The sequence below is a fragment of the Chelatococcus sp. XZ-Ab1 genome, from assembly GCF_029309855.1.
Lineage (GTDB): Bacteria > Pseudomonadota > Alphaproteobacteria > Rhizobiales > Beijerinckiaceae > Chelatococcus_A > Chelatococcus_A sambhunathii.
This window is the reverse complement of sequence record NZ_JARKII010000001.1, coordinates 558991-670091: the sequence shown is the minus strand read 5'-3', so window position 1 is coordinate 670091 and position 111101 is coordinate 558991. Positions and strand designations below refer to the sequence as shown.

General features: G+C 68.2%; 108 protein-coding genes and 1 tRNA gene (2 of these 109 only partly in view). 50 read left to right on the top strand and 59 right to left on the bottom strand.

Annotated elements, in window-relative coordinates; translation table 11 throughout:
- Together P2T65_RS03250 and P2T65_RS03245 are read right to left on the bottom strand one after the other, a co-directional pair.
- On the bottom strand, positions 1 to 348 hold the 5' portion of the coding sequence (locus P2T65_RS03250; RefSeq protein WP_055457280.1) for a flavin reductase family protein. 261 nt of this gene lie to the left of the window's left edge; 348 of the gene's 609 nt are visible here — the first part of the coding sequence; its start codon is at positions 346 to 348; the stop codon falls past the left edge of the window.
- Positions 345 to 926, bottom strand: a complete 582-nt coding sequence (locus P2T65_RS03245; protein WP_063189072.1) for a nitroreductase — start codon at positions 924 to 926, stop codon at positions 345 to 347. Before P2T65_RS03245 ends, P2T65_RS03250 begins: the two co-directional genes overlap by 4 nt.
- A 254-nt stretch (positions 927 to 1180) precedes the next feature.
- Here P2T65_RS03245 and P2T65_RS03240 point away from each other — a divergent pair, with 254 nt between their 5' ends.
- Positions 1181 to 2065: a hypothetical protein gene (locus P2T65_RS03240; protein WP_055457282.1), complete on the top strand. Its 885-nt coding sequence runs from the start codon at positions 1181 to 1183 to the stop codon at positions 2063 to 2065.
- A 49-nt stretch (positions 2066 to 2114) separates the two neighbouring features.
- On the opposite strand, the gene thrS is transcribed toward P2T65_RS03240, so the two are convergent.
- Positions 2115 to 4106, bottom strand: a complete 1992-nt coding sequence (gene thrS, locus P2T65_RS03235; RefSeq protein ID WP_276199169.1) for a threonine--tRNA ligase — start codon at positions 4104 to 4106, stop codon at positions 2115 to 2117.
- Positions 4107 to 4157: 51 nt separating this feature from the next.
- Positions 4158 to 4526, bottom strand: a complete 369-nt coding sequence (gene yidD / locus P2T65_RS03230; protein ID WP_055457284.1) for a membrane protein insertion efficiency factor YidD — start codon at positions 4524 to 4526, stop codon at positions 4158 to 4160.
- Between the two features lie 130 nt (positions 4527 to 4656).
- Here yidD and P2T65_RS03225 point away from each other — a divergent pair, with 130 nt between their 5' ends.
- Positions 4657 to 5502 carry a MipA/OmpV family protein gene (locus P2T65_RS03225; protein ID WP_055457285.1) on the top strand — a complete coding sequence of 282 codons (846 nt, stop codon included), beginning with the start codon at positions 4657 to 4659 and terminating at the stop codon, positions 5500 to 5502.
- 18 nt (positions 5503 to 5520) lie between these two features.
- Here the strand turns inward: P2T65_RS03225 and P2T65_RS03220 are convergent, their stop codons facing one another.
- Positions 5521 to 5976 carry an iron-sulfur cluster assembly scaffold protein gene (locus P2T65_RS03220; protein WP_063189075.1) on the bottom strand — a complete coding sequence of 152 codons (456 nt, stop codon included), beginning with the start codon at positions 5974 to 5976 and terminating at the stop codon, positions 5521 to 5523.
- A 251-nt stretch (positions 5977 to 6227) separates the two neighbouring features.
- Here P2T65_RS03220 and folE point away from each other — a divergent pair, with 251 nt between their 5' ends.
- The 3 genes from folE to P2T65_RS03205 all read left to right on the top strand — a co-directional run bounded on the left by folE (position 6228) and on the right by P2T65_RS03205 (position 8416).
- Positions 6228 to 6824 carry a GTP cyclohydrolase I FolE gene (folE, locus tag P2T65_RS03215; RefSeq protein WP_055457867.1) on the top strand — a complete coding sequence of 199 codons (597 nt, stop codon included), beginning with the start codon at positions 6228 to 6230 and terminating at the stop codon, positions 6822 to 6824.
- A gap of 36 nt (positions 6825 to 6860) precedes the next feature.
- Complete coding sequence (gene hisI / locus P2T65_RS03210; protein WP_055457287.1) at positions 6861 to 7286, top strand: phosphoribosyl-AMP cyclohydrolase; 426 nt, start codon at positions 6861 to 6863, stop codon at positions 7284 to 7286.
- Between the two features lie 134 nt (positions 7287 to 7420).
- Positions 7421 to 8416 (top strand): patatin-like phospholipase family protein, encoded by a 996-nt coding sequence (locus P2T65_RS03205; protein WP_276199168.1) that lies wholly within the window; start codon positions 7421 to 7423, stop codon positions 8414 to 8416.
- Between the two features lie 14 nt (positions 8417 to 8430).
- Here the strand turns inward: P2T65_RS03205 and P2T65_RS03200 are convergent, their stop codons facing one another.
- Both P2T65_RS03200 and P2T65_RS03195 read right to left on the bottom strand, forming a co-directional pair.
- On the bottom strand, positions 8431 to 8862 hold the full coding sequence (locus tag P2T65_RS03200; protein ID WP_055457868.1) for a CBS domain-containing protein: 432 nt from the start codon (positions 8860 to 8862) through the stop codon (positions 8431 to 8433).
- Between the two features lie 132 nt (positions 8863 to 8994).
- A complete protein-coding gene (locus P2T65_RS03195) occupies positions 8995 to 9801 on the bottom strand; it encodes a rhomboid family intramembrane serine protease (RefSeq protein WP_276199167.1) in 807 nt (268 codons plus the stop codon).
- A 479-nt stretch (positions 9802 to 10280) separates the two neighbouring features.
- On the opposite strand from P2T65_RS03195, the gene P2T65_RS03190 reads away from it, so the two are divergent.
- From P2T65_RS03190 to recQ, 5 genes are all read left to right on the top strand, one after another.
- The gene (locus tag P2T65_RS03190; RefSeq protein ID WP_055457290.1) at positions 10281 to 10868 is read left to right on the top strand and encodes a PAS domain-containing protein; all 588 of its coding nucleotides are present in this window, start codon (positions 10281 to 10283) and stop codon (positions 10866 to 10868) included.
- 173 nt (positions 10869 to 11041) lie between these two features.
- On the top strand, positions 11042 to 11662 hold the full coding sequence (locus tag P2T65_RS03185) for a PilZ domain-containing protein (RefSeq protein WP_055457291.1): 621 nt from the start codon (positions 11042 to 11044) through the stop codon (positions 11660 to 11662).
- 335 nt (positions 11663 to 11997) lie between these two features.
- A complete protein-coding gene (locus tag P2T65_RS03180; protein WP_276199166.1) occupies positions 11998 to 12612 on the top strand; it encodes a transglutaminase-like cysteine peptidase in 615 nt (204 codons plus the stop codon).
- An 80-nt stretch (positions 12613 to 12692) separates the two neighbouring features.
- Positions 12693 to 13436: a transglutaminase-like cysteine peptidase gene (locus tag P2T65_RS03175; RefSeq protein ID WP_245316205.1), complete on the top strand. Its 744-nt coding sequence runs from the start codon at positions 12693 to 12695 to the stop codon at positions 13434 to 13436.
- Between the two features lie 86 nt (positions 13437 to 13522).
- Positions 13523 to 15334, top strand: coding sequence for a DNA helicase RecQ (gene recQ / locus P2T65_RS03170; RefSeq protein WP_055457294.1), 1812 nt, complete (start codon positions 13523 to 13525; stop codon positions 15332 to 15334).
- A 6-nt stretch (positions 15335 to 15340) separates the two neighbouring features.
- On the opposite strand, the gene P2T65_RS03165 is transcribed toward recQ, so the two are convergent.
- A complete protein-coding gene (locus tag P2T65_RS03165) occupies positions 15341 to 15871 on the bottom strand; it encodes a gamma carbonic anhydrase family protein (protein WP_055457869.1) in 531 nt (176 codons plus the stop codon).
- A gap of 170 nt (positions 15872 to 16041) precedes the next feature.
- On the opposite strand from P2T65_RS03165, the gene P2T65_RS03160 reads away from it, so the two are divergent.
- A complete protein-coding gene (locus P2T65_RS03160; protein WP_055457295.1) occupies positions 16042 to 16716 on the top strand; it encodes a hypothetical protein in 675 nt (224 codons plus the stop codon).
- 64 nt (positions 16717 to 16780) lie between these two features.
- On the opposite strand, the gene P2T65_RS03155 is transcribed toward P2T65_RS03160, so the two are convergent.
- Positions 16781 to 16993 (bottom strand): DUF3126 family protein, encoded by a 213-nt coding sequence (locus P2T65_RS03155; RefSeq protein WP_055457296.1) that lies wholly within the window; start codon positions 16991 to 16993, stop codon positions 16781 to 16783.
- Positions 16994 to 17072: 79 nt separating this feature from the next.
- Positions 17073 to 17912 carry a serine O-acetyltransferase gene (cysE, locus tag P2T65_RS03150; protein WP_055457297.1) on the bottom strand — a complete coding sequence of 280 codons (840 nt, stop codon included), beginning with the start codon at positions 17910 to 17912 and terminating at the stop codon, positions 17073 to 17075.
- A gap of 282 nt (positions 17913 to 18194) precedes the next feature.
- Between cysE and P2T65_RS03145 the strand changes: the two genes are divergently transcribed.
- Both P2T65_RS03145 and P2T65_RS03140 read left to right on the top strand, forming a co-directional pair.
- A complete protein-coding gene (locus P2T65_RS03145) occupies positions 18195 to 18995 on the top strand; it encodes an enoyl-CoA hydratase (protein WP_276199165.1) in 801 nt (266 codons plus the stop codon).
- 10 nt (positions 18996 to 19005) lie between these two features.
- The gene (locus P2T65_RS03140; protein WP_276199164.1) at positions 19006 to 19440 is read left to right on the top strand and encodes an NUDIX domain-containing protein; all 435 of its coding nucleotides are present in this window, start codon (positions 19006 to 19008) and stop codon (positions 19438 to 19440) included.
- 149 nt (positions 19441 to 19589) lie between these two features.
- Here the strand turns inward: P2T65_RS03140 and P2T65_RS03135 are convergent, their stop codons facing one another.
- On the bottom strand, positions 19590 to 20360 hold the full coding sequence (locus tag P2T65_RS03135; protein WP_276199163.1) for an alpha/beta hydrolase: 771 nt from the start codon (positions 20358 to 20360) through the stop codon (positions 19590 to 19592).
- A 208-nt stretch (positions 20361 to 20568) separates the two neighbouring features.
- Here P2T65_RS03135 and P2T65_RS03130 point away from each other — a divergent pair, with 208 nt between their 5' ends.
- Positions 20569 to 20823 (top strand): zinc-finger domain-containing protein, encoded by a 255-nt coding sequence (locus tag P2T65_RS03130; RefSeq protein WP_055457301.1) that lies wholly within the window; start codon positions 20569 to 20571, stop codon positions 20821 to 20823.
- A gap of 18 nt (positions 20824 to 20841) precedes the next feature.
- Complete coding sequence (locus P2T65_RS03125) at positions 20842 to 22065, top strand: FAD-dependent monooxygenase (protein WP_276199162.1); 1224 nt, start codon at positions 20842 to 20844, stop codon at positions 22063 to 22065.
- Positions 22066 to 22070: 5 nt separating this feature from the next.
- Here the strand turns inward: P2T65_RS03125 and msrA are convergent, their stop codons facing one another.
- The 4 genes from msrA to cobD form a co-directional block, all read right to left on the bottom strand.
- Entirely contained in the window at positions 22071 to 22679 is a 609-nt protein-coding gene (gene msrA / locus P2T65_RS03120; RefSeq protein ID WP_055457303.1) for a peptide-methionine (S)-S-oxide reductase MsrA, read from the bottom strand.
- A 30-nt stretch (positions 22680 to 22709) separates the two neighbouring features.
- Positions 22710 to 23201 (bottom strand): peptide-methionine (R)-S-oxide reductase MsrB, encoded by a 492-nt coding sequence (msrB, locus tag P2T65_RS03115; RefSeq protein ID WP_276199161.1) that lies wholly within the window; start codon positions 23199 to 23201, stop codon positions 22710 to 22712.
- Positions 23202 to 23340: 139 nt separating this feature from the next.
- Positions 23341 to 23425, bottom strand: a tRNA-Leu gene (locus P2T65_RS03110).
- Between the two features lie 44 nt (positions 23426 to 23469).
- Positions 23470 to 24534: a threonine-phosphate decarboxylase CobD gene (gene cobD, locus P2T65_RS03105; RefSeq protein WP_055457304.1), complete on the bottom strand. Its 1065-nt coding sequence runs from the start codon at positions 24532 to 24534 to the stop codon at positions 23470 to 23472.
- Here cobD and cbiB point away from each other — a divergent pair.
- On the top strand, positions 24533 to 25513 hold the full coding sequence (gene cbiB / locus P2T65_RS03100) for an adenosylcobinamide-phosphate synthase CbiB (protein ID WP_063189089.1): 981 nt from the start codon (positions 24533 to 24535) through the stop codon (positions 25511 to 25513). The genes cobD and cbiB overlap by 2 nt on opposite strands.
- A gap of 3 nt (positions 25514 to 25516) precedes the next feature.
- On the opposite strand, the gene gpt is transcribed toward cbiB, so the two are convergent.
- Both gpt and P2T65_RS03090 read right to left on the bottom strand, forming a co-directional pair.
- Positions 25517 to 26023, bottom strand: a complete 507-nt coding sequence (gene gpt / locus P2T65_RS03095) for a xanthine phosphoribosyltransferase (protein ID WP_055457306.1) — start codon at positions 26021 to 26023, stop codon at positions 25517 to 25519.
- 24 nt (positions 26024 to 26047) lie between these two features.
- The gene (locus P2T65_RS03090; RefSeq protein ID WP_063189091.1) at positions 26048 to 26794 is read right to left on the bottom strand and encodes a competence/damage-inducible protein A; all 747 of its coding nucleotides are present in this window, start codon (positions 26792 to 26794) and stop codon (positions 26048 to 26050) included.
- A gap of 153 nt (positions 26795 to 26947) precedes the next feature.
- Between P2T65_RS03090 and sfsA the strand changes: the two genes are divergently transcribed.
- Both sfsA and P2T65_RS03080 read left to right on the top strand, forming a co-directional pair.
- Positions 26948 to 27661, top strand: a complete 714-nt coding sequence (sfsA, locus tag P2T65_RS03085) for a DNA/RNA nuclease SfsA (protein WP_063189093.1) — start codon at positions 26948 to 26950, stop codon at positions 27659 to 27661.
- A gap of 93 nt (positions 27662 to 27754) precedes the next feature.
- Positions 27755 to 28099, top strand: a complete 345-nt coding sequence (locus P2T65_RS03080; protein ID WP_055457309.1) for a hypothetical protein — start codon at positions 27755 to 27757, stop codon at positions 28097 to 28099.
- Positions 28100 to 28103: 4 nt separating this feature from the next.
- Here P2T65_RS03080 and P2T65_RS03075 read toward each other — a convergent pair whose 3' ends face one another.
- Entirely contained in the window at positions 28104 to 28943 is an 840-nt protein-coding gene (locus P2T65_RS03075; protein WP_055457310.1) for an FkbM family methyltransferase, read from the bottom strand.
- 186 nt (positions 28944 to 29129) lie between these two features.
- On the opposite strand from P2T65_RS03075, the gene map reads away from it, so the two are divergent.
- The 3 genes from map to P2T65_RS03060 all read left to right on the top strand — a co-directional run bounded on the left by map (position 29130) and on the right by P2T65_RS03060 (position 32930).
- The gene (gene map / locus P2T65_RS03070; protein ID WP_063189095.1) at positions 29130 to 29957 is read left to right on the top strand and encodes a type I methionyl aminopeptidase; all 828 of its coding nucleotides are present in this window, start codon (positions 29130 to 29132) and stop codon (positions 29955 to 29957) included.
- Positions 29954 to 30655 (top strand): DNA repair protein RadC, encoded by a 702-nt coding sequence (gene radC / locus P2T65_RS03065; RefSeq protein ID WP_055457312.1) that lies wholly within the window; start codon positions 29954 to 29956, stop codon positions 30653 to 30655. Before map ends, radC begins: the two co-directional genes overlap by 4 nt.
- 97 nt (positions 30656 to 30752) lie before the next feature.
- On the top strand, positions 30753 to 32930 hold the full coding sequence (locus P2T65_RS03060) for an EAL domain-containing protein (protein WP_245316342.1): 2178 nt from the start codon (positions 30753 to 30755) through the stop codon (positions 32928 to 32930).
- Positions 32931 to 32958: 28 nt separating this feature from the next.
- Here the strand turns inward: P2T65_RS03060 and P2T65_RS03055 are convergent, their stop codons facing one another.
- Positions 32959 to 33564 (bottom strand): exopolysaccharide biosynthesis protein, encoded by a 606-nt coding sequence (locus P2T65_RS03055; protein WP_055457314.1) that lies wholly within the window; start codon positions 33562 to 33564, stop codon positions 32959 to 32961.
- A 122-nt stretch (positions 33565 to 33686) separates the two neighbouring features.
- On the bottom strand, positions 33687 to 33956 hold the full coding sequence (locus P2T65_RS03050; RefSeq protein WP_055457315.1) for an usg protein: 270 nt from the start codon (positions 33954 to 33956) through the stop codon (positions 33687 to 33689).
- A 291-nt stretch (positions 33957 to 34247) separates the two neighbouring features.
- Here P2T65_RS03050 and groES point away from each other — a divergent pair, with 291 nt between their 5' ends.
- The 3 genes from groES (at position 34248) to P2T65_RS03035 (ending at position 36939) form a co-directional block, all read left to right on the top strand.
- Positions 34248 to 34562, top strand: a complete 315-nt coding sequence (gene groES / locus P2T65_RS03045; protein ID WP_019401251.1) for a co-chaperone GroES — start codon at positions 34248 to 34250, stop codon at positions 34560 to 34562.
- A 63-nt stretch (positions 34563 to 34625) separates the two neighbouring features.
- Complete coding sequence (gene groL / locus P2T65_RS03040) at positions 34626 to 36263, top strand: chaperonin GroEL (protein WP_055457316.1); 1638 nt, start codon at positions 34626 to 34628, stop codon at positions 36261 to 36263.
- Positions 36264 to 36555: 292 nt separating this feature from the next.
- Positions 36556 to 36939 carry a DoxX family protein gene (locus P2T65_RS03035; protein ID WP_055457317.1) on the top strand — a complete coding sequence of 128 codons (384 nt, stop codon included), beginning with the start codon at positions 36556 to 36558 and terminating at the stop codon, positions 36937 to 36939.
- 68 nt (positions 36940 to 37007) lie between these two features.
- On the opposite strand, the gene P2T65_RS03030 is transcribed toward P2T65_RS03035, so the two are convergent.
- From P2T65_RS03030 to P2T65_RS02970, 13 genes are all read right to left on the bottom strand, one after another.
- Positions 37008 to 39224: an esterase-like activity of phytase family protein gene (locus P2T65_RS03030; protein WP_276199160.1), complete on the bottom strand. Its 2217-nt coding sequence runs from the start codon at positions 39222 to 39224 to the stop codon at positions 37008 to 37010.
- A gap of 78 nt (positions 39225 to 39302) precedes the next feature.
- Positions 39303 to 39899 (bottom strand): nucleotidyltransferase family protein, encoded by a 597-nt coding sequence (locus P2T65_RS03025; protein ID WP_055457319.1) that lies wholly within the window; start codon positions 39897 to 39899, stop codon positions 39303 to 39305.
- Complete coding sequence (locus P2T65_RS03020; protein WP_145979762.1) at positions 39896 to 40933, bottom strand: molybdopterin-binding protein; 1038 nt, start codon at positions 40931 to 40933, stop codon at positions 39896 to 39898. The genes P2T65_RS03025 and P2T65_RS03020 overlap by 4 nt, the downstream gene beginning before the upstream one ends.
- The gene (locus P2T65_RS03015; protein WP_276199159.1) at positions 40930 to 41616 is read right to left on the bottom strand and encodes an XdhC family protein; all 687 of its coding nucleotides are present in this window, start codon (positions 41614 to 41616) and stop codon (positions 40930 to 40932) included. Before P2T65_RS03015 ends, P2T65_RS03020 begins: the two co-directional genes overlap by 4 nt.
- Before the next feature lie 20 nt (positions 41617 to 41636).
- On the bottom strand, positions 41637 to 42266 hold the full coding sequence (locus P2T65_RS03010; RefSeq protein ID WP_055457322.1) for a LysE family translocator: 630 nt from the start codon (positions 42264 to 42266) through the stop codon (positions 41637 to 41639).
- A gap of 34 nt (positions 42267 to 42300) precedes the next feature.
- The gene (locus P2T65_RS03005; protein ID WP_019400496.1) at positions 42301 to 42624 is read right to left on the bottom strand and encodes an XdhC family protein; all 324 of its coding nucleotides are present in this window, start codon (positions 42622 to 42624) and stop codon (positions 42301 to 42303) included.
- 23 nt (positions 42625 to 42647) lie between these two features.
- On the bottom strand, positions 42648 to 43862 hold the full coding sequence (locus P2T65_RS03000; RefSeq protein ID WP_276199158.1) for a VWA domain-containing protein: 1215 nt from the start codon (positions 43860 to 43862) through the stop codon (positions 42648 to 42650).
- A gap of 104 nt (positions 43863 to 43966) precedes the next feature.
- Positions 43967 to 44890, bottom strand: a complete 924-nt coding sequence (locus P2T65_RS02995; protein WP_071924491.1) for a MoxR family ATPase — start codon at positions 44888 to 44890, stop codon at positions 43967 to 43969.
- A gap of 264 nt (positions 44891 to 45154) precedes the next feature.
- On the bottom strand, positions 45155 to 45961 hold the full coding sequence (locus tag P2T65_RS02990) for a xanthine dehydrogenase family protein subunit M (protein ID WP_063189115.1): 807 nt from the start codon (positions 45959 to 45961) through the stop codon (positions 45155 to 45157).
- A gap of 64 nt (positions 45962 to 46025) precedes the next feature.
- Positions 46026 to 48398, bottom strand: a complete 2373-nt coding sequence (locus P2T65_RS02985) for a xanthine dehydrogenase family protein molybdopterin-binding subunit (protein WP_055457324.1) — start codon at positions 48396 to 48398, stop codon at positions 46026 to 46028.
- A 114-nt stretch (positions 48399 to 48512) separates the two neighbouring features.
- Entirely contained in the window at positions 48513 to 49007 is a 495-nt protein-coding gene (locus tag P2T65_RS02980) for a (2Fe-2S)-binding protein (RefSeq protein ID WP_055457325.1), read from the bottom strand.
- A 293-nt stretch (positions 49008 to 49300) separates the two neighbouring features.
- The gene (locus tag P2T65_RS02975) at positions 49301 to 51010 is read right to left on the bottom strand and encodes a hypothetical protein (RefSeq protein ID WP_276199157.1); all 1710 of its coding nucleotides are present in this window, start codon (positions 51008 to 51010) and stop codon (positions 49301 to 49303) included.
- A 724-nt stretch (positions 51011 to 51734) separates the two neighbouring features.
- Positions 51735 to 52193, bottom strand: a complete 459-nt coding sequence (locus tag P2T65_RS02970) for a carbon monoxide dehydrogenase subunit G (RefSeq protein ID WP_055457327.1) — start codon at positions 52191 to 52193, stop codon at positions 51735 to 51737.
- A gap of 188 nt (positions 52194 to 52381) precedes the next feature.
- Here P2T65_RS02970 and pcaD point away from each other — a divergent pair, with 188 nt between their 5' ends.
- The gene (gene pcaD / locus P2T65_RS02965; RefSeq protein ID WP_055457328.1) at positions 52382 to 53161 is read left to right on the top strand and encodes a 3-oxoadipate enol-lactonase; all 780 of its coding nucleotides are present in this window, start codon (positions 52382 to 52384) and stop codon (positions 53159 to 53161) included.
- 5 nt (positions 53162 to 53166) lie between these two features.
- On the opposite strand, the gene P2T65_RS02960 is transcribed toward pcaD, so the two are convergent.
- Both P2T65_RS02960 and P2T65_RS02955 read right to left on the bottom strand, forming a co-directional pair.
- Positions 53167 to 53703 carry a flavin reductase gene (locus P2T65_RS02960; RefSeq protein WP_071923969.1) on the bottom strand — a complete coding sequence of 179 codons (537 nt, stop codon included), beginning with the start codon at positions 53701 to 53703 and terminating at the stop codon, positions 53167 to 53169.
- Between the two features lie 85 nt (positions 53704 to 53788).
- Positions 53789 to 54523 carry a GntR family transcriptional regulator gene (locus P2T65_RS02955; RefSeq protein ID WP_055457329.1) on the bottom strand — a complete coding sequence of 245 codons (735 nt, stop codon included), beginning with the start codon at positions 54521 to 54523 and terminating at the stop codon, positions 53789 to 53791.
- Positions 54524 to 54999: 476 nt separating this feature from the next.
- Here P2T65_RS02955 and P2T65_RS02950 point away from each other — a divergent pair, with 476 nt between their 5' ends.
- The 6 genes from P2T65_RS02950 to P2T65_RS02925 all read left to right on the top strand — a co-directional run bounded on the left by P2T65_RS02950 (position 55000) and on the right by P2T65_RS02925 (position 60553).
- Positions 55000 to 55917 (top strand): branched-chain amino acid ABC transporter permease LivH, encoded by a 918-nt coding sequence (locus P2T65_RS02950; RefSeq protein ID WP_276199156.1) that lies wholly within the window; start codon positions 55000 to 55002, stop codon positions 55915 to 55917.
- Between the two features lie 14 nt (positions 55918 to 55931).
- Entirely contained in the window at positions 55932 to 57335 is a 1404-nt protein-coding gene (gene livM, locus P2T65_RS02945; RefSeq protein ID WP_055457331.1) for a high-affinity branched-chain amino acid ABC transporter permease LivM, read from the top strand.
- Positions 57335 to 58177, top strand: a complete 843-nt coding sequence (locus P2T65_RS02940; protein WP_055457332.1) for an ABC transporter ATP-binding protein — start codon at positions 57335 to 57337, stop codon at positions 58175 to 58177. Before livM ends, P2T65_RS02940 begins: the two co-directional genes overlap by 1 nt.
- Positions 58174 to 58944, top strand: a complete 771-nt coding sequence (locus P2T65_RS02935) for an ABC transporter ATP-binding protein (RefSeq protein ID WP_055457333.1) — start codon at positions 58174 to 58176, stop codon at positions 58942 to 58944. Before P2T65_RS02940 ends, P2T65_RS02935 begins: the two co-directional genes overlap by 4 nt.
- Positions 58945 to 58954: 10 nt before the next feature.
- Positions 58955 to 59308 carry a DUF6867 family protein gene (locus P2T65_RS02930; protein ID WP_055457334.1) on the top strand — a complete coding sequence of 118 codons (354 nt, stop codon included), beginning with the start codon at positions 58955 to 58957 and terminating at the stop codon, positions 59306 to 59308.
- 117 nt (positions 59309 to 59425) lie between these two features.
- The gene (locus tag P2T65_RS02925) at positions 59426 to 60553 is read left to right on the top strand and encodes a branched-chain amino acid ABC transporter substrate-binding protein (protein ID WP_055457335.1); all 1128 of its coding nucleotides are present in this window, start codon (positions 59426 to 59428) and stop codon (positions 60551 to 60553) included.
- Positions 60554 to 60613: 60 nt separating this feature from the next.
- On the opposite strand, the gene P2T65_RS02920 is transcribed toward P2T65_RS02925, so the two are convergent.
- Both P2T65_RS02920 and P2T65_RS02915 read right to left on the bottom strand, forming a co-directional pair.
- Entirely contained in the window at positions 60614 to 61084 is a 471-nt protein-coding gene (locus P2T65_RS02920; protein WP_055457336.1) for a DUF1203 domain-containing protein, read from the bottom strand.
- Positions 61085 to 61175: 91 nt separating this feature from the next.
- Positions 61176 to 61904, bottom strand: coding sequence for a cytochrome c biogenesis protein CcdA (locus P2T65_RS02915; RefSeq protein ID WP_055457337.1), 729 nt, complete (start codon positions 61902 to 61904; stop codon positions 61176 to 61178).
- 96 nt (positions 61905 to 62000) lie between these two features.
- On the opposite strand from P2T65_RS02915, the gene P2T65_RS02910 reads away from it, so the two are divergent.
- Complete coding sequence (locus P2T65_RS02910) at positions 62001 to 63026, top strand: P1 family peptidase (protein ID WP_055457338.1); 1026 nt, start codon at positions 62001 to 62003, stop codon at positions 63024 to 63026.
- Here the strand turns inward: P2T65_RS02910 and P2T65_RS02905 are convergent.
- Entirely contained in the window at positions 62999 to 64246 is a 1248-nt protein-coding gene (locus P2T65_RS02905) for an FAD-dependent oxidoreductase (protein WP_276199155.1), read from the bottom strand. The two genes, P2T65_RS02910 and P2T65_RS02905, sit on opposite strands and share 28 nt — an antisense overlap.
- Before the next feature lie 197 nt (positions 64247 to 64443).
- On the opposite strand from P2T65_RS02905, the gene P2T65_RS02900 reads away from it, so the two are divergent.
- Positions 64444 to 65412: a sodium:proton symporter gene (locus P2T65_RS02900; protein WP_276199154.1), complete on the top strand. Its 969-nt coding sequence runs from the start codon at positions 64444 to 64446 to the stop codon at positions 65410 to 65412.
- 5 nt (positions 65413 to 65417) lie between these two features.
- Here the strand turns inward: P2T65_RS02900 and P2T65_RS02895 are convergent, their stop codons facing one another.
- Complete coding sequence (locus tag P2T65_RS02895; protein WP_055457341.1) at positions 65418 to 66689, bottom strand: glycosyltransferase; 1272 nt, start codon at positions 66687 to 66689, stop codon at positions 65418 to 65420.
- 223 nt (positions 66690 to 66912) lie between these two features.
- Between P2T65_RS02895 and rpe the strand changes: the two genes are divergently transcribed.
- From rpe to P2T65_RS02880, 3 genes are all read left to right on the top strand, one after another.
- On the top strand, positions 66913 to 67596 hold the full coding sequence (gene rpe, locus P2T65_RS02890) for a ribulose-phosphate 3-epimerase (protein WP_276199153.1): 684 nt from the start codon (positions 66913 to 66915) through the stop codon (positions 67594 to 67596).
- Positions 67597 to 67624: 28 nt separating this feature from the next.
- Positions 67625 to 68932, top strand: a complete 1308-nt coding sequence (gene purB / locus P2T65_RS02885; RefSeq protein WP_276199152.1) for an adenylosuccinate lyase — start codon at positions 67625 to 67627, stop codon at positions 68930 to 68932.
- Positions 68933 to 69040: 108 nt separating this feature from the next.
- Positions 69041 to 69592 (top strand): alpha/beta hydrolase, encoded by a 552-nt coding sequence (locus P2T65_RS02880; RefSeq protein ID WP_055457344.1) that lies wholly within the window; start codon positions 69041 to 69043, stop codon positions 69590 to 69592.
- Between the two features lie 131 nt (positions 69593 to 69723).
- Here the strand turns inward: P2T65_RS02880 and rpsD are convergent, their stop codons facing one another.
- From rpsD to P2T65_RS02865, 3 genes are all read right to left on the bottom strand, one after another.
- Positions 69724 to 70341, bottom strand: a complete 618-nt coding sequence (gene rpsD, locus P2T65_RS02875) for a 30S ribosomal protein S4 (protein ID WP_055457345.1) — start codon at positions 70339 to 70341, stop codon at positions 69724 to 69726.
- Positions 70342 to 70532: 191 nt separating this feature from the next.
- Entirely contained in the window at positions 70533 to 71402 is an 870-nt protein-coding gene (gene murI / locus P2T65_RS02870; protein ID WP_055457346.1) for a glutamate racemase, read from the bottom strand.
- 267 nt (positions 71403 to 71669) lie between these two features.
- On the bottom strand, positions 71670 to 72458 hold the full coding sequence (locus P2T65_RS02865; RefSeq protein ID WP_055457347.1) for an RNA methyltransferase: 789 nt from the start codon (positions 72456 to 72458) through the stop codon (positions 71670 to 71672).
- Positions 72459 to 72657: 199 nt separating this feature from the next.
- Here P2T65_RS02865 and P2T65_RS02860 point away from each other — a divergent pair, with 199 nt between their 5' ends.
- Complete coding sequence (locus P2T65_RS02860; RefSeq protein ID WP_055457348.1) at positions 72658 to 73872, top strand: NADP-dependent isocitrate dehydrogenase; 1215 nt, start codon at positions 72658 to 72660, stop codon at positions 73870 to 73872.
- A 342-nt stretch (positions 73873 to 74214) separates the two neighbouring features.
- Positions 74215 to 74688, top strand: coding sequence for a GFA family protein (locus P2T65_RS02855; protein WP_063189306.1), 474 nt, complete (start codon positions 74215 to 74217; stop codon positions 74686 to 74688).
- Between the two features lie 7 nt (positions 74689 to 74695).
- Here P2T65_RS02855 and alaS read toward each other — a convergent pair whose 3' ends face one another.
- From alaS to P2T65_RS02840, 3 genes are all read right to left on the bottom strand, one after another.
- On the bottom strand, positions 74696 to 77356 hold the full coding sequence (gene alaS / locus P2T65_RS02850) for an alanine--tRNA ligase (protein WP_276199151.1): 2661 nt from the start codon (positions 77354 to 77356) through the stop codon (positions 74696 to 74698).
- Positions 77357 to 77703: 347 nt separating this feature from the next.
- A complete protein-coding gene (gene recA / locus P2T65_RS02845) occupies positions 77704 to 78789 on the bottom strand; it encodes a recombinase RecA (protein WP_055457350.1) in 1086 nt (361 codons plus the stop codon).
- A 134-nt stretch (positions 78790 to 78923) separates the two neighbouring features.
- A complete protein-coding gene (locus P2T65_RS02840) occupies positions 78924 to 81419 on the bottom strand; it encodes a response regulator (protein WP_055457351.1) in 2496 nt (831 codons plus the stop codon).
- A gap of 364 nt (positions 81420 to 81783) precedes the next feature.
- Here P2T65_RS02840 and P2T65_RS02835 point away from each other — a divergent pair, with 364 nt between their 5' ends.
- Entirely contained in the window at positions 81784 to 83268 is a 1485-nt protein-coding gene (locus P2T65_RS02835) for a hypothetical protein (RefSeq protein ID WP_276199150.1), read from the top strand.
- A 77-nt stretch (positions 83269 to 83345) separates the two neighbouring features.
- On the opposite strand, the gene P2T65_RS02830 is transcribed toward P2T65_RS02835, so the two are convergent.
- On the bottom strand, positions 83346 to 83987 hold the full coding sequence (locus P2T65_RS02830) for a glutathione S-transferase N-terminal domain-containing protein (protein WP_276199149.1): 642 nt from the start codon (positions 83985 to 83987) through the stop codon (positions 83346 to 83348).
- 83 nt (positions 83988 to 84070) lie between these two features.
- On the opposite strand from P2T65_RS02830, the gene P2T65_RS02825 reads away from it, so the two are divergent.
- Positions 84071 to 84502: a helix-turn-helix domain-containing protein gene (locus P2T65_RS02825; RefSeq protein ID WP_276199148.1), complete on the top strand. Its 432-nt coding sequence runs from the start codon at positions 84071 to 84073 to the stop codon at positions 84500 to 84502.
- Positions 84503 to 84543: 41 nt separating this feature from the next.
- On the opposite strand, the gene dksA is transcribed toward P2T65_RS02825, so the two are convergent.
- The 8 genes from dksA to P2T65_RS02785 all read right to left on the bottom strand — a co-directional run bounded on the left by dksA (position 84544) and on the right by P2T65_RS02785 (position 92688).
- On the bottom strand, positions 84544 to 84963 hold the full coding sequence (dksA, locus tag P2T65_RS02820; RefSeq protein WP_026015273.1) for an RNA polymerase-binding protein DksA: 420 nt from the start codon (positions 84961 to 84963) through the stop codon (positions 84544 to 84546).
- Between the two features lie 167 nt (positions 84964 to 85130).
- A complete protein-coding gene (locus P2T65_RS02815) occupies positions 85131 to 86159 on the bottom strand; it encodes a hypothetical protein (protein WP_276199147.1) in 1029 nt (342 codons plus the stop codon).
- Positions 86125 to 87498, bottom strand: a complete 1374-nt coding sequence (locus tag P2T65_RS02810; RefSeq protein ID WP_276199146.1) for an MBOAT family O-acyltransferase — start codon at positions 87496 to 87498, stop codon at positions 86125 to 86127. Before P2T65_RS02810 ends, P2T65_RS02815 begins: the two co-directional genes overlap by 35 nt.
- A gap of 139 nt (positions 87499 to 87637) precedes the next feature.
- Entirely contained in the window at positions 87638 to 88657 is a 1020-nt protein-coding gene (locus tag P2T65_RS02805; RefSeq protein WP_276199145.1) for a TIGR01620 family protein, read from the bottom strand.
- Between the two features lie 4 nt (positions 88658 to 88661).
- Positions 88662 to 90107 carry a YcjX family protein gene (locus P2T65_RS02800; RefSeq protein WP_276199144.1) on the bottom strand — a complete coding sequence of 482 codons (1446 nt, stop codon included), beginning with the start codon at positions 90105 to 90107 and terminating at the stop codon, positions 88662 to 88664.
- 27 nt (positions 90108 to 90134) lie between these two features.
- Complete coding sequence (locus tag P2T65_RS02795) at positions 90135 to 90662, bottom strand: histidine phosphatase family protein (protein ID WP_276199187.1); 528 nt, start codon at positions 90660 to 90662, stop codon at positions 90135 to 90137.
- 63 nt (positions 90663 to 90725) lie between these two features.
- Positions 90726 to 91742: a 4-hydroxyproline epimerase gene (locus tag P2T65_RS02790; RefSeq protein ID WP_071923982.1), complete on the bottom strand. Its 1017-nt coding sequence runs from the start codon at positions 91740 to 91742 to the stop codon at positions 90726 to 90728.
- A 16-nt stretch (positions 91743 to 91758) separates the two neighbouring features.
- Complete coding sequence (locus tag P2T65_RS02785; RefSeq protein WP_063189158.1) at positions 91759 to 92688, bottom strand: dihydrodipicolinate synthase family protein; 930 nt, start codon at positions 92686 to 92688, stop codon at positions 91759 to 91761.
- 80 nt (positions 92689 to 92768) lie between these two features.
- On the opposite strand from P2T65_RS02785, the gene P2T65_RS02780 reads away from it, so the two are divergent.
- A complete protein-coding gene (locus P2T65_RS02780) occupies positions 92769 to 93452 on the top strand; it encodes a GntR family transcriptional regulator (protein WP_055457361.1) in 684 nt (227 codons plus the stop codon).
- A 358-nt stretch (positions 93453 to 93810) separates the two neighbouring features.
- Here P2T65_RS02780 and P2T65_RS02775 read toward each other — a convergent pair whose 3' ends face one another.
- Entirely contained in the window at positions 93811 to 94656 is an 846-nt protein-coding gene (locus P2T65_RS02775; RefSeq protein ID WP_055457362.1) for a MoxR family ATPase, read from the bottom strand.
- A gap of 426 nt (positions 94657 to 95082) precedes the next feature.
- Positions 95083 to 95559: an Lrp/AsnC family transcriptional regulator gene (locus P2T65_RS02770; protein ID WP_063189162.1), complete on the bottom strand. Its 477-nt coding sequence runs from the start codon at positions 95557 to 95559 to the stop codon at positions 95083 to 95085.
- Between the two features lie 155 nt (positions 95560 to 95714).
- On the opposite strand from P2T65_RS02770, the gene P2T65_RS02765 reads away from it, so the two are divergent.
- The 6 genes from P2T65_RS02765 (at position 95715) to P2T65_RS02740 (ending at position 102407) form a co-directional block, all read left to right on the top strand.
- Positions 95715 to 96998 (top strand): cystathionine gamma-synthase family protein, encoded by a 1284-nt coding sequence (locus P2T65_RS02765; RefSeq protein ID WP_055457364.1) that lies wholly within the window; start codon positions 95715 to 95717, stop codon positions 96996 to 96998.
- Between the two features lie 237 nt (positions 96999 to 97235).
- Complete coding sequence (locus P2T65_RS02760; protein ID WP_083585970.1) at positions 97236 to 99029, top strand: cation:proton antiporter; 1794 nt, start codon at positions 97236 to 97238, stop codon at positions 99027 to 99029.
- Between the two features lie 127 nt (positions 99030 to 99156).
- Positions 99157 to 99540: a hypothetical protein gene (locus tag P2T65_RS02755; protein WP_055457365.1), complete on the top strand. Its 384-nt coding sequence runs from the start codon at positions 99157 to 99159 to the stop codon at positions 99538 to 99540.
- A gap of 229 nt (positions 99541 to 99769) precedes the next feature.
- Complete coding sequence (locus P2T65_RS02750) at positions 99770 to 100321, top strand: Spy/CpxP family protein refolding chaperone (protein ID WP_055457366.1); 552 nt, start codon at positions 99770 to 99772, stop codon at positions 100319 to 100321.
- Positions 100322 to 100442: 121 nt separating this feature from the next.
- The gene (locus tag P2T65_RS02745) at positions 100443 to 101618 is read left to right on the top strand and encodes a VWA domain-containing protein (protein ID WP_276199143.1); all 1176 of its coding nucleotides are present in this window, start codon (positions 100443 to 100445) and stop codon (positions 101616 to 101618) included.
- A 183-nt stretch (positions 101619 to 101801) separates the two neighbouring features.
- Positions 101802 to 102407 (top strand): hypothetical protein, encoded by a 606-nt coding sequence (locus P2T65_RS02740; protein ID WP_145979767.1) that lies wholly within the window; start codon positions 101802 to 101804, stop codon positions 102405 to 102407.
- A 12-nt stretch (positions 102408 to 102419) separates the two neighbouring features.
- Here the strand turns inward: P2T65_RS02740 and P2T65_RS02735 are convergent, their stop codons facing one another.
- Positions 102420 to 102863 carry a universal stress protein gene (locus P2T65_RS02735; protein ID WP_055457369.1) on the bottom strand — a complete coding sequence of 148 codons (444 nt, stop codon included), beginning with the start codon at positions 102861 to 102863 and terminating at the stop codon, positions 102420 to 102422.
- A 219-nt stretch (positions 102864 to 103082) separates the two neighbouring features.
- Between P2T65_RS02735 and P2T65_RS02730 the strand changes: the two genes are divergently transcribed.
- On the top strand, positions 103083 to 103955 hold the full coding sequence (locus tag P2T65_RS02730) for an AraC family transcriptional regulator (protein ID WP_276199142.1): 873 nt from the start codon (positions 103083 to 103085) through the stop codon (positions 103953 to 103955).
- Positions 103956 to 103967: 12 nt separating this feature from the next.
- Here P2T65_RS02730 and P2T65_RS02725 read toward each other — a convergent pair whose 3' ends face one another.
- Positions 103968 to 104288, bottom strand: a complete 321-nt coding sequence (locus P2T65_RS02725) for a 2Fe-2S iron-sulfur cluster-binding protein (RefSeq protein ID WP_055457371.1) — start codon at positions 104286 to 104288, stop codon at positions 103968 to 103970.
- A gap of 91 nt (positions 104289 to 104379) precedes the next feature.
- Positions 104380 to 104754 (bottom strand): Hpt domain-containing protein, encoded by a 375-nt coding sequence (locus P2T65_RS02720; RefSeq protein WP_082464647.1) that lies wholly within the window; start codon positions 104752 to 104754, stop codon positions 104380 to 104382.
- 334 nt (positions 104755 to 105088) lie between these two features.
- Here P2T65_RS02720 and P2T65_RS02715 point away from each other — a divergent pair, with 334 nt between their 5' ends.
- Together P2T65_RS02715 and P2T65_RS02710 are read left to right on the top strand one after the other, a co-directional pair.
- Complete coding sequence (locus P2T65_RS02715) at positions 105089 to 110599, top strand: hypothetical protein (RefSeq protein ID WP_276199141.1); 5511 nt, start codon at positions 105089 to 105091, stop codon at positions 110597 to 110599.
- A 165-nt stretch (positions 110600 to 110764) separates the two neighbouring features.
- On the top strand, positions 110765 to 111101 hold the 5' portion of the coding sequence (locus tag P2T65_RS02710; protein ID WP_055457877.1) for a GNAT family N-acetyltransferase. The gene runs 89 nt beyond the window's last position; only the first 337 of its 426 coding nucleotides appear in the window; its start codon is at positions 110765 to 110767; the stop codon falls past the right edge of the window.

Here is a 111101-nt window from a genome sequence, read left to right as displayed (position 1 = left end):
GACGAAGCGCGAAGGCTCCGGCACGAGCCCAGCCGCCTCGAACTCGCTGACGCCGCGCGGCAGCGGCGCCGAGGTCGCATTCATCGCGTCGCGCAACGGATAGGTCGCAATGTTGCAGACGAACTCGCCCGTCTCGGCGATGAAGGCGACGGAATCCTTCTGTCCCTCGCTCGAAAAGCCGACGATGGCCGGGTAGGTCGAGAAGGCGTTGAAGAAGCTGTAGGGCGCGAGATTGACCTCGCCCCGGTCGTTGAGGGACGAGATCCAGCCGATCGGCCGCGGCGCGACGAGGGCCTTGAAGGGATCGTGCGGCAGCCCGTGGTCACGGGCGACGGCGTCGTAGATCATCGGCCCTGCTCATCGAAACGGGTGACGATGGCGGACAGCTCCGGCCGCGGCCGATCCGGCGGCGTCTCGCTGGCCGTGCCGATGTGGACGAAGCCGGCGATACGCTCGTTGGCGGCAAGGCCGAACGCCTCGAGCACGCGCCGGTCATAGGCGTACCACTCGGTGATCCAACTCGTGGCGAAGCCCATCGCGTTCGCGGCGACGACGAGGTTCATGCACACCGCGCCGGCTGACAGCACCTGTTCCCACTCCGGGATCTTCGGATGCGGCGTCGCCCGCGAGACGACCGCGACGACGAGCGGAGCACCCGTCAGGCGCTCGCGCTCGGCGGCGAGGCGCTTCTCGTCCGCCTCCGGATTGTCGGCGGCGAAGGCGGCCGCGATGATCTCCCCGGCCTTCACGCGGGCTTCGCCCGAGAAGACAATGAAACGCCAGGGGACAAGCTTGCCGTGGTCGGGCACCCGCGCGGCGAGGGTCAGGAGCGTATTGAGCTCCTCATCGCTTGGCGCCGGGGCCTGCATCTGGCGTGCGGCCACGGAGCGGCGCGCGCTGAGGAGTGCGATCGTTTCATTCGACATCGGCTCTTCGCTCCAGACTGGAACTGCTTGAAAAAAAGCGTCGTTTCGGCGCCTCGTGCCCGCCGTTGTCATCGCGACTCCGCCGCCCTGCGTCAACGCCGTCGCGCGCATGGCCGCCCGCGCGGCAATGCCCCCCGCGCGAGGCCGTGCCGCCGCACGATGCCACCTTCCATTCACAATTGGGTGGCAACTGCTCGCCGGGGCGCTTATGGAAAGATCTCTCCGGCTCCCGGCACGAACGGAAAACCAGCAACGTGATCAAGGTCTTCAATCGCTGGAGCGCACTTGCCCTGACGGCGTTCTGCCTGCCTTTGCTGGCAGCCGGCGCTCTTGCGCAGATGCCCCCGCGGCTGCAGAACGCGCCGCCGCCGCAGCTCCAGGACACGCAAGGCACCGCGACCCTCTATCTGAGCGCCGTCTTCTCCGGCGAGACCAAGCCCATCGGAGAAGGGCTCGTCTGGCGCGTCTATGCCGATGCGCCGGACGGCGAGGACTTCAAGATCATGGTCAAGTCGCAGGACGCGTCGCCCTCCGTCACCCTGCCCAAGGGCGACTACCGCATCCACGCGGCCTATGGCTTCGCCAGCGCCACGCGCCGCGTCTCCCTCACGCGCGACACCGTCGAGCGGCTGACCATCGCGGCCGGCGGCCTGCGCATCCGCGGCGCCATCGGCACGAACCCCATCCCGCCCGAGAAGATGACCTTTTCCGTCTTCGTGCCCGTCGGCAACAACGACGAAGGCCGCCTCGTCGTCGAGAAGGCGCGCTCGGGCTCGGTCGTGCGCCTGCCGGAGGGGACCTACCACGTTGTCTCCAGCTATGGCGATTCCAATGCCCTCATGCGGGCTGACCTCAAGGTCGAGAACGGCAAGCTCACCGACGCCACGCTCAATCATCGCGCCGCCACGGTGACGCTGAAGCTGGTCCGCGCTGCGGGCGGCGAAGCCTTCGCCGGCACCGCCTTCAGCGTGCTGACCCCGGGCGGGGACGTCATCCGCGAAGAGATCGGCGCCTTCCCCTCCTTCGTCCTGGCGGAAGGCGAATACGTCGTCATCGCCCGCCACGAGGGCCAGGTCTACACGCGCGAATTCACCGTCGAAAGCGGGCAGGACCGCGACATCGAGGTGGTGGCGCGGTAGGGGAGAGCATGGATTCCCTCTCCCCGCGCGGGGGAGAGGGAATGGCTTCTCAGGCCACGGCCTGCTTGAGCGCCGGCGTCTCGGCGCGCTCGCGGCGGAGGTCCGGCGGCACCGCCTCGTCCACCAGCGAGGCGAGCGCCTCATCGAGCGTCATCGATACCTGCTGCTGCGAGCCGAGCCGGCGAATGGAGACCGTGCGCTCCGCCGCCTCCTTCTTGCCGACGACGAGGAGCACCGGCACCTTGGCGAGCGAGTGCTCGCGCACCTTGTAGGTGATCTTCTCGTTGCGCAGGTCGACATCGCCGCGCAGGCCGGCCTTCTTCGCCGCCTTCAGCACCTCGACGGCATAATCGTCCGCCTCCGAGGTGATGGTGCAGACCATCAGTTGCTGGGGCGCGAGCCATAGCGGGAAATGCCCGGCGAAATGCTCGATGAGGATGCCGGCGAAACGCTCCATCGAGCCGCAGATGGCGCGGTGCACCATCACAGGCGTCTTCTTCTGACCGTCCTGATCGACATAGAAGGCGCCGAAGCGCTCCGGCAGGTTGAAGTCCACCTGCGTCGTGCCGCACTGCCAGTCGCGGCCGATGGCGTCACGCAGCACATATTCGAACTTCGGCCCGTAGAAGGCGCCCTCGCCCGGGTTGATGCTCGTCCTGATGCGGTTGCCCGACTGGGCGGCGATCTGCTCGAGCACCTTGCCCATCACCTCCTCGGCGTGGTCCCACAGGGCGTCGGAGCCGACGCGCTTCTCCGGCCGCGTGGAGAGCTTGACCACGATCTCGTCGAAGCCGAAGTCGGCATAGGTCGACAAGATGAGATCGTTGATCTTCAGGCACTCCTCGGCGAGCTGGTCCTCCGTGCAGAAGACATGCGCATCGTCCTGCGTGAAGGCGCGCACGCGCATCAGCCCGTGCAGGGCGCCCGAAGGTTCGTAGCGGTGCACGGCGCCGAATTCGGCAAGCCGCAGCGGCAGATCGCGGTAGGACTTCAGCCCGTGCTTGAAAATCTGCACGTGGCCCGGGCAGTTCATGGGCTTGATGGCGAAGACGCGCTCGTCCTCGGTCTCGTCGCCGGCCGAGGTCGCCGCGAACATGTTCTCGCGATACCAGCCCCAGTGGCCGGAGATCTCCCACAGCGACTTGTCGAGGAGTTGAGGCGCATTCACCTCCTCATAGTCGGCGGCGAGGCGCCGACGCATGTAGCTGATGAGGTTCTGGAACAGCGTCCAGCCCTTGGGATGCCAGAAGACGGTGCCCGGCCCCTCCTCCTGGAAGTGGAACAGGTCCATCTCCCGCCCGAGGCGGCGATGGTCGCGCTTTTCGGCTTCCTCGAGCTGCCTGAGATAGGCGTCGAGGTCCTCTTGGGTGGCCCAGGCGGTACCGTAGATGCGGGTCAACATCGGATTGTTGGAATCGCCGCGCCAATAGGCGCCGGCCACCTTCATCAGCTTGAAGGCAGTGCCGACCTTGCCGACGCTCGTCATGTGCGGCCCGCGGCAGAGATCCAGCCACTCGCCCTGCCGGTAGATCTTCAGCGTCTCGCCCGGAGGGATGGTATCGACCAGTTCGACCTTGAAGGCTTCGCCCTTCATCTCGAAATGCGAGCGCGCCTGCTCGCGGGACCACTCCTCCTTGGTGAAGGCAGCGTCGCGGGCGATGATCTCGCGCATCTTGGCCTCGATCACCGGGAAATCCTCGGGCGTGAAGGGCTTCTCGCGATAGAAGTCGTAGTAGAAACCATTCTCGATGACCGGGCCGATGGTGACCTGGGTACCGGGAAAGAGCGTCTGCACCGCCTCGGCCAGCACATGGGCGCAGTCGTGCCGGATGAGTTCCAGCGCGCGCGGATCGTCGCGCGAGACGAACTCGATCCTGGCATCGCGCGTGATCGGGTCCGCAAGGTCGGCGAGGTTGCCGTCAAGCGCCATGGCCACGGTGCGCTTGGCAAGCGACTTCGCGATGCCTTCGGCGACCTCGCGCCCGGAAATGCCTTCGGGGAACTGGCGCGCGGCGCCATCGGGAAAGGTCAGCGTGATCATCAACAGTCTCCCGCTCACTCCTGCAAACGACGGCAGGTAAGCGTTTTCATCTCAGGGTTGTCCGGACGGCGCTCCTTGCGCGGGCGAGGCACCGTCGCCGCCCGGTTCGACGGCCTCGCAGGCGAAGGCCGGCGGCGCGTTGACGCCGCGCCAGCGCCCATAGGTCCACGGCTTATACCAGGCGCTTGCCGGCGGCAACGCCTCCGGCACGAGATCGATGCCGCTCGTGCCGAGCGGCGTGCAACGGCAGATCCGGGCAAACCCCATCCACCCGCCGGCCCACAGGCCATGCGCCTGGATCGCCTCGTCCGTATAGGCCGAGCAGCTCGGCCAGTGCCGGCACTGGCGCCCGACGAAGGCCGACAGCGTGAGCTGGTAGCCACGAATGAGAAGATGCGCTATCCACTGACCGGGATTCATGTTTCTTGCCGCTGGGGAATCGCCTTCCATATGGCTACGCCTGGAGCAGGAGCTACGTTTCGCGTCGTTTTTGCCACGAAACGTTAACTGCGCTGCGCCAGAGTGCCGGCATTCATTCAGGAGTAGCACATTGTCTGGCAGCCGCGTCGCTCTTGCCGCCACTCTGGCCGCTTCGGCCCTCGGCGCATTCGCATTGTCGTCCACCGCCCTCGCGCAGTCGTCCCGTCCCTATGAGACGACCTTCGCCGGCGAACCGGTCGGTCCCAACGACTGGATCCTCACGATCAAGGGTAATGCCCAGATAACGCCCAAATACGAGGGATCGGACAAGTCGAGCTTCGTCGCCTTCCCGTCCTTCACCATCCGCCGCGCCACGGAGCCCAAGCGCTTCGCGGCCCCGGACGATGGGGTGAGCCTCACCTTCTACGGCAACCCGCTCGTCAGCTTTGGCGTCGTCGCCGCCTATCGGGGCGGCCGCTACTACGAGGACGACCGGCGCCTCTTCGGCCTGTCGAAGATCAACTGGACCATCGAGCCTGGCGTCTTCATCGAACTGTGGCCGACCGAGCAGCTGCGCGCCCGCTTCGAGATCCGCCACGGCCTCAACGGCAGTGGCTTCGTCGGCGGCGTCGGTCTCGACTGGGTACAGCGGATCGATCGCCTCACCATCTCCGGCGGCCCGCGCGTCGTCCTCGCCGACGGCGACTACATGGACAAGTATTATAGCGTGACACCCTACGAGGCCGCGCTCAACGGCCGGGTCTGGCCTTTCAAGGCCGACGGCGGCATGCGCTCCATCGGTGCCGCCGCGGCGGTGTCCTACGACTGGAGCGACGAGTGGAACACCACCGTCTTCGGTCGCTATGACTACCTGACAGGCGACGCGGGCAAGAGCCCGGTGGTGCGTTCCTTCGGCTCGCGCAACCAGTTCAGCGTCGGCGTCACGGCAGCCTATTCCTTCAAGACCACTTGGTAAGTTAGCCACGCCGGCAGCTCAGGCCTCGGCCGCTGGCGCTTCGGCCTTTGCCGCAAGAGCCTTGTCGACCGCCTCGACAACCGCGTCGAAGGTCAGCAGCGTCGAGGCGTGCCGGGCCTTGTAATCGCGCACCGGCTCGAGCACGGCAAGTTCCGCCCAGCGCCCGCCCGGCGGCGGGCCGTTGTCCTTGAGCATGCGCCGCATCGTCTCGCGCAATTCACGCAATTCCGCCGCATCCGCCCCGATGACGTTGCGCGCCATGATGGATGACGACGCCTGGCCGAGGGCGCAGGCCTTCACGTCGTGGGCGAAGTCGCTGACGCGCCCGCCGTCCAGCATCACGTCGACGGTCACCGTCGACCCGCAGAGCTTGGAATGGGCAGTGGCGCTGCCGTGCGGCGCGGCAAGCCGCCCGAGCCGTGGAATGTCCGCCGCCAGTTCCAGAATGCGCCTGTTGTAGATATCCGAGAGCATACCCGCTCCAACCTGACGGATTTGGTTCCATCCGTGCCGGTCCCCTATATAAGGCCCGCAGCATGGATGCAAAAGCGCGCCGCCGACCATAAGCCGGCGCGGAGTGCGGCAGGTGTCGGCGACGACGTGCAGCCGATGCGCGGCAAGGGATGCATTTCGGGTCCGGGGGCCCGTTGCCGATCGGGAGAGGCCGGATGAAGACTGCCGCGAAATCGTCGAACACGGGCGCCGCCGGGAGCGACTGCAACAAGATGGCGGCACCGCCCCCGAGCCGCGCCGAGGCGGAGGCGGCCGTACGCACCCTCATCCGCTGGGCCGGCGACGATCCGGATCGGGAGGGCCTCGTCGGGACGCCCGAGCGCGTTGTTCGCACCTTCGAGGAGGTCTACGCCGGCTATCGCGAGAACCCGGCCGATCTGCTCGGCAGCACCTTCACGGATGTGGGCGGCTACGAGGAGATGGTCCTCGTACGGGACATTCCCTTCCATTCCCACTGCGAGCACCACATGGTTCCCTTCGTCGGCCGCGCGCACATCGCCTATTACCCCGCGGGCGGTGTCGTCGGCCTGTCGAAATTCGCCCGCTTGGTCGATGCCTATGCCAGGCGCCTACAGACGCAGGAGACGCTGACGACCCAGATCGCCGATACCATCGAGACGCACCTTTCCCCGCGCGGCACGGCGGTGATGATCGAGGCCGAGCACATGTGCATGTCCATGCGCGGCGTGCAGAAACAGGGCTCGCTGACCGTGACCACCCGCTTCGGCGGCGTCTTCCGCGACGATCCGGCCGAGCAGGTGCGCTTCTTCACGCTGCTGCGCTGCGGCCGCGACCGGACGGCAGGATGATGCCTCGGGGCGGGACTTCGAACCAAGAGACAGGACATGTGCGAACGCTGTGACTTCATCGCCGCGCGCGGCAGCAAGGCGGACGTCGAGGAGGGCGACCGGCTGATGCCGGCCTTCGACGCGAACGGGCTCCTGACCTGCGTCACGACCGACGCGGCAACCGGCGAGGTGCTCATGGTCGCCCACATGAATGCCGAGGCCCTCGCCCGTACCGTCGAGACCGGAGAAGCCTGGTACTGGTCCCGCTCGCGTGCCAGCCTCTGGCACAAGGGCGACACCTCGGGCCAGATACAGACAGTTGTCGAAATGCGCGTCGATTGCGACCAGGACGCCATCGTCCTCAAGGTCGAGGTCGGCGGCGACGGCGGTTGCTGCCACACCGGGCGCCGCTCCTGCTTCTACCGGCGCGTCATCACCGAGCCGGACGGCCGCGGACGCCTCGTCTTCGACGACGCGGCGTGACACGGAACGAGGCGCCCGGGCGACCAAAGCCGAAGGCGCCCAGGGCGACACAAGGACGACATAAGCCTCTTTCATTCATTCCACGGCAACTTCATCCTGCCAGGCTGCATTGTGCTCCTGCGGAGGGCGACCGGATGTTCGAAGACCTCGCATCGCTGACGGCGACCGTGGCCGTTGAGCCCAACCTGGCCGTGCCGCGGACGCAGCGCCCTTTCGGCATCGCTCTCGGAGGCGGCGCGGCACGCGGCTGGGCGCACATCGGCGTGATGCGCGTCCTGGCGCGTGAGGGCCTCGTCCCGCACGTCATCGCCGGCACGTCCATCGGCGCCGTGGTCGGCGGCTGCTTTGCCTGCGGCAAGCTGGACGAGCTCGAGGATTTCGCACGCTCGCTGACCAAGCGGCGCGTGATGGGACTGATGGATTTTCACCTCAACGGCTCCGGCCTCATTGCCGGTCAGCGCCTCAGGCGCATGCTGTCGCACCACCTCGGCGACATTCGCATCGAGGCCCTTACGCCCCGCTTCGTCGCCATCGCCACCGAGCTCGGCAGCGGCCACGAGATCTGGCTGACGCGCGGCTCCATCACCGAGGCCCTGCGCGCCTCCTATGCTCTGCCCGGCATCTTCGATGCCGTGCGCCTCGGCGGCCGCTGGCTGATGGACGGCGCCCTTGTCAATCCGATCCCGGTGACGGCGGCCCGGGCGCTCGGGGCGGAGATCGTGCTCTGCGTCAATCTCAACGGCAGCGACACGCGCGGCCGCGGCGCCGTCATTCCTGCGCACGGCACGGATGAAGACCTCAACGAGGAGGAGGCACAGACAAGCCGCGGCCTCTTCGCACCCGTCCGTGGAGCCGCCATGCGCATGCGCCAGTTCGGCCGGCGCTCCGACGGCGCACCCGGCATCGGTGCCGTGATGGTCGATGCCTTCAACATCACGCAGGACCGCATCGCCCGCTCGCGCCTCGCCGGAGACCCGCCGGACGTCATGGTGTCGCCACGCCTCGGCCGCATGGGGCTGTTCGACTTCCATCGAGCCGACGAAGCCATCGCGCTCGGCATGGAAGCCACCGAGCGCGCCCTCGCCGAGTTGCGCGAGATGCTGGAGGTCCCGCTGGCCGAGCGGGGCTGACGGCCCGTGCCCTGCTAGGCCATGGCGATATACTCGCGCATGGCCTTGTGCTCGGCCTCGATCTCCGCCACCCGATACTTGACCACGTCGCCTATGGAAACGAGGCCCGTCAGCTTGCCGTCCTCCACCACCGGCAGGTGTCGGAACTTGCCCTCGGTCATGATCCCCATGATGTCCGTGATCGCCGAGGCGCTCGTACAGGTCACGACCTTCTCGGTCATGTGCCGGCTCACCGCTTCCTTCAGCGCGTCAATTCCCGCCTTGGCGATCTCGCGGACGATGTCACGCTCGGAGAGGATGCCGAGAACCTTGCCGCCCTCGTCCACCACGACGACGGCGCCGATGCGCCGCTCGGCGAGAAGCTGGGCTGCCTCCATGAGCGTCTTGTTCGGAGAAATGGTCACGACGCTGCGGCCCTTGGCCGCCAGGATCTGGGCAACGGTCATCAGCTCCTCCATGCCAGATCGAGGCGCTAGTCCCGTGCGATCGCAACGGCACCCAACGCCTGCGATTCACCCACTTGAGCCATAGTGGTGGCACTCCTCGGCGAGCGCAAGGCGGCCGGGGGATACCGCGGCTCAGTCCGCGCGCTCGCGCGAATGAGCGTGGTCGAAGAGCGGAAAGAGCAGCAGGCCCGCGACGAAGCCGCCGATATGCGCCTCCCAGGCGATGCCGCCCTCGGCCAGACCGAGCGGCAGGGCGGCGACGCCGAAGGCGAGATTGACGACGAACCAGATGCCGATGAAAGCAAGGGCCCGGCGGTTGCGCATGAGCTGGCCGAGGCTCTCGGCCGGCATGCGGTGGGCGCTGAGGTCGATGCCGAACATGTGGCCCCAGTCCGGCCGGAAAACGAAACGCGCGGCCGCCGCCATCACGCCCGAGATGGCACCCGAGGCGCCGATCATCGGCACGACGTCGAACGGCCGGCTCGCGAGATGGGCCAGCGCCCCTGCAATGGCGCAGACAAGGCACAGGACGAGGAAGCGCACCGCGCCGAAGCGCCGCGCAACGGCGCTGCCGAAGGCGAGCAGCCATAGGGAATTGGCCCCGAGATGCGCCCACGAGCCATGGAGCAGTGAATAAGTGACGAGGGCCCACGGCGCGGCACCGTCGCCGAGGACGAGGCGTGCGAACATCTGCCAGTAGCCGCCCTCGGGCATCGCCGCCGCCCGGGCCACGATGGCATCGAGGCTCTCGAAGCCGAGGCCGACGACGAGCCGTGCCGGGATGAAGCCGAAGTCCACGAGAATGCGGAAATCCGTCTCCTCGCCGATGACGGAACGCAGGATATGGATGGCGACGATGACGGCGATCGACCCGACGACGACCGCCGGGGCGTTGAACATCGGCTCGCGCGAGGGGCCGGAGGAAGGCTGGTGCGACATGGGCTCCGAAAGGCAAGCGTCGAAGGTGGCCACGACGCCCGCCGCGGCCGCCGCCGCGGCAACAGGCAACAGTTTGCCCGCCGCGTCAATCCGCCATGGCGCGCAGAGGGCCCACGCGAGCGCCAAGGGGGAGAGGCTTTTCGCCTCTCCCCCGGTGCCATCCTTGTCCCGTGCCGTGGCAATCACCCGGCATCTCGTTCGACGCTCCTGCTGGCAGGGTCAGAAGACCGCTCGCCGCATGGTCCGGAGCATGGCGCGCTGGCCCACAAGGGGCAACGGCAAGGAACGATTAACCCTAACGAAAGGTAAACGTCGGGCACCTCTCCCCATCCCTGGCACGGGTGCTGCATTCTCGAGAACATGATGTCGGCAACCGTGCCGGGCTGGAAGGAAACGGCACAACCACGCGCCGCTCGCCACTCCCCTCCCGCCGGTGCGCCGCACGGTCGCGCACGGAGCCGGGACGACAGCGGGTCAAAATGAAACATGTGACGAGCCGCGCACTCTACGACTACTGGAACCGCCTGCGCGGGGAGCGAGCAGCGCCCGAGCGGGGAGAGATCGCGCCTGGCGAGATCCGCCACATCCTGGGCGACACCTTCATCCTGGACATTGACGGCGGCGAGCCCCTATTCCGCTTGGCCGGCGCGCGGCTGTGCAGCCTCGTCGGGGAGGATCTCAAGGGGCGTGCCTTCACCTCCCTCTGGCACGAGGACAGCCGCCATGAGAGCCGGCGCGCCATCGCCCTCGTCCTCGACAACCAGGCAGGCGTCGTCGCCGGTGCCGAGGCGCGTCCGCACCCGGCAGCGCCTGCCTCGTCGGGGCAACCGCTCGACCTGGAACTCATGCTCCTGCCGCTGCGCTATCGCGGCAAGACCCATGCCCGCATGCTCGGCGCGCTCTCGCCTGCAGCCCCACCCGACTGGCTCGGTCTCGCTCCTCTTCCTCCCCTCGCCTTCACCTCGGCGCGGGTCCTCTGGCCGGAAGGAACCGACCGCCCGGCCGTGGCGGGCGCCGTTCAGGACCGCCGCGGTCATCTGATGGTCTTTCGCGGCGGGCGGGGCTGACCCCCCGGCCGAAGGGCGGACCGCAGCGCTGTCGTCCCGAAGGGCAACAGCTTCGCGCAAGACAAGAGCGCATGACTGTTCACGCGCTTTCGGCGCTTCATGGATCGTCGGGGATCAAGTATCTATTGTACTCGTCCGCTGGCTGATTCTCCGCAGCTTGGTATTTCGACACGATGGCACGGCCGATTTCACCGACAACTATTGCCTTGCGTGCCAACAAGCAGGATCGACGGCGCCATCAGCGGGTGCCGGTCACGCTCGTCGGCCGCTACATGCTGCCGGACAAGCAGGAGTATCCGTGCCAGACGCTGGACATGTCGCCCGGCGGCGTCAGCCTCGTAGCTCCGACACCTGGCGCCATCGGTGACCGGGTCATCATCTATCTCGAGCAGATCGGCCGCCTCGAAGGCGAGGTGACCCGTCATATAGACAATGGCTTTGCCGTGCGCTTCACCGCGACACCACGCAAGCGCGAGAAGATCGCGACCCAGCTGATGTGGCTGGTGCACCGCGACACGCTTGGGCTGCCCGAGGATCGCCGCCACGAGCGCATCGTGCCCAACCGGCAGTTGACGACGATGGCAATCGCCGGTGGCGACCGCCAGACGGTGCGCATCATCGACATTTCGCTGTCCGGCGCCGCCGTTTCATCTGCCGCCGCCCCGGCGGTCGGGACGATGGTCACGCTCGGCCGCACCGAAGGCCGCGTCATGCGCCACTTCGAAGGCGGCTTCGCCGTGGAATTCCTCGTGCCGCTCCCCGAGCAAGACTTCGACGAGACGATCGAGCTCTGATGGTACGCCGCCGGGGTGCCGCGAAGGCAATCGTCCAGCCGCCCTCCGCCGTCATTCCCGCGCTCGTCGCGGGCATCCACGCCATGAAATCGCGCACAAGCCGGGAGGCGTGGATGGCCGGGATAAGCCCGGCCCGGACGCTGGAAGAGGGCGCTCTCCTATTGTCACCGTCGGGTGGACGGCCTCGATAAAATGCGCTGAAATTGAATTAATCCTCGATTTACTTAACAAAACATGCGTTAATGGCCCGTATATCTGTAAAATTACGTTTGTTTTATTGAATGTCGATGGATTTTGCTGCCCTAAGATGTCTCCCGACGAATTGGGAGGCGACAATGAAAAATCCTATCGTCGCATTGGTCCTCATCCTCGCCGGCGCCGTCGCGGCGGACGGTGCCCTGGCGTACGGGCAGCGGCCGGAGCCGACGCCAACAGCCGCCGAGCACGGCCTCGCCCGCCCGCCGGTCGGCTGGCTGCAATTCTGCAGCATGCACCCGGCCGATTGTGCCGTCGACCGGCAGGAAGAGGCGCAGATCGACCTCGATGCCCGCCGGTGGCGGCTGCTGACCGCCATCAATCGCAAGGTCAACGGCGCCATCGTGCCGCAGACCGACGAGGAGCAGTGGGGCGTCGTCGAAAGCTGGAACTATCCCGACAGCGGCAGGGGCGATTGCGAGGACTACGCGCTGCTGAAGCGCCGGTTGCTCGCCGAGGCTGGCCTGCCCCGGCGGGCGCTGCGCCTTGCCGTCGTCATCGACGAGAACGGCGAGGGCCATGCCGTGCTGATGGTGCGCACCGACCGGGGCGACCTGATCCTCGACAACAAGCGCGACGCCGTCCTGCCCTGGCTCGCCACCGGCTATGTCTTCGTGAAGCGCGAGAGCCAGGATTTCGCCGGCTGGACCTCCCTCGGCCACCAGGGCTCCGAGATGACGGCGAGTCCGCGCTGACGACCCTGCCGGCCTTGCGAGGCCGGCGCTGCGTGCCTCGAAAACCACAGCCATGAACAAATGTTAACCTTGATGAGACGTTGACGCCTGCGCTGCCTTGCGGCATCACCCCCGCCTGTGAAAAGGTAAACGAAGTCTTAAAGGGGTTGGGGCGGTCGATGGGTTCGCGTACCTCCGTCATTCTGGCGCTTGCAGCCTTGTGTCTCGTTTCGCTGGCTGCCACGGCCGAGGCCGATACGCGCAAGACGGCTTCCGTTTCCCAGGCCCGCCAGCTTGAAGTCAATCTCCCCGACGCTTCCTCTGCCATCGAGCGCACGATGGCCCGCCCGCCGGTCGGCTGGCTTGCCTTCTGCCGCACGAACTGGAGCGAATGCACCGATGACGCGGGCGGCCCCAGCATCATCGACCTCGACCGATCGGACTGGCACGACATCGTCCGCATCAACCTCGACGTGAACCGTTCGATCACACCCGTAACAGACATGGAACACTGGGGCGTCGAGGAATCGTGGGACCTGCCGGTCGACGGCAAGGGCGACTGTGAGGATTATGTGCTCATGAAGCGCAAGCTCCTCATCGAGCGGGGCTTCCCTGCCCGCGCCCTGCTGATCACCGTGGTGCGGGACGAGGTCGGCGACGGCCATGCGGTGCTGACCGTGCGCACCACCCGCGGCGACTTCATCCTCGACAACAAGCGCGATTCGATCCTCTCGTGGACGGCGACCGGCTACCGCTTCATCAAGCGCCAGTCGCAGCAGGACACGATGCATTGGGTCGCCCTTGGCCAGCCCGATGCCGGCACGGCCACCGCTGCGGCGCGCTGACACGGCCTGACGGCCGGCGGCCACGTGCGCCGCCGGCGAAAATCGGCTAGCAAGGCACCTCCCTCTCGCCTCCAGCGACTCGCGCCTTGTCAGCCCAGCCCCTCGATATCCTCAAGACCGTCTATGGCTATGGCGCCTTCCGCGGACGCCAGGCGGCGATCATCGACCACGTGATCGCCGGACGGAACGCCTTCGTGCTGATGCCCACCGGCGGCGGCAAGTCGCTGTGCTACCAGATTCCGGCGCTGGTACGCCGCGGCACCGGGCTCGTCGTCTCGCCCCTCATCGCGCTGATGGAAGACCAGGTCGCGACGCTGCGCCAGGCGGGCGTGCGGGCGGCTGCGCTCAACTCGCGCATCTGGGGCGCGGAGAAGGACGAGCTCTGGCACGAGGTGGGGCGCGGAAAGATCGACCTCCTGTACATGGCGCCGGAGACCCTGCTCAGGCCCGAGACGCTCGAGCGGCTGAAGGCCGTTCCCCTGTCCCTCATCGCCATCGACGAGGCCCATTGCCTCTCGCAATGGGGGCACGACTTCCGGCCCGAGTACCGCGCGCTCGACGTGCTGATCGACCTCTTCCCGGAGGTGCCGCGCATGGCTCTTACGGCCACGGCCGACGCCCCGACACGCGAGGAGATCGTTGCCCATCTCGCCATCGGTGCCGGGAACAGCTTCGTCGCTGGCTTCGACAGGCCCAACATCCGCTACGGCGTCGCCGAGAAACAGGGCACGACCCAGCAGCTGCTGCGCTTCCTCGCCGCACGCAAGGGCGAGAGCGGCATCGTCTACTGCCTGTCAAAGCGCAAGACCGAGGAAGTGGCGGCGACGCTCAACGCCCACGGCTTCACCGCCCTCGCCTATCACGCCGGTATGGACATGGCAGCGCGCGAGGCCAACCAGCGCCGCTTCCAGCACGGCGAGGGCCTCGTCATGGTGGCCACGATCGCCTTCGGCATGGGTATCGACAAGCCGGACGTGCGTTTCGTGCTGCATGTCGACCTGCCGGCCAGCATCGAGGCCTATTACCAGGAGACCGGCCGCGCCGGCCGCGACGGGCTGCCCGCCGAGACGCTCATGCTCTACGGCGCCGAGGACATGGCGCTGCGCCGCCGCTTCATCGACGAATCCGACGCCCCCGCGGAGCGCAAGCGCATGGAGCACCGCAAGCTCGACGCATTGCTCGGCTTCGCCGAATCTTGCCAGTGCCGCCGCCAGGTCTTGTTGCGCTATTTTGGCGACGACTGTCCGCCTTGCGGCAATTGCGACGTCTGTCTCGACCCGCCGGAGACCTTCGACGGCACCATCGCCGCCCAGAAGCTGCTCTCATGCATCCACCGCACGGGCGAACGCTTCGGCCAGGGCCATGTCGTCGCCGTGCTCCTGGGCGAGGAGGACGAGCGCATCGAGCGGCTCGGGCACGACAAGCTCTCCACCTACGGCATCGGCCGGGAGTTCGACCGCAACCAGTGGCGCTCCATCATCCGCCAGCTCGTCGCCCACGGCCTCGTGACCGTCGACGTCGCCGGGCATGGCAGCCTCGCCATCTCCGCCAAGGGAGCGCGCTTCCTGCGCGAACGATCCTCGATCATGCTGCGGGCGCTGAAGAAGCCGCAGCCTGGCGGCCGGAAGGCGGCGCGTCGGCAGGCGGTCACGGCGCTGCCGGATGGGGACCGCGAGCTCTTCGAGAAGCTGCGCGCGCGGCGCCTCGAATTGGCGAAGGAGCAGAACGTTCCGCCCTACGTCATCTTCCACGACCGTACGCTGCAGGACATGGCGGCCCGCATGCCGCGCACCCGCTCCGATCTCGCGGCCATCTCCGGCGTCGGCGAGTCGAAGCTCACCCGCTATGCCGAGGCCTTTCTCGAGGTCATCACGGCGCATGCGGCCGAGGCACGCTGAACACGCTCAGTCGAGCCGCTTCAGCCCCGCCGCGAACCGGCGCCAGTTGCCGACATAGCCCATGGCCGACAGCCTGAGCCCGGCGAGGGCCTTCTCGTCGAGGGCGCGCACGGCCCGGGCCGGTGCGCCGACGATGAGCGAGCCGTCGGGAAACTCCCTGCCCTCAGTGACGAGCGCGTTGGCGCCGACGAGGCAATTGTTGCCGATGCGCGCGCCGTTGAGCACCGTGGCGCCCATGCCGATGAGGGTTGAAGCGCCGATGCGGCAGCCGTGCAGGATGGCGTGGTGGCCGATGGTGCAATCCGGCCCCACGGTGAGCGGAAAGCCCATGTCCGTGTGCAGCATGGCGCCTTCCTGAATGTTGCTGCGGTCGCCGATGTCGATCAGCTCGTTGTCGCCGCGCAGCACGGCGCCGAACCACACCCCGACTTCGTCACCGAGCCGGACGCGGCCGATCACATGCGCATCGGGCGCGATCCAGAAACGATCGGCGGCGGGCAATTCGGGGCTGAGATCGCCAAGGGCATAGACGGGCATCACGGTCTCCACAGTCGATGGCGCAAGGAGGGCCCGCCGGAAGCCGCCCGTCAAGCCCGTCCTCCCCTGTTGGGAAGGACAGCGGTGCCGGGCTTGGTTAACGCGGCTTTAGGCAAGATGGCGCAATTTGGCCGCAGCCGCCGTCCGGTGGTCTGGAGATCACGTCAACCATGGTCCTTGCAGCAGAAAGGCTTTTCTCCGTTGTTGCCCGCCGGCTTTCGATCCTGCTGTGCTTGTCGCTCGCCGCGGCGGCCGCGGGCGCCGCCGTGCTGGCCGGCATCTTCTTCCTTCGTCCTGCTGCCCCGGAGAAACCTGCTCCAGCCCGCATCGGCTACGAACTCGCCGGTCACGCGCTGAGCGTGCCCGCATCCTGGCTGCGCGAGACGATGGACCGGTCGGGCGGCACAGTACCCCGGCTCGATCTCGCCATCCCCTGGCCGGGCACCGCTGCCGCCAGCGATGCAGAAATCGTGACTGTCACCCTCGTCCCGGCGGACGCGGCGCTCGACCCTGCCGAGCGGCCGGCGAAGCTCTACTTGCGTTTTCTCGCGCCCGAGACCTGGCCCGGCCCCGGCGGCCTCGTGCTGCGCCGCTTCCGCCCTGGCACGCCCTACGCGGGCGAGGAGCTTTACCTCGCCCCGCCCGACGGACGGCGTTTCTTCGCCCGTTGCACGCGCGCAGGCGCGACGGGCATCGTCGCTCCGCTCTGTACCACGGTGATGCGACTTGCCGGCATCGACGTCATGCTCCGCTTCGACTCCGAACGCCTCGCCGACTGGCCCCGGCTCGGCGCCAGCGCCGAACGGCTCATCGCGATCATGTCGCCGCCGCCCGAGTCGCAATGACGACCCGACAACGAAAAAGGGCGCGCCGGTCGCCGGGCGCGCCCTTCTTGATGGCCTTGCCGGCTCAGTCCTCGAGATCGGCGTCGAGGATCGCCATCTGGAAGCTGTAGGACTTGTCGCCGTCCTCGTCGTCGAGGAAGAGCACACCGACGAACTCTTCCCCGATATAGACCTCCGCCGAGTCGGTCTTGCGCGGGCGCGCAACGACGCGAATGCCGGCATTGGCGAAGGTGCGGCGCAGAAACCGCTCGACTTTGGCAAGTTCGTTCTTGTCCATGGCGCCGCCTCTCGTGTTCGGGTCTTCGGAAGGGCCCCGCTTGCCATGGAACAAGGCCCACGGGCAAGAGCGAAGGCCCTCAATCCCCCAACTTCTCGGCGAGGATCTGGTCCATGCTGCGCGCCGGCTCGGCACAGCCGGCGGTGCCGACGACCCGCGCCGGCACGCCCGCGACCGTCGTGTTGCGCGGCACCGCGTGCAAAACGACCGAGCCGGCGGCCACACGGGCGCACTGCCCTACCTCGATATTGCCGAGGATCTTGGCGCCGGCGCCGATCAGGACGCCCTGACGAATCTTGGGATGGCGGTCGCCGCGCTCCTTGCCCGTGCCCCCTAGGGTGACGCCCTGCAGGATCGACACATTGTCCTCGACGACGGCTGTCTGGCCGACGACGAGCCCCGTGGCATGGTCGAGGAAGATGCCCTTGCCGATGCGGGCAGCGGGGTTGATGTCCGTCTGGAACACCTCGGACGATCGGCTCTGCAGGTAAAGCGCGAAGTCGCGCCGTCCCTGCTGCCACAGCCAGTGGGCCAGCCGGTAGGTCTGGATGGCGTGGAAGCCCTTGAAATAGAGCACAGGCTCGATCAGCCGCGTGCAGGCCGGGTCACGGTCGGCGACAGCGACGATATCGGCCCGGAAGGCCTCGCCGATCTCCGGCGAATCTGCGATTGCGGCAGTAAAGACCTGGCTGATGAGCTCGCTCGAAACCACGTCATGGTCGAGCCGCGAGGCGACACGGTGGATGATCGCCGATTCCAGTGTCTCGTGGTTGAGGATGGTGGCGATGACGAAGCCGGCAAGCTCCGGCTCGCGTGCCACCACCGCCTCGGCCTCCTCGCGCAGCCGCGTCCACACCGGATCGACCGCCTCGAGACCGTGGCGCCTGTGCTCGCTCGCCTTCGTCTGACCGGGGGCCATGCTCGTCTCCTCGTCGTTGCGCGCCCACGGCCGGACAGCTCGGCCCCACCGCAAGGTGCGCTTAAGTTAGGGCGCCATGGCCGGCACGCCAAGGGGCATGCGGAAGGGTCGCGCGGCAGATTGTATCGTCGCAGGACGCGAGCGGCAGGTCACCGGTTCGCCGCCTCGAGCGCGCGGACGATATCGCGCGGATCGCGCCGCAGGAGCGTCAGCCTATATGATCGTTCGAACCGCCGAGTCGGCCCGATATGCAAGCCAGGATCAGTGAGCGAGGACCTGCCGATGCCATCCCCCGTCGCCTCCCACAGCCTGCGCCTGTCAGTCGCCTCCGGCATCGCCACAATGACCATCGATAACGAGGCGCGCCGCAACGCCATCGATTTCGCCACCTGGCGCGCCTTCCCGCAGGTCATGGCGACCCTCGGTGCCGACGACAACGTGCGCGTCGTCATCATCCGCGGCGCGGGCGACGTCGCCTTCACAGCCGGCGCCGACATCGGCGAGTTCGGCTCTCTCCGCGCGAGCCCGGAGGGCGGGCGCGCCTACGAGGCGGCGAATCTCGCCGCCTTCGAGGCCGTCGCCGCCTGTCCGAAGCCGGTGCTGGCCCTGATCCGCGGCTTCTGCCTCGGCGGAGGGCTCGGCATCGCGCTGGCCTGCGACCTGCGCATTGCCGCCGACGATGCCGTCTTCGCCATTCCCGCCGCACGGCTCGGCGTCGGTTATCCGCCGGCCGGCATGGGCATGATTGTCGCCGCCATCGGCGCGGCCGCCGCCAAGGACCTCATCTTCACCGCCCGCCGCATCGAGGCGGCGGAGGCGCTCACCCTCGGCCTCGTCCAGAAGGTGGTGCCCGCCGGCGACATCGAGCGCGCGGCCGCAGGTCTTGCCGAGACCATCGCCGTGAATGCGCCGCTGACCATCCGCGCCGCCAAGGCGGCCGTCGCCACGGCTGCGGGCCTGCCTGGCGCTGGCACGCCGAACGACCTCCAGGCCCTGGCCGATGCGTGCTTCGCCAGCGCCGATTATGCGGAAGGCTGCGCCGCCTTCCTCGGCAAACGCGCGCCCCGCTTCACCGGACGATGAGGTGAGGACGGTGACGAACCGCAAGTGTCTCAGGATCGCCGTGGCGGCCGTGCGCGACGAAAAGGGGCGCCTTCTCCTCGTGCGCAAGCACGGCAGCGACATCTTCATCCAGCCCGGCGGCAAGATCGAACCCGGCGAAGCGCCGGAGGCCGCCCTCGCGCGCGAGCTCGCCGAGGAACTCGGCGTCGCACCGCAGCCCGGCACCCTCCACTCGCTCGGCGTCTTCACGGCGCCCGCCGCCAACGAGCCGGACACCGATGTCATCGCCCATCTCTTTGCCGTGCACCTCGCAGGCACGCCGCGCGCCGCTGCCGAAATCGCGGAACTGTCATGGCTCCCCTTGCACGAGGCCGACCGCTGGCCTCTCGCCAGCCTGATCCGCCACAAGGTTCTGCCGCTGCTTGCAAAAACCATTCCCGCTCAGGACCTTGGCATCGTCCGCTGAATCGGCTTGCGAGCCACACGGCCATCAGCTGATTCAATTTCTCAAGTTCCGGATTCAATACGCGAGGCCGCTGAATCCGTTTCTCAAGCGCCGGAATCGCCACCTGAGCTTCCCCCGGCAAGCGATTCAGAAGATTCCGCTTCTTGCCCTCACGCCTCGTCCTGCTCGGCGAGGAACGCGACGACGCCCTGCTTGTGCACCTTGTCGCCCACCGCAAGGTTGTGATCCCGACCGGGAATGTCGAGCGCCCGGCCATGTGGCAGGAGCGCTGCAAGCTCATGCGGCGAGCCGGCGATGGGATCGTTGGTGCCGACGGCGACGAGCACCGGCACCGCGATCGTCCCCACCTCCTCGCGTGTCAATGTCTGGCGCGAACCGCGGATGCAGGCTGCGAGCGCCTTGAGGTCGCTCTTCGTCTGCTCCGCGAAGGCGCGGAACAGGCGCTGCATCGGATCCCTCAGCCCATCGAGCGAAGGCGCCTCCATCGCATCGGCGATGCCGAGCGGCAGGCCGACGCCCTGGATGAGATGAATGCCGAGTCCGCCGAGCACGGCCGAGCGCACGCGGCCCGGATGGCGCAGCGCGAGATGCGCCGTGATGCGCGCGCCCATGGAATAGCCGACGACATCCGCCTCGGCGAGGTCGAGATGGTCCATCAGCCGCCGCACGTCCTCGGCCATGACGTCGGAATGATAGGCGGACGGCTCGTAGAGCTTCTCGCTCTGCCCGTGGCCGCGGTTGTCGAGCGCGATGACGCGCCGCCCGGCGCGCGCCAGCGTCGTCGTCCACAGCGTGTTCACCCAGTTGACCGAATGGTTCGAGGCGAAGCCGTGCACCAGGATGACGGGGCGCCCCTCGCCCTCGTGCGCGGGGACGTCGACATAGGCGAGGCGGACGCCGTCGGAACTGAAGAAATGCATGTCTCTCTCGCTCTGCAGCCCCCACCCATAGGGGCCACGGGTTTCCATCGGGTGAACGCATGCCGCGGGCGGGGGTCGGCCAGCGCTGGGCAAGCGACAGGTTATTCATTTGTCGCAGGTCGCAGGCGAAAAACCGGTCTCCACTTTTTCGCGCCATGCTCTATGGTGCGCCGCAAATCGCTGATCCGCCAAGATGAGGTCAAGGGCAATGGCCGCGAAATCCGTCCCCCACTTCCACAACGATACGGGCGTCGCCGTCATCCACGTCGGCGTGCACGAGTTCATGTGCATCGGGGCCAAGCCGCCCTTCGACCATCCCCACGTCTTCCTCGACATGGGCGACGACAACGAGATCGTCTGCCCCTATTGCTCGACGCTCTACCGCTACAAGGCAACGCTCAAGGCCGAGGAAAGCGAGCCGGCCGACTGCCTGTGGCACGCGGAAGCCGCAACGGCCGCCTGAGGCCCGCGGAGCCCGATCATGCCTGAGAGCACGCCACCGGCCGTCGTCGTCGGCGCCGGCATCGGCGGCCTGACCGCGGCACTCCTTCTCGCCCGCCAGGGCCGAGCCGTCACGCTGCTCGAGCGGCGCACCACGCTCGAGGAGGCTGGTGCGGGCATCCAGCTCTCGCCCAATGCCAGCCGCGTGCTCGTTGCGCTTGGCCTCGCCCCGGCGCTCGCACGCCATGCGGTGACGCCCGATGAGTTGGTCGTCCGCTCGCTGTCGTCCGGCCGCCGGCTTGCGACGATGCCCCTTGGCGAGGCGATGCGCGCGCGCTTCGGCGCGCCCTATTGGGTGATCCACCGAGCCGACCTGCACACCCTGCTGCTCGACGCCGCGCGCGGCGAGCCGAATATCCGCATGGCCGTCGGCCGCAAGGTCACCGCGGTCACGGTCGATGGGAACAAGGCGCGCCTCGCCGTCGAGACCGCCGGCGGCGCGAGCGAGGAGCGTGAGGCCGGCCTCGCCGTCGGCGCCGACGGCATCTGGTCATCGGTGCGCGCGGCGCTCGGGGACAAACGCAAGCCCGTCTATCGCGGCTATGCCGCCTGGCGCGCCACCATCCCGGCCGGCGAAGTGCCGGAGGAGATGGCCGGCAACGTCACGGGGCTGTGGCTCGGCCGCGGCATGCACCTCGTTCACTATCCGGTCAGCCGCGGCCGCCTGGTCAATATCGTCCTCGTCGCACGGGCGGATGGCTCGGTGAACGAGTGGAACAGCAAGGCCCATGAGGCCGATGTGGCGCAGCACCTCGGCCGCGCCGTGCCCACGCTCAGCGCCATCGCAGCCCGGCCGCTCGACTGGCGCGTGTGGTCCCTCTTCGACCTGCCGCCGCCGCGCCCCTGGGGCCGAGGACCGGTCACACTCCTCGGCGATGCAGCCCACCCGGTGCTGCCCTTTCTCGCCCAGGGCGGCGCGCTCGCCATCGAGGATGCGGCCGTTCTCGCCGATGCCCTCGCCAGCAAGCCGGACGATGTACCGGCCGCCTTGCGCGCCTACGAGACCGCCCGACAGGCGCGGGCCGTGCGCGTGCAGCAGGCGGCACGCGAGAACGGGCGCGTCTACCACATGCCGGCCCCGCTCTCGCTCATGCGCAACCTCGTCATGTCGCGCCTGAGCGGCGAGGCGATGCTGGCGCGCTACGCCTGGCTTTACGGATGGGAGCCACCGCAGCGGCGCGACGCCCGGTTGAGCGCGGCCTGAAGGGATCAGGAGGCCGGGCCCCACACCTCCTCGAGCCGCCGGTCGCGGCCGCAGGCGAAGCGGTAATACTTATATTTTGCCGCGTTCTTGCGGTAATAGTTCTGGTGGTAATCCTCGGCCGGATGGAAGGTCGCGGCCGGCAGGATCTCGGTGACGACGCGCCCGTTGAGCCGCGCGCTCACCGCCCTGAGCGAGGCCTCGGCCGCCTGGCGCTGCTCGGGCGAGGCGACAAAGATCGCCGAGGTATACTGGTCGCCCCTGTCACAGAACTGGCCCCGCGCGTCATGGGGATCGATGTTGCGCCAGAAGATGGCGAGCAATTGCTCGTAGGTGACGCGCGAAGGGTCGTACACCACCCTCACCGCCTCCTTGTGGCCGGTCCGGCCCGAGGAGACTTCGTTATAGGTCGGGTTCGGCGTTCGCCCGCCGATATAGCCGGAGATCGTCGCCGTCACGCCCGGCACGGCGTCGAAGGGCGGCTCCATGCACCAGAAGCAGCCGCCGGCGAAGATGGCGCTCGCGCCGCCCTCCCCGTCTTGCGCAACAGCCGCTGCCGGGGCGCCGAAAACGAGGGCCAGGCTAAGAAAGAGGGGACCGAGAGCAAAGGAACGCATGTCGCCACCACCGGTCGGAAATGATCGAGCCTACGACGGCGTGAAGGTCATGGCGACACCGTTCATGCAATAGCGCAGGCCCGTCGGCGGCGGCCCGTCGTCGAAGACATGGCCGAGATGGCCACCGCAACGGCTGCAATGCACCTCGGTGCGGGTCATGAAGAAGCTGCGGTCCTCCGACGTGCCGACCGCTCCTGCAATGGGTGCATAGAAGCTCGGCCAGCCCGTGCCGCTCTCGAACTTCGTCGAGGAGGAGAACACGGCCTGCCCGCAGCCGGCGCAATGATAGATGCCGGCGCGCTTCTCGCCGTTGAGCGGGCTCGTCCCGGCTCGCTCGGTGCCATGCTTGCGCAGGACGTTATATTGCGCCGGCGTGAGCTGCGCCCGCCACTCCTCGTCACTCTTCTCGACGGGAAAGCGCCCCGCGGCCTTCACTTCCTCGCGGGCGCCGAAGAGGCGTCCGACCGCAGCCGCTCCCGCGGCCAGTGCGCCTCCCCCCAGAATGTTCCTGCGGCTCATCATCGTCCCACCCAGGTTCCGGCCGGCCCCACGAGGCGGGACGCGGCCGCTGTCGGATCGTGCGGCGCAAGGATAGGCCGGCGGGGACGGACCGGCTGTCACGAAGGCGCGATGTCACGCCCGTGTGAGGGCGCGGTCAGTCTGGTGCGGACGGCGGGGATCGAACCCGCACGGGCAAGCCCGAGGGATTTTAAGTCCCTTGCGTCTACCAGTTTCGCCACGTCCGCATGCGGCGAGGGTTACCGCCCGCCGGGAGCGGGCGCAACCCGGCTCACGCGCGCTTCGAGGCCCTTCGCTGCGGAAATTGTGCAAGGGCGGTGGCAAGGCGGGTCCAGGCCGCTTCATCCCCCGGCAGGCCGAAGCGTAGGCGGTTCGGCGCCTGGTCGAAACGGCGGACGTAGATACCGCGTGCGCCCAGATGCTCGAACAGCGCCCCGGCGCGGCTCGTCTCGACCAGCCGGAAGAGCGGCGTGCCGCCGACGACCGCAAGCTCCGGGCCGGCCAGCAGCGTGTCGAGCCGAGCCGCATCGCTCGCGAGCCGGTGCCGCATGGCCTCGATCCAGACGCGGTCGCCAAGCGCCGCAAGCCCGACGGCCAGCGTCGGGCCGGGAACGGCCCACGGGCCGAGTTCCTGCCGGATCTGCCCGGCCAGCGCCTCGTCGACCGTGATGGCAAAGCCGAGGCGCACCCCGGCGAGGCCGTAGGCCTTGCCGAAGGAGCGCAGCAGCAGGATCGGCGCGGCGGCGTCGAGCAGCCCGGCACAGCTCACCTGCGGCATCACATCGGCGAAAGCCTCGTCGACGATGACGAGACCGTCCCAGTGGCGCATGCGCCCGGCAAGGGCGACGATCGCGGCCGGCGGCAACGTGTGCCCATCCGGGTTGTTGGGATTGACGATCACCGCCACGTCCGAGGCGGCAAGATCATCCACGCTCGCGGTGACGCGCACGTCATGCCCCGCCGCCTGCCACGCCGTGACGTGTTCGCCGTAGGTCGGGCCGAGAACCGCGACGCGGCCGCGCGGACGCAGGCGCGGCAGCAGCTGGATGAGCGCCTGTGTGCCCGGCGCCGCAACGCAACGGGCCTGCGGCGCAACACCATAGGCCGCGACCGCCTTCGCCTCCAGCTGCCGCCGCTCCCCTTCCTCCGGCAGGCGGGTCCAGCAGTCCGCCGCGAGCGACGGCAATGGAAACGGATGCGGATTGATGCCCGTCGACAGGTCGAGCCACGGCTGCGGCGCGGCCGGGAACAGCCGGCGCGCCACGCCGAGGTCCCCACCGTGCACAATGCCGTCTCGGCTGCCGGGCTGAGCCATGCTATCGGCATGCTCCGTCATGGATCTCACGTTTGCCCTTCCCCTCGCCGCGCTCACCGTCGCTCTTGAGGCGATTGCCGGTTATCCGCGCGCCCTCTTCCGTGTCGCCGGCCATCCCGTGACCTGGCTGGGACTGCTCATCGCATGGCTCGACCGGCATCTCAACAGGCAGAACGAATCATTTACCACGCGGCGCGCCGGGGGCGTTATCGCCCTTCTCGTCATCGTCGCTGCTGCGGCAATCCCCGCCCTCCTCCTGCAGGAGGCATTGCTGGGCCTCCTGGGTCCGCTGGCACTCGTCGCGGTCGCCGCTGTCGCATCGAGCCTCGTTGCACAGCGCAGCCTTCACGAGCATGTCGCGGCCGTCGCCGTCGGACTGGAAACGGAGGGGCTCCACGGCGGGCGCCAGGCAGTGGCCATGATCGTCGGCCGCAACCCCGAAACGCTCGACGAGGCGGGCGTCGCCCGCGCCGCCGTCGAAAGCCTCGCCGAGAACTTTTCGGATGGCGTCGTCGCGCCGGTCTTCTGGCTGGCCGTGGCGGGTTTGCCCGGAGCAGCAGCCTACAAGGCCATCAACACGGCCGACAGCATGATCGGCCACAAGACCGAAAGGCATGCCGCCTTCGGCTGGGCCGCGGCCCGCCTCGATGATCTCGTCAACCTGCCGGCCTCGCGCCTGACAGCTCTCTTTCTCGTGCTCGCGGCGGCGCTGACGCGCGGCGCCGATGCGCGTGCGGCGATCGCCGCCGTGCGCCGCGACGCCCGCCGCCATCGCTCGCCCAATGCCGGCTGGCCGGAAGCCGCCATGGCGGGCGCGCTCGGCCTCAGGCTCGCCGGCCCGCGCATCTACGGCACGACGCGCGTCGAGGACGCCTTCATGGGAAACGGCCGCGCCGAGGCGACGGCCGCCGACATCCGCCGCGCGCTCGCGCTCTTCCGGCGCGCCTCGATGCTGCAGTGGCTCGTCCTCGCCGCCCTTGCGGCGCTGGTGCTCGCCTGAGGCTCAGCCGGACGCGCCGTTGCGGATCGGCGGCTGGAAGGTGAGGCCCATGTCCCAGGGGAAGTAGATCCAGGTGTCCTGCGACACCTCGGTGACGAAGGTATCGACCACCGGCCGGCCCTGCGGCTTGGCATAGACGGTGGCGAAATGCGCCTTGGGCAGCATCTGCCGCACCATGCGCGCCGTCTTGCCCGTGTCGACGAGGTCGTCCACGACGAGCACTCCTGCACCGCTGCCATCGCCGAGCGCACGGATCTTCGGATCGATCTCCTTGAGGACAATCAGCTCGCCCTGGTTCTGGTAGTCGTGGTAGCTCGCGATGCAGACCGTCTCGATGAGGCGGATCTCGAGTTCGCGTGCCACGACCGCCGCAGGCACGAGGCCGCCGCGCGTGATGCAGACGATAGCCTCGAAGGGCCCGGCGCCGTGCAAGCGCCAGGCGAGCGCGCGCGCATCGCGGTGGAACTGGTCCCAGGAGACGGGAAAGGCCTTTTCGGAGGTGGGCGACATGGGTCTTGCCTCTGGTATCGAACGTCAGGACGCCGCGTGGAGCCGCGCGACCATCTCGGCCACGGCGGCGCGGACGGCTTCGAGGCGCGCCGCATCGCGACTGCGCACGACGATGTTGGTATTGAAGCGGCCATCTTCGGAGAAGGGATAGCTGCCGATGGAGACGTCGGGATGGGCGTCGGCGATCGCCTTCAGCGGCGCGGCGATGTCGCCCTCCTTCGCGTCGGCACGGATGGTGGCCGAGAGCATGCGCCGCCCGGTGCTCAACGTCGGCGCCACCTCGTCGAGCATCGCCTGCATGATGGCGGGCACGCCCGCCATGACGATGACGTTGCCGATGCGGAAGCCCGGCGCCTTGGAAACGGGATTGGCGATGAGCTCGGCCCCGTGCGGGATGCGCGCCATGCGCCGGCGCGCTTCGTTGAGGTCCTCCGGCCTGATGCGTTCGAGGAGCATCGCGATGGCGCGCGAGTCCTCGCCGATGCCGACGCCGAAGGCCTTGGCGACGCTGTCCGCCGTGATGTCGTCATGCGTCGGCCCAATGCCGCCGGTGGTGAAGAGATAGTCGTAGCGGGCCCTGAGCGCGTTGACCGCGGCGACGATCTCCGCTTCCGCGTCCGGCACGATGCGCACCTCGCGCAGGTCGATGCCGATGGCGGTGAGGTAGTCAGCGATATAGCCGATGTTCTTGTCCTTGGTGCGTCCGGACAGGATCTCGTCACCAATGACGAGAACCGCCGCCGTCACCGGGCCCTGTGCTGCTGCCGCCATGCATGTCTCCCTCGCCCGGCTTTATGGCATCACCCGCCGCCGTCGGAAGGGGTTTTCGCGGCATGGCGGGGCAAGATCAAGAGCAAAGCTGCCCGCCGGCTTGTCGCGGAGGCATGGCGCTGCTACCTGCCGGCCGTCCAGCCGGAGGAGTCGATGCAGTTTGACAGCCCCCTCGCCGAAGGGCGCCTCCTGCGCCGCTACAAGCGCTTTCTCGCCGATATCGCACTTCGCGAAGACGACATCGTCACCGTCCATTGCGCCAATCCCGGCGCCATGCTCGGCCTCCTGACACCCGGGAGCCGCGTCTTCCTCTCGCGCTCGGCCAATCCGGCACGCAAGCTGCCGCTCTCCTGGGAGCTGGTCGAGGTGGACTTCGGCTGGCGCGGGCCGCAACTCGTCGGCATCAACACGGGTCATCCCAACCTCCTTGCCGCAGAGGCGATCGCGGCCGCGCTCATTCCGCAACTCGCGGGTTACGAGCGCCTGCGGCGCGAGGTCAGGTACGGCCGGACGAGCCGCGTCGACATCCTGCTCGAGGCGGATGGGCGCCCGCCCTGCTACGTCGAAGTCAAGAACGTCCATCTGATGCGCCGGCCCGGCCTCGCCGAATTCCCGGATTGCGTCACCGCCCGCGGCGCCAAGCATCTCGAGGAGCTCGGCGACATGGTGGAAACCGGCGCGCGCGCCGCGATGCTGTTCATCGTCCAGATGGAGGCGGAGGCCTTCACGCTCGCCGCCGATCTCGACCCTGCCTATGCCCGCGCCTTCGCGCGGGCCCGCGCACGCGGCGTCGAGGCCTATGCGCTCGCCTGCCGCGTGACGCCGGCCGGCATCGTCGCCGAGACGCCGCTGCCCATCCTCGTCTGATCCGCCGGACTAACGGCCGTTCCTCTGTTGCGCTATGCTGCGGCACGCGGACCGTCGCCCTCGCCTCGACGGCCGTCATGCCGGGGGTCAACGATGCTGCCCGCCCATCTTGCTTTTCTCGCCGTTCCGCTTCTTGTCCTCGGCCTGCAGCAGAGCCTCGCGGCGGACGGGCCACCGGCTCTCGACGTCGAGCGCAGCTGCCGCGACGCCGCCACCGCCGACGCGCTCGGCCAGAGCCGGCAGTTCGACCAGGCGGCCTTCGACGGCTGTATGGCGCAGGAGAACGGCACCCACGCCACGCTGGAGAAGGAATGGGCGAGCTTCCCCGCGGTCCAGCGCGACGAATGCCTCTCGGAGACACGTGGCGCCGACCTGCCGAGCTATGTCGAGCTCTACGAGTGCCTCAAGCTCGATCAGGAAACGCGCGGTAAGAAATGACGGCTCACGACCGCTCGAAGACGAAATTCATCCGCGTCTTGACGAGGAGCTTGTAACCCTTCTCGCGCAACAGCGCAGGCAGGTCGATCTGCCAGCGCCCGCTGCCATCCTCCAGGATGACGAGCCGCGGAAAGAGCGACGGCGACGCATGCTGCAGGAATGGCTCGAGGATCAGATCCTCCGCTCCCTCGACGTCGAGCTTGATGGCATCGATGCGCTCGAACCCCTCCTCGCGCGCGAGGTCGGCCAGCGTCGTCGCCGGTACGCGCACCGACTTGGCGGTGCCGGAGCCGACGATCTTGACGCTCGACTCGCCGCGGTTCTCGTGGTCGAGAAAGAGCGTCAGTTCGCCCGCCCGGTCCGCGACGGCGCAAGCCACCGCCTTGATAGTCCCGAAAGGATTGAGGCTGATGTTGAAGACCAGGCGCTCGAAGATGTCGGGCTGCGGCTCGACGGCGAGAATGCGTGCACGCGGGCCCGCGAGCGCCGCCACGAAGAGCGCATAGGCGCCGACATTCGCCCCCACGTCCATGAAGACGAAGCCGTCGCCGATGCGCTCGGCAAGCAGCGCCCGCTCTTGCCGGTCGAAGAACTGCGGCGTGAACAGGATCTTCTTTTCGCAGACGTTGTCGTAGGGGTAGAGGCGCATGCGCGCCCCCAGCGTCTCGACATCGACCGGCGCGCCGTCGAGACGGTTGATCACGAGCCGCCTGAGGCCATAGGCGGCGCGCTTGCCCAGCCAGCTTTCCGGCAGGCTGCGCGTCATCTCGATCATCGTCCGGGCCAGCGACCTGGGCGCGAAGCGGCCGAAGGGTTCGGTATCGTTGAAGGAGCTGATCGTCATCGTCCTGGGATCGCGGCGTGTTCGGGAAGGGCGCCGCCCGTTTCGTCTTGCTCTTGCCATACACGTCACCGCCCGCCGGCGCCAGCGCCGACATCACCCGCGCCTTTCGCGCCATCCCTTGCGTCGGCGGCTTTGATCAATAGATTGGGGCAGTGATCGGGCGCGGGGGCGCCCCGGACAAGCGACATGGTAGATCTCGACAGCGAACTTGCGCCGCGCCGCGCCAACAATATCGTCTATTATGGCCCCGAGGGTTTCGAGGGCATGCGCAAGGCCGGCCGCCTCGTTGCCGAGTGCCTCGACATGCTGGCCGGCCACGTGGCCCCTGGTGTCACGACCGCCGAAATCGACCGGATGGTGTTCCAGTTCGCCATGGACCACGGGGCCCTGTCGGCGACGCTGATGTATCGCGGCTACCGCCATTCGTGCTGCACATCGATCAACCACGTGGTGTGCCACGGCCAGCCGGACGAGAAGCCGTTGCGCGAAGGCGACATTGTCAACATCGACGTGACCTTCATCGTCGATGGGTGGTACGGCGATTCGAGCCGCATGTACCCCGTCGGCGAGGTTCCTCGCCGCGCCCAGCGCCTGATGGACGTAACCTACGAGGCCATGATGCGCGGCATCGCCGTCGTGCGCCCCGGCGCGACGACGGGCGACATCGGCGCGGTCATCCAGGAATATGCCGAGGGCGAGCGCTGCTCCGTGGTGCGCGACTTCTGCGGCCATGGCGTCGGCCGCTCCTTCCACGAGCAGCCGAGCATCCTGCACTTCGGCCGGCGCGGCGAAGGCGTGCCGCTGAAGCCGGGCATGATCTTCACCATCGAGCCGATGATCAATCTCGGTCGTCCGCACGTGAAGGTCCTGTCCGACGGGTGGACCGCGGTCACGCGCGACCGTTCGCTCTCGGCGCAGTTCGAACATACCGTCGGCGTCACCGAAACCGGCGTCGAGATCTTCACGCTCTCCCCCAAGGGCTATCATCAGCCCCCCTACAAGACGCCTGCATGACCACCGTCGGCGACGCCGAGGACACGCCCCACTACCATGGCCACCGCGAGCGGCTGCGCAGCCGTTTCCGGGAGGCTGGAGAAGCCGCGCTCGCCGACTACGAACTGCTCGAGCTCGTGCTGTTCCGCTCGATCCCGCGGCGGGACGTGAAGGCGCTGGCGAAGGAGCTGATCCGGCGCTTCGGGTCCTTCGCCGAGGTGCTCGCGGCGCCGCCCTCGCGCCTCGCCGAGGTCGAAGGCATCGGCGACAGCGTCGTCACCGACCTCAAGATCGTCGAGGCCGCGGCCCGGCGCATCACGCGCGGCGCCGTTGCCAAGCGCCCCCTGCTCTCCTCCTGGAACGCCGTCATCGATTATTGCCGCACGGCCATGGCCTTCGCGGACAAGGAGCATTTCCGCGTCCTCTTCCTCGACAAGCGCAACGGCCTGATCGCCGACGAACTGCAGCAGACCGGCACCGTCGACCATACGCCGGTCTATCCGCGCGAGGTCGTCAAGCGGGCGCTCGAACTTTCGGCAACGGCAATCATCCTCGTGCACAATCACCCGTCAGGCGATCCGACGCCCTCGTCCGCCGACATCAAGATGACGCGGACCATCGGCGAGATTGCCGAGCCGCTCGGCGTCATGGTGCACGATCACATCATCGTCGGTCGCGACGGCCACGCGAGCTTTCGCGGGCTGGGGCTGCTGGAGTGAGAAAACCGCGCAGGCGACAGAAAAGGAAACTTGATTTAAAGGAACGTGCGGCACGGTGGGGCACCCGCTTCGAGCGCGAGGATCCGCACGCTTGCCCGTGAAAGGCTTCCCTTCCCCCACGACCGTCGCCACGCGCCTCGTGTGGCCGATGGCGGCGCTGATCCTCTTGATCCTGCTGCTCTCGGGCAGCGTGTTCTGGTGGATGAGCCGCACGCTCGACCAGGCGGCCATGCAGGACGAACGCGCTCGCGTGACCCTTGCGCTGAACGATCTGCGCCAGCACACGCTCGAACGCCTGCGCGCCTTCGCGACGACTCTGGCCGAGGCCAAGGTGAGCCGCCCCCCGGTCGATCCCGTCGGCACGGCGGCCATCCTCACGTCCGAGAACAAGAGCCTCACCCGGCAATGGGCGATCTTCCTGCTCGACACGGACAATTCCGTGCTCTTCGGCAGCGTTGGCGGACGGGTGGCGGGCCAGCATGACTTCGATGCGCGACAAGTGATCTTCGATGCCGTCGCCCGTGACGTGCGGCAGAAGGAGATCAGCGAACTACCACTCCATGCCGGCACCGCAGTGACGAGCGGCGCGACCCGCATCGTGCACGACGGCTGGAGCGCCTATGTGGTGGCCGCGACGACGATCAGCAACGAAAGTCCGCATATCGTTGTCGGTGCCAGCGAGCTCGATGCGCGGGCCCTGGCGGAGATCGCCGGTCCGCTCGGCCTGCAGGAACTGCGCCTCACGGCCAGCAACGGGCCGCACCGGGGAGGCGCCATCGCCGTCGACGACGCCACGGACCGTGGCCCCGCCTTCCTCGTCTGGCAATCGTCGCTGCCGAGCGCCCTCATCAACAGCCAGGCGCTCACCGCCATCGGCGCCATCGCGCTGCTGACACTCGCCTTTGCCGCCGGCATCCTGCTGCATGTGCGCGGCCAGCTGATCGAACTCAACCGGCGTCAGGAGCAGGTGCAGCGACTGGCGGGCCACGATTCCCTTTCCGGCCTGCCCAACCGTCTGCTCTTCGGCATGCGTCTCGACCAGGAACTCGCCCGCATCAAGCGCTCCGACGAGGGCCTCGCCGTGATGTTCCTTGACCTCGACCGGTTCAAGGATGTCAACGACACCTACGGCCACGAGGCGGGAGACATGCTCATCCGCATCGTCGCGCGGCGCCTGTCCAACCTCCTGCGCGGCGCGGACACGCTCGCCCGCTTCGGCGGCGACGAATTCGCCATCATCCAGACGGACGTCAAGGACCCGCGCGACGCGGAAGCGCTGGCGCGGCGCATTCTCGACGCCCTGACCATGCCTTGCGAGGTGCCCGGTGGCTCCGTCACCATCGGCGTCTCGATCGGTGTGGCGTTGAGTCCGCGCAACGGGACCGAACGCGAGACGCTGATGCGGCTCGCCGACACGGCGCTTTACCAGGCCAAGAACGGCGGCCGCAACCGCTACAGCTTCTTCGAGCGCCAGATGGACGAGGCGCTGCGCCTGCGCAAGGTGGTGGAGGATGATCTGCGCGCGGCCATCCTCGCCGACGAGCTCGAACTGCACTACCAGCCCCAGTACAAGGCGAACGGCGAGGAGATCGTCGGGGTCGAGGCGCTGGTGCGCTGGCCGCATCCCCAGCACGGCATGATCCCGCCGCAGCAGTTCATCGCCATCGCGGAGGAGCGCGGCCTCATCATCCCGCTCGGCGAATGGGTGCTGCGCAAGGCCTGCGAGGACGCCAAGCGCTGGCCGGGCCTGCGCATCGCCGTCAATGTCTCGCCCATCCAGTTCCGCCAGCGCGACTTTGTCTCCAGCGTCATGACCATCATCGAAACGGCGGACATCGATCCGACGCGCGTCGAGCTGGAGGTCACCGAAGGCGTCGTCATGGACGATGCGGACGCGGCCGAAGATGCCATGATGGAACTGCGGGCCCGCGGCGTGCGCCTCGCGCTCGACGATTTCGGCACCGGCTATTCGAGCTTGATCTACCTACGCCGCTTCGCCTTCGACAAGATCAAGATCGACCGCTCGTTCCTCGAGAGCATGGAGACGACAGGGGAATCGGCCATCCTCGTGCATTCCGTCGTCCATCTCGGCCGGGCGCTTGGCCTCACCGTGACGGCAGAGGGCGTGGAGACAAGCGAGCAGCACCGCTTCCTGCAGGCGCTCGGCTGTCACGAACTGCAGGGCTACCTGTTCTCGAAACCTGTCCCGGCCGATGCGATCGACCGGCTGCTCGGCATCGAGCCCGGCAAGAGCCGCACCGACGCCGTCGCCTGAGAGCGCGGCCGCCCCCGCCTGCCGAACGTCAGGCGTAGCCGACGAGTGCGGCGATGCCGCTGACGATCGCGACGATGAAGCCGAGGCTGAGGCCGATGCCGAAGGCGCCTGCGGTCATGCCGAGAATGATAACGATGCCGTCGCGCTCCACGAGGCCGAGACCGATGAGGCAAGCCGCGAGGCCGAGCGGTATCTGACCGATGAACGGCGCGGAGACGAGCAGCCCCAGCGCCACGACGAGCAGGACGAGGCCCATTGCCCGCATGCCGGGCTGCGTGGCGAAGAACTGCAGGCGCGGCCGCGACATGCGCTCCAGCCGGCGCAGGACGGGCATGGCCCGTTCGACGGCCCGCGAGACGTCGGCCCGCGCGACGGACTTGCGCAACAGCTGTCGCGGCAGCCACGGCGCCTGCCGGCCAAGCGCCATCTGCAGCGCCACGAAGGCGAGCACGAAACCGCAGATGAGCGGGATCGGCGGCGGCATCGGCAGGCAGTTCGGCAGGCCCAGCACCACGACGAGCAGGGCAAAGGCCTGCTGGCGCAAGGTCTGCAGGATCTCGTCGACGGTCAGGTATTCGCCCTCGCCGACCGTGAGTGCATGGAGGACGGCGGAGGTACGGGGCAGCGTCGACACGAGGTAGGACCGGGCCTCAGTTTGTGAGGTCGCATTCCTATCTCACTGCTGCCCCCCGGCCAAGGGGGCGCCGGACGGGGGCACGGCCAGCGGGTATGCGGCCCGCGCAGTCGCCTTGCCGCTCAGTGCAGGCTCACCATGCCGTCCACGAGCCTGAGCTCCGCCGGCTTGATAAGCCGGCTGTGGGCAACGGTCACCGAATGAAGCGGCCCCTCCAGCTTCCTCTGCCAGAATTCCAGGAAACGGTGTAGTTCCGGAAAGCGCGGCGCCATGTCGTAGTCCTGCCAGATGTAGGTCTGCAGCAGGCGCGGATGATCCGGCATGCGGTAGAGGATGGTGGCGGTGGTCAGGCCGTAGCCGGCCACCTGCTTCACGAAGTCGCTCGAAACCATAGCTCCTCCTTCGTCGCAATGGGCCTATGGTGAACGATGGCGGCATCCATTTTCAAGCATAATTTATGAATTATATGTTTATTTACAATGTCTTAGCAGCAGTCACGCCAGATTGCTGACAAACCCCGGCGTCAATGCCCTGGCACTCTCGGCGCGCGACTGCCAAAATTTTGCTTCGAGGGCCTTGCGGGCTTCGCGCCCGTCACCTATCTCGCCGGTGCGCCGGGCGGCTGCCATCCGGGGCCGTCGGGCGACATCGAAAAATGAATCAGCCATTTCAGGAGGTTCGCGATGAAGTTCCGTCCGCTGCACGACCGCGTGGTCGTCCGTCGCCTCGACAGCGAGGAGAAGACCAAGGGCGGCATCATCATCCCCGACACGGCGAAGGAAAAGCCGCAGGAGGGTGAGGTCGTCGCCGTCGGTCCCGGCGCGCGTGACGACAACGGCAAGATCGTCGCCCCGGATGTCAAGGTCGGCGATCGCGTGCTGTTCGGCAAATGGTCGGGCACCGAGGTGAAGATCGACGGCCAGGATCTGCTCATCATGAAGGAGAGCGACATCATGGGCGTGATCGAGAGCACCGCGCAGAGCAGGAAGGCCGCCTGAGGGGGCCCTTCTGGCATGAACCCATCTGATGCCTGAAGTCATGTCTATCAGGGAGTGACGATTATGGCTGCCAAGGACGTAAAATTTTCGGCTGACGCGCGCGAGAAGATGCTGCGCGGCGTGGACGTTCTCGCCAATGCGGTGAAAGTGACGCTGGGCCCGAAGGGCCGCAACGTGGTGATCGAGAAGTCTTTCGGCGCGCCGCGCATCACGAAGGACGGCGTGACGGTCGCCAAGGAAATCGAGCTTGAGGACAAGTTCGAGAACATGGGCGCGCAGATGGTGCGCGAGGTGGCCTCGAAGACGAACGATCTGGCCGGTGACGGCACCACGACGGCCACGGTCCTCGCCCAGGCGATCGTGAAGGAAGGCGCCAAGTCGGTCGCCGCCGGCATGAATCCGATGGACCTCAAGCGCGGCATCGACATGGCCGTCGAGGCCATTGTCGCCGACCTCAAGAAGAACGCTCGCAAGATCTCCAGCAACGACGAGATCGCCCAGGTCGGCACCATTTCGGCCAACGGCGACACGGAGATTGGCCGCTTCCTTGCCGAGGCGATGCAGAAGGTCGGCAACGAGGGCGTCATCACGGTCGAGGAGGCCAAGAGCCTTGCCACCGAGCTCGACGTCGTCGAGGGCATGCAGTTCGACCGCGGCTATCTCTCGCCCTACTTCGTCACCAACGCCGAGAAGATGCGCGCGGAGCTGGAGGATCCCTACATCCTCATTCACGAGAAGAAGCTCTCCTCGCTCAACGAACTGCTCCCGGTCCTCGAGGCCGTCGTCCAGTCCACCAAGCCGCTCCTGATCGTCGCCGAGGACGTCGAGGGCGAGGCGCTCGCCACGCTCGTCGTCAACAAGCTGCGCGGCGGCCTCAAGGTCGCGGCGGTGAAGGCGCCGGGCTTCGGTGATCGCCGCAAGGCCATGCTGCAGGACATCGCCATCCTGACCGGCGGCACGGCCATATCCGAAGATCTCGGCATCAAGCTCGAGAACGTCACCCTCAACATGCTCGGCCGGGCCAAGAAGGTGGTGATCGAGAAGGAGAACACCACCATCGTCGACGGTGCCGGCTCCAAGGCCGACATCGAGGCCCGCGTGCAGCAGATCAAGGCGCAGATCGAGGAGACCACCTCGGACTACGACCGTGAGAAGCTGCAGGAGCGTCTTGCCAAGCTCGCGGGCGGCGTGGCCGTCATCCGCGTCGGCGGCGCCACCGAGGTCGAAGTGAAGGAGAAGAAGGACCGCGTCGACGACGCCATGCACGCCACGAAGGCCGCGGTCGAGGAAGGCGTCCTGCCCGGCGGCGGCGTCGCGCTGCTGCGCTCCGTCAAGGCGCTCGACGGCCTGACCCCGGCGAACGACGACCAGCGCACCGGCATCGAGATCGTACGCCGCGCCATCCAGGCCCCCGCCCGCCAGATCGCCATCAATGCCGGCGAGGACGGCTCGCTCATTGTCGGCAAGGTGCTGGAGAAGGGCGACTACGCCTTCGGCTTCGACGCCCAGGCTGGCGAATACGGCGACATGTTCAAGAAGGGCATCATCGACCCCGCCAAGGTCGTGCGCACGGCCCTGCAGGATGCCGCCTCCGTCGCCGCCCTGCTGATCACGACCGAAGCCATGGTCGCCGAGAAGCCGAAGAAGGAAGCGGCCGCGCCCGCCATGCCGGGCGGTGGCATGGGCGGCATGGACTTCTGAGGAAGTCCATCCGCCCAAGCTGAGGCAAGTGCTTCGGCCGACTGGATCGGCCGAAGTGGCGGCATGGACTTCTGAGGAAGTCCATCCGCCCAGATTGCGAGACGTGCTTCGGGAAGGCGCGGGGCTTCGGCTCCCGCGCCTTTTCCTTGCCCGCACGCCTCCGTCCACTCTTGCATCGTCGCAAGCCGCGGCTTGCACCGGTCATCTGCTCAGCGCCCGCAAGATGAGCTATTGTCGCTCCCGTCGGCGTCGCGTTTTCCGACAGAATCGGACGAACGGAAAGGAACCGCACATGGGATCGTTGAACGCGCTCGGACTGCTTTTGGCACGCGTGCTGATTGCCGTCCTCTTCATACCGGCGGGGTTCAACAAGATCACCGGTTACGCCGGCACCGCGGGATACATGGAATCGGCCGGCGTGCCGGGCATTCTTCTCCCACTCGTCATCCTCGTCGAACTGGGCGGCGGCCTTCTGCTGCTCGTCGGCTGGCACACGCGCCTCGTCGCGCTCGCGCTGGCCGGGTTCACGGCGCTCTCCGCCCTTCTCTTCCACCAGTTCTGGGTCGATCCCGAGCAGATGATCAACTTCTGGAAGAACGTCGCGATCACCGGCGGTCTGCTTGCCATCGCCTCGGCCGGCGCCGGCCGCATCTCGGTCGACGGCCGCGCCGCCTGACCGCAAATACGCGCATGCAAAAAGGCGCGGGACATATCCCGCGCCTTTCCTGTTTCCGGCACGCCTGATCAGTTGACCGTGAAGCGGCCGAGATTGAGGAACACCGTCTCGCCCGAGGCGTCGTCCACCCCGTCGTTGTCGGTCATGATGAAGGCGTCGCCCGCCGCATCGACCGCGAAGCTCTCGATCTTGTCGAGCACGTAGCCCTTGGGCGAAGCGAGATCCGGCACGAGATCGCGCAGCTTGCGCTTCTCGACCACGGGCGCATCCTTCTCGCCGACCGTCGCCGGCGTCAGCCCCTTGACAGAGAAGGTCTGCAGCGTCTTGACGGCCTTGTCGCCGAACTGGTTGTCGCGCTCGATGACGACGAAGGTGTCGTTGCCGACATAGGTGAGCTCCGACAGGCCCATCCAGCCCTTCGGCGCGGCATCGAGCGGGTAGCGCATGACGCCCCACGCCTTCGTCGCCGGCTTGTAGGTGAGGATCTTCACGAAGCCCTTGGGATCGTCCTTCCACTCGCGCTGCACGGCGACATAGACCGTCTCGTCGGCGCCTTCGCCGACGACCGCGACGCCCTCGAAGCCGAACCGCGTCGCTGCCGCGGCGAGCGTCTCGGGCAGCGCCACCTCCTCGACGACCGCACCCTCGGCATCGACGCGCACCAGGCTGCTGTGCGTGGGAACGTCCTTCTTCTCCGGGTTGCCTTCGGACGCGAGCCAGAAGCCGCCGGCCGGACGCCAGGCGATCCCCTCGATGTCTAGCCCCTTGGCCGGCGCCCCGTCGCGCGTCACCGTGATGGCGCGCGTTATCACCGCCGGCTTCTTCGCAGCATCGATCTCGAGGATGCGCGCCTCGGCATAGGCGCTGTCTGTCACGGCGAAGAGTCTGCCCGGCTGCGCGCCGTCCGCCGCGAGGCCCGACAGCGCGCCCCAGGCGATGGGCAGGCCCTTCGCGTCGTCGGCGGAGGCGATCATCGGATAGACCGGCGCCCCCTCGCCACGCTCGTAGATCATGACCGTCGCCCGCGGACCGCCGTCCTCGACGAGGTCGGTCTCGTTCGCCGTGACGAAGAGGTTGCGCTGCGGGATGGCGAGCAGCCCTTCGGGGCCGATGCCCGACGGCAGCACCTGCAGGAACTGCGGCGCCTGCCCCGGCCCGGCGTCGCGATAGACCGCGACGAAGGACGACCGCTCCGTGCCGACGAAGATCAGCGTCTCGTCGCCGTAGCGCGCGACCTCGATGCCCTCGGGCTCGATGCCCTTCTTGTCGGCGCGCTTCTCGGGGAAGTGGCCGATGCGCATGGCGAGATGCTCGAGCGCGTTGCCGCTGTCGTATTCCACCGTGCCGTCCTTGCGGAAGATGGTGAAGCCGCGCGAGCCGCCTTCGTAATCGCCCTCGTTGGCGGTGACGAAGCGCTCGTCGTCGAGCCACTTCACCGCGTCGGGCTCGCGCTTCACGTTCTCGAGGCGGCCGGTGGCGGATATGATCTTGTCGCGCTTGGTGTCGATCGCCTCCAGAGTCACGGTGCCGGCCGGCAAATGCCCGACGACCTTCGCCGTGGCGAGATCGACGACGGCGATGTGGTTGTTCTCCTGCAGGGTGACGACCACCTCATTGCGGCCGTTGACGGCGACGAACTCGGGCTCCGGATCCTCCGGCGCCACCCCGGCAAGGCCGGTGAGGTCGACCGTCTTCTTGCCCGCGCAGTCGACCGCTCCACCCTTCACCGGCAGGATGGTGAGGTTGCCGGCCGGCAGCTGGGGCAGCTTGCCCTTGTTCTCCTCCTCGTCGCGCTCGTTCTCGATGGCGATGGCGAGGAAGGCCTTGTCCGGGCTCGCCGCGATCGAATCCGGCTGGCCGCCGAGGGCGCAGGTCGCCTCGATGCTCTTCGCGGCGATGTCGACGACGGCGAGGACACCGTCCGGCTCCTTGTAGGACTTCGACGTGTTGACGGCGACGAAGGCCTTGCCGCCGATGACCGTCACCGAGGTGGGCTCGCCGCCCACGGGCAGGAAGCCGGCCGCCTTGGGCTGGCGCGGGTCGGTGATGTCGACGAAGCCGACGGCGTTCTGCGGCGAGTCGGTATAGACGAGCAGGTTGCCGTCCTCGGAGGCGGCGATGATCTCGGCCACCGTCTTCTTCTTCTGCGCATCCCGATCCGCCGGCAGGTTGGCGACGACCGGGAAGGTGGCGATGCGGTTGAAGCTCTGCTCGGCCAGGGCAGCCGCGCTCGTGCCGGCCATCAGGGCGGCGGCGAGAGCCGTGAGAAACATCTGTCGGCGCATGTTGTCCTCGATTGAAGCGCTCGGGTGTAAGGCACCGCAATGCACTTCTTTTCGATGACACTCGCGTGACAGGTCCAGCTATCTGCCCTCGTTGGCCGCCAATCCGGCCAGCGCCTCGGGCGTGTCGATGTCGATGGCGACGGCGGGATCATCCATCGCCACATTCATGACATCGCTGCGGCCGGCGAACAGCCGGCGCGCGCCCTCATCGCCCACGAGCTGCATCACGTCGGCGAAGAGCCGGCGCGCGAGCAGCACCGGATTGCCCGGCTGCCCCTGCCAGCTCGGCGCCACGGCGGCCACCCGCGGCGCCTCCGCGAAGAGCGCAATCAGCGTGTCGATGGCGGCAGCGCCGACGCGCGGCATATCGCCGAGGAGCACGACGGCCGCCCCCGCCTCATCCGGCACCGCCGCGAGGCCGCAGCGCAGCGAAGCGGCGATGCCGCTCGCATGGTCCGCGTTGCGCACGACCGTGACGCCCTTCGGCAGCACGGCCTCGACCTCGTCGGCCTCGTGCCCCGTCACGACGATGACCGGACGGGCGCGCGAGGCGAGCGCGGCGGCAACGGCATGCGCCACCATGGGCTCGCCATCGACCGGGCACAGCAGCTTGTTCGCCGCGCCCATGCGGGTGGAGCGGCCGGCCGCGAGCACGATGGCCGCGACCGCGCTCATGCGCCGTTGTCCTCGGGCTGCGGCTCGCCGCCCTCGCGCGGCTGCGGCCGCGAGACGATCTCCATCAGCAGGCCGCCGACGCCGAGCCGCATGATATCGGCGGAGGTGACGGAGAGACCGGCGAGCAGCCGGTGCAGCACCCAGTCGAAGCCGTTCTCCTTCGGTGAACGGGCGCAGCCCGGCGCGCCGAGGACGGGTTTGCCGGCGAGCCGGCCGACGAGCAGCAGATTGCCGGGATCGACCGGCATCCCGAGATGATCGACTATCCCGCCAGCGCCCGTGATCGCCGCCGGCACTACGTCCCGCCGGTCGGCGACGGCCGAGGCACCGAAGACGATGACCATGTCGATGTCCGGCCGCTCCGCGACGGCAGCCACCGCCTCGCACAGCGCCGCCTCGTCATGCGCCACGCGCTCGTCCGATGCGACGACCGCCCCGGTGGGCGCCAGCCGCCCGGCGAGGACGCGCAGCGTCTTGTCAATGACACTCTCCTTGAGCCCTGGCAGGCGCGTGGAGATGACTCCCACGGAAGTCAGCCGGTAGGGCAGTACCTTCAGGATCGGCGCGCTGTGGCGCGCGGCAGCCTCGGCCCGCTCCAGGAGGTTGCCGGAAATCGCATAGGGAATGATCTTGACCGTCGCCAGCATCTCGCCCGCCACCACGGGCTTGAAGGCGGGCAGCGTCGCCAGCGTCACCTCCTCGCTGACCGCATTGACGGCATCGACGCCCTCGGCCTCGACGACGAAGACGCCCGGCCATTCGGCGAAGAGGTTGGATCGGCCGGTGAAGGGATGCTCGACGCGCACCCCCTCGCCCGCGACCACGCAGGCGAGCCTGTGCGCCGCCTCATCCTCGTTGACGTCCCCGGGCTCCATCATCGCGACAGTCAGCGAAGAAACGCCGGCGGCCTTCAGGCGCTGCGCATCCTCCCGTGTCAGGCGATGCCCCTTGCGGATCACGACCGCGCCGGCGCGCACGCTGTGAGCGGCGATGCCGCCGATGGCGTCGACGACCCGGAGCGAGCCGAACCTCATGCCCCGTCCCCCTGCCTCAGGCTCGCCACCACCTCGGCGAGGATGGCAAGCGCGATCTCCGCCGGGCTGACGGCGCCGATGGACAGGCCGATGGGGGCGTGGATGCGCCCGATGTCCACGGGCGTGAACCCGGCCTCCGTCAGCCGCTCGACACGTCGGGCATGCGTCTTCCGGGAACCGAGCGCGCCGATGTAGAAGCAGTCGCTGCGCAGGGCAGCCGACAGCCCCGGATCGTCGATCTTCGGATCGTGCGTCAGGGCGACGAAGGCCGTGTAGCGGTCGAGCCCGATCCGGGGCAGGGCTTCGTCAGGCCATTCCGGCACGAGACGGACATTGGGGAAGCGTTCCGGCGTCGCGAAGGCGGTACGCGGATCGATGATCACCGCGTCGAGCCCGAGCTGGCGCGCCATCGGCACCATCGCCTGGCTGATGTGCACGGCGCCGGTGATGACGAGGCGGATGGGCGGCGCCTGCACCGTCAGGAACAGACGGCGCCCTCCGCTCTCCACCATGCCGCTCTTGCCCGAGCGCAGCTGCGCGAGGAGGAGCGGCGCCAGCGGATCCTCGCCGAGCGCCGCCTCGACCACCAGCCGCTGCTCGCCGCTGTCGAGGTCGCTCACCAGCACGCAGGCGCGCCGCGCGGCGCGTTCCGCGTTCATCGCCGCCAGTATGTCGAGCTTCATGCCGTCCGCCCTTCAGCCCCTCAACTCTTGTCCGTCGCCAGCTTGACGCCGAGCCCGACCAGCAGCGAACCGCCCGCGATCCGCGTCAGCCTTTCGCCCCAGCCGCCCCGCCCGAGGCGCCGCATCACCGCCGAGGCCGTCAGCACGACCGCGATATCCGCCGAGGAGAAGGCGAAATTGACGATCGTGCCGAGGATGAGCAGCTGCTGCCAGACCGGCAGCCCCGCCCCGGCATCGACGAACTGCGGCAGGAAGGCGAGGAAGAACAGCGCCGCCTTGGGGTTGAGCACCTCCACCATGACGCTTTCGGCAAAGGCCCGGCGGGCCGATTTCGGTGCCGCCGCCTCCGACGCCCCGGCGTCTGCCTTCTGCAGGATCATCCTGAGGCCGAGCCAGACGAGATAGGCGGCGCCGAGCACCTTGATGACCGTGAAGGCGACGGGCACGAGCGCGAGCAGCGCCGACAGGCCGAAGGCCGTCGCCAGCACATGCGCATAGCAGCCAAGATGGATGCCGAGCGCCGCCATGAAGCCGGCGCGCCGGCCGCGCGCGAAGGTCTGCGCCGCGGCATAGAGCATCGCCGGCCCCGGCATATAGGCGAAGACCGCGGTCGCTGCGGCAAAGGCGATGAGTGTTTCGATCGGCGGCATGTTCCCTTCCCCTGCTGCCCGGCTGCGCCGCCGCTCAATCGAGCGGCTCGAGATAGACCCTGATACGCCCGCCGCAGGACAGCCCGACCTTCCAGGCTGTCTCGTCGGCGACGCCGAACTCCAGCATGCGCGGGCTGCCCTCGTCGATGACCTCGAGCGCTTCCGTCACCACCGCGCCCTCGACGCACCCCCCCGAGACGGAGCCGAGGAAATTGCCCTCCCCGTCGATGACGAGATGGCTGCCGACCGGCCGTGGCGCCGAGCCCCAGGTCTCGACCACCGTGGCGATGGCGACCTCGCGGCCCTCGTGCTTCCACTTCTCCGCCTGTTTCAGGATGTCTTCCTCGTTCGCGAACATCGGTTCGTCCCTTTCCGGCGGCCTCAGGCCGCCGCCAGCCAGCGCCGCGGATCCTCCGCCCGGCGCGCCGGCCCGGCGAGCGCCGCGCACAGCTCTTCCATCGCGGCAAGATTATGCAGCGTCCTGAAATCGTCCACATGCGGCAGCATGGCCCTGATGCCGCGCGCCCGCGCCTCGAACCCGTCGAAGCGCAGGAGCGGGTTGAGCCACACAAGCCGGCGGCAGGAGCGGTGCAGCCGGTCCATCTCGAAGGAGAGGTCGTCGCCCACATCGCGCTCCAGCCCATCGGTGAACAGGAGAACGACCGCTCCCTGCGCCAGCACGCGCCGCGACCAGTGCCGGTTGAAGGCTGCGAGCGAGGTGGCGATGCGCGTGCCGCCCTCCCAGTCGCGCACCAGCGCACCGGCCCGCGCCAGCGCCTCGTCCGGGTCGCGCGCCTTGAGCTCGCGCGTGATGTTGGTGAGCCGCGTGCCGAAGACGAAGCTCGTCACCCGCCGACGACTCTCGGTGAGCGCATGCAGGAAATGCAGGAAGATGCGGCTGTACTCCGCCATCGAGCCCGAGATGTCGACCAGCGCCACCACCGGCGGGTGCTTCTCGGCCCGCTCGCGCATGGCGAGCTCGATGAGGCCACCGCCGGCCCGCAAGGTGCGGCGCAGGCTCCGGCGCGCGTCGATGCGGCTGCCGTGCGGGTCGGCGGCGTAGCGGCGCGTCTTCACCCGGTCGGCCGGCAGGCGCAGCCGGGCGATGAGCTGACGGGCGCGGGCGATCTCGGACGCGCTCATCTGGGCGAAGTCCTTGGTCCGCAGCACCTCGCGATCGGAAACGGTGAGACGGGCGGAGAACTCGACCTCCTCGCGCACCTCTTCGGGCGGGCGGAGCGGCGGGGCCATGGCATCGGCGATACGCGCCGCGCCCGGCGGCCGCTTGTCCTCGGTCGGACTGCCCGGCGCGATGGGACTCATCATGGCGATGAGCTTCTCGACGAGCGCCCGCCGGCGCCAGAAGAGGCGGAAGGCCTGGTCGAAAAGCGCGCTGTGCTCGTGCTTCTTCACGAAGACGGCATGCAGGATCCAGTAAAAGTCCTCGCGCCCGCCGAAGCCCGCCGCGGCGACGGCCTGCACGGCATCGACGACGCTGCCCGGCCCGACCGGCAGGCCGGCAGCGCGCAGCGCCCGGGCGAAATAGGCAACGTTCTCGGTGAGCTTGCCGTCCATGCCGGCATCGATCCCCTGCATCCCGGTACCATATAGGCTCTCGTGCTGCGATGCACGAGCCGCCGCCGGCTGCCCGCCCTTCGTCTCGAGGGAAGGTGATCGCCGCTTTTCTGCCGAAGCGCCGGCTACTCCGCCGCCCTCAGGTCGGCGTGCACGGCATCGAGCATCTCCTTGACCTTCGAGCCCTGCAGCTTCTGGATGTCGTCCTGATATTTCAGGAGCACGCCGAGGGTGTCGGAGACGATGGCCGGGTCGAGCGCCACGGCGTCGAGCTCCACGAGCGCCGTGGCCCAGTCCAGTGTCTCGGCGACGCCCGGCACCTTGAACACCTCCTCGCGCCGCAGCGCCTGCACGAAGGCCACCACCTCCTTCGACAGGCGCGCCGGCGCCTGCGGCACCTTGGCCTTGAGGATGGCGAGTTCGCGCACCGCCGTCGGATAGTCCACCCAGTGGTAGAGGCAGCGCCGCTTCAGGGCGTCATGGATCTCGCGCGTGCGGTTGGAGGTGATGATGACGATGGGTGGGCGTTCCGCACGGATGGTACCGAGTTCGGGTACCGTGACCTGGGAATCCGCCAGCACCTCGAGCAGGAAAGCCTCGAAGGCTTCGTCCGCACGATCGAGTTCGTCGATGAGAAGCACCGGCGGGCCGGCGGTGTCGCCCTCGAGCGCCTGCAGCAGCGGCCGGCGCAAGAGGTAGCGCTCGGAGAAGATGTCGTGCTCGAGCTGCTCGCGGTCGACGGTGCCCGCCGCCTCGGCGAGGCGGATCGCCATCATCTGCGCCGCATAGTTCCATTCGTAGACAGCGGAGGCGACGTCGAGACCCTCGTAGCACTGCAGCCGCACCAGGCGGCGGCCGAGCGAGGTCGCCAGCACTTTGGCGATCTCGGTCTTGCCCACCCCTGCCTCGCCCTCGAGGAAGAGCGGCCGCTCCATCGTCAGCGCCAAGAACAGCACCGTCGCCAGCGGCCTGTCGCTGACATAGCCGGCCGATTTGAGGAGCTTGACCGTCTCGTCGATGGAGGTGGGAAGCGGAAGGGGCTGGGTCATGCGGTCCTTCGTCATGAGATGATCGGAGCGCAGGTTACGCACGGCCGCGATGGGAGGAAAGCCGGGAGGCGCCCATCATCGCCCACGCGGCTTGCCGCCGGACATGGCGCACACCTTCCCCGCCCGTCATGGCCGGATCTGTCCCGGCCATCCACGTCCTGCACATCGAGCAGCATGTCAACGCGTGGATGCCCGGCACGAGGCCGGGCATGACAAGAGGAGGGCGCGTCCTTCCAGATGAGCGCGACGGGTCTGCCCGCCCGATCACCCCCGGTTCGCCGCCTTCGCCACCGCGCGGCGGGCCATGACGCCGATGAGGTGGGCGCGGTATTCCGCATCCGCATGGATGTCGCTGTTGAGCCCGTCGGCCGGCACCGTCACGCCTTCGAGGGATTTCGGCGAGAAGCGCTTCTTCAGTGCCTCCTCCATGGCCGGCACCCGGAAGACGCCGTCGCCACCCGCACCCGTCACCGCGACGCGGATGTCGCCGCCGCGCTTGGCGACGAAGACGCCGACGAGCGCATAGCGCGAGGCGGGATTGGGGAACTTCTCGTAGGCCGCCTTGCCGACGAGGGGGAAGGAGATCTTCGTCACGATCTCCCCCTCTTCGAGCGCCGTCTCGAACAGCCCCGTGAAGAACTCCTCGGCCGGGATCTTGCGCTTGTTGGTGACGATGGTCGCTCCAAGCGCAAGGCACGCCGCCGGATAGTCCGCCGCCGGGTCGTTGTTGGCAATGGAGCCGCCGATGGTGCCGCGGTTGCGCACATGCGGGTCGCCGATGCCCTCGGCGAGTTCGGCGAGTGCCGGCAGCGCCTCGCGCACCACGGGCGACGTAGCGACGGCCGCGTGCCGCGTCATGGCGCCGATGACGAGCGAGCGGCCTTTGAGCTCGATGCCCGACAGTTCGGCGACGGCGTTGAGGTCGATGAGGGCCGAAGGCGCGGCGAGCCGCTGCTTCATGGTCGGGAGGAGCGTGTGGCCGCCGGCGAGCAGCTTGGCATCTCCGTTCTTCGCCAGCATGTTAGCCGCCTGCCTCAGGCTCGTCGGCCGGTGGTAGTCGAAGGCGTACATGGATTTCTCCCCGTTCCGATATCCCCGCCGCGGGGCGCGGCGGGGCCTGTCCCGATCCTGAGCCCTATTCTGCCGCCATGCGCATCGGCGCCTTGCGGCAGGCGCGCCAGACGGCCTGCGGCGTCGCCGGCATGGCGATGTCCTCATGGCCGAGCGCATCCGTGATGGCATTGACGACAGCGGCCGGCGCGGCGATGGCCCCCGCCTCGCCGCAGCCCTTGATGCCAAGGGGGTTGGAGGGGCACGGCGTCGACGTCATGCCCACGTTGAATGACGGCAGGTCGTCGGCGCGCGGCATGCAGTAGTCCATGAAGCTCGCCGTCACCAGCTGCCCGTCCTTGTCGTAGCGCGCGCCCTCGAGCAGCGCCTGGCCGACGCCCTGTGCGATACCGCCGTGCACCTGGCCCTCGACGATCATCGGATTGATGACGACACCGAAATCGTCCACAGCGGTCCAGCGCTCGATGCGGGTGACACCGGTCTGCGGGTCGACCTCGACCTCGCAGATGTGCACCCCCGCCGGGAAGGTGAAGTTGGTCGGGTCGTAGAACGCTCCTTCCTTGAGCCCCGGCTCCAGCTCCTGGCCCGAGAACTTATGGGCGATATAGGCCTGCAGCGCCACTTCGCCAAAGCCGAGCGCCTTGTCCGTGCCGGCGACGGCGAACCGGCCGTCCTTGAACTCGATGTCCCCTTCCGCCGCCTCGAGGACGTGGGCGGCGACCTTCTTGCCCTTGGCGATGACCTTGTCGAGCGCCTTGGCGATGGCCGACATGCCGACGGCACCCGAGCGCGAGCCATAGGTGCCCATGCCGAACTGCACCTTGTCAGTATCGCCATGCACCACGGTCACCTGGTCGATGGGAATGCCGAGCCGGTCCGACACGAGTTGCGCAAAGGTCGTCTCGTGACCCTGACCGTGGCTGTGCGAGCCGGTCAGCACCTCGACCGAGCCGGTCGGATTGACGCGCACCTCCGCCGATTCCCACAGGCCGACGCCCGCGCCAAGCGAGCCCACGGCCTGCGAGGGGGCGATGCCGCAGGCCTCGATGTAGGACGAGAACCCGATGCCGCGCAGCTTGCCGCGCCGCGCGCTTTCGCGCTTGCGCTTGCCGAAGTTCCTGTAATCGGCGAGTTCCAGCGCCTTCTGCAGCGAGGCGTGATAGTCGCCGACGTCGTAGTTCATGATGACCGGCGTCTGATGCGGGAACTTCCTGATGTAGTTGCGCTTGCGGAACTGTGCCGGGTCGATGCCGAGTTGCCGCGCCGCCACCTCCATAAGGCGCTCGACGACGAAGGTTGCCTCCGGCCGCCCGGCTCCGCGATAGGCATCGACCGGCGCGGTATTGGTGTAGACGCCATCGACCTCGCAATAGATCGCCGGAATGTCGTACTGCCCGGACAGGAGCGGCGCATAGAGATAGGTCGGCACCGAGGAAGCGAAGGTGGAGAGATAGGCGCCGAGATTGGCGGTGGTCTTCACCCGAAGGCCGAGGATTTTGCCCTTGTCGTCCGTCGCGAGTTCGGCATGGGAAACGTGGTCACGCCCGTGGGCGTCGGCGAGGAAGGCCTCGGTACGTTCGGCCGTCCATTTCACCGGCCGCCCGACCTTCTTCGCCGCCCAGACGCATACGGTCTCCTCGGCATAGATGAAGATCTTGGAGCCGAAGCCGCCGCCGACGTCCGGCGCGATGACGCGCAGCTTGTGTTCGGGCGCAATGCCGACGAAGGCCGACAGCACAAGCCGCGCCACATGCGGGTTCTGGCTCGTGGTGTAGAGCGTATAGGCGTCCGTCCCCGGATCGTAGTCGCCGATCGCCGCCCGCGGCTCGAGCGCATTGGGGATGAGCCGGTTGTTGACGAGATCGATCGTCGTGACGTGCTTGGCCCGCTTGAAGGCGGCGTCGGTGGCCGCCTTGTCGCCGAGATGCCAGGCAAAGACGGTATTGTCGGGCGCGATCGCGTGCACCGGCTCGGCGCCCTTCGTCGCCTTCTGTGCCAGGGCGGGATCGACGACGGCGGGGAGCACCTCGTAATCGACCTCGACGGCCTCGGCCGCGTCCTTGGCCTCGGCGAGGCTCTCGGCGATCACGACAGCCACATGGTCGCCGACATAACGCACCTTGCCCTGCGCCAGCGCCGGGTGCGGCCCCGCCTTCATCGGCGTGCCATCCTTGGAATGGATCATCCAGCCGCAGATCAGCCCACCAACGTTGTCCTTCGCCAGATCCTCGCCCGTCAGCACGGCGACGACGCCCGGCATGGCCACGGCCTTGGCGGTATCGATCGAGCGGATCTTCGCATGGGCATGGGGCGAGCGCAGGAAATAGGCGTAAGCCTGGCCCGGGCGCGACAGGTCGTCGGTGTATTGGCCGCGGCCAGTGATGAAGCGCTGGTCTTCCTTGCGGCGCACGGCAGCGCCGATATGCGTCACGGACATCGTTTCCTCCCAGAAACTGCAGCGCGCGGCACAGGCTCTCGGACGGCCGGCTCGACGCGCGATCCGTTGTTCCGGCGGCGGACGGAGCCTTGCTCCGCCGGACCGAGCGGCACGCTATTCGGCGGCCTGCGCGAGCGATGAGGCCCGCATGGCCTCGGCCCCGGCGGCAACGGCCTTGACGATGTTGTGATAGCCGGTGCAGCGGCAGATGTTGCCCTCAAGCTCTTCGCGGATGGTGTGCTCGGCAAGGTCGTGCCCGCACCGGTTCACGATGTCGATGGCAGCCATGATCATGCCCGGCGTGCAGAAACCGCACTGCAGGCCGTGGTTGTCACGGAAGGCCTCCTGCATGGGATGCAGCTTGCCGCCGGCGGCAAGGCCCTCGATCGTCGTGACCGACGCGCCCTCGCAGCTGACCGCGAGCGTCGTGCAGCTCTTGACGGCGACACCGTCGAGATGCACGACGCAGGCGCCGCATTGGCTGGTGTCGCAGCCCACATGGGTGCCGGTGAGCTTCAGGTTTTCACGCAGGAACTGTACGAGCAGCGTGCGCGGCTCGACATCCGCGCTGACGGTCTTGCCGTTCACCGTCATCGTCACGGTGGTCATTCGGAACCCTCCCCTTAGGCGCGCACGTGCGTGCGGCTCGTTGCGATGGTCGCTTACGGCGACATCGGACACGGGATACCAGGATCGAGACCCCTACCCTGGAACTGGTCGAAATCCAGTCTGAACCGGCCGGAATCGGGGGTCAAGGGTTGAATGAGAACCGGCTGGCAGTCGTTTTTTGCGCTTTGCGCCGTAAAATATCGAACGTGGCGATACCTCCGTCGGAGAAAGCGGCGGACGCGGTGACCCCGCGTCGCGCCCTTCGATCCCCCGCTTACGGTAGCGTCAAGGCATCAGCCCCTGCCCTGCCGCGTGACGTGGTAGCGCGTCACCTTCGCCTTCCTGTAGATGCCGCTCTTCCTGTCGATGAACTTGTAGATCTCGACGGTCTTCTTGGCGACGCCGTACCAGCGCGGGCTGGACAGGATGACCGAACCCTCGAGCGCATCGGTGGGCCCGACGGCCTTGAGCGGATGGAAGGCCGACCGAGCGGCCTGCGGCGTCTTGAAATCCCTGTACTTGATCAGCGTGCGCCTGGCTGCGTCATGGAGCGTCTTCGCCCAGGCCTCCTCCGTGTTGATGAGGGCGCCCGAGAAGCCGAACTCGCTGAACTGCCCGGCGGTTACGTCGACCGCATAGTCGACGCCGTGCTTTTTTGCGAGGACAAGGAAGTGATTCTTGGGGGCGTCGATATTGGCGTTGCTCCACAGATACATGCCGCGGACGCGCGTTTCGTAGCCCGCCCCCTTCAGCGCGGCGATGACGGGTTCGAGCGCCGCTTCGCAGCCCTCCCTCGGGCAGGACAGAAACTTCTGAATCTGCCGGTCGCCCCTCACCAGAGCCCCGATCTCCTTCAGGTCATTCGTGACGGACGGCGAGCGCAGATCCTGCGCGCCGGGGCTGAATGTCCTCACGACTTCGCTGGCAGCGTGTTTCAACCGGCCCGAACGGCCCGATCCGGCGCCCATCGGCAGGCCCGCATGCGTCGCCTTGACGCCGCGGCCGCTGGGCTTTGCGCGGCCGGCAAGAGCATCCCCGACGGCGTCGGCGGCCCCCTTCAGCGCCGACTTGCCCTTGCCGAAGGCCTTTCGCACGCCCTTGGTGAGGGTTTGCGCTCCCCCCTTGATGACGCGCCCTCCGGCGAGGACCAGAGTCTCGAGTCCGGCGACCTTCAGCGCCTCTTTGATCTCGCCGTCGCTCAGCTCCCGGCCCGCTTCGTAGTAGGGCAGGATGGCGCTGCGTGCCAGATGAATGGCGGCTTCGAGATCGGTCTCGCCGAACGCCTCGTCTTTCAGGGGCAGGATGGCATGTGAGACGATGTCGAGGGCGCTTTCCTGCACGGCACTGTTGGCATCGAGCCCCTCCTTGTGAGGGCGTGCGGAATACGAAGCGGCCGGCAGCATCGTGTTCTGCACATCCGCCTTGAAGAACAGATCGGCATGTTGAGCGAGCCAGGCGTTACGGCCGGCCTCATCCGCGGGAACCGGGGTGACGAGGCCGCACAGCTTGTTCGACAATGCAAAGTAACGCGCCTCGCCGCCTTGGGTGATCTTCAGGAGATAGCCCTGCTGCCCCTGGGGATAGAGCATCTCGAAATGCCCGCCCTTGCTGGCCATCACCCGGCCGTGCACGGTGAGGATGGACGCGTCGTCGCCTGCCGCGATGCCCATCTGCGACAGTTTGTCGGACACCGCCTCGGAAAAGGAAGCCGCGACCTCGCCGATGTATTCGGAAAACCGCTGATCGAAGAGCTTGTTCAGATCAGGAAGTTTCTTGACCTCGTCGGGCACGTCCCGATGGAAGAACGGAAACACCGATATCTGGTCGTCGAGGTAGACATCGATCCGGCTCATCTTGGCGGGGATGCTCGCGCCGCCGACGCCGAGCGGCATATGGTCGGTGACGCTCACCTCCTCGTGCGGGTCGTGCCCCTCCCGCCGGATCACCTCCTCGCCGACGCCGCGTCGGCTGGGCGGAGCCTGTATCGCGTCGTGGATCTGCATGCTGTGGTCGTCCTTGCATTTCATCGAGGCCGTCGCGGCCGTGCGCGCCGGCCCGGCAGCCCTCGGATGGCGGGACGCCGGACTCGGCCGCAGACCGGGAACGACGGGATGCGGCGGCTCGCCGCCGGCAGGGGCAGGACCGGATGGAGGCCCGCCCGCAGGTCGCGCCGGCGCCGGCGAAAGGGCGGTGGCGTTCCCGGCCGCCTGTGTCGCCCCGCTGCCGCGACCATCCCGCTGCGATTGCGGGTTCGGCCGGGGACCGCCATGGGGCATCTGCTCGCCCCGCGTGCGGAGAACCGCTTCCGCATTGGCCCCGTAGTCGACGGCCAGCAGAATCGCAGCGACAAGAGCGATCCCCGGCGCGCGGGGCGACGGGGGCAGCGGCGGCCTGCCGTGCCGCTGGGGTCGGCCGTGTTCAGCCACCCATTGTGCGCTCGTCCCGACGGCGCGCCGTTGCTGGTTGAAATCCTCTGCCCGTGTCTTGCCGGCAACGGGCGGGTGAAACGCCGAGACTCGGCCCATTCTGAAAACCCTCGGATGAATGACTAAAAAATAATCCGCCCTTGTCCGGCATCCGGTTTCGCGGTGCCAGCGGGCAGTCGGTCAATTCACAGTTCGAAGGGTTTGCCGGTTCCGATTCCCGGACAGGACGCCCCCGGGGCCAGATCGGGTTGCGGTGCCGCAAAAATCGTGAGATGTCGTTGAACGGCGACAGGTGGAGTTGTCAGGCTGCCTCCTCCGCTCCCACCACCTTGGCGAAATTGGCGAAGAACTCGTCGGCGTATTTCTTGGCGACGCCGTTGATCAGCCGGCCGCCGAGCTGGGCGAGCTTGCCGCCGATCTGCGCCTCGACGTCATAGGTCAGCTTCGTGCCCTCCGGCACGTCGGCGAGCTGCACCTTGGCCCCGCCCTTGGCGAAGCCGGCGACGCCCCCCTCGCCTTCGCCGGTGATGGTATAGCCGTTCGGCGCGTCGATGTCCGAGAGCACGACCTTGCCCTTGAAGGTCGCCTTCACCGGCCCGACCTTCACCTTCGCCACTGCGCGGAAGCCGTTATCCTCCGTCCGCTCCAGTTCCTCGCAGCCTGGAATGCAGGCCTTGAGCACCTCCGGGTCGTTGAGCTTTTCCCAGACCGTGGCCCGGTCCGCCGGCAGGATGTTCTCGCCCGTCATCGTCATGGCCATGGGTTGCCTCCCTCGTCGTCTTTGCCGCCTGGTGCGAGCGGGCCGGTTCGATCCGCTCCAATCTACGCAAGAACGCAGGCGCGACCAGCCCCTCGGACGCATGACGGGCTGCAGTTGCCCCCTCGGCCCCCTTGCGCCGACGGCATAACCTGCGCGAGATGCTCGCGGTCAAGGGAGGAGCGCGATACATGACGATCATCGACATCGCTGGCGAGCCGTTCAACGTGCGCATGGACGGGCCGAAGGACGCCCCGGTTCTCATGCTGTCCAACTCGCTGTCATCCAACATGTCGATGTGGGACGCGCAGGTGCGCGCCTGGCAATCGCACTTCTGCATCCTGCGCTATGATTCGCGCGGGCACGGCGCCTCGGTCGCGCCGGACAGGCCCTATTCCATAGCCGAACTCGGCCGCGATGCCGTGGCGATCCTCGACCATTTCGGCATCGCGAAGGCCCATTGGTGCGGCGTCTCCAAGGGCGGCATGGTCGGCATGTGGCTCATGACGCATGCGCCGGAACGGCTCGAGCGGGTGGTCCTGGCCAACACCTCCGCGCACATGGGACCGCCCGAGCTCTGGAACGGCCGCATCCGCACCGCCCGGCGCGCCGGCATGGCGGCGCTTGCCGACGCGACGGTCGAGCGCTGGTTCACGACAGGCTTTCGTGAGCGGGCGCCGCAGACGATCGCCGCCATGCGCGAGATGATCGTGACGACACCCGCCCACGGCTATGCCGGATGCTGTGCCGCCATCCGCGACATGGACCAGCGCTGGGAGATCCGGGCGGCGAAGAACCCCGTGCTGGTCGTCGTCGGCGCGCATGATCCGGCCACGCCGCTCGCCGCCGGCCGCCAGATCCACGAGGCCATCGCCGGCTCCTCGCTAGTGATCCTCGAGGCTGCGCACATTTCCAACGTCGAGGCGGAGGCCGCGTTCAACCAGGTGGCCGGCGACTTCCTGCGCGGCTGAGGCCTTTACAGGGCGTGGTAGCGGCGCCCCTTGTAGACGAGGCTGTCCCCCTCGGCGCCGACGGCGAGCGCCTGAACCTCGCCGATGAGGATGCGGTGCGTCGCGGCATCGACCGCCTTGACGAGGCGGCAGTCCACGGCCGCCCGCGCGGTGACGAGCGTCGGAGCACCCGTGTCCAGCGTCGTCCAGCCGCCCGACCGGAATCGCGCGGTGCCGAACAGGCCGGTGCGGCCGGCGAAGACATCGGCGAGCGCCCCCTCGCCACCGGCCAGCGTATTGACGCAGAAGACCCCGTTTGCCTCGAGGACCGGCAGGACCTGGCTGGCCCGGTTGAGGCACACGAGCACCGTCGGTGGCGCATCGGAGACCGCCGCGACGGAAGTCGCCGTGAAGCCCATGCGTCCCGCGGCACCGGCAGTCGTGACAACATGCACGGCACCGGGCACGCGGCTCATGGCCTCGCGAAACGCCTGCTCGGTAGGCGTTGCGGCATGGTCGTCATGCGCATCGCCGAATGCGTCGTCGATGAAAACCCGGTGCATCAAGGCCTCCTGCGGCCTTTTCATATGGCGCGGCACGAACGGCGAAGCAACCGGCGGCCGGATCGAGGAGCAGGGGCATGTCGCGCTAGAGGCGGCTGACGGCGTCCTTGATGCTCTCGCGCAGATGGGCGACGAGCGCGTCCGCAGCCGCTTCGGCCGCCTGCACGTCGCCCGTGCCGACGGCGCGAAGCAGGTCCTCGTGCCGACGCGCCGCGGGCACGAGGTCGCTCGCGCGGCGAAAGAACAACCAAGCCCGGCGGGCCATCGCCTGCAGCGGCATGAGGGCCCGGGCGGCATAGGGATTTCCCGACAGCTCTGCGAGCGTCCTGTCGATCGCCTTGTCGGCCTCGACAAAGCCGACGACGTCGCCCGTCCCGGCCGCCCGTGCCATTGCCGAGGCCAGTTGCTCCGTCACGGCTAACGGTCCGCCGGCGGCATGGACCTGCTTGCTCTGCATGCCCGCCAGCCGCTCCGTCACCGCCTGCGCCCCGCACGCGATGCGGCGGGCGGCGCCCGCGGCGACCAGCCGCTCGATTCCGACGCAGACATCGAGCGCCACGAGCACCTCGAGCGGGTTGATCTCGGACACGGCAATGCCCTTGCGGGGAAAGACACGCACGAGCCCGTCGTAATGGAGGCGCTGCAGCGCCTCGCGTACGGGGGTGCGGCCGAAGCCGACCCGCTGTGACAGGTCATTCTCGGTCAGGCGGGAACCGGGCGGCAGATCGAGCCGCACAACCATGTCCTCGATGGCACGGTAGGCCCGCTCGGCCAGCGACTGGGCCTCTGCACCGCAGGATACGTCTACATCGTTGTCCACAGAACTCATCGTCCCAAACCTACGTTGGCTCGCCCTCCCTTTGCAGGAAGAAATGCAGATAAAGCCATCGCCACAATAGATTTGTAGAATACAGTGTATTTATAAAATGATGATCAATAAATATTTTTTACTATATGAATAATATATGAATATGATCAATTGGGGCGAGCCAGCATGGAAATGCGCAGACACCAACCGGCGGGCTTATGCGGGCGGCGACGAAGGGGTCCGCCGACAACCACGGGCCGGAGCAGCGTAGCGCAGCCGGCGCAGCGCAATTTTTTGTCGCATGTCGGGGCGCGGACGGAGCATCCGTTGCTTTTTTGCCCGCCGGGGCAGTCTTGGCAATTGTCTTGACCGATCACCGTTGCTAAGCACAGTGTTGTTCCGGTGGTCTCTTTCCGCCCCGTGTTTTCGCCGACACGAGGCGGGCGACAAGAAAAACGAGGGCCCACCCATCAGGGGAACGGTCGATTATGGAAGTTTTCGTACAGCAGCTCATCAATGGGCTGACGCTGGGGTCTATCTATGGCCTCATTGCCATCGGCTACACGATGGTTTTCGGCATCATCGGCATGATTAATTTCGCCCACGGCGACGTCTTCATGCTCAGCGCGTTCATCGCGCTCATGCTCTTTCTCTTCGTCACGGCCTGGCTCGGCATCGGCTCCATCGCCGTTGCTCTGATCATCGTCATGATCGGCGCCATGCTGCTGACATCCCTCTGGGGCTGGACACTGGAGCGCATGGCCTATCGCCCGCTGCGCGGCTCCTTCCGCCTCGCACCGCTCATCTCCGCCATCGGCGTGTCGATCTTCCTGTCCAATTTCGTCCAGGTTTCGCAGGGCGCGCGCAACAAGCCGATCCCGCCCATGGTGCGCGACGTGATCGTGCTCTTCGAGCGTGACGGTTATGCCGTGGCCCTGTCCTACAAGCAGATCATCATCATGGTCACGACGGCTGTTCTGCTCGCCATCTTCTGGTACGTGGTGCAGAAGACGTCGCTCGGGCGCGCCCAGCGTGCCTGCGAGCAGGATCGGCGCATGGCCGCCCTCGTGGGCATCAATGTGGACCGGACGATCTCGCTCACCTTCGTGATGGGCGCCGCGCTCGCTGCCGTCGCCGGCACCATGTACCTCCTCTACTATGGCGTCGTGAGCTTCGCCGACGGCTTCGTGCCGGGGGTGAAGGCCTTCACCGCCGCCGTTCTCGGCGGCATCGGCTCGCTGCCGGGCGCCGTGCTCGGCGGGCTCATCATCGGCCTGGTGGAGACCTTGTGGTCGGCCTATTTCTCCATCGAATACAAGGATGTCGCGGCTTTCTCGCTGCTTGCCATCGTCCTCGTCTTCATGCCGTCCGGCATTCTCGGGCGGCCTGAAGTCGAGAAGGTCTGAGAAAGGCGCGGACAATGGCCCTCAACACACCGCATGCCCCCGCCATCACGGCCGCCGAAGTAACCGCCCCCGCAACGGGCGCGCAGATCGCTGCCGCCTTGCGCGAAGCGGGCATCGCCGCGCTGCTGACGCTCGGGCTCTCCATCCCGATCCTCGCTTTCAAGACCGAGCAGGATCAGGCGAACGCCCTCTACCTGCAGCCGCGCTGGGGCATGGTCGCGGCGGCCTGCGCGCTCATCTTCGCCCTGCGATTCGCGCTCTGCCTGCGCGCCGCGCGCCGCGCCGCCGCCCCTGCCCGGCCCAAGGCGCCAGCGAGCCCCGCCCTTCAGAAGCTGTTCGGCATCGCCGTGCCGCTCTTCCTCGGCGTCGCCGTCACCTATCCGATGCTCGCCACCCTCGCCTCCGGCGGGCTCGGCGGCGCACGCTACTGGATCGATCTCGGCATCCTCATCCTCACCTATGTGATGCTCGGCTGGGGTCTCAACATCGTCGTCGGCCTCGCGGGACTGCTGGACCTCGGCTATGTCGCCTTCTATGCGGTCGGCGCCTATTCCTATGCGCTCCTGTCGACGACGTTCGGCTGGTCGTTCTGGCTGTGCCTGCCACTGGCCGGCATCCTCGCCGCCTTCTGGGGCATCATCCTCGGCTTTCCGGTATTGCGCCTGCGCGGCGACTATCTCGCCATCGTCACCCTCGCCTTCGGAGAGATCATCCGCCTCGTGCTCATCAACTGGGTGGACCTGACCAACGGCGGGGCGGGCATTTCCTCGATCCCGCGCGTCACCTTCTTCGGCGTGCCGTTCGACTCGAGCGAAGACGGCTTTGCCTCTCTCTTTGGCATTCCCTTCAGCCCCATGCACCGGATGGTGTTTCTCTACTATCTCATCCTGGTGCTGGCGCTGATCACGAACCTCGTCACCATCCGCCTGCGCCGCCTGCCGGTGGGCCGGGCCTGGGAGGCACTGCGCGAGGACGAGATCGCCTGCCGCTCGCTCGGCATCAACACCCGCAACACCAAGCTCACCGCTTTCGCCATCGGCGCCATGTTCGGCGGCTTCGCGGGGTCGTTCTTCGCCGTGCGCCAGGGATTCGTGTCGCCCGAGAGCTTCAACTTCCTCGAATCGGCGATCATCTTGTCGATCGTCGTCCTGGGCGGCATGGGCTCGCAGGTGGGCGTCGCCATCGCGGCCGTACTCATGGTCGGCGCGCCCGAGCTGCTGCGCAATCTCGATTTCCTCAAGCAGGTCTTCGGCGCGGGCTTCGATCCCAATGAATACCGCCTGCTGATCTTCGGGCTCGCCATGGTGGCGATGATGGTCTGGCGCCCGCGCGGGCTCGTCGGCCACCGCGAGCCGTCGATCGTACTCACCGAGCGCAAGGCCATCGCGGGCTCGCTCGTCAAGGAAGGGCACGGCTGATGCGCTGGCAAGACGATCCCGTACTCGAGGTCGAGCATCTGAAGATGCGCTTCGGCGGCCTCGTCGCCGTCAACGACCTCTCCTTCAGTGTCGGCCGCGGCGACATTACCGCCCTCATCGGCCCCAACGGCGCCGGCAAGACGACGGTGTTCAACTGCATCACCGGCTTCTACCGGCCGAGCGAGGGCATGCTCTCGCTGCGCCACGACGACGGCACCACGCTCCTGCTGGAGCGGCTGCCGGGCCATTCCATCTCCTGGAAGGCGAAGGTCGCCCGCACTTTCCAGAACATCCGCCTGTTCACGGGCATGACGGTGCTGGAGAACCTCCTCGTCGCCCGACACAACCCGTTGATGCTCGCCTCCGGTTTCACCGTCTTCGGCCTCCTCGGCCTGCCCGGCTTCCGCGATGCGGAGCGGCAGGCGGTCGAGCAGGCGAAATTCTGGCTGGAGAAGATCAACCTCATCGACCGGGCGGACGATCCCGCCGGCGACCTGCCCTACGGCGCCCAGCGCCGCCTGGAGATCGCCCGCGCCATGTGCACGGACCCGATCCTCCTGTGCCTCGACGAGCCGGCCGCCGGCCTCAACCCGCGTGAGAGCCACGAGCTCAACGAGTTGCTTCTGTCGATCCGGCAGGACCACGGCACCTCGATCCTGCTCATCGAGCACGACATGTCGGTGGTGATGGGCATCTCCGACCATGTCGTGGTGCTCGACTACGGCACCAAGATCGCCGACGGGACGCCCGAGGAGGTCCGTAACGACCAGAGTGTCATCGCCGCCTATCTCGGCGTCGAAGACGAAGAAGTGGAGCATGTGGAGGCGGAGGTCGGCCTATGAGCGACGCAGCGACGATGCCCGCGCCGGCTCAGGCCACGGCCGGGCGCACACCCCTTCTTTCGGTGCGCGGGGTCAAGACCTACTACGGCAACATCATCGCCCTCAAGGGCGTGGACCTCGACGTGCACGAGGGCGAGATCGTGACGATGATCGGCGCCAACGGTGCCGGCAAATCCACGCTGATGATGACGATCTTCGGCAACCCACGCTGCCGCCAGGGCACGATCACGTATGGCGGGCGCGATATCACGCAGATGCCGACGCACGAGATCGCCCGTCTGGGCATCGCGCAATCGCCCGAAGGCCGGCGCATCTTCCCGCGCATGACGGTGTTCGAGAACCTGCAAATGGGCGCGTCCATCAAGGACTTCACCCATTTCGACGAGGATCTGGAGCGGGTCTGCACCATGTTCCCGCGTCTGAAGGAACGACTCAACCAACGTGGCGGCACCCTCTCCGGCGGCGAGCAGCAGATGCTCGCCATCGCCCGCGCGTTGATGAGCCGACCGCGGCTGCTGCTGCTCGACGAGCCTTCGCTCGGCCTTGCCCCGCTCGTCGTCAAGCAGATCTTCAATGTCATCCGCGAGCTCAACGAGCGCGACGGCATGACCGTCTTCCTCGTCGAGCAGAACGCCTATCACGCGCTCAAGCTCGCCCACCGCGGCTACGTGATGGTGACGGGGTCCATCACCCTGCAGGGCACCGGCAAGGAATTGCTCGAGAACCCGCAGGTCCGCGCCGCCTATCTCGAAGGCGGGGCCCACTGAGGAACACACGATGCAGGGCATCCTCTACGAAGAAAGCTCGTTCTTCCTCTTTCTGCTCGTCACCTGCATCATGGGCGGTTGGGCCGCCTGGATGACGGGGCGGGCGGTAGCGCTCATCTGGGCGCCGGTGTGGCAGGCGGTGCTTTACCTGCTCGCGCTCGCGTGGGGCGTGCGCTTCATCCATTTCGCCCTCTTCGGGGGCACGCTGCTGTCGCTCCACTATTACATCGTGGACGCAATCGTGCTCCTCGTCATCGGCCTCACCGGCTTCCGCTACACGCGCGCGCGGCAGATGACGACCCAATACCGCTGGCTCTACGAGCGTACGGGTCCCCTCACCTGGCGCGAGAAGGGCAGCGGCTGAGACACCACCGTTTGCGAGTGACTCTCGCCGCAAATGGCGCAAGATTGCGCCCAAGGCGAGAGGCTCGCCGACCGGAGCCCCGGGGGCGGGGCCCGACAAAAACCAGGGGAGTACCAGATGAAGAAAGTGCTGTTGACCGGGATTGCGCTCGGTCTTGGCCTCGCCTTCGCCAGCGCTGCCAACGCCCAGGTGAAGATCGCGGTCGGCGCTCCCATCACGGGGCCGAACGCAAGCTTCGGCACCCAGATGAAGAACGGCGTCGAGCAGGCGGCGGAGGATATCAACGCCGCCGGCGGCATCCTCGGGCAGAAGATCGTGGTCAGCGTGGGCGACGACGTCTCCGATCCCAAGCAGGGCGTATCCGTTGCCAACAAGCTCGCCAGCGACGGCGTGAAGTACGTTGTCGGCCACTTCAACTCGGGTGTATCGATCCCGGCCTCGGAGGTCTACGAGGAATCCGGCATCCTGCAGCTGACGCCGGCCTCCACCAATCCGCAGTTCACCGAGCGTGGGCTGTGGAACACCATCCGCATCTGCGGCCGCGACGACCAGCAAGGCCAGGTGGCGGGCGACTACCTGTCCAAGCACTATGCCGGCAAGAAGGTGGCCGTCATCCACGACAAGACGCCCTACGGCAAGGGCCTCGCCGATGAGACCATGAAGGCGATGAACGCCAAGGGTCTCAAGGAAGTCCTCTACGAAGGCGTCAACCCGGGCGAGAAGGACTATTCGGCCCTCGTCTCCAAGCTCAAGGCCGCGAATGTCGACGTCGTCTATTTCGGCGGCCTGCACACGGAAGCCGGCCTCATCATCCGGCAGATGCGCGACCAGGGCCTGCAGGCGCCGCTGATGTCGGGTGACGGCATCGTGTCGAGCGAGTTCGTCTCCATCGCCGGTCCCGGCGCCGAGGGCACGCTCATGACCTTCGCGCCCGATCCGCGCAAGAACCCGGCGGCCAAGGAGGTCGTCGAGCGCTTCCTGAAGAACAAGAACTACGATCCCGAGGCCTACACGCTCTACAGCTATGCGGCAGTCGAGATCATCAAGCAGGCGGCGGAAGAGGCGAAGTCCCTGGAGCCGAAGAAGGTGGCCGAGGTGATCCACTCCGGCAAGGTCTTCAAGACCGTGCTGGGCGACCTCTCCTTCGACAAGAAGGGTGACATCACCCGTCCGGACTACGTCATGTACGTCTGGAAGAAGGGCTCCGACGGCAAGATCGACTACGCCGGCAACGAGATCAACTGATCTCGCCGCACTGGAAGACAACGGGCCCGCCTTCCCCGAGGCGGGCCTTTCCTTTTGGCGTCAGCTGCGCTCGATGCGGCAGGCGAAGCAGCCGCGGGCCGCAAAATGCGCGTCGACGTGGGCGATATCCGGCCGGGCCAGGAAGCGGTAGATGTGGCTCTCGATCTCGACGCCCGGCACGACCCCGGCATCGACGATCATGCCCGCGGCGTCATAGGCGCGCAGCGAGATCAGCCGCGCCGGCAGGATCGGCGGCACCTCGTCCACGGCATCATAAGCCTCCTCGGCCGCGCGGCGCACGAAGATGGGCCCCGACGCGCGGTAGGGCGACGTCTCCTCGGTGTGATGGGCGAAGGCGAGCAGCAGCACCTCCTCGCCCGGCTGCGCGTCCTGCAGGCTGACGCGGCACGGGCTGGTGCCGCATGCCGCGACGCGCCGCCGGAGGATGCCGCGACGCGCCAGCGCGGTATCATCCAGCTGGAACAAATGGTTGAAAAGGCGCGGATCGAGGCCGCGGATCCGATAGGCCATGGAACTGCTCCAGGTCGAGGAGCCTCCATCTTCGCCCCTGGATCGCGTCCAGCGACCCGTTTTACCCACCCGTTTCCTGCGGGGCCGTTGCTCAGCCGAGCGCCCCCAGCGCCGGGAATGTCTCCAGCAGCCAGAAGGACACGTCCGTCAGCGCGCCGGTGAGGAAGGCGATGCCGGTCAGCACGAGCAAACCGCCCATCACCTTCTCGACGAGGTGGAACTTCGAGCGCATGCCGCGCAGGAGCGCAACGAACGGCTTCATGGCGAGCGCCGCGAGGAGGAAGGGAATGCCGAGCCCGGCCGAATAGGCGGCGAGCAGGAAGGCGCCGCGCCCGACGCTCTCCTCCGAGCCGGCGACGGCGAGGATCGCGGCGAGGATGGGACCGATGCACGGCGTCCAGCCGAAGGCAAAGGCGAGCCCCATGACGTAAGCGCCGCCGATGCCGGCCGGCTTGGCAACATCGAGCCGTGCCTCCCGGTAGAGGAAGGACAGGCGGAAGACGCCAAGGAAGTGCAGACCCATGACGATGATGGCGATGCCGGCCACGGTGCCGAGGACGTCGACATAGCGGCGCAGCAGCTGGCCGAAGACCGAGGCCGTCGCGCCCAGCATGACGAAGACCGTTGCGAAGCCGAGCACGAAGAAGAAGGCGGCGAACAGGGCCTTGCGGCTAACGCGCGGCTCCCGCCGCTCCGTCAGTTGGTCGAGCGTCGTGCCCGCGAGATAGCACAGGTAAGGCGGCACCAGTGGCAGCACGCAGGGGCTGAGAAAGCTGACGAGCCCGGCTAGAACCGCGGCGGAGGTAGAGACGTCGGTCATGGCGCTGCTCTTAGCCGCAGCGCCGGTCCGGCGAAAGGCGGTGAAATGCCGCCTCGCCCCCTTGTGATACGTCACCCTTCACGGCAACCATCGGGCATGAGCACCTCGCGCAATCTCATCACCGACGTTCCCGGCCTCCGCATCGGCAATGCCCACGATGCGGCGGCGGCGACGGGTGTCACGGTCGCCATTTTCGACAGGCCGGCGACGGCGAGTCTCGCCATCATGGGCGGCGCGCCGGGCACGCGCGAGAGCGCGCTGTTGGAGCCGGAGATGACGGTGGCGGCGGTGGACGCCATCGTCCTGTCCGGCGGGTCGGCCTACGGGCTCGATGCGGCCGGCGGCGTCATGCAGGCGCTTGCGGCACAGGGCCGCGGCTTCGCCATCCGGGACGTGCGCGTGCCGATCGTACCGCAGGCGATTCTCTTCGATCTCCTCAATGGCGCCGACAAGCCCTGGGCGCGCGGCGAGGGTGAGCCGCCCCATCGCGCCCTCGCCATGGCGGCTGTCGCTGCGTCCGGGGAAGATTTTCCGCTCGGGACGGTGGGGGCCGGCTATGGCGCGACGACGGTCAACCTGAAAGGCGGGCTGGGCTCGGCGAGCGCCGTCACCCGCACCGGCCATACCGTCGGCGCCGTCGTCGCCGTCAATGCCGTCGGCTCGGCGACCGTTGGCGACGGGCCGCACTTCTGGGCTGCGCCCTATGAGGAAGGCGGCGAATTCGGCAACTGCGGCCTGCCGGCCGTTTTCGACCGTCAGGCACTCGCTCCGCGCTACAAGGGCGGCCCGGGTCAAAACACGACGATAGCCCTTGTCGCCACCGACGCCGTCCTCGACAAGGCCATGGCCAAGCGCCTCGCCATGGTCGCCCACGACGGCATGGGCCGCGCCCTGCGCCCGGCCCATGCGCCGCTCGACGGGGACCTCGTCTTCGCCGCGGCGACGGGCCGCAAGCCGCTGCCGGAAGACGACATCTATGCCTTCGCCGATCTCGGCGCCGTCGCGGCCGATTGCCTTGCCCGCGCCATCGCCCGCGGCGTCTACGAGGCGACGGCGCTCCCCCTGCCCGGCGCCCTGCCGGCCTGGCGCGACCTCTATCGGCCGAAGCGCCCGACGGCATAGGGCGCGGGGTCGGTCAGCGGTGCCTCCCCGGTCATCATCTGCGCCAGGAGATGGCCGGTGACGGGGCCGAGCGTGAAGCCGTGGTGATTGTGGCCGAAGGCGAACCACAGCCCCTTATGGCGCGGTGCCTCGCCGATGACGGGGCGCATGTCCGGCAGGCACGGCCGCGCGCCGATCCACGGCTCGGGATCCACCCGCTCACCGAGGGGGAAGACGCGACGCGCCTCGGGCTCCACCTGGGCGAGCTGCACCGGGCTCGGCGCCGCGTCGCGGTCGGCGAACTCGGCCCCCGTGGTGAGGCGGATGCCGCGCGTCATCGGCACGATGAGGTAGCCGCCCGAGACATCGTAGAGCGGGTGGTTGAGCACCGCATTGCCCGCGGGCCGGTAGTGCATGTGGTAGCCGCGCTTGACCGCGAGCGGGATGCGGTACCCCAGGGGGCGGAAGATCTCGCCCGACCACGGGCCGAGCGCCACGACCACCTCGCGCGCCGTGACAGGCCCCTCTTCCGCTGCCACCGTCCAGCCGCTGCCGGAGGCGACGAGAGAACGGGCGTCGCCGCGCAGGAAGCGCCCGCCGCGCTTTTCGAAGAGCTCGGCATAGGCCCGCGTGACGGCGCCCGGGTCCGGCACGCTGGCGGGATCGAGCCAGTGCAGCCCGCCGGCGAAGTCGCCGGTGAGGTGCGGCTCCTTGGCGCGCAGCTCCGCGCCGCTGAGCACCTCGAGCTTGAGGCCGTAGAGCGCGGCGCTCGCCCGCGCCTCTTCCTCCGCCAGCTGGAATTCGGCCTTGTCGCGGAAGCCCTTGATCCAACCGATCCGCCGCAGCATCGGCAGGATGTCGGCTTCGCGCATCAGCGCCTCGTGCTCGGCGACGCAGCGCTCGATCAGCGGTAGCATCGCCCTGGCCGCGACAGCATGGCGCCGGGGCGAGGAGTGCCACCAGTATTGCGCCAGCCAGGGCGCCACCTTGGGCAGGAAGGCGAGATGGTAGTGCGCCTCCGCCGAGCGGTTGAGGCCGTAACGGAAGAGCGAGGCGAGATCGCGCGGAAAGCCGTAGGGCACGACGCTGGCGCGCTCGATGAGCCCGGCGTTGCCGTGGCTCGTCTCCTCCCCCGCCCCGCGCCTGTCGAGAAGCACGACCGACCGTCCGCGCGCCTGCAGATGCAACGCCGCCGAAACTCCGATGATACCCGCTCCGAGCACGACGACGTCCGTTTGCATGCATTTGACCTTCTTGCTGATGCCGAACCCAGGAGCGCATTCTGGGATGGCGGCCCGTCCCGGACAACGCCGGCGTCCGCATGGCGAAAGCACGACGCCTGCCATCGGCGCAAGAGGCCGGACGCTTCTTCATGAGGGATGCGGACCGGGAGCATATGAATAGCGGCCGGGGAAACACGGAAGGAAGGGCCAAGGACGTGCATACCATTCTCCTCAAGCCCCTGGCGCTCATCGGCCGCCAGGGCACCAAGGCCCTCGCCGCTTCCATCTTCATCGGCCTCGCGCTGCCTCAGTTCGCCAGCCTCGCCCGGCCGCTGATCGGCACCTGCGTCTTCTTCTTCCTGGTCTTCACCTTCCTGCGCGCCGATTTCGGCGCCATTCGCGCCCTCCTGCGGCAGCCGGGGCGCATCCTTCTCGCCTGGTTCTGGATCGTCGCCTCACTGCCGATCGCCCTCGGCGGCATCGTCCTCGCCCTCGGGCACGACCTCGTCGGCCCGGAACTCGCCCTCGGCCTTGCCCTGATGGCGGCTGCCCCGCCGATCCTCTCGGCGCCCGCCGTGGCGACGCTGCTCGGCTTCGATGCCTCCTTCCTCGTCACTGTCCTTGTCGCCAGCATGGTGACGACGCCGCTGACCGCACCCCTCGTGGCGGATGTGATCGCGGGGGCCGCCGTTCCGATCGATACGTCCGTCCTCGCCCTGCGCCTGGCCCTGCTGCTGGGCGGGGCTGCCGTGCTCGCCCAAGTGCTGCGCTGGCTCCTCGGCCTCGCGCGGATCGCGCGCGAGCGCGCCGCGCTCGACGGCCTCAACGTCGTCTTCTTCTTCATCTTCGCCGTCGGAGCCATGGACGGGGTGGCCGACGCGATGGTCGCCAACCCGGTCACAGTCGTCACCGATGCGCTGATCGTCTTCGTGGTGGCCTTCGCCGGCATCGCGGCCGGCCTTCTCGTGCTGGCGGCACGCTTCGGCGCCCGCGAGGCCTTCGTCATCGGCTATGCCACTGGCCACCGCAACATGGGGCTTCTCGTCGCCGCCATGGCGGGCGCGGTGCCGGACGGCACCTGGCTCTATTTCGCCATGGCCCAGTTCCCCATCTACCTCATGCCTCTCGTGCTGGAGCCGCTCGCCCGCCGCATGCTGCGCACGCCCTTGCCCGCCCGGCGCTGAAGCGCTCAGACGATGGCCGCCTCCGGCATGCGCGCACTCTCACTGACAGAGGCACCGCCGTTCGGCCGCGGCCGTCCCCCGGCGGCGACCGCCTCGATCAGCCGGACGTAGCGGGCACACAGTTCGCGCCGGTCATAGCGCTCCAGCATCAGCGCACGTGCCCGGCGGCGGATATCTTCGAAACGCTCCGGCGCCGCGATGACCTCCAGCAGCCGCTCCGCAAGGCGCCGCGGCTCGAAGAAGGGCACGAGCAGCCCCGTCCGGCCATCGTCGACGACCTCCCGCACCGGCTCCGTATCCGAGCCGACGATGAGCGCGCCCGTCGCCATCGCCTCCATCATCGACCAGGAAAGCACGAAGGGCGCGGTGAGATAGACATGCGCCGCCGATACGCGCAGCACCTGCCGCAGCACGGCGAGCGGCTGGCGGCCGAGAAAGTGCAGGCGCCCAAGGTCGGGCCTGAAGGTCTCCAGCGCCCATTGCTTGTAGGAGGCCTTGTCCCTCGGACCGTAGGCGATGCGGTCCTCGCCGATGACGACCGCATGGACGCCGGCGTGCATCCTCTGGAGCAGCGACACCGCCTCGATGAACTGGGGAAAGCCGCGATAGGGCTCCATGCCCCGCGCGATATAGGTGACGAGCGGATCGCCGTGCCGGAAGACGTGACTGCCGACGGTGAAGGTCTCGCGCGCGTCGGGCGAGAAATAGTCGGTGTCGACTCCGTCGTGGAGAACCGACATCCGCCCATGGAAGACGCCGGGAAACTGCGACTTCTGATACTGTGTCGGCGATTGCCCCCAGTCCATCGCCGCAAGGTCCTGCAGGATGACGCTGTTCTTCATCCGGATGCGCAGCTCGACATTCGGATCCTTGGCCCTTCGATCGAAGAAAGAGGCATCGGAGCCGTAGGCGCGGTAGTACCACTCGAGATACGGCATGTAGCGCGCATCGGGCCACAGGTCCTTCAGGAAGAGCCCGTCGCCGAAGCCGCTATGGGCCAGCATCAGGTCCGGCCGCCAGCCCTTCGCCCGCGTCGGCGCGAGCGCCTTGTAGACCGCCTGGCCGCGGATGACGGCCTCTTCGGTGTAGCGCAGGGCGGGATGCACCTTCTCGCTGGCGCTCCGATGCGGCTCGTAGTCTATGCGCCGCACGGGTGACGGCTGGCGGTTGCCGGCCCGCGACACGGCGAGGATGTCGATGCCCTTCCGGCCCGCGAGATGCCTGATGATACGCGCATATTGTCCGGGAAAATTATTGTGTAAAAATAATAATCGCATTAATAAAATATCCGATCTTCTTATTGAATGGCGAAACATGAACGTTCAATATTTAAGATCATGACGCCTGATGCCCATCGGCAGCCGGTTGCACGACGTGCATACAGTCGGGCGACCCTGGCGCAGCTTCCCTTGGCGCCCAGCCGTTGCCCCGCCCCGCCCTCCGTGCTAGGCGGCACGCGCGGGGCCTTCGCCCCTGCAGCATCTTCAAGCGGACGGTCCCATGCAGCGCGCCCTCGCCATCGCCCCCTCAATCCTCGCGGCCGATTTCGCCCGTTTCGGCGAGGAGGTGCGCGCCATCGACTCCAGCGGGGCCGACTGGGTGCATGTGGATGTGATGGACGGGCATTTCGTCCCCAACATCTCCTTCGGGCCGCAGGTGGTGCGCGCCATCCGCCCGCACACGAAGAAGGTGCTCGACGTGCACCTGATGATCGCGCCGGCCGACCCCTATCTCGCCGAATTCGCGGCCGCGGGCGCCGACATCATCACCGTCCACGCCGAGGCCGGGCCGCATCTGCACCGCTCGCTGCAGGCCATCCGCGCGCTCGGCAAGAAGGCGGGCGTGTCGCTCAATCCGGCGACACCCGAAAGCGCCATCGACTACGTGCTCGACCTCGTCGACCTCGTGCTCGTCATGAGCGTCAATCCCGGCTTCGGCGGGCAAGCCTTCATCCCCTCGGCGCTGGACAAGGTGGCGCGCATCAAGGCGATGATCGGCGACCGCCCCATCGACCTCGAGGTCGACGGCGGCGTCACCGCCGACAACGCCGGCGCGCTGGCAAAGGCCGGGGCGAACGCCCTCGTGGCCGGCTCGGCCGTCTTCAAGGGCGGCGAGAGCGCCTATGCCGACAACATCGCCGCCATCCGCAGCGCCGCCGAGCGGGCGCGCGGCGAACTCGTCTGATTTTCAACCGTTCAGCCAGGAGGCGAGGATGATCCCGCGCTACAGCCGCCCCGAGATGACCGCCATCTGGTCGCCTGAGACGAAATTCCGCATCTGGTTCGAGATCGAGGCCCATGCGACGACTGCGCTGGCCGAGCTCGGCGTGGTGCCGAAGGAGGCCGCCGCGATCGTCTGGGAGAAGGGCTCCAAAGCCGTCTTCGACGTGGCGCGCATCGACGAGATCGAACGCGAGGTGAAGCACGACGTCATCGCCTTCCTGACGCATCTTGCCGAGATCGTCGGTCCCGAGGCGCGCTTCGTGCACCAGGGCATGACCTCGTCCGACGTGCTCGATACCTGCTTCAACGTGCAATTGGTGCGTGCGACCGACCTCCTCCTCGCCGACATGGATGGGCTCCTCGCCGCCATCCGGCGCCGCGCCTTCGAGCACAAGATGACGCCGACCATCGGCCGCTCGCACGGCATCCACGCCGAGCCGGTGACCTTCGGCCTCAAGCTCGCCCAGGCCTATGCCGAATTCGACCGCTGCCGCGCGCGCCTTCTTGCCGCCCGCAGGGAGGTGGCGACCTGCGCCATCTCCGGCGCCGTCGGCACCTTCGCCAACATCGATCCGCGCGTGGAAGAATACGTCGCCGAAAAGCTCGGCCTCGCCGTCGAGCCCGTCTCGACCCAGGTCATCCCGCGTGACCGGCACGCCATGTATTTCGCCACCCTCGGCGTCGTCGCTTCCTCCATCGAGCGCCTGGCGACCGAGGTCCGCCATTTGCAGCGCAGCGAGGTCTACGAGGCGGAGGAATTCTTCTCCGAGGGTCAGAAGGGCTCCTCGGCCATGCCGCACAAGCGCAACCCCGTGCTCACCGAGAACCTCACCGGCCTCGCCCGCATGGTGCGCGCCTATGCCATGCCCGCCATGGAAAACGTGGCGCTGTGGCACGAGCGCGACATCTCCCACTCCTCCGTCGAGCGCATGATCGGCCCCGACGCCACGGTGACGCTGGACTTCGCGCTCGCGCGCCTCACCGGCGTCGTCGACAAGCTGCTCGTCTATCCCGAGAACATGCAGAAGAACCTCGACCGGCTCGGCGGCCTCGTCCATTCCCAGCGCGTGCTCTTGGCCCTTACCCAGAAGGGTGTCAGCCGCGAGGACGCCTACCGCCTCGTGCAGCGCAACGCCATGCCCGTCTGGCGCGGCGAGGGCGACTTCCTCTCTCTGCTCAAGGCCGACCCCGAGGTGAACAAGCACCTCTCCGACGCCGAGCTCGAGGAAAAGTTCGACCTCGGCTACCATCTCAAGCACGTCGACACCATCTTCCGCCGGGTGTTCGGAGAGGCGTGACCTCTCCACGCCGGCCATGGCCGGCCTTGCCTAAGGCTCCAAGGCACGGATGCCCGCGACAGGCGCGGGCATGGCGCCGGGCGAATATGGGACAGTAACGGAACCGCCATGCGCACGTCCGACTGCGACATCCTCATCGTGCCCGGCTGGTCCGGCTCGGGGCCGGACCACTGGCAGACCCGCTGGGAGGAGAAGCTCTCCACGGCCCGCCGGGTGGTGCAGGACGACTGGTACCGCATCGACCGGCCGGAGTGGGAAGCCCGCCTCGTCGCGGAGGTTGATGCCGCGCGACGCCCGGTCGTCCTCGTCGCGCACAGCGCCGGCGTGCCGCTGATCGCCCATGCGGCGCCGAACCTGCCCGACGGAAAGGTACGCGCGGCCTTCCTCGTGGCGACGCCGAGCGAGCGCGCCATCCGCGCCATTCCCGGCACGGACGCCGCCTTCACGCCCTTCCCGCGCGAGCCCCTGCCCTTCCCGTCCGTGCTCGTCGCCAGCCGCACGGATCAATACTGCCCCTATGACGAAGCCGCCGATCTCGCCCTCGCCTGGGGCTCGGCGCTGGTCGACGCCGGCGATGCCGGCCACCTCAATTCGGCCAGCGGCCACGGGCCCTGGCCGGAGGGGCTGATGCGTTTTGCGGGGATGCTGAAGCGGCTCTGAGCCGCTTCAGCCCAGCGCCCGGCACGAATTGGCGCGGCGCAGAGCCGGGAACCAGAAAATCGCCGGGCCAACCGCCAACAAAAAAGGCCGCATCGCTGCGGCCTTTTCGTCTCGATCGGTTCCGGAACCGGTCAGCGCGAGTAGAACTCGACGACCAGGTTCGGCTCCATCTGCACCGCATAGGGCACGTCCGACAGGGTCGGCACGCGCACGTAGGTGGCCTTCATCTTGGCGTGGTCGGCGTCGATGTAGTCCGGCACGTCACGCTCGCCGAGGGCCACCGCCTCGAGCACGATGGCGAGCTGCTTCGAGCTCTCCTTGACCTCGATGACGTCGCCCGGCTTGACGAGGTAGCTCGGAATGTTGACGCGACGGCCGTTCACGCGCACGTGGCCGTGGTTGACGAACTGGCGGGCGGCGAAGACCGTCGGCACGAACTTGGCGCGGTAGACGACGGCGTCCAGGCGGCGCTCGAGAAGGCCGATGAGGTTCTCGCCCGAGTCACCACGCAGGCGGATGGCCTCCTGGTAGTAGCGGCGGAACTGCTTCTCGGAAATGTTGCCGTAGTAGCCCTTGAGCTTCTGCTTGGCGCGCAGCTGGGTGCCGAAGTCCGACAGCTTGCCCTTGCGGCGCTGGCCGTGCTGGCCCGGGCCATATTCGCGGCGGTTCACGGGGCTCTTCGGGCGACCCCAGATGTTCTGGCCCATACGGCGATCGATCTTGTACTTCGCCGAAATTCTCTTTGACATCGCGTGTCCTCTAGAACGGAACAACAGTGAGGAACGCGCCCTCCTCTCCCTTGCGGGCGACAGGGCCGGACATTGCCGGTCCGCGGGTGCGCACGAAATACGAACGCGGGCCTTGCGAGCCCGCGAGCGATGGGGGTCCTTACGCGACAAGTAGGCGGTTTGTCAATCGGCTCAGCATCGCGCAGCGGCGTTCAGGCCATGGCGAAGGCGAGCGCCCCGGTGTCGATGCGCGTGAAGCCGCGCGCGGCGAGCGCCGCCTTCAGCGTGTCACCCGCGCCCGTGCCGGTGAAGACGGCGCGCGCCTCCTCCTCCCCCTCATGGCCGAGGAGCGGCGCGCCGATGAGCTCGACCATGCGCCGCGCGATCGCCGGGGCGGGGTCGAGGAAGCTGACCGGCCACGGCGCCAGCCTTTCGAGGCGCGGCAGCAGCAGCGGATAATGCGTGCAGGCGAGGACGACGGTGTCCGTCCGCCGCCCGTCCGCCGCCTCGCGGAAGCAGGGGGCGATCTCCGCCATGATCTCGGCATCGCTCGCGGGCGCGCCGGCCAGCTCCGCCTCCGCGATGGCCGCGAGCCGCGTCGAGCCGACGAGTTCCACCGCGCAGTCCCCGGCATAGGCCCGCACCAGGTCCTGCGTATAGTCCCGCGCCACGGTGCCCGGCGTCGCGAGCACGCTCACCATGCGGCTCGCCGACCGCGCCGCCGCCGGCTTGATGGCGGGCACCGTGCCGACGATGGGGATGGAAAAGCGCGCCCTCAGGTGCGGCAGCACGAGCGTCGAGGCCGTGTTGCAGGCGATGACCACGATCTCCGGCGCATGGGCGGCGACGAGTGCCTCCATCACGGCAAGGACGCGCATCACGAGCGCAGCCTCCGACAGCCGGCCATAGGGAAAGGCCGCATCATCCGCGGCATAGACGAAGCGCGCGTCCGGCCGCGCCTTGACGAGTTCGGCATAGACCGTCAGGCCGCCGAGGCCCGAATCGAAGACGAGGATGGTCGGCACGTGCGGCGGCATGACGGCGGGGTGATAGACCGTTCCGGCGAGAAGGTCGATACGCATGGCACTGCGGCTCGCTTGATCCGAACGGCAATGAAGCGGCCGGGCGGGTTAACGGAGGGTTGAGAACGCCCCTTCCGCCGTCATGCCCGCGCTTGTCGCGGGCATCCACGCCTTTGGGAAAGGGAAGGAGAAGGCCTGGATGGCTGCGGCAACGCGCATGCGCGCTGCGTTTCCTTGACGTGTTGCAAGTCAGGCGAGCCGATTGGCGGTGACGAGCCCGGCCATAACGCGGAATCGTTGACCTTCACTGCCCGACTATCCGTCAGATCACTTCTCTTCCTCCCCCGCCCGGCCCTTGCGCGGCAGGTTTCGCCCACCGCGTCGCCCCTGCACCAGAGCGACGACGGCGCCGCGCAGGGTGCGCACGTCCTGATCGGTCATCGTGAGCCGGTGGAAGATGTTGCGCAGGTTGCGCACCATGATCGAGCGCTTCTCCGGCGGCATGAAGAAGCCGGCCGCATCAAGCTCACCCTCTAGATAGTCGAAGAAGGACAGCACGGCCTCGCGCGTCGCCGGCACCGGCCGCTCGCCTACGGAGAAGGGCAGGCTCCCGCCGCTCGCCTTGAACCACTCGTAACCGACGAGCAGCACCGCCTGGGCGAGGTTGAGCGAGGCATGGGCCGGGTTGACCGGAAAGGTGATGATCGCGTCGGCGAGCGCGACGGCGTCATTGTCGAGCCCGGTGCGCTCGCGGCCGAAGAGCACGCCGACACCGGCGCCGGCGGCGGCATGTGCAACCGTTTCGGCCATGGCTCCGTCGGCGCCGAAGACGCGCTTCTGCTGCCCGCGCTCGCGCGCGGTGGTGGCGAAGACGACATTGAGATCGGCGATTGCCTCCTCCACGGAGCCGAACACCCGGGCAGCCGAAAGCACATGAAGCGCCCCAGCCGAAGCGGCCTCCGCCTTCTCGTTCGGCCAGCCGTCCCGCGGGTTGACGATGCGCATCTCGGCGAGCCCGAAATTCGCCATCGCCCGCGCGGCCATGCCGATGTTCTCGCCCAGCTGCGGCTCGACCAGGATGATGACGGGGCCGCGCGCGGCTGCACTCTCGGACATGAACTCGTTCTCCTTGACCCGGGGTTTTAGCCGCCGCGGCGCCTGCCGCAAGGGGCCGCGGGACGGGAGCGGCGCCACTGATGCGAAAGCCGGCCTTCAAACTGCAGCCGTTGCGATGTATCACGCAGGCGCCGGCGCGTGCATCGCACGGACGCGCGCCGAGGCCCCACTACGCTTCAACCCGTGCGAGGTGAGACACATGGGCAAGATCAAGGTTGCCAACCCGGTCGTCGAGCTCGACGGCGACGAGATGACCCGGATCATCTGGCAGTACATCAAGGACAAGCTGATCCACCCCTATCTCGACATCGACCTGAAATACTACGACCTCGGCGTCGAGCATCGCGACGCGACCAACGACCAGGTAACGATCGAGGCGGCCGAGGCCATCAAGAAGTACGGCGTCGGCGTCAAATGCGCCACGATCACGCCCGACGAGGCGCGCGTGAAGGAATTCGGCCTCAAGGAGATGTGGAAGTCGCCCAACGGCACCATCCGCAACATCCTCGGCGGCGTCATCTTCCGCGAGCCCATCATCTGCAAGAACGTGCCGCGCCTCGTGCCGGGCTGGACGCAGCCGATCATCGTCGGCCGCCACGCCTTCGGCGACCAGTACCGCGCCACGGACTTCAAGGTGCCCGGCAAGGGCCGCCTCACCATCAAGTTCGAGGGCGAGGACGGCTCGGTCATCGAGAAGGAGGTCTTCAAGTTCCCGGGCGCCGGCGTCGCCATGGCGATGTACAACCTGGATGAATCGATCCGCGACTTCGCCCGCGCCTCGATGAACTACGGTCTCGCCCGCAAATTCCCGGTCTACCTCTCCACCAAGAACACGATCCTCAAGGCCTATGACGGGCGCTTCAAAGACCTGTTCCAGGAGGTGTACGAGAACGAGTTCAAGGCCAAGTTCGACGCCGCCGGCATCCACTACGAGCACCGCCTCATCGACGACATGGTCGCCTCGGCGCTCAAGTGGTCGGGCGGCTATGTCTGGGCCTGCAAGAACTATGACGGCGACGTGCAGTCCGACACCGTGGCCCAGGGCTTCGGCTCGCTCGGCCTGATGACCTCGGTGCTGATGACGCCGGACGGCCAGACCGTCGAGGCCGAGGCCGCCCACGGCACGGTGACGCGCCACTACCGCGAGCACCAGAAGGGCAAGGAGACCTCGACCAACTCGATCGCCTCCATCTTCGCCTGGACGCGCGGCCTCGCCCACCGGGCCAAGCTCGACGACAACGCCGAGCTCAAGCGCTTCGCCGACACGCTCGAGAAGGTCTGCATCGACACGGTCGAATCGGGCTTCATGACGAAGGACCTCGCCCTCCTCGTCGGCGCCGACCAGAAGTGGCTGTCGACCACCGGCTTCCTCGACAAGATCGATGAGAACCTGAAGAAGGCGATGGCCGCCTGACCGCATCCGCCTTTTTCACATGCAATGACGCCCGGGCTCGCCGCCCGGGCGTTTTGCTTTGGACCACTGCCGAACCTTGGGGCCCGGACCCCTGTCTTTTCCGCGTCATGCCCCCGCTTGTCGCGAGCATCCACGCCGCGACACCCGCACCAGGTCGAAAGACGGCATGCGGGTAGGCCCGCTTCTGACGCACAGGCAGACTGTGTGTCAGGATGGCCCGATCGGGATGGCGGCGCTGCAGCCGGGATCACCGCCATCGATCACGCGATGGACGGGATCATCACGGCCGGTTTTCGGCTTCGGCTCAGCGATGGCACATTTGCACGACAGAAGGAGGAAGTGATGGCCGACGAACGCAGACATGTCGCGAGCGGTGGCTGCCAGTGCGGCGCCGTGCGCTACGCCGTCTATGGCGAACCATTCGGGCCCAGCATCTGCTGGTGCCGCATGTGCCAGAAGGCGACCGGCGGCCTATTCGGCGCCTTCGTCGCCGTGAACGACGACGACCTCGTCTGGACGCGCGGCGAGCCGTCGCGCTTCCGGTCTTCCGAGGCTGCCGAGCGCGGCTTCTGCTCCGCCTGTGGCACGCCCCTCTTCTACCGCTACCGTGGCGGCCATCGCTATGCGATGACCGCCGGCAGCTTCGACGAGCCGACGCGCTGGCCGCCCGAGCGGCAGCTCGTGCCCGAGAACCGCCCAGCCTTCGCGGCCGAGTTGGTGCGGCTGGAAGAAGTGCCGACGAACTCCTGGCAGAACGACCCTGAGGCCTTCGCCTCGCGCCAGCACCCGGACCGCGACACCGAGCGCTGGCCGTAGAGCGCGTTCAGGCTCCGGCCACCATCGTCTCGATCGCCGCGAGCGCGTCGGCCGCCTTGGTGCCGTCCGGCCCGCCGGCCTGGGCGAGATCGCGCCGGCCCCCGCCGCCCTTGCCGCCGAGCCGCTCGGAGGCGGCACGCACGAGAGCCACCGAATCGAAGCGCTGCGTGAGATCCTCCGTCACGCCGACGACGACGCCGGCCTTGCCTTCGTCATCGACGCTGACAATCGCGACGATGCCGGAGCCGACGCGCTTCTTGCCCTCGTCCGCGAGCGCCTTGAGGTCCTTCATGGCGACGCCCGAGACCGAGCGCGCGAAGAGCTTCACGCCGGCCACCTCCTTGACGGCAGCGGCATCTCCGTCGCCCGAGCCGCCGCCCATGGCGAGCTTGCGGCGTGTCTCGGCAAGGTCCCGCTCGAGCTTGCGGCGCTCCTCGACGAGAGCCTCGAGCCGCGCCGCGGCCTCCGCCGGAGGCACCTTGAGGATGGCCGCAAGATCGCGCAGGCGCCGGCTCTCCGCCGCGAGGTGGCGGCGGGCCGCCTCGCCGGTCATCGCCTCGATGCGCCGCACGCCGGCAGCCACCGCGCCCTCCGAGACGACCGTGACGAGACCAATGTCACCGGTCCGCGCCGCGTGGGTACCTCCGCAAAGCTCGATGGAGAAGGTCTTGCCACCCTCCTCCGGCCGCGTGCCCATGGAGACGACCCGCACCTCGTCACCGTATTTCTCACCGAAGAGTGCCCGCGCGCCCGAGGCGATCGCCTCGTCGACGGCCATCAGATGCGTCACCACCGGCTCGTTCTGCAGCACGACGCGGTTGGCGATGGCCTCGATCGCCTCCAGTTCATCCTCGGCAATGGGCTTCGGGTGGCTGAAGTCGAACCTCAGGCGATCCGGCGCGACAAGCGAACCCTTCTGCGCCACATGGTCGCCCAGTACCTCGCGCAGGGCCTCGTGCAGGAGGTGGGTCGCGGAATGGTTGGCACGGATAGCGCTGCGTCGGCCATGGTCGACGGCGAGTTCGACCGCCTGCCCCACCGAGAGCGTGCCGGCCTCGACCTTCGCCGCATGGACGAAGAGATCGCCAAGCTTCTTCTGCGTATCGCGCACGGTGACGGAGGTACCGGGGGCGCGGATGACGCCGCTGTCGCCCACCTGGCCGCCGGATTCCCCATAGAACGGGGTCTGGTTGAGGATGACGAAACCTTCTTCGCCCGCCCCGAGATTCGCGACCTCGGCACCGTTGCGCACGATGGCAACGACCACGCCCTCCGCCGTCTCGGTGTCGTAGCCGAGAAACTCGGTGGCGCCGACCTTCTCGCGCAGCCCGAACCACACCGCCTCGGTGGCCGCTTCGCCGGAGCCGGCCCATGAGGCGCGCGCGAGCTCACGCTGGCGCTCCATCGCCTTGGAAAAGCCGTCCGTGTCGACGCCGATGCCGCGCGCCCGCAGCGCGTCCTGCGTCAGGTCGAGCGGGAAGCCGTAGGTGTCGTAAAGCGTGAAGGCCGTCTCGCCGGGCAGCTTCGCGCCGGCCGTGAGCCCGCGCGTCTCCTCGTCGAGGATGGCGAGGCCCCGCGCCAAGGTCTTGCGGAAGCGCGTCTCCTCGAGCTTCAGCGTCTCGGTGATGAGCGCCTCGGCCCGCACGAGCTCGGGATAGGCCTGCCCCATCTCGCGCACCAGGGCCGGCACGAGCCGCCACATCAGCGGTTCGCGCGCGCCGAGCAACTGGGCATGGCGCATGGCGCGCCGCATGATGCGGCGCAGGACGTAGCCGCGCCCTTCGTTGGAGGGCAGCACGCCGTCGGCGACGAGGAAGGCCGAAGCGCGCAGGTGGTCGGCGATGACGCGATGACTCGCCTTCTGTGCCCCGTCGGGATCGACGCCGGTCGCGTTCGCCACGGCCATGATGAGCGCGCGCATCAGGTCCGTGGCATAGTTGTCGTGCGTGCCCTGCAGCACGGCAGAGAAGCGCTCCAGCCCCATGCCAGTATCGATCGACGGGCGCGGCAGCGCGATGCGCTCGCCGGGCGCGAGCTGCTCGTACTGCATGAAGACGAGATTCCAGATCTCGATGAAGCGGTCGCCGTCTTCGTCCGGGCTGCCGGGCGGACCGCCCGGAATGTGGTCGCCGTGGTCGTAGAAGATTTCCGAGCACGGGCCGCATGGACCCGTGTCGCCCATCTGCCAGAAATTGTCCGAGGTCGGAATGCGGATGATCTTGGATTCGGGTAGGCCAGCGATCTTGCGCCATAGGCCGAAGGCTTCGTCGTCCTCGGCGAAGACCGTGACGAGGAGCTTGTCGACCGGCAGGCCGAACTCCTTCGTCACGAGGTTCCAGGCGAGTTCGATCGCGCGATCCTTGAAATAGTCGCCGAACGAGAAATTGCCGAGCATCTCGAAGAAGGTGTGGTGCCGCGCCGTATAGCCGACATTGTCGAGGTCGTTGTGCTTGCCGCCGGCGCGCACGCATTTCTGCGAGGTCGTGGCGCGCGCATAGGGCCGCTTCTCCGAGCCGGTGAAGACGTTCTTGAACTGCACCATGCCGGCGTTGGTGAACATCAACGTCGGGTCGTTGCGCGGCACCAGCGGGCTCGACGGCACGATCTCGTGGCCATTCTTTGCGAAATAGTCGAGAAACGTTGTTCTGATCTCGTTGACGCCGCTCATAGAGCCCACACTTCGTTCGATATGCGGCGCATGGCCGCCGGTTCCGGCTCGCCCGTTCCCGCGGTTGCGGGGGTCCGGCCGAGCCCCTCCCTCACCCGTTCAGCCGGATGCGGGAACAGGAGCCGCAGCCGGAAAATGGGAACTCAGCGCTGTTTTCTAGAGAGGGGCCAACCTCTTGTCGAGAGGATGAATCCGTTGCGGCAGAGGAAGTCGGCCCGGCCAGGGGCGGTTCCGCGGGCCCCAGGATGGCAAGGCTGCCCATGAAGACAGGCCGCCAGACAGGACCACATGGAAACGGGGCCGCGCGGGCCCCGTCTTCATTCGACCTTGCGATGGCCGCCTCCGGCTCAGGCCTCGCCCTCGTCGAGATCATCGGCCGTCGGGTCGACATGCTCGAGGATACGTTCGGCGAGGAGGCCGGCATTCTGCCGGATGGCCGCCTCGATGCGCGCCGACACGTCGGGATTGTCGCGCAGGAACTGCTTGGCGTTTTCGCGTCCCTGACCAAGGCGCTGGCTGTCGTAGGAGAACCAGGAACCGGACTTCTCCACGATGCCCGCCTTGACGCCGAGGTCGATGAGCTCACCCATCTTCGACACGCCCTCGCCGTACATGATGTCGAACTCGACCTGCTTGAACGGCGGCGCCACCTTGTTCTTCACCACCTTCACGCGCGTCGTGTTGCCGATCACCTCGTCGCGGTCCTTGATGGAGCCGACGCGGCGGATGTCGAGGCGCACCGAGGCATAGAACTTGAGCGCATTGCCGCCGGTCGTCGTCTCCGGGCTGCCGTACATCACGCCGATCTTCATGCGGATCTGGTTGATGAAGATCACCATGCAGTTCGAGCGCGAGATCGATGCCGTGAGCTTGCGCAGTGCCTGGCTCATGAGCCGCGCCTGCATGCCGGGCTGCATATCGCCCATCTCGCCCTCGATCTCGGCCCGCGGCGTGAGCGCGGCCACCGAATCGACCACCAGCACGTCGATGGCGCCGGAGCGCACCAGCGTGTCGGCGATCTCGAGCGCCTGCTCGCCCGTGTCTGGCTGGGAGATGAGCAGGTCGTCGAGCTTGACGCCCAGCTTGCGGGCATAGACGGGGTCGAGCGCATGTTCGGCGTCGATGAAGCCGCAGACGCCGCCCTTCTTCTGCGCCTCGGCGACGGTATGTAGGGCGAGCGTCGTCTTGCCCGACGATTCCGGCCCGTAGATCTCGATCACCCGGCCGCGCGGCAGGCCGCCGACGCCGAGGGCGATATCGAGCCCGAGCGAGCCGGTCGAGACCGTCTCGATCTCGATCGCCTTGTCGTTCTGCCCGAGACGCATGATCGAGCCTTTGCCGAAGGCGCGCTCGATCTGTGACAGCGCGGCATCGAGGGCTTTCGCCTTGTCCATGGAACTACCTTCTACGAGTCGCAATGTGGGCTGAGACATGAATGCTCGTCCTTATGCACGGGAAGCGAAGGATTCTCAATGCGCGCCGCAGTCAATGTACCTGTTTTGTTCCCGTTCACAAGTTCTTTTTTTGTTCGCACCGCGCGCGCCGGGCTCCCGGCCCGGCGACGCCGTCATTTCAGCTGCGTCTTGACCGCCTCGACGAGCTGCTTGAGGCTGAAGGGTTTCGGCAGGAAGGTGAACTGCTCGCCCTCGGGCAGGTTCTTCTTGAAGGCGTCCTCCGCATAGCCCGACACGAAGATGATCTTGAGGCTCGGAAAGCGCTCGCGCAGCGCACGCAGCAGGGTCGGCCCGTCCATCTCTGGCATCACCACGTCCGAGACGACGAGGTCGACCGGCTGGTCGAGTCCCTCGACGATGGCCATCGCCTCCGTGCCGGAGCTTGCCTCGAGCACGGTGTAGCCGCGCGACGTGAGCGCGCGGGCGCCGAAGGCGCGCACCGCCTCCTCGTCCTCGACGAGCAGGATCGTGCCGCGGCCCGTGAGATCGGCCGCGAGCGTCTTCGCTGCCCCAGCCTTGGGCGCCGCCTCCTGCTCCGCGGGCACATGCCGCGGCAGGAAGATGCGGAAGGTGGTGCCTGCGCCAACCGTGCTGTCGCAGAAGATGAAACCGCCGGTCTGCTTGACGATTCCATAGACGGTGGAGAGGCCAAGGCCGGTCCCCTTGCCGACATCCTTGGTCGTGAAGAAGGGCTCGAAGATCTTGTCGAGCACATGCGGCGGGATGCCGGTGCCCGTATCGGACACCTCGACCAGGACATAGTCGGCCTCGGGCACCGCCTTGTAGCCGTACGCCGCCACCTCCTGCGCCGGCACGTTCTGCGTGCGGATCGACAGCTTGCCGCCGTCCGGCATGGCATCGCGCGCGTTGACGGCGAGGTTGACGATCACCTGTTCGAACTGGTTGACGTCGGCCTTGGTCAGCCACATGTCGCGCCCGTGGCGCAGTTCGAGCTCGATGCGCTCACCGATGAGGCGCTTCAGCAGCAGCGACAGATCGGACAGGCTGTCGGAAAGCTGGATGACCTGCGGACGCAGGGTCTGCCGCCGCGAGAAGGCGAGCAGCTGCCGCACCAGGCTCGCCGCCCGGTTGGCATTCTGCTTGATCTGCATGATGTCCTGGAAGGACGGGTCCGTCGGCCGGTGGTTGGCGAGCAGCAGGTCCGAATAGCCAATGATGGCCTGCAGCACGTTGTTGAAGTCGTGCGCGACGCCGCCGGCGAGCTGGCCCACCGCCTGCATCTTCTGGGCCTGGGCGAACTGCGCCTCGAGCGCCCGCTGCTCCGTCGTCTCGAGCGCGTAGACGATGGCGGCCTCGCCGTCGCCCTCCGCATCCGCCACGCCGCTGACGTAGATGCGGGCCGAGCGGTCCTCGGCGCCCCGGATGGCAACGTCGAGCGGCACGATGTCGCCGCGCCCCTCCCCCGCCGCGGCGAGGGCATTGCCCAGCGCATCCTCATCCCGCTCAGCCACGACGCCGGTGATGGTGCGCTCGCCGGGCGCGCCGAACAGGCGGGCAAAGGCGGCATTGCTGCGCAAGATCTCGCCGCGCCGGCCAACGGCGGCGATCGCCACGGGCGTGTCGTTGAAGAAACGGGCGAAGCGCACTTCGGCGGCGCGCTGGCCCTCGGCCACGTCCTCGCCCGGCGAGCGGTTGAGCACGAGCGTGCGCGAGGCGCCGGGCCGCCCGTCGGCCCCAAAGGCGACGCGGTGGAAGAGCCGCACGGGCAGCGACTGGCCGCCACGCCGGCGCAGGTCGACGTCGATGATCTCCGTGCGCACCTCGCCGGGGCCGCCGGTGACGGCGCCGATCAGGGCCGCCGCGTTCGGCGGCACGACGTCGGCCACGCTGAGGCCGCCGGAGCCAACCTGCGCGAGGTCGTGGTCGAGCCAGCCGGCGAGCGTCGCGTTCATGTAGACGATCTCGCCCGCCGGATCGATGGACAGGAACCCGGCCGGCGCGTGGTCGAGATAGTCGATGGCATGCTGCAGCTCCTGGAAGACGTTTTCCTGGCGCTCACGCTCGCGCGTCACGTCGGCGATGGTCCAGAGCGCGGCCTTGCGCCCGCCGGGGCGGGCGAGCGGGCGCACGCGCACACGGTACCAGGCGGCCTCCGCCCCGTTCAGCGCCGGCGCGAGGCGGATCTCCTCGCCGGCCGCCCGCCCCTCGCGCACCGCCTGCGACAGGCGGTAGATCGCCTCCGACACCTCCGGCGCGCCGGTGAACAGCCGCTCGACCGTGCGCACCTCCGCCGCCGTGCGGCAGCCGCTCAGGGTGAGGAAGGCGCCGTTGGCATAGATCACGCGCCCGTCGCCCTCGACGACGATGAGGCCCTCGGTCGCGGTGTCGGCCATCAGCTTGGTAAGATCGTTGCGCGCGACACGGCCGGCGAACTGCAGGACACCGACGGCAAGGCCGAAGAGGCAGAAGATGCCGGCGACCGCGAGGATCGCCAGGAAGGCGACGATGAAGATCTGTGCCTTCTCGTCCGACAGGAGGCTCAACGACAGCACGGCGGCGACGAGGAGCCCGGCGAGCAGCAGCAGCAGCCCGGCATGGCCGGACCGTTCCGAGCGGTCGAGCGTGGTCGCGGCGGTCGTCTCGCTCATGCCTTTCGGCCTCTCCTCAGGCGATTGGTGCATGACTAATGACAGATTCTCGCGCCTGTCCCGAGACCCAATTGCCGCAAGACATGGATGATCCACGCCGCAGGCATCTGCCTTCTGGCACACCGAGGCGAGCGGCGCGCCATGGCCAGCTCCTGTCCGCCCCCCGCGGGGCGGAAAAAATTGCCGCCCTCATGGTAAACGAACCGTAAATGCCGTTGAAATGACGTATTTCTGAGGCCATTGGCGCTGTTCCGGCATTAACCTTTGCGGCAAAGCGCTTTACGCTGCGCGCCATGTGGGATACTGCCGGAGGGGTCCGGTGGTGGAATGACTTGGGAAACATGCCACGCGCATGTTGTTCGGCATGGAAATCTCGAACGCAGGCCAATATCTCATCGCTTTCGCGATCATCTTCGGCGTGGTGGCGCTGGTGGCGCTCGCCGTTCGGCGGGCCACCGCCGGGCGCAGTCGCGTCGCTGGCTCCTCCTCTCCGCGTGCCCGCCAGCCGCGGCTCGGCATCGTCGACGTCTTCGATCTCGACCGCCAGCGCCAGCTCGTTCTCGTCCGGCGCGACAATGTCGAGCACCTCGTGATGATCGGCGGGCCGACGGACGTGCTGATCGAGGGCAGCATCATCCGCGGCGCGGCGCGCGCGGGTGCGCCGCTGCCAGGCTTCGAGGCGACGGTCGCGCCCGTCATTCCCGGCCTGGAGCCGCAGCCGTCCCTGCGCCCGGCCGCGGTCGAGCCGCGCGACAGTTTCGACGACGATGAACGCGACGAGCCCCGCCAGCCGGCCCACGTTTCGCCTGTTCAGACCCCGGGACCTGCGCCGGCCGCACCGACGGCTCCCGTGATGCCGGTACCCCCGCCTTTCCCGCCGGCGCCTGCCGCGCAGTCCGCCAGACCCGTTCCGCCCCCGATGGCCCCGGCACCGACGACTGCAGCCAGCGCCGGCGCGCCCGCCGCCGCGCGCAGCGAGCCCCCTGCAGAACCGGTCGGGGAGGCTCCTCCTGCACCGGTCAAGCCCGCCGAGGACAACGCTCTATCCTCGATGGCCCGTCAACTCGAGGAGGCTCTGAAACGTCCCTTCTCGGCTGCCCGGCCATCGAGCACCGCCACGGCCCAGCCTGCAACACCAACGCCGCCCCCGGCAGCGCCGCGTCCGGCCGTGCGGGAAGCCGCCGGGCCGCCCCGGCCGCAGGCCCCCGCGACCTCCCAGCAGGCGCCCGCTCCCGACCTTTCCGCCCAACTCGCCGAAGAGCTGGCACGGGAACTGACGAAAGCGGTGCCACCGGCCCGGCCGGAGACCCCAGCCGTTCCGCCCGCGAACACCTTCGGTCCGCGCCCGGCAGCACCGGCTGCAGCGCCGCCGGCTGCGCCGCGCGTCGCCCCGGCCCCGACATCGACCGGCGGACCGGCCAGCGGCGGCATAGCGGCTTCCGCCCGACCGGCCAACGCCTGGTCGATGCGTCGTGAGGACAGGCCCGCCGGCAGCGCACCGCCACCGGCCGCTGCCAAGGCGCCGGGCACGCCGCAGACCTCATCGCAGGTGCCCGTCATGTCTGCGCCCGGCCCGGCCCGTCCGATCTCGCCACCGCCCGAGCCGCCCCGCCAGGAGCCTCCCAGGCCCCCCGAGGCGCGGCCGGACGGGGCGGCTCTTCCCGTGACGAATCCCGGCGAGCCTCTGCCACAGGCGCCGGCGAAGAGCGCCGCGCCGCTCGCGGTGACGCCGGCGGAGCGGCCTGCGCCAAAGCCGGACAGCGACAGGCCCGATCCGTTCTCGGTGGAGAGTATCGAGGCGGAGTTCGCCCGTCTGCTCGGCCGCGGCGAGCCGGCGAAGGACAAGTAGACGGCGCTTATAAGGCGGAATGCGGAACGGCCCGGACGGAAACCCGGGCCGTTTCTTTCCTGCCGGTCCTGCCGCCGTCAGGCGGCGTCGAGCAGCGCCTGGCCCGCCTGTTCTCGGGCGAGGACGCGCTGGACGGACGGCCGCGCCTGCATGCGGGCATGATGGGCGGAGTAGTTCGCGTAGGGCGTCATGTCGAAGCCCATGTAGGTCTTCGCCCAGTGGAAGAAGGGATAGAGATAGGCGTCCACAACCGAGAAGTCGCCGAGCGCCCAGTCGCGGCCCGCGAGCCGGCCGTCGACATCCGCGAGGTTGCCGGCAAGGCGGGTGCGTGCCTTCTCCTTGAGGGCGGCCTGCACCTCTTCCCCGTCGATGAAGCGCTGGGGCGCGAAGAGCGGCCCGTAGCTGCCGTGCAGCTCGCTCGTCAGGAAGCCGAGCCACGAAAGCGCCTGCGCGCGGGCAAAGCCGTCGCGCGGCAGGAGCCCCTTCTCCGGGGCAAGATCGGCGAGGTAGGTGAGGATCGCGACATTCTCCGTCACGATGCCCTCGGCGGTGCTCAGGGCCGGCACCTTGCCGCGCGGATTGATGGCGAGGTAGGCGGGCTCGTACTGCTGGCCCTTGCGCAGAGAGACCGGTCGCGCCTCGAACGGCTGGCCGATTTCCTCGAGGACGATATGGGCCGCGATGGAACAGGCGCCGGGCGCATAGTGAAGGGTGATCATCGGGTTCCTCCAGTTGGGGAAGCCGGTATGGCCCTGCTGATTTCGATATGCAAGAAGGCAGCTTTTCGTGCTATACATACCAGATGGATACTATCGGCCATCGCGGCGCCAGTGCCGCCTTCCTGCGCGAAGATCTCGGCCCCTGCACCTGCCATCGTCGCATCCGCAGCACGCTCGATGTCATCGCCAACAAATGGGCGGTGCCGGTGTTCGTGGAACTGGTGCGGGCGAAGGGCGAGCCGCTGCGCTTCACGCAGCTCGCCCGCGCCATTCCAGGCATCACGCAGAAGGAATTGACGAAACAGCTGCGCGAGATGGAGGCCGCCGGCCTTGTCCTGCGCAAGGTCTATCCGGTCGTGCCGCCCAAGGTGGAGTACACGCTGACGCAACTCGGCTGGTCGCTCGATCCCGTGCTCGACGCGCTCGCCCGCTGGGCGGCGACCTACGGCAATGTTGTCGCCGACAACCAGGCACGCTTCATGGAGCTCAGAAAGGCGGACGGCGCGGCCCCCTGACAGCCCGCGCCGCCGTCGCGATAACAACGCTGCAATGACCGTCAGTCGTCGCGGTAGACGCGCTCGTTGCGCTCGTGCCGCTCCTGCGCCTCGAGCGACAAGGTGGCGATCGGCCGCGCTTCCAGACGCCGCAGGGAGATGGGCTCACCCGTCTCCTCGCAATAGCCGTAGGTGCCGTCCTCGATGCGCTGCAGCGCCGCGTCGATCTTGGCGATCAGCTTGCGCTGCCGGTCGCGCGCCCGAAGCTCGATGGCGCGATCCGTCTCGGACGAGGCACGGTCGGCAATGTCGGGGTGGTTCTCACTCTCGTTCTGCAATGCCGCCAGCGTCTCGCGGCTCTCTCGTAGAATCTCGTCCTTCCAGGCATTGAGCTTCCGGCGGAAATAGTCCCGCTGCCGCTCGTTCATGAAAGGCTCGTCTTCAGATGGCCGGTAGCCTTCCTCGAGTTCGATTTCAGGCATGCGTGGCTTCTGCTCTCATCCCATGACCAGCCCGAGGCATTCCCCGGAGTGGCGCCTATATAGCGGTCCGCACCAGCCCCGACAACGCGGTTTGACACTCTCCTTTTGTCGAACTTTTGCGACTTGGCCCGTTTTTCGAGATGACACCATGCGGAGGGCCTGCCTTCTCACTCGGCCGCTGTCATTTTGCTCACCGCTTGCGCGGCAGCCCGCTCGACTTCGTGCGCCAGCGACGCCCGATAGTGGGTCTTGTCGAAGAAGTTGGCCGGGTCGCGATTCTCCGGCCTGTCGCTGCGCCAGTCGAGCCACGCGGTCCGCGGGCGCCCGGCCGCGAGGGCCGCGAAGGCCGCCATGCAGCGGCCCTCGTTGGCCGCCGCCTCGCTGCCGGCGGCCGGCAGCCCGGCGATGAAGACCGGCGGCGAGATGAGGACGACGACGAGATCGGGCGGCAGCCCTGCAAGAACCTCCCGCAACAGCACGGCCGCCGGGAACCGTCCCGTGGGGTCTGCCTGCATGGTCGGCCGCGGCACGGACAGGTCCTTCACCTTGTCGGGCCCGTCATAGCCCATGCCGAGATATTCCGGCGCGTAGTCCCAGTAGCCGTCCGGCCGCGCCCGCTCGCCGTAGCCGGCGAGGAAGGCCACGCGTTCGCCGAGGCGTTCCACGACGTCGAAGCGCGGCAGCCCCTTGAGGTGGGACAGGACGTCCGCGTCGTAGAGCCAGAACGGAAAGGGATGGCGCAGCGGCAGCGCGGGATCGCCCTCGCACCAGAACTCGTCGATGCCGAGCACGACCGCCCGCGCCGTTCCCTCGTGATGCCTGACGAACCAGTCGAGCATGGCGACCTGCTCGCGCGCGCCGGTGCCCGGCACGATCAGCGAGACGAAGGACAGCCCCGTCCCGGCCGACAGCCGCTCGGGCGAGAGAAGCTGGACGTGCGAATTGCCGATGACGGCGGCATTGAAGGACGGGTCGCGGCCCCGGCTCGCATTGGCCGTGCGCGGCCCCTGGGGAGAGACGCCGACGCCCCAGTCGACCGGGCCGCGCCCCGTGTCATACGGATCGAGCACGACGACCGCGCCGAGCACGATGCCGACGGTCAGGACCGCGGCCCCGACGAAGGTCGCGGCGAAGCGGCGCCACGGCGCCGCATCGCCCGCCTCAGAACTGGAAGTAGATGAACTCGTAGTTGGCATCGTCGCCGATCTTGAGAAGGATGACCACGAAAAGGAGGGCGAAGGCCACAGCGAGCCAGCGGTTGGGCGGCAGGCGGTGAACGGCCGCCCAGGCGGTGGGCCCGATCATGGCGACGAGCGCCGCGATCACCAGCGCACGCCATTTGAAGCCCGAGCCGAAGGGGGCGAAGCCGAACATCGCCTCATAGAGCCGCATCGCCGCGTCGAAACTGGTGGCGCGGAATAGCACCCACGTCAGCGCCACGAACAGGAAGGTCAGCGCCCAGCCGAGCACGGCCGGCATGACGACGCCCGTGCGCCGCCAGAGAATGCCCGCGCAAAGGCCGAGGCCGTGGGCGATGCCCCAGAAGATGAAGGTGAGGCCGGCCCCGTGCCACAGGCCGCCGAGCGTCATGGTGGCGAACAGCGCGAAGAGCTGGATGGACAGGCCATGCCGGTTGCCGCCGAGCGGGATGTAGAGATAGTCGCGCAGGAAGCGCGACAGCGTCATGTGCCAGCGCCGCCAGAAATCCTGCAGCGAGACGGCGCGGTAGGGCACCTCGAAGTTCTGGGGCAGCACGACGCCGAACATCAGCGCGATGCCGAGCGCCATGTCGGTGTAGCCGGAGAAGTCGAAATAGATCTGGAAGGTGAAGGCGAGCGTGCCCTGCCAGGCCTGCAGCGTCGTGAGCGCGCCGCCGTTCGCGGCAGCCTCGAAGACGGGATTGGCGTAGCCCGCGAGCGGATCGCCGATCAGCACCTTCTTCGCAAGCCCGACGGTGAGCAGCATCAGCCCCTGCGCGAAACGCTGGGCGGCATCGGTGCGCAGATAGGGCCGCTCGTCGAGCTGGTGCATCAGCTCGGTCCAGCGCACCAGCGGTCCGGCCAGCACCTGCGGGAAGAAGCCGATGTAGAGACCGTAGCGGATGAGGTCGAACCGCGGCGCCCGCCCGGCCCTCAGATCGACCAGATACATCACGTGATGAAAGGTGAAGAAGGAGATGCCGAGCGGCAGCGCGAACTCGTAGCGCGGCAGGCCGAGGTCCGCCGCCGCATTGGCGAGATCGGCGAAGAAGGCCGCATATTTGAAGATGCCGAGCACCGTCAGGTTGGCGGCGATGGCCGCGACGATGAGCGTGGCGAGGCGGGTCCTGACGAAGAGCTGCGCCATCACCCAGTTGATAAGGATCGACAGTGCCAAGAGCGGGATGAAGCGCACATCCCAGTAGCCATAGAAGATGAAGGACAGGACGAGGAGCAGCGGCAGCCGGGCGGCCGGCGCGAATCGCTCGGCGAGCCAGTGCAGGGCGAGCGCCAGCGGCAGGAACGCCAGAAGAAACGCAAAGGAATTGAACAGCATAGATCGGTGTCCACAGCCCCCGCCACGCGCCGGCGCAGCGGGGAGGCTGCACGATCGGCGTTGCGAACCGCGCCCGTTGTGGGAAATCGTTCCCGCAACGTCAATGCGCCTTGCGCCGGCGGCCGTCGGACGGCGACCCTTACTGCCCTTCCGGAGGCTTCGCTGCCGAGCGGTCGAAGAGGCTCGAGGCCACGTCCCCGAGGACCGGCGGCTCGAGCGCTGTGAACGGCAGGGGGCGGCAGACGGCGATGGCCGAAAGGCCGACGCGCGCCGTCAGGAGGCCGTTGACGACACCCTCGCCGAGTTTGGCCGAGACGCGCGCGGCGAGCCCGAGCCCCATCACCTGCTGCAGCAGGCTGTCGCCCATTGCGATGCCGCTCGTCACGGTGAGATGCGACAGCACGTTGCCGGCAAGGCGCAGGAAGCCGAGCGTGCCCGGCCGCCCGCCATAAAGCGCCGCGATGCGGCGCATCAGCCCCGCGACAGAATAGAGCACGAAGGCGACATCGACGATGGCACGGGGGCTGAGCGCGGTGACGACCGAAACCTGCTGCGCCGTCTCCGCCACCAGCCTTCGCGCCCGCCGGTCGAGCGGCGCGAGCAGTTCCCGCTCCGCAAGGCCGAGAAGCTCCGACGCGTCGATCACGGCATCTCCGAGATCGGCGAGGCGCCCCCGGGCGCGCGCCGTCTCCGGCCTCCGGGCATAGAGGGCGGCGACATCGGCGACGAGCTTGCGCGCTCCCACCTCGTCCTTGTCGGCGAGGATGCGCGCGGCCTCTTTCTGCAGCCCCTCGATGCGCCGCTCGCGCAGCATGCCGAGCATTTCGCGCACGACGATACCGAGGAGGCCGGCGAGCGCCAGCGCTGCCAGCGCGAGGGCGAACCAGCCGAGGGCCGGGTAGCTCGCCATGAGATCGCGCACGAGCCGCTCGACGCCGAGCCCCAGCGCGAGCAGCAGCAGCCCGCCGAGCGCGGAGAGCAGCATGCCGAGCCATGGCAGGCGCCGGCGCCGCGGCGGGCGTGCCGTCACCGCCTCCTCATCGGCGATGGCCTCCTCCGGCTCGTGCTCGACGACGATGCCGGGCGAAAGCTCGATCGTCTGCCGCTCCCGGTCGGGCGGCATTTCGTCGAGGCGGAAGGCGCGCGGTCCCTTGCTCATGTCGTCAGGCCAATCGATCGCCGATGAGGAATTCGAGCGCCCGGTCGAGGCGGATGTGCGGCAGCGGCGGCATGCGGCCGGCGGCATCCGGCACTCTGAGCGGCGGGCGGAAGCGCGGGAAGCGCAGGCTGCCGGGAACGACGGCGCCGGAGAAGATCGCCTTCGGGTCATCGGGCAGTTCGCCGGGGAAAATGGCCGCCTCGCCCTCGCCGTCGAAGACCTCGTTGCCCACGCGCTCGCCCGCGCACGGCACGCCGACGATGGCTGGCAGCCGCTCGCCGCCCTCGCGCACGCTTGCCTCGCGCGTCGCCCGCACCGAGGCGAGCGCCAGCGTGTCGACGCGCGCCCCTGCCCCTTCCGAGCGGCGGATGGCGCGCTCGACGAGGAGCCGCAGGATGGCGTCGAGCCGCGCATGGTCGCTGCGATGCAGATGGTCGGCCTTCGTGGCGGCGAAGAGCACCTTGTCGATGCGCGGGGCGAAGAGGCTGCTGACGAGCGTGTTGCGGCCGGCCCGGAAGGCGCCGAGCACCTGGTCGAGCGCGCCTTCGAGCTCGCCGACCGCCCGCGCCCCGGCATCGAGCGCCGCCAGCACGTCGACGAGCACGATCTGGCGGTCGAGCCGCGAGAAATGCTCCCGGAAGAAAGGCCGCGCCACATGGTTCTTGTAGGCCTCGAAGCGCCGCTCCATCTGGCTCGCGAGGCTCGCCGGCGCGTGCGGTGCGCCGGGCCTGACGTCGAGCGGCGCGAAGGTCAGCGCCGGCGAGCCGGCAAGGTCGCCGGGCATCAGGAAGCGGCCCGGCGGGGTCGTCGCCACCGCCTCGGGGCCGGCGCGGAGCGCCGAGAGGTACTGTTTGAAGAGGTCGCTCGCGGCCACCATCTCCGCCTCGACGGCCGGCTTGTCGGGCGCGAGCGTCGCCAGATGCGCGTGCCAGGCGGCCGCAAGCGGCGCCCGCTCCGGCCGCCGGCTCTCCTCCAGCGTCGCGCGCGACCATTCGGCATAGGAGAGGTCGAGCAGGCCGAGGTCGAGCAGCCACTCGCCGGGATAGTCGACGATGTCGAGCGCGAGCGTCGCCGGGCCGGACCGCCAGCCGGGCCGGCGCTCGTAGTCGATCTCGACGCGCAGCTCGGCGATGCGGTTGGTCGACTGCGGCCATTGCCGGCCGGGGCCCGTCAGCGCCGCAAGATGGTCCTCGTAAGCGAAGCGCGGCACCGTATCGTCCGGCTGCGGTGCGAGCCGCGCGCGGCGGATGCGGCCCTCGGACGAGGCACGGAACACGGGCATGGGCGTTACGCCGGTGAGGTGATGCACTAGCGCCGTGGTGAAGACGGTCTTGCCCGAGCGCGCGAGGCCGGTGACGCCGAGGCGCAGCGTCGGCCGCACCGCGCCGGCCGCATATTCGGCGAGGCTCTTCAGCGCATCGACCGTGCCGTCGAGGAAGGACGGCGGCATCAGGCGCGCTCCGCGTCCGTGCCGGCCTCAGTCCTCATCCTCGCCCCCGATCATCTTCGGCGTGACGAAGCGGTCGAGCCGCCCGCCGTGCTCGGCCAAGTCGGCCCAGGACGCGACGTCGAAATCGATCACGGCGAGCCCCGCCGTCGGATATTTCTGGCGCAGGCGGGCAAAGGCATAGCGGTCGCCGTGGCCGACGAGCCGCGTCGCGAGATCGGCAAAGCCCGGGTTGTGACCGATGACGAGCAGCGTGCGCACGTCCGGCCCGGTCGAGCGGATGGCGGCGAGGATGGCGTCCGTCTTCGCCTCGTAGATGCGCCGTTCGTCGCGTTTCGGCACCTCCTCGGCGAAGGCGGGCGCGACGAGGGCCCATGTCTCCTGCGTGCGCTTCGACGTCGAGACAATCGCGAGGTCGGGCACCAGATGCTCGCCGGCAAGGTAGCGCCCCATGAGCGGCGCGGCTTCGCGCCCGCGCGGCGCGAGCGGCCGTTCGTGATCGGCGGCGCCGGCGGGCCAGGCGGATTTGGCGTGACGAAGGAGCATGAGGCGAAGCATGGGCGCCAAGCTAGGCATCCCGCCCCGGCCACGCAAGGGCAGCCCGCCGGGATGCCCCCTGTCTCAGCCGATGCCGTCGACCACCTGGAGGCCGTGGGCGAAGGGATCACGGTCGTCGATGACGATGGTGTTGAAGCCGGTGACGCGCGCCCAGCCCTCGATGGAGGGGATGATCGCATCGTGCCCGCCGACCTTCGCCCATGCCTCGATGCGGCCGGAGAAGGTCGAGCCGATGATGCTTTCATGGACGAAGACATCCCCTTCGCGTAGGGCCCCGCGCGCCGCGAGCTGCGCCATGCGCGCCGACGTGCCGGTGCCGCAGGGCGAGCGGTCAATGGCCTTGTCGCCGTAGAACACGGCGTTGCGCGCGGTTCCCTCCTGCGTCTTCGGCCGGCCCGTCCACATGACATGGGTCAGCCGGTCGATGGCCGGGTTCTCGGGATGGGCGATACGGTGGCGGGCGTTGAAATCCTGCCTGAGCTTTGGGCTCCAGCGCAGGATGTCGGAGGGGTTCACCTCGGCAAGATCGCCGTAGCCCTCCTGCGGCTCGACGATGGCGTAGAAATTGCCGCCGTAGGCGACGTCCACCCTGAGCGGCCCGAGCCCCTCCACCGCAACGTCATAGCCCGTGCCGAGGAGGAAGGACGGCACGTTGGTGATGCGCACGCGCTCGATGAACGGCCCGTTCTCGACATAGCGCGCCTCGACGAGCCCCGCCGGCGTGTCGAGCCTCAGCACGCCCGGCGTCTTCGGGCGGACGAGCCCGTTCTCGAGCGCGATCGTCACCGTGCCGATGGTGCCGTGGCCGCACATGGGCAGGCAGCCGGAGGTCTCGATGAAGAGGATGCTGACGTCGCAGTCTTCCCGCGTCGGCGGATAGAGGATCGCGCCCGACATCATGTCGTGCCCGCGCGGCTCGAACATGAGGCCGGTGCGGATGAAGTCGTATTCGGCAAGGAAATGCTGCCGGCGGGCGAACATGGTCTCGCCCTCGAGCCGCGGGATGCTGCCGCCGGCGACGACCCGGACCGGATTGCCGCAGGTGTGCCCGTCGATGCAGAAGAAGGTGTGGCGCGCCATGATCCGCCCTCATTCGTCAGGCCGCGCTCTTCAGCCCGACGTCCGGCAGCGCCGGGCGCGTGGCGAGCGCCTTTTGCATGACGTCCTCGACCGCCCGGCGCTCCTCGCCCGTGAGCGGCAGCCGCGGCGGGCGCGTCAGGGCGGAGCCGCGACCCATGATCTCCTCGCACAGCTTGATGCACTGGACGAGGTCGGGCCGCGCATCGAGATGGAGCAGCGGCATGAACCAGTCGTAAAGCGGCCGCAGCTCCTCGAAGCGCCCGGCGCGCGCGAGGCGAAACAGCGTCTCGCCCTCGCGGGGAAAGGCATTCGACATGCCCGACACCCAGCCGGCGGCCCCCAGCATCACGCTCTCCACCACCACGTCGTCGAGCCCGGCGAAGAGCACGAAGCGCTCGCCCACCATGTTGCGCATGTCGGTGAAGCGGCGCGTGTCGCCGGAGGAATCCTTGATGCAGACGATGGTGTCGCAATCGGCGAGCGAAGCGAGGATGTCGGGCGTGACGTCGTTCTTGTAGATCGGCGGGTTGTTGTAGACCATCACCGGCAGGTCGGTGGCCCCGGCGACGCCGCGGAAATGCGCCGCTGTTTCGTGGGGCTTGGCCGAATAAACGAGCGCCGGCATCACCATGATGCCGTCGAGCCCGACCCGCGCCGCCTCCCGCGCCGTCTCGGCGGCGAAGGTGGTGGTGAACTCGGCGATGCCGGCGATGACCGGCACGCGCCCTTGGGCGACATCCTTCGCCGCCTCCATCACCGCTACCTTCTCGGGCCGCGAGAGCGAGGTGTTCTCGCCTACGGTGCCGCAGACGATGAGGCCGGAAACGCCGTCGTCGATCAGCCCGGCCATCACCTTGTGGGTCGCCTCGATGTCGAGGCTGAAATCCGCGCGGAACTGCGTGGTGACTGCAGGGAAGACGCCTTCCCAGCCGATGCGCGCTGCCATGGCCGTTCTCCGGAGGGTGAGATTGCCATGAATTGTAGATTGTATAAAATTCATGCTGTCAAGCGCACACCGGGACCCCGATGGACGGCACCCCCCTCACCTCTCCGCTCCGCAAGACGGTTCAGCACCGCACCATCTCGGCCGCCGTCGCCGCCGAGCTGCGCCGGCGCATCCTCGACGGGGAGGTGCCGGCCGGCAGCCAGCTCAGGCAGGATGCGCTCGCCACCGAGTTCGCCGTCAGCCGCATTCCCGTGCGCGAGGCGCTGATGCAGCTCGAGGCCGAGGGGCTCGTAAAGATCCATCCGCACCGCGGCGCCGTGGTGCCGGAACTGTCGCTCGCCGAGATCGAGGAGCTGTTCGAACTGCGCCTCCTCCTCGAGCCGCGCCTCCTCGCCGCCTCTGCCCCGCAGCTGTCGGACGACGACTACGCCCGCCTCGACCGCATCCTGGAGGAATACAGCGACGAATTGCGCGCCCGGCACGTCAGCCGCTGGGGCGAGCTCAACCGCGCGTTCCACCTCTTGCTCTACAGCCGTGCCGAAAAGCCGCGCACCGCCGGCATCGTCGCCAACCTCCTGCAGGACTGCGACCGCCACACGCGTCTGCAACTGTCCTTGACCGGCGGCATGGAACGGGCCGAGGCCGAGCACGCCGAGCTCGTGCACCTCTGCCGCGCGGGGCGCATCGACGATGCCTGTGAATTGCTGCGCGCCCACATCGAGAACGTCGGCCGGGCGCTGCGGCGGTTCTTGGAGGAGCGCTGAATGCAATTCCCCTCCCCCCGCTTGTGCGGGGAGGGGTTAAAGGTGGGGGCGGCTCCGCCTTCCGGACGCTCCGCTCAGATCGCTTGAGATCCCAGGGATTGCCAGCGAGCCCACAGCATTATGCATTCAAGTCGGCGCAGTTGACTTGGCTTGATCCCTCCCCTCAAGGAGAGGGTGGATCGCGCCAAAGGCGCGAGACGGGTGGGGTCAATTCCGGGTACGGCGCGCGTAAATGCCACCCCGCAGGCCCCCTCCGTCGCCGCTTCGCGGCGCCACCTCCCTCATGCGGGGGAGGATCGACGTGCACACCAATTTCAGGTCATCATACTAATCTGCTGGCGCGGGCATCTCGGTGCGCCTACCGCCCCTCGCGCCGCGCCAGGAACGCCAGCTTCTCGAAAAGCCCGACGTCCTGCTCGTTCTTGAGAAGCGCCCCGTGCAGAGGCGGGATAAGCTTGCGCGTGTCGCGCTCGCGCAGGGTCTCGGCGTCAATGTCCTCGGCCATGAGGAGCTTCAGCCAGTCGATGAGCTCCGAGGTCGACGGCTTCTTCTTGAGGCCGGGCACGTCGCGGATGTCGAAGAAGAGGCGCAGCGCCTCCTCGACGAGGCGCTTCTTGATGCCGGGATAGTGCACCTCGACGATCCGGGCCATGGTCTCGTGATCGGGAAAGCGGATGTAGTGGAAGAAGCAGCGGCGCAGGAAGGCGTCCGGCAGCTCCTTCTCGTTGTTGGAGGTGATGACGACGATGGGCCTCTGGCGTGCCTGCACGGTCTCGCCCGTCTCGTAGACGTGGAACTCCATGCGGTCGATCTCGAGCAGGAGGTCGTTGGGGAACTCGATGTCGGCCTTGTCGATCTCGTCGATGAGCAACACCGGGCGCCGCTCCGACACGAAGGCCTCCCACAGCTTGCCGCGCTTGATGTAGTTGGCGATGTCGGAGACGCGCGGGTCGCCCAGCTGGCTGTCGCGCAGGCGCGAGACGGCGTCGTATTCGTAGAGCCCCTGCTGCGCCTTGGTGGTGGACTTGACGTGCCAGGTGATGAGCGGCGCGCCGACGGCCCGCGCGATCTCCTCGGCGAGCACGGTCTTACCGGTGCCGGGCTCGCCCTTCACGAGGAGCGGACGCTCCAGCACGATGGCCGCATTGACCGCGACCTTGAGATCCTCCGTGGCCACATAGGTATCGGTGCCGTCAAACCGCATGTCGTCTCCTGAAACCGGGGGGCGCAGCCTCGCCGGCGACAGTAGGGAGCGGACGAGGACGGGGCAAGCGGGGCACGCCTCTCGACGAAAGCCCGCCCCGCCGTCATGCCGTCGATTGTCGCGGGCATGACGGCGGAGACAGGTACGCAAATGGAACGGGAGGAGTGGCATAACCTCCCCCACCCGTCATGGCCGGGTTTGTCCCGGCCATCCACGCCCTTCCGCCCCCACGCCAGCGTCGCGGCGTGGATGCCCGCGACGGGCGCGGGCATGACGGCGGAGACGGGTACGCAAACGGAGCGGAACGAGCGTGGCACAACCTCCCCCATTCGTCATGGCCGGGCTTGTCCCGGCCATCCAGGCCCTTCGACCCCGCGCCTGCGTCGCGGCGTGGATGCCCGCGACGAGCGCGGGCATGACGGGGGCCTACCCCGCCACCTCCGGAAAGACGGCCCCCTCCTTCACGACGCCCATCACGAAGTTCGATTCGATGGCGGCGATGCACCTGAGGCGCGTCAGCCGCGTCTTGACGAAGCGCTCGTAGGCCTCGATGCCCTCGCCGACGACGTGCAGGAGATAGTCCTGCGTGCCCGTCATCAGATAGCAGGCGCTCACCTCGTCCCAGCCGGCGACCGCCTGCTCGAAGGCCGCGATCTCCTCCTCGTTCTGGCGTGTCAGCCGCACCGAGACGAAGACGGTGACGGGCAGGCCGTAGGCCTTCTGGTCGACCTTGGCGGCATAGCCGCGGATGACGCCCACCTCCTCCAGCCGGCGCAGGCGCCTGAGGCACGGCGACGGCGACAGGCCGATGCGCTCCGACAGCTCCTGGTTGGTCATGCGCCCGTTGCCCTGCAGCAGGCGCAACATGCGGCGGTCGGTCGCGTCGAGCGACATCTGCCCCATTCCCCCTCCATTCTGGCAGTTCCTGCCTGTGCGCGCACATTTGCGCGATCCGATTGGCCGAGCAATGCCAAAGGGCGCACACTAACGTTGAGACAGATCCGTCGGGCCTCGCGGCCGGCGGGACGGGCAAACCGCCAATCGAGGGAACGCTTGTCATGGCATCGTCTGACTACCACAAGGACAAGATCGGCAATCACAAGCTCCATCCCGAGACGCTGATGCTGGGCTACGGCTACGACCCCGCCCTCTCGGAAGGAGCGGTGAAGCAGCCGGTCTTCCTGACCTCCACCTTCGTCTTCCGCTCGGCGGAGGAAGGACGCGACTTCTTCGATTTCACCGCGGGCCGGCGCGAGCCGGAGCCGGGCACCGAGCCGGGCCTCGTCTATTCGCGCTTCAACCACCCCAACAGCGAGATCGTCGAGGATCGCCTCGCCATCTTCGAGGGCGCCGAGATGGGTGCCATCTTCTCGAGCGGCATGTCGGCCATCGCCACGACGCTGCTCGCCTTCGCCCGGCCGGGCGACGTCATCCTGCATTCGCAGCCGCTCTACGGCGGCACGGAAACGCTGATCGCCAGGACCATGAAGCCTTTCGGCATCGATGCGGTCGGCTTCATCGACGGTGTCGACGAAGTGGCCGTGCGCGCCGCGGCCGAGGCGGCGATGGCGAAGGGCCGCGTCAGCGTCGTCTTCGTCGAGACGCCGTCGAACCCGCTCAACAGCCTCGTCGACCTCGCGCTCGTGCGCCGCATCGCCGATGAGATCGGCGACAGGCAGGGCCATCGCCCGATCGTCGCCTGCGACAACACGCTGCTCGGCCCGCTGTTCCAGAAGCCGCTCGCCCACGGCATGGACCTGTCAGTCTATTCGCTGACCAAATACGTCGGCGGCCACTCAGACCTCGTGGCGGGGGCGGTGCTCGGCCGGCGCGAGTTGGTGAAGCCCATCAAGCTGCTGCGCGGCGCCATCGGCACCCAGCTAGACCCGCATTCGGCCTGGATGATCGCCCGCTCGCTGGAGACGCTCAGCCTGCGCATGAGCGCCGCCTGCCGTAACGCCGAGGCGGTCACCGCCTTCCTCGCCGGCCACGAGAAGGTGGCGCGCGTTTATTACCCGACGCTGCTGCCCGCCGAGAGCCCGGCCCGGCGCACCTTCGCGCGCCAGTGCGATGCGGCCGGCACCACCTTCTCCTTCGACATCCGCGGTGGCGAGGCGGCCGCCTTCCGCTTCCTCAACGCGTTGCGCATCTTCAAGCTGGCGGTGAGCCTCGGCGGCACGGAATCGCTCGTCTGCCATCCGGCGACGACCGTCCATTCCGGCGTGCCGAAGGAAACGCGCGAGCGCATCGGCATCAGCGACGCCACCATCCGCATGTCGATCGGTATCGAGCACCCGGATGACCTCATTGCCGATCTGACGCAGGCGCTGTCGGTGGCTTAGCCAGTCGGCAGTCGGGGAAAAGGCAGCCGTCCCATACGGGGAGCAACCTCGTTTCCCGGGCGCATGCAGCGAAGCGGAATGCGACCCGGGAACCGGCGCTCGCGCCTCGCCGCAGGCACCGCACGGTCTGCATCGTCTAGGCCTCGCTCTGCGCCGCGACTGCCTGTTCCTCGCTGCCGATGCCCCATATCCGCGATTGCATCGGCGGCTGCCGCTCGCCCATGATGCCGGGAGCGGATGCGGATTCTGCGCCGCGGCGCGCATGGGCGGGCGATGACAGCGACAGTACCAGTCGAGACTTACAAGGACGCCCTCCTCGTTCTCGCTGCGGCCGGTGCGGCCGTGCCCATGGTCAAGCTCCTCCGCATCAGCCCGGTCCTCGGCTTCCTCGGAGTGGGGGCCGTGCTCGGGCCGCACGGGCTCGGCAACCTGGTCGGCGAGGTGCCGGTGCTGCGCTACCTCACCATCTCCGACCAGGAACTGATGGCGCGCATCGCGGAATTCGGTGTCGTGTTCCTGCTCTTCGTCATCGGCATCGAATTGTCCTGGGCCCGCCTGTGGACTCTGCGGCGCCTCGTCTTCGGGCTCGGCTTCGCTCAGGTGGTGACCTGCGGCGCAGCGCTCGGCCTCGGCGTCGCTCTCGCAGGCGGCGCGGCGGCGGAGGCGCTCGTCATCGGCAGCGCCCTTGCCCTGTCCTCCACCGCTATCGTGCTTGAATCGCTCGCCGAGCGCCGGCGCCTCGGCACCTCCGCCGGGCGCACGAGCTTCGCCGTCCTCCTGTTCCAGGACCTTGCGGTGGTGCCGCTCCTCTTCCTCGTCGGCGTGCTCGGCGCGCGCGAGGAAGGCTCCGTGGCGACAGGCTTCGTCATCGCCATCGGCCAAGCGGTCTTCGCCATCGCGGTCATCGTCCTGATCGGCCGGCGGGCCCTGCGCCCCTTCTTCCGCCTCGTCGCGGCCGCCGACAGCCCCGAGTTGTTCATGGCGGCGGCCCTCCTCGTCGTCGTCGGCACGGCGCTCGCGACCGGCGCAGCGGGCCTGTCCATGCCGCTCGGCGCCTTCATCGCCGGGCTGCTTCTCGCCGAGACGGAATACCGCCGGGAGATCGAGGTGATGATCGCGCCCTTCAAGGGACTGCTCCTCGGCGTCTTCTTCATCAGCGTCGGCATGATGGTGGACATCGGCGGCATTGCGCGCCAGCCCGGCGTCATCCTCGGCGCAGCCGCCGCGGCGGTCGTCGTGAAGACGCTCATCGTGTACGGCCTCGTGCGTCTCTTCTCCGGCGGCCACGCGGTGGCGACCGAGAGCGCCCTGCTGCTCGGCCCCGGCGGCGAGTTCGCCTTCGTCCTGCTCACTCACGCCGCCGCCTTGGCCGTCGTCCCCCGCCCGGTGAGCGACATAGCCATCGCGGCAACGGCCGTGACGATGGTGTTCATTCCCCTGCTCGCGCGCCTCGGCGCCATCGCGGCCGGGCGCTTCGACCGCCCAGGAGCCTTGCCCCCCGAAGCGCAGATGCAACCCGAGCCGGGAGAGCACGGGCATGCCATCGTCATCGGGTGCGGCCGCGTCGGCCGCCTCGTCTCCGACATGCTGTCGGCCCAGGCGATCGATCATCTGGTAGTCGACCGGGACGTGGCAACCGTCACCGCGGAGCGCCGCCACGGCCGCAACGTCTTCTACGGCGACGCAACCCGGCGCGAATACCTGCGCCTGTGTGGCATCGCCGACGCCGCCGGCCTGATCATCACCGTCGATGCCTCCACGGCCGTCGACGAGATCGTCCGCCAGGCGAAGGCCCTGACGCCTGGCATCAAGATCCTCGCGCGAGCCCGGGATGCGCGCCACGCCCGACACCTCTACGGTCTCGGCGTGACGCATGCGGTCCCCGAGACCATCGAGGCGAGCCTCCAGCTCTCGGAAGCCTCCCTCGTCCATCTCGGCGTGCCCATGGGACTGGCGATCGCCGCCGTGCACGACCGGCGCGACCTCTTCCGCAACGAACTGCGCGCCATGCGCGAAGCGCGCGAGCCATGAGCACCGGCCCGCGACATCGGATCCCCGCGGGACGCGTCGCAGGAACGCCCTGACTGTCGGTGCCCCTGTCCGTTTCTGATAGAATGGCCACCCGGCCGTTGACCGACCGCTGACGGAGGAGGCCGACATGAAGGCAACTGCAGCCCTGTGCACCGTCGCGGCTTGTCTTGCCCTCACCGGATGCACCTCGACGATCGAGAGCCGGGAGAACATGCTGGTGGCGGCCGGTTTCCGGATCCGCCCGGCGGATACGCCCGGCATGCGTGCCTCCATCGAGGCCCTGCCGCCAAACCGCTTCGTGCGGCGGATCATCAACGGCAACGTCGTCTATCTCTATGCCGACCCAACCGTCTGCCGCTGCGTCTTCTATGGCGACCAGACCGCCTACGGCACGTACCAGCGGATGGTCTTCGAGCAGAACCTTGCCGACCAGCAACAGATGACGGCCATGATGAACCGGCAGGCCGCCTGGGGCCGGTATTGGGGCAGGCCCGGGCCATTCTGGTATTAATCCGGCCCGAAACGCACATTGACGGCCGATATTCATGCAAAATTCACATTAAATCCATGCATGCACTGCGATATAAATTTACAAATACAGAAATAATCGGCATATTTTAATTGAAATGAACGGTCATTCATATTCTAAAGCAATTTCATTACCGCAACATTGCGGAAGTTTAATTTGAAATCGGGCATCCTGAGGCCCATCCTTGGTCCACATCGAATGGAGGACCACGATGAAGAAAACGATCGTTGCAGCGACCCTTGCGGCGGGCGTTGCCGTCACTCCCCTCATGGCCATGGCCCAGAATGGCCCGCAGCCCGGCGCCGGGCCGCGGGCCGAGCAGGCCGAGAAGCGCGGCCCCCGCTTCAGCGAAGCCGACCGGGCGGCATTCCTCGACGCGCGCATCGCCGGCCTGAAGGAGGGCCTCAAGCTCACGGCCGACCAGGAGAAGAACTGGCCGGCCCTCGAAACCGCCCTGCGCGACATGGCCAAGGCCCGTGCCGACGCCATGCGGGAACGGCGCGAGAGCCGTGCCGAGGGCAAGGAACGTACCGGTGCCATCGAGCGCCTGGAGATGCGCGCCGACTTCATGGAGAAGCGAGCCGCCGAGATGAAGAAGTTGGCCGAGGCCGCCAAGCCGCTCTACGACAGCCTCGACGAGGCGCAGAAGGGCCGCTTCGACGTGCTGATGCGCGCTGGCATGCGCGGTGACGGCCATCGCATGCGCCACGCCGCTTTCCACCACCGTGGCGCTCCGCCGGCCCCGCCGGCTCAGCAGCAGTAAGCGCCCGGCCCTCGGTCGGTCGTTTCGAGACCCGTCAACCCAGCACCTTGGCCGCCGGCATGCCCGGCGGCCCCTTTTTCGAGCCGTCGCGCGGCGCTGCGAGGCCTGCTAGATTGCCGGCATGTTCCTCGACTTCTTCACCGCCCTGCGTGCCGCGACGATCCCCGTCACCTTGCGGGAATACCTGACCCTGCTCGGCGCGCTGGAAGCGGACCTCGCCGAGAAGAAGGCGGAGGACTTCTACTATCTCGCCCGCACCTGCCTCGTGAAGGACGAGCGCAACCTCGACAAGTTCGACCGCGTCTTCGCCACTGTCTTCCAGGGGCTGAAGACCCTCGGTCCGGCTATTGAAAAGGCCACCATTCCCGAAGAATGGCTGCGCAGGCTCGCCGAGCGCTACCTGACGGAAGAGGAAAAGCGGCAGGTCGAGGCCATGGGCTGGGACAAGCTGTTCGAGACGCTGCGCCAGCGCCTGGCCGAGCAGAAGGAGCGGCACCAGGGCGGAAGCAAGTGGATCGGCACTGCCGGCACCTCGCCCTACGGCGCCTACGGCTACAATCCCGAAGGCATCCGCATCGGCCAAGACGGCAACCGCAACTTCCGCGCCGTCAAGGTGTGGGACAAGCGCGAGTTCAGGGACCTCGACGACACGGTCGAACTCGGCACGCGCAACATCAAGCTAGCGCTCCGGCGCCTGCGCCGCTTCGCGCGCACCGGCGCCGCCGAGGTGCTCGACCTCGACGACACCATCCGCGCCACGGCCCACAAGGGCTATCTCGACGTGAGGCTGGTGCCGGAGCGGCACAATGCGGTGAAGGTGCTGCTCTTCCTCGACGTCGGCGGCTCCATGGACTGGCACGTCGAGAAGGCGCAGGAGCTGTTCTCCGCCGCACGTTCCGAGTTCAAGCACTTCGAGCACTTCTATTTCCACAACTGTCCCTATGAGCAGCTGTGGAAGGAGAACCGCCGCCGGTTCGAGGAGACGATCCCCACGCTTGATGTCATCCGCACCTTCCCGTCGGACTATCGCGCCGTCTTCGTCGGCGATGCCTCCATGAGCCCCTACGAAATCGCCATGCCCGGCGGCTCCGTGGAGCACTGGAACGAGGAGGCGGGCGAGGTCTGGCTGCAGCGGCTGTTCACGCAATTCCCAAAGAGCGTGTGGCTCAACCCGCTGCCCGAGGAGCGCTGGGGCTACACCCGCTCCATCACCATGGTGCGCCAGTTGATCGGTGACCGCATGTTTCCACTGACGCTCGACGGCCTCGACCGGGCGATGCGTGCGCTGATGCGGTGAGGCGGCGGCAGGCGGGAGAATTGCAGACCGCCGCACCCCGGCGCAAGCTCGTATCCTGGACGCATGCTGCGAATCGGAATGCGATCCGGGATCCAGCGCAACAACTTGCCGAAGGCGAGCCCTCTCCTGGAGATGAGGCGGATACCCCTTGCCTCTGCGCCCGCCTTCGCCGACAAGACGGCCATGCAGGATCAGGACGACATCGCAGAAGATGCCGGAGCGCCTCCCGGCCACGTCTATCGCCAGAAGCCCCGGCCCGTCGGCTTCGAGGTTATCTACCGGCTCGAGGGCGACCGGCTGGTGGCAGATGCCGGGCGACGCGTCGATACCGTCGCGCTGTCAGCGGTCAGGGAGGTTCGCCTGACCTTCGAATCGAAGACGGCCGTGCGCAATGTCTACCGCACGACTCTGCGCATGGCGGACGGCCGCAGCCTGTCGCTCACCAATGTCAACTGGGGCCTCTCCGGCGCGCAGACGCAGAACGGCGATTATTCGGCTTTCGTACGGTCTCTCGTCGCGGCCGTGGCAGCGGCGAACCCCGGCGTCGTCATCCGCTGCGGCCGCTCCTACGCTGCGTGGCTGCTGCTGACAGCCATCGGCCTCATGACCGTCATCGGCGTGGCGGGCTTCGCCTACCAGGCCATCAGCGAGGGCGCGGGCACCGCGGCCCTCATCGGCCTTGCCGTGCTCGCCCTCGCCTACTGGCAGCTTGCCCCGCTCGTCCTGCGCAATCGCCCGCGGCTGGCGACCGCGGGCGATCTGCCGGCCGACCTCCTGCCGCCGAAGTGAAAGCTCTGCCGTTCAGCTCTCGCCCGCGTGATTCTCGCGCACCACGAGCACCGAGCACGGCGCATGCCGGACGATGGTGGAGGCGTTGGAACCGAGCAGGTAGGTCGCCATGGCCGGACGGTGGGAACCGACGATGATGAGGTCGGCCTTCATCTTTGCAGCTTCTTCGAGCACCTCGTTGTAGACGGCGCCCATGTGGACCGCCGTGGACACGCGCTCCTTCGGCAGCGGCACGGTATCGGCGATTTCCTTGAGCTTGGCCTCGCTGTCGCTCTGCTGCTCCGCATCGAAATCCGGCGGCACGAACTCCATGAAGGTCACGGGAAGGATCGAGCGCACATAGATGAGGCGCACCTGACCGCCGGAGGCATTGGCGAAGGCCACCGCCTTGTCGATGGCCGCGCGCGAGACCTCGACCTCGGCGAGATCGACCGGCACCAGGATGGACTTGAACATCGAAACCCCCTTGTCATCGAGACGATGAAACCTAGTCGCCCAGCCTCGCCGCGGCGTTGATCGAGGTCAACCGTCCCCGGCGCGCACGAGCGCGCCATCGGCGGCATGGAGCGCACGCCGTCCGGCACGGAAAATGCGCAACGCCGATCAAACCGCTATCGGTAGTCTCCGCGGGCGCCGGAAGAGCCGGCGCGACGCGCGAGGGAGCGGAACGGAGACATGATCGGCCGCAAGTCCCAGACACGCCTCGACTATGCCGAGCGGATCGCCCGGGTCGCCACACATATCGCCGGCCACCTCGACGACGACCTGTCGCTCGAGCGCCTCGCCGGCATCGCCTGTCTCTCGCCCTACCACTTTCACCGCATCTACCGGGCGATGACGGGCGAGACGGCGGCGGAGACGGCGCGGCGCCTCAGGCTGCACCGGGCCGCCCACAGCCTCGTCGCCTCGCAATTGCCCATCGCGCGCATCGCCGCCCGGGCCGGCTACGGCAGCGTCGCCGCCTTCACACGCGCCTTCGCGGTCTCCTACGGCCACGCCCCCGCCGCCTACCGGCGCCGCGGCCGCCTGCTGCCCGGCGCCGGGTGCCCCCAGGAAGAGGATGGCCCCATGACCAGCCCCTGGATCGTCACCCTGCAGCCCATGCCAGCGCTGCGCCTGGCCACCATCCACCATGTCGGTCCCTACATGGAGATCGGCCGCGCCTTCGACCGGCTGATGCCCTGGGCTGCGGCGCGCGGCCTCCTCGGCGCCGGCGCCGTCACCGTCGGCGTCTATTACGCCGACCCCGGCACTGTCGCGGCGAAGGACCTCAGCGCGGATGCCGGCATCTCCATCGGTCGCGAGATCGAGGGCGACGCCACCGTCCACATTGTCCTTATCGCTGCCGGCACGCACGCCGTGCTGCGCCACCGCGGCCCCTATGCGGAGCTCGAGCGCGCCTACGACTGGCTCTACCGCGCCTGGCTGCCGGCGAGCGGGCACGAGCCGGCGGATCGCCCGCCCTATGAGATCTATCGCAACGATCCGCGCGAGGTGCCGGCGCAGGACCTCGTCACGGACATCTGCCTGCCGCTCGCCGATGTTTAAGCGAAAGCCGGCTCAGCCCTGTCGCTCGGGCGTGCGCACCACGAGACCATCGAGCTCCGGCCGCACGCGAATCTGGCAGGACAGGCGCGAGCTGGGCCTGACGTCGAAGGCGAAGTCGAGCATGTCCTCCTCCATCGGCTCGGGCTCGCCGACCGCCTCGCGCCAGGCCTCGTCCACATAGACGTGGCATGTGGCGCAGGCACAGGCCCCGCCGCACTCGGCCTCAATGCCCGGCACGCCGTTGCGGATGGCCGTCTCCATGACGGTGGCACCGACCTCGGCCTCGACCGTGCGGGCGATGTCATCGGCATCGATGAATGTGATCTTGGGCATGCCCTGCTCCGTGGCGATTCCCGCCCTCTTTAGAACATCTGCAGGCGATGTGAACACCGACGGTGAGTCGCAGGGGGACCGTCTATGCCGATCAGGCGCGTGTCAGAAGCTCGGCGAGAGCGGCGTCGCAATCGGCAGCGGCCGCCTCGAGCCTCGGCAGGAGATCGTCGAGCCCGGCCGGCTCGCTGCCGTCGGCGGCGAGCCGCAACTCGGCCTCGATCCGCCTCGCCGCCTCTGCAAGCGGACGGGCTCCGATCGCGAGCGAAGCACCCTTCAGTGTGTGGGCGGCCTCATAGCGCAGTGCGGCCGCGCCCTTGCCGGCAATGATGGCCATCTGGCCCTTGAGCTGTTCGCGGAAGAGCTGGGCCACCTCGCGCATCAGGACCGTGTCGCCGGCAGCCTGACGCAGCAGGAATTCCTCGTCCAAAGGCGAAGCGGCATCATCCGTCTCGCGGGCATCCATCATGATCCTCGTCCCGGCGGCAAGCCGGCAGGGCCGGCGATCAGGCTTGTCCACATGGAAGAGGGCCGCCTCGTGCGGTGTCCGTCAACCATGCCACTCTCCCGCCATAAGTCTTTGACGTTCCAGATGGTAAACAAGGCGTTAACGAAACATTCAAGTGGCCGTCCGGTCGGGTTTCTTTCGCCGGAGCCGAACGATAGACTGTTTTGGTAAATGGCGGTCCCTGCGGCCGGGCGGTCTTGCGCAAGCGAGGAGGCCCCGTCCGGACGCAGGCTACCGTTGCCGGAACAGGCAGCGGCGGCAGACCCTATGGTGTGGCGTGAGTGAGGCGGCGATCATGGCCAAGGACAATCAGGCAAAAGACCCGACGGAAGCAGCCCTGTCGGCGATCGAGCAGGCGCTGAACCTGACGGCGCTCGACAGCCGGGCGGCGACGGCGCGCAAGCTGCCCGATCCGGCGGAGGAGCCACGCCTGCCCGAGATCGACGAACAGGCTTTCTTCGCCTCCGTGACTGGCGCCCCGACCGAGAAGCCGGCCGAAGGCACCCCGGAGATGCCCAAGGCGAGTCAGCTCTCGCCCGCCAAGCCTTCCCTCAAGATGCCGGCACCGAAGCCCGGCACCCGGGACACCGCGCCCGCCACGGACGACGAGAAGCCGATGAGCGCCCGCCCCGCCGACAAAGCCGCCGCCCGCGATCCCTCCGCCGCTCGCCCGTCCGGCCAGAAGCCCGCCGGCGTCGTCGCACCGGACCCCTCCCGCGTCGCCAATGACGACAAGGAGACGGTGGGCGCGCTGTTGCAGGCGCTGCAGGCCCGGCCATCCTCCCGTGCCTATTGGCTCGCCGCCGTCGCCTCGCTCGCATGGCTCGGTCTCACCGGGGCCGGCATCTGGCAGCGCTACGACCTCGGTGCGGTCGGCGTGGACGGCGCCATCGGCGCCATTGGTGCCGTTGAGGGCGCGCTGCTTGCCCTGACGGTCTTCGGCCCCGTCGTGCTATTCTTCGTGCTCGCGACACTGCACACCCGCGCGCAGGAGATGCGCCTCGTCGCCCGCGCCATGACGGGCGTTGCCGTGCGCCTCGCCCAGCCCGAGAATCTCGCTGCTGATTCCGTCGTGAACCTCTCCCAAGCCGTGCGCCGCGAGGTCGCCGCGATGGGTGACGGCCTCGAGCGGGCCCTTGCCCGTGCCGGCGAGCTCGAGACGCTCGTGCGCACCGAAATCTCGACCCTGGAGCGCGCCTACGGCGACAACGAAATTCGTATTCGCTCGCTGCTCGACGAACTCGTCGCCCAGCGCGAGGCCATCATCAGCAACGGCGAGCGTGTGAAGGCCGCCATCTCGGGAGCACACGAGAACTTCGCCCAGGAGCTCGAGGGTGCGAGCCGTGTGATCGCCGAGGCCGTTGCCTCCGCCGGCACGCGCGTTGCCGAGCAGCTCGGCTCCAAGGGCGAGCAGATTACCCTCGCCCTCGGCCGCGCCGGCGACCGTATGATCGACGAAATCACCTCGCGGGGCGGCGAACTCGTCGAGCGCCTCGGCTCCACCAGCGACGCGGTCGGGGCCCGTCTCGCCAGCGCCAGCGCGGATGTCACCTCGACGCTCGACGGCAAGGCACGCGAGATCACCGAAGCCATCGAGCGCACCGGCCAGGTGCTGACCACCGGCCTCAACGACGGTGCCGCCGAGCTCACCCGCACGCTCGCCGAGACCGGCACGAGCGTTGCCGAGCAGATTGCCCAGCGCGCCATGGAGGTGAACGACACCCTGCGCTCCACGGGCGAGACGCTCAGCGTCGCCATCGGTGCCCGCGGCGAGGAGGTGACGCAGCGCATCGAGATCACCGGCCGCGAGATCGCCGACACCATCGCCTCGCGTGGCGAGGGCCTCGCCGTGCGTCTCGCCGAGACGGGCGAGCGCATCCACGAGGTCATCAACGTCAATGGCCGCGCGCTGGAGCAGACCTTGGCCGAGACGGGCGATCGGCTCGCGGGCCTGATCGAGGAGCGCACCAGCACCGCCCGCAACGTCTTCTCGTTGAGCGCCGCGGAACTGGAGACGACCCTCACCAGCACCAGCGAGCGCATGGCCGCCCTCATCTCCGAGCGCGCCAACGCTGCCTGCAGCTTCTTCGAGGACGGCGCCCAGGCGCTCGAGATGACCCTCACCACCGCGGGCGAGCGCATTGCCGGCCTGGTTGAGGAGCGCACCAGCGTCGCCCGCGAATTGTTCGAGAACAGCACCCGCGCGCTCGACGAGAGCCTGTCGACCACGGGCGAGCGTCTTGCCACCCTGCTCGAGAGCCGCTCGGACGACGTGCGCCGCGCCTTCGAGAGCGGAACGCAGGCCCTCGACCGCAGCCTCGCCAATACCAGCGAGCAGCTGTCCGGCCTGCTGGAGAATCGCTCCGAAAGCATCCGCCTCGCCTTCGAGAACGGCACGCGCGCGCTCGACGACAGCCTCGCCAGCACCGGCGAGCGCCTCGCCGATCTCCTCGAGACCCGGGCCGAGAACGTCCGCGCGATCTTCGAGAACGGCACCCGCGGCATCGAGGAGAGCCTGGGGACGGTCGGCGACCGCCTCGCCTCGCTCGTTGAGGACCGCACCAATCTCGTGCGCACCGCCTTCGAGGACAGCGCCCGCGCGCTCGAGACCACGCTGTCGACCACCGGCACGCACATGGCCACCCTGCTCGAGGAACGCACGGCGAGCGCCCGCGTCACCTTCGAGGAGAGCGCGCGGACGCTTGCCGAGGAATTCGCCGGCCGCACCTCCGAGCTGCGTGACATGCTCGCCCACCAGACAGACGAGACCCGCGCCCTGATGGCGGGCACCGGCAAGGACGTCGTGCTGGCCATCGCGACGCAGGCCTCGCGCGTCAACGAGGCCCTGGCGCGCAACGCCGAGGCACTTGCGGAGACCATCGACACCCGCGGCCGCCTCGTCGACGAGAAGCTGGGCGAGCGCCTTGCCGCCTTCGAGAAGACGATGGAGACCGGCGGCGACAAGCTGGAGATGACGCTTTACGCCCGCCTCTCGGCCTTCGAGGAGACCATTGAGAACCGGGCCATCAGCCTGGACAACACGCTCAACGCACGCCTCTCGGCCTTCGAGAACGCCATCGAGAGCCGGACCTCCACCCTCGACGCGAGCCTCTCCGAGAAGCTCTCCAGCTTCGAGCGCACGGTGGACGCACGCGCCGGCTCGCTTGATGAGACGCTGTCGGCCCGCCTCGGCTCCTTCCAGCAACTCGTCGAGAGCGGCGCCCGCACGCTCGATGCCACGCTGGGTGCGCGCCTTGCCGCACTCGAGGAGACCATCGAGCAGCGCGGCCACCGCCTCGACGCGGCGCTGTCCATGCGTCTTGCCGGCTTCGAGGACGTCATCGTCACCAAGGGCCAGGCACTCGCCGAGCGCATCGCCAACGACACGTCGGGTTTCACCACGACGGTCACCGCCCGCCTCGCCGATGTCGAGAACCTGCTGACCACCCACGGCACCCGGCTTGCAGACGCGCTCGCCGAGCGCACCAAAGAGGCCGGCGACGTCATGGAGGCGCACATCGCGCGCTTCGAGGAGCGTTCGGCCACCAAGAGCCAGGAGATCGCGAAATCGCTCGACGGGCTCATCGTGCGTATCGACGACAATCTCGGCGCGCGCGCCAGCGCCCTCAACGACGCCCTGGTCGAGCGCACGAAGGAGATCGCCCGCGTCATGGCAGAGGGCGGGCGCGACGTCACCCAGGCGCTGGCCTCCAAGGTGGACGAGATCGGCGGCGTCATCTCGACGAAGAGCGCGCAGCTCACCGAGGTGCTCTCGGGCAAGGCGCAGGAGATCAACGAGACGCTGGGCGGCCGGGCCCTCGACATCGCGGCGACGCTCGACCAGCGCGTCGCCCGCTTCGAGGAGCGGGTCGTCGACCGGCTCGACACGGTCAGCGCCACGCTCGACGAGCGCGGCCAGGCGATCTCCGAGAACCTTGCCGCCCGTGCCGAGGCGATCAACGCAACCCTCGGCAATCGCGCCCAAGAGCTGGAGCGGCTATTCGACGACAAGGGGCTCGGCCTCGTCGGCGCCATCGCCGACCGCGGCGAGAGCATCGCCCGCGAAGTCGCCTCGGTCGGCGAGGCGGTTGTGCGCACGCTTGAGACGCGCGGCCGCTCCATCGTCGAGGCGGTGCAGGAGCGCTCGCAGGAGCTCACCGAGCTGTTCGGCTCGTCGAGCGAGTCGCTGCGCCGTGTCATCGAGGACGGCACCAGCCGCTCCATCGAGACGCTGATGTCCACCAACGACCGCCTGAAGGGCGAGTTGTCAGGCGTGCTCGACCGCCTGTCCGAGGCCAACCGCCTGCTGCAGCAGATGGCCGCGAGCGCCAGCGCCAACCTCGCCCAGGTCGAGGACGGGCTGACGAGCCGGGTCGGCGAGTTGCAGGAGGTGCTCGGCGCGGTGAAGGAGGAGACCGGCCGCGCCGCGAGCGACGTCGCCGCCCAGGTCGAGGCGCTGCGCGCCATCTCCGGCCAGACGCTGACGCAGGCTGCCGGCCTCGCCGAGAAGCTCGGCCAGCAGGGTCGGGCCGTTGCCGAAGTCACGAACGAGCACATCAAGGCCATCGCGGAGGCGACGCGCCTGCTCGAAGGCGTCGAATCGCGCATGGGCGTCGCCCTCGACGAGCGCCGCCAGACGCTGGAGAACCTCGTCTCGGTGGTCGGCGAGCGGGCCGACGACATGGAATCGATCACCCGGTCCTTCAGCGCCCTCCTGTCGGAGACGCTGCAGGAGGCGGAGCGCAAGGCGCGCCAGATCGGCTCCGTGCTGGCCGAAAACGCCCAGTCGGCCACCCAGGCCATCGGCGAGCAGTTCGATCTCATCCGTACGACGACCGGCAAGGAGCGCGAGCGTACAGCGGCTGCCCTGCGCCAGGCCTACGAGCAGGTCATCGCCGAGATGAGCCGGAGCCTCAGCCAGGCGACCGAGCGCTTCCACTCCGTCGCCAACGACATGCGCGGCATGACCGCCCGTATCCATGAGGAGCTGGAGGCGACGCGCAGCGAGCTGAAGCGCGGCGTGATCGAGATGCCGCGCGAGACGCAGGAGACGACCGCCGCCATGCGCCGCGTCGTCGCCGACCAGATCAAGGCGCTCAACGAGCTGACCGAGATCGTCACCCGGTCGGGCCGTGCCGTCGACGTCGTTGAAGCGGCCCAGCCCCGCCGTCCAGCCCAAGCCGAGCGTTCGGCCCCCGAGCGCCCGGTTGCCGAGCGCCCGGCCGCCCCGACGCCGCGGCCCCAGCCGGCACAGCAGGCTGCCCAGCCGGCGGCAGCCCCTGCGCCGCAGCCGGCGCGTGCACCCGTCCCTGCCCCGCAGCGCGAGGCTGCGCCACAGCAGGCCGGCGGCCGTGGCTGGCTCTCGGACCTTCTCGTGCGGGCCTCGCGCGACGAAGCCGAGACGGCAAAAGCCGCGGCTCCCGCCGCGCAGACCGTGGCCGGTGCCCCCGCCAGCCAGCGCCGCACCATCGAGCTGCTCGATTCCATCTCGGTCGATATTGCCCGGATGATCGATCACGATGCGGCGGTGGAGCTGTGGGACCGCTACAAGCGCGGCGAGCGAAACGTGTTCACGCGCCGGCTTTACACCCTTCAGGGCCAGCAGACCTTCGAGGAGATCCGCCGCAAGTACCGTCAGGACGCCGAATTCCGCGAAACCGTGGACCGCTACATTGACGAGTTCGAGCGCCTGCTCGCCGAGGTCTCGCGCCAGGATCGGGACTCGATGATGGCCAAGACCTACCTCACGTCGGAGACCGGCAAGGTCTACACTATGCTGGCGCACGCCACCGGCCGCTTCGAGTGATCGCGGCGCAGGCTTGACAAAATGGGGCGCGGCCACGGACGGCCGCGCCCTTTCCTTTTCTCACGCTGCCGGCAGAAACCGCGGTCGCTCTCTTCGACGGCAATTTGCCGGATGGCCATGGCGAGGCTGTCGCCTGTCCTCGCTGGCGCGTCTGCGGAGATCACCATGGACGAGACGTCGCGGATCATCTACGGGCGGGAGGAAACGCTCCCGGTGGCCGAATTCCGGCAGGTGCTGGATGCATCCGGCCTCGGCACCATCCGTCCCGTCGAGGACGATGGCCGCCTCGCCGCGATGCTCGCCGGCGCAAACCTGATCGTGACGGCACGCCGCGACGTGCCCGGCCACCCGCTCGTCGGCGTTGCCCGCTCCATCACCGACTTCTCCTGGTGCTGCTACCTGTCCGAGCTCGCCGTTGCGCGCTCTGCCCAGGGCCTCGGCATCGGCAAGGGGTTGCTCGACGAGACCCGCCGGCTTCTCGGGCCGCGCGTCAGCCTGGTGC

Excerpts from the sequence above, each read along its gene's own strand:
- P2T65_RS03245 (WP_063189072.1), bottom strand. The coding sequence starts at position 926 with ATGTCGAATGAAACGATCGCACTCCTCAGCGCGCGCCGCTCCGTGGCC.
- thrS (WP_276199169.1), bottom strand. The coding sequence starts at position 4,106 with ATGATCACGCTGACCTTTCCCGATGGCGCCGCGCGCCAGTTCCCCGAA.
- yidD (WP_055457284.1), bottom strand. The coding sequence starts at position 4,526 with ATGAATCCCGGTCAGTGGATAGCGCATCTTCTCATTCGTGGCTACCAG.
- P2T65_RS03220 (WP_063189075.1), bottom strand. The coding sequence starts at position 5,976 with ATGCTCTCGGATATCTACAACAGGCGCATTCTGGAACTGGCGGCGGAC.
- folE (WP_055457867.1), top strand. The coding sequence starts at position 6,228 with ATGGCGGCACCGCCCCCGAGCCGCGCCGAGGCGGAGGCGGCCGTACGC.
- hisI (WP_055457287.1), top strand. The coding sequence starts at position 6,861 with ATGTGCGAACGCTGTGACTTCATCGCCGCGCGCGGCAGCAAGGCGGAC.
- P2T65_RS03205 (WP_276199168.1), top strand. The coding sequence starts at position 7,421 with ATGTTCGAAGACCTCGCATCGCTGACGGCGACCGTGGCCGTTGAGCCC.
- P2T65_RS03200 (WP_055457868.1), bottom strand. The coding sequence starts at position 8,862 with ATGACCGTTGCCCAGATCCTGGCGGCCAAGGGCCGCAGCGTCGTGACC.
- P2T65_RS03195 (WP_276199167.1), bottom strand. The coding sequence starts at position 9,801 with ATGTCGCACCAGCCTTCCTCCGGCCCCTCGCGCGAGCCGATGTTCAAC.
- P2T65_RS03190 (WP_055457290.1), top strand. The coding sequence starts at position 10,281 with ATGAAACATGTGACGAGCCGCGCACTCTACGACTACTGGAACCGCCTG.
- P2T65_RS03185 (WP_055457291.1), top strand. The coding sequence starts at position 11,042 with ATGGCACGGCCGATTTCACCGACAACTATTGCCTTGCGTGCCAACAAG.
- P2T65_RS03180 (WP_276199166.1), top strand. The coding sequence starts at position 11,998 with ATGAAAAATCCTATCGTCGCATTGGTCCTCATCCTCGCCGGCGCCGTC.
- P2T65_RS03165 (WP_055457869.1), bottom strand. The coding sequence starts at position 15,871 with ATGCCCGTCTATGCCCTTGGCGATCTCAGCCCCGAATTGCCCGCCGCC.
- P2T65_RS03160 (WP_055457295.1), top strand. The coding sequence starts at position 16,042 with ATGGTCCTTGCAGCAGAAAGGCTTTTCTCCGTTGTTGCCCGCCGGCTT.
- P2T65_RS03155 (WP_055457296.1), bottom strand. The coding sequence starts at position 16,993 with ATGGACAAGAACGAACTTGCCAAAGTCGAGCGGTTTCTGCGCCGCACC.
- cysE (WP_055457297.1), bottom strand. The coding sequence starts at position 17,912 with ATGGCCCCCGGTCAGACGAAGGCGAGCGAGCACAGGCGCCACGGTCTC.
- P2T65_RS03145 (WP_276199165.1), top strand. The coding sequence starts at position 18,195 with ATGCCATCCCCCGTCGCCTCCCACAGCCTGCGCCTGTCAGTCGCCTCC.
- P2T65_RS03135 (WP_276199163.1), bottom strand. The coding sequence starts at position 20,360 with ATGCATTTCTTCAGTTCCGACGGCGTCCGCCTCGCCTATGTCGACGTC.
- P2T65_RS03130 (WP_055457301.1), top strand. The coding sequence starts at position 20,569 with ATGGCCGCGAAATCCGTCCCCCACTTCCACAACGATACGGGCGTCGCC.
- P2T65_RS03125 (WP_276199162.1), top strand. The coding sequence starts at position 20,842 with ATGCCTGAGAGCACGCCACCGGCCGTCGTCGTCGGCGCCGGCATCGGC.
- msrA (WP_055457303.1), bottom strand. The coding sequence starts at position 22,679 with ATGCGTTCCTTTGCTCTCGGTCCCCTCTTTCTTAGCCTGGCCCTCGTT.
- msrB (WP_276199161.1), bottom strand. The coding sequence starts at position 23,201 with ATGATGAGCCGCAGGAACATTCTGGGGGGAGGCGCACTGGCCGCGGGA.
- cbiB (WP_063189089.1), top strand. The coding sequence starts at position 24,533 with ATGGATCTCACGTTTGCCCTTCCCCTCGCCGCGCTCACCGTCGCTCTT.
- cobD (WP_055457304.1), bottom strand. The coding sequence starts at position 24,534 with ATGACGGAGCATGCCGATAGCATGGCTCAGCCCGGCAGCCGAGACGGC.
- gpt (WP_055457306.1), bottom strand. The coding sequence starts at position 26,023 with ATGTCGCCCACCTCCGAAAAGGCCTTTCCCGTCTCCTGGGACCAGTTC.
- P2T65_RS03090 (WP_063189091.1), bottom strand. The coding sequence starts at position 26,794 with ATGGCGGCAGCAGCACAGGGCCCGGTGACGGCGGCGGTTCTCGTCATT.
- sfsA (WP_063189093.1), top strand. The coding sequence starts at position 26,948 with ATGCAGTTTGACAGCCCCCTCGCCGAAGGGCGCCTCCTGCGCCGCTAC.
- P2T65_RS03080 (WP_055457309.1), top strand. The coding sequence starts at position 27,755 with ATGCTGCCCGCCCATCTTGCTTTTCTCGCCGTTCCGCTTCTTGTCCTC.
- P2T65_RS03075 (WP_055457310.1), bottom strand. The coding sequence starts at position 28,943 with ATGACGATCAGCTCCTTCAACGATACCGAACCCTTCGGCCGCTTCGCG.
- map (WP_063189095.1), top strand. The coding sequence starts at position 29,130 with ATGGTAGATCTCGACAGCGAACTTGCGCCGCGCCGCGCCAACAATATC.
- radC (WP_055457312.1), top strand. The coding sequence starts at position 29,954 with ATGACCACCGTCGGCGACGCCGAGGACACGCCCCACTACCATGGCCAC.
- P2T65_RS03050 (WP_055457315.1), bottom strand. The coding sequence starts at position 33,956 with ATGGTTTCGAGCGACTTCGTGAAGCAGGTGGCCGGCTACGGCCTGACC.
- groES (WP_019401251.1), top strand. The coding sequence starts at position 34,248 with ATGAAGTTCCGTCCGCTGCACGACCGCGTGGTCGTCCGTCGCCTCGAC.
- groL (WP_055457316.1), top strand. The coding sequence starts at position 34,626 with ATGGCTGCCAAGGACGTAAAATTTTCGGCTGACGCGCGCGAGAAGATG.
- P2T65_RS03035 (WP_055457317.1), top strand. The coding sequence starts at position 36,556 with ATGGGATCGTTGAACGCGCTCGGACTGCTTTTGGCACGCGTGCTGATT.
- P2T65_RS03030 (WP_276199160.1), bottom strand. The coding sequence starts at position 39,224 with ATGCGCCGACAGATGTTTCTCACGGCTCTCGCCGCCGCCCTGATGGCC.
- P2T65_RS03025 (WP_055457319.1), bottom strand. The coding sequence starts at position 39,899 with ATGAGCGCGGTCGCGGCCATCGTGCTCGCGGCCGGCCGCTCCACCCGC.
- P2T65_RS03020 (WP_145979762.1), bottom strand. The coding sequence starts at position 40,933 with ATGAGGTTCGGCTCGCTCCGGGTCGTCGACGCCATCGGCGGCATCGCC.
- P2T65_RS03015 (WP_276199159.1), bottom strand. The coding sequence starts at position 41,616 with ATGAAGCTCGACATACTGGCGGCGATGAACGCGGAACGCGCCGCGCGG.
- P2T65_RS03010 (WP_055457322.1), bottom strand. The coding sequence starts at position 42,266 with ATGCCGCCGATCGAAACACTCATCGCCTTTGCCGCAGCGACCGCGGTC.
- P2T65_RS03005 (WP_019400496.1), bottom strand. The coding sequence starts at position 42,624 with ATGTTCGCGAACGAGGAAGACATCCTGAAACAGGCGGAGAAGTGGAAG.
- P2T65_RS03000 (WP_276199158.1), bottom strand. The coding sequence starts at position 43,862 with ATGCAGGGGATCGATGCCGGCATGGACGGCAAGCTCACCGAGAACGTT.
- P2T65_RS02995 (WP_071924491.1), bottom strand. The coding sequence starts at position 44,890 with ATGACCCAGCCCCTTCCGCTTCCCACCTCCATCGACGAGACGGTCAAG.
- P2T65_RS02990 (WP_063189115.1), bottom strand. The coding sequence starts at position 45,961 with ATGTACGCCTTCGACTACCACCGGCCGACGAGCCTGAGGCAGGCGGCT.
- P2T65_RS02985 (WP_055457324.1), bottom strand. The coding sequence starts at position 48,398 with ATGTCCGTGACGCATATCGGCGCTGCCGTGCGCCGCAAGGAAGACCAG.
- P2T65_RS02980 (WP_055457325.1), bottom strand. The coding sequence starts at position 49,007 with ATGACCACCGTGACGATGACGGTGAACGGCAAGACCGTCAGCGCGGAT.
- P2T65_RS02975 (WP_276199157.1), bottom strand. The coding sequence starts at position 51,010 with ATGCAGATCCACGACGCGATACAGGCTCCGCCCAGCCGACGCGGCGTC.
- P2T65_RS02970 (WP_055457327.1), bottom strand. The coding sequence starts at position 52,193 with ATGGCCATGACGATGACGGGCGAGAACATCCTGCCGGCGGACCGGGCC.
- pcaD (WP_055457328.1), top strand. The coding sequence starts at position 52,382 with ATGACGATCATCGACATCGCTGGCGAGCCGTTCAACGTGCGCATGGAC.
- P2T65_RS02960 (WP_071923969.1), bottom strand. The coding sequence starts at position 53,703 with ATGCACCGGGTTTTCATCGACGACGCATTCGGCGATGCGCATGACGAC.
- P2T65_RS02950 (WP_276199156.1), top strand. The coding sequence starts at position 55,000 with ATGGAAGTTTTCGTACAGCAGCTCATCAATGGGCTGACGCTGGGGTCT.
- livM (WP_055457331.1), top strand. The coding sequence starts at position 55,932 with ATGGCCCTCAACACACCGCATGCCCCCGCCATCACGGCCGCCGAAGTA.
- P2T65_RS02940 (WP_055457332.1), top strand. The coding sequence starts at position 57,335 with ATGCGCTGGCAAGACGATCCCGTACTCGAGGTCGAGCATCTGAAGATG.
- P2T65_RS02935 (WP_055457333.1), top strand. The coding sequence starts at position 58,174 with ATGAGCGACGCAGCGACGATGCCCGCGCCGGCTCAGGCCACGGCCGGG.
- P2T65_RS02930 (WP_055457334.1), top strand. The coding sequence starts at position 58,955 with ATGCAGGGCATCCTCTACGAAGAAAGCTCGTTCTTCCTCTTTCTGCTC.
- P2T65_RS02925 (WP_055457335.1), top strand. The coding sequence starts at position 59,426 with ATGAAGAAAGTGCTGTTGACCGGGATTGCGCTCGGTCTTGGCCTCGCC.
- P2T65_RS02920 (WP_055457336.1), bottom strand. The coding sequence starts at position 61,084 with ATGGCCTATCGGATCCGCGGCCTCGATCCGCGCCTTTTCAACCATTTG.
- P2T65_RS02915 (WP_055457337.1), bottom strand. The coding sequence starts at position 61,904 with ATGACCGACGTCTCTACCTCCGCCGCGGTTCTAGCCGGGCTCGTCAGC.
- P2T65_RS02910 (WP_055457338.1), top strand. The coding sequence starts at position 62,001 with ATGAGCACCTCGCGCAATCTCATCACCGACGTTCCCGGCCTCCGCATC.
- P2T65_RS02905 (WP_276199155.1), bottom strand. The coding sequence starts at position 64,246 with ATGCAAACGGACGTCGTCGTGCTCGGAGCGGGTATCATCGGAGTTTCG.
- P2T65_RS02895 (WP_055457341.1), bottom strand. The coding sequence starts at position 66,689 with ATGCGATTATTATTTTTACACAATAATTTTCCCGGACAATATGCGCGT.
- rpe (WP_276199153.1), top strand. The coding sequence starts at position 66,913 with ATGCAGCGCGCCCTCGCCATCGCCCCCTCAATCCTCGCGGCCGATTTC.
- purB (WP_276199152.1), top strand. The coding sequence starts at position 67,625 with ATGATCCCGCGCTACAGCCGCCCCGAGATGACCGCCATCTGGTCGCCT.
- P2T65_RS02880 (WP_055457344.1), top strand. The coding sequence starts at position 69,041 with ATGCGCACGTCCGACTGCGACATCCTCATCGTGCCCGGCTGGTCCGGC.
- rpsD (WP_055457345.1), bottom strand. The coding sequence starts at position 70,341 with ATGTCAAAGAGAATTTCGGCGAAGTACAAGATCGATCGCCGTATGGGC.
- murI (WP_055457346.1), bottom strand. The coding sequence starts at position 71,402 with ATGCGTATCGACCTTCTCGCCGGAACGGTCTATCACCCCGCCGTCATG.
- P2T65_RS02865 (WP_055457347.1), bottom strand. The coding sequence starts at position 72,458 with ATGTCCGAGAGTGCAGCCGCGCGCGGCCCCGTCATCATCCTGGTCGAG.
- P2T65_RS02860 (WP_055457348.1), top strand. The coding sequence starts at position 72,658 with ATGGGCAAGATCAAGGTTGCCAACCCGGTCGTCGAGCTCGACGGCGAC.
- P2T65_RS02855 (WP_063189306.1), top strand. The coding sequence starts at position 74,215 with ATGGCCGACGAACGCAGACATGTCGCGAGCGGTGGCTGCCAGTGCGGC.
- alaS (WP_276199151.1), bottom strand. The coding sequence starts at position 77,356 with ATGAGCGGCGTCAACGAGATCAGAACAACGTTTCTCGACTATTTCGCA.
- recA (WP_055457350.1), bottom strand. The coding sequence starts at position 78,789 with ATGTCTCAGCCCACATTGCGACTCGTAGAAGGTAGTTCCATGGACAAG.
- P2T65_RS02840 (WP_055457351.1), bottom strand. The coding sequence starts at position 81,419 with ATGAGCGAGACGACCGCCGCGACCACGCTCGACCGCTCGGAACGGTCC.
- P2T65_RS02835 (WP_276199150.1), top strand. The coding sequence starts at position 81,784 with ATGGAAATCTCGAACGCAGGCCAATATCTCATCGCTTTCGCGATCATC.
- P2T65_RS02830 (WP_276199149.1), bottom strand. The coding sequence starts at position 83,987 with ATGATCACCCTTCACTATGCGCCCGGCGCCTGTTCCATCGCGGCCCAT.
- P2T65_RS02825 (WP_276199148.1), top strand. The coding sequence starts at position 84,071 with ATGGATACTATCGGCCATCGCGGCGCCAGTGCCGCCTTCCTGCGCGAA.
- dksA (WP_026015273.1), bottom strand. The coding sequence starts at position 84,963 with ATGCCTGAAATCGAACTCGAGGAAGGCTACCGGCCATCTGAAGACGAG.
- P2T65_RS02815 (WP_276199147.1), bottom strand. The coding sequence starts at position 86,159 with ATGCCAACTACGAGTTCATCTACTTCCAGTTCTGAGGCGGGCGATGCG.
- P2T65_RS02810 (WP_276199146.1), bottom strand. The coding sequence starts at position 87,498 with ATGCTGTTCAATTCCTTTGCGTTTCTTCTGGCGTTCCTGCCGCTGGCG.
- P2T65_RS02805 (WP_276199145.1), bottom strand. The coding sequence starts at position 88,657 with ATGAGCAAGGGACCGCGCGCCTTCCGCCTCGACGAAATGCCGCCCGAC.
- P2T65_RS02800 (WP_276199144.1), bottom strand. The coding sequence starts at position 90,107 with ATGCCGCCGTCCTTCCTCGACGGCACGGTCGATGCGCTGAAGAGCCTC.
- P2T65_RS02795 (WP_276199187.1), bottom strand. The coding sequence starts at position 90,662 with ATGCTTCGCCTCATGCTCCTTCGTCACGCCAAATCCGCCTGGCCCGCC.
- P2T65_RS02790 (WP_071923982.1), bottom strand. The coding sequence starts at position 91,742 with ATGGCGCGCCACACCTTCTTCTGCATCGACGGGCACACCTGCGGCAAT.
- P2T65_RS02785 (WP_063189158.1), bottom strand. The coding sequence starts at position 92,688 with ATGGCAGCGCGCATCGGCTGGGAAGGCGTCTTCCCTGCAGTCACCACG.
- P2T65_RS02780 (WP_055457361.1), top strand. The coding sequence starts at position 92,769 with ATGGACGGCACCCCCCTCACCTCTCCGCTCCGCAAGACGGTTCAGCAC.
- P2T65_RS02775 (WP_055457362.1), bottom strand. The coding sequence starts at position 94,656 with ATGCGGTTTGACGGCACCGATACCTATGTGGCCACGGAGGATCTCAAG.
- P2T65_RS02770 (WP_063189162.1), bottom strand. The coding sequence starts at position 95,559 with ATGGGGCAGATGTCGCTCGACGCGACCGACCGCCGCATGTTGCGCCTG.
- P2T65_RS02765 (WP_055457364.1), top strand. The coding sequence starts at position 95,715 with ATGGCATCGTCTGACTACCACAAGGACAAGATCGGCAATCACAAGCTC.
- P2T65_RS02760 (WP_083585970.1), top strand. The coding sequence starts at position 97,236 with ATGCGGATTCTGCGCCGCGGCGCGCATGGGCGGGCGATGACAGCGACA.
- P2T65_RS02755 (WP_055457365.1), top strand. The coding sequence starts at position 99,157 with ATGAAGGCAACTGCAGCCCTGTGCACCGTCGCGGCTTGTCTTGCCCTC.
- P2T65_RS02750 (WP_055457366.1), top strand. The coding sequence starts at position 99,770 with ATGAAGAAAACGATCGTTGCAGCGACCCTTGCGGCGGGCGTTGCCGTC.
- P2T65_RS02745 (WP_276199143.1), top strand. The coding sequence starts at position 100,443 with ATGTTCCTCGACTTCTTCACCGCCCTGCGTGCCGCGACGATCCCCGTC.
- P2T65_RS02740 (WP_145979767.1), top strand. The coding sequence starts at position 101,802 with ATGCAGGATCAGGACGACATCGCAGAAGATGCCGGAGCGCCTCCCGGC.
- P2T65_RS02735 (WP_055457369.1), bottom strand. The coding sequence starts at position 102,863 with ATGTTCAAGTCCATCCTGGTGCCGGTCGATCTCGCCGAGGTCGAGGTC.
- P2T65_RS02730 (WP_276199142.1), top strand. The coding sequence starts at position 103,083 with ATGATCGGCCGCAAGTCCCAGACACGCCTCGACTATGCCGAGCGGATC.
- P2T65_RS02725 (WP_055457371.1), bottom strand. The coding sequence starts at position 104,288 with ATGCCCAAGATCACATTCATCGATGCCGATGACATCGCCCGCACGGTC.
- P2T65_RS02720 (WP_082464647.1), bottom strand. The coding sequence starts at position 104,754 with ATGATGGATGCCCGCGAGACGGATGATGCCGCTTCGCCTTTGGACGAG.
- P2T65_RS02715 (WP_276199141.1), top strand. The coding sequence starts at position 105,089 with ATGGCCAAGGACAATCAGGCAAAAGACCCGACGGAAGCAGCCCTGTCG.